General features: G+C 66.4%; 104 protein-coding genes, 3 tRNA genes and 1 pseudogene (1 of these 108 running past the window's edge). 58 read left to right on the forward strand and 50 right to left on the reverse strand.

Going from position 1 to position 113,380, the window contains the following annotated elements:
- Window position 1 precedes the first annotated feature (1 nt).
- Window positions 2-88 (reverse strand) — tRNA-Leu (locus tag EDF74_RS03345).
- Window positions 89-215: 127 nt separating this feature from the next.
- On the opposite strand from EDF74_RS03345, the gene rnr reads away from it, so the two are divergent.
- The 3 genes from rnr to rlmB all read left to right on the forward strand — a co-directional run bounded on the left by rnr (window position 216) and on the right by rlmB (window position 4,124).
- On the forward strand, window positions 216-2,684 hold the full coding sequence (gene rnr, locus EDF74_RS03350) for a ribonuclease R (RefSeq protein ID WP_123728787.1): 2,469 nt from the start codon (window positions 216-218) through the stop codon (window positions 2,682-2,684).
- 119 nt (window positions 2,685-2,803) lie between these two features.
- Window positions 2,804-3,280, forward strand: a complete 477-nt coding sequence (locus EDF74_RS03355; RefSeq protein WP_123728788.1) for a GFA family protein — start codon at window positions 2,804-2,806, stop codon at window positions 3,278-3,280.
- Window positions 3,281-3,377: 97 nt separating this feature from the next.
- Window positions 3,378-4,124, forward strand: coding sequence for a 23S rRNA (guanosine(2251)-2'-O)-methyltransferase RlmB (rlmB, locus tag EDF74_RS03360; protein ID WP_019184367.1), 747 nt, complete (start codon window positions 3,378-3,380; stop codon window positions 4,122-4,124).
- Window positions 4,125-4,265: 141 nt separating this feature from the next.
- On the opposite strand, the gene EDF74_RS03365 is transcribed toward rlmB, so the two are convergent.
- The 3 genes from EDF74_RS03365 to EDF74_RS03375 are packed head-to-tail and all read right to left on the reverse strand — an operon-like array spanning window position 4,266 to window position 8,937.
- A complete protein-coding gene (locus EDF74_RS03365; RefSeq protein WP_123728789.1) occupies window positions 4,266-5,705 on the reverse strand; it encodes an efflux transporter outer membrane subunit in 1,440 nt (479 codons plus the stop codon).
- Entirely contained in the window at window positions 5,702-7,672 is a 1,971-nt protein-coding gene (locus EDF74_RS03370; RefSeq protein WP_123728790.1) for a MacB family efflux pump subunit, read from the reverse strand. The genes EDF74_RS03365 and EDF74_RS03370 overlap by 4 nt, the downstream gene beginning before the upstream one ends.
- Window positions 7,669-8,937 (reverse strand): efflux RND transporter periplasmic adaptor subunit, encoded by a 1,269-nt coding sequence (locus tag EDF74_RS03375; RefSeq protein ID WP_123728791.1) that lies wholly within the window; start codon window positions 8,935-8,937, stop codon window positions 7,669-7,671. The genes EDF74_RS03370 and EDF74_RS03375 overlap by 4 nt, the downstream gene beginning before the upstream one ends.
- 172 nt (window positions 8,938-9,109) lie before the next feature.
- Between EDF74_RS03375 and EDF74_RS03380 the strand changes: the two genes are divergently transcribed.
- The 3 genes from EDF74_RS03380 to EDF74_RS03390 all read left to right on the forward strand — a co-directional run bounded on the left by EDF74_RS03380 (window position 9,110) and on the right by EDF74_RS03390 (window position 14,434).
- On the forward strand, window positions 9,110-9,838 hold the full coding sequence (locus EDF74_RS03380) for a response regulator (RefSeq protein ID WP_123728792.1): 729 nt from the start codon (window positions 9,110-9,112) through the stop codon (window positions 9,836-9,838).
- A complete protein-coding gene (locus tag EDF74_RS03385; protein WP_123728793.1) occupies window positions 9,835-11,253 on the forward strand; it encodes a sensor histidine kinase in 1,419 nt (472 codons plus the stop codon). Before EDF74_RS03380 ends, EDF74_RS03385 begins: the two co-directional genes overlap by 4 nt.
- A 208-nt stretch (window positions 11,254-11,461) precedes the next feature.
- Window positions 11,462-14,434: a ligand-binding sensor domain-containing diguanylate cyclase gene (locus tag EDF74_RS03390; RefSeq protein ID WP_123728794.1), complete on the forward strand. Its 2,973-nt coding sequence runs from the start codon at window positions 11,462-11,464 to the stop codon at window positions 14,432-14,434.
- Between the two features lie 6 nt (window positions 14,435-14,440).
- On the opposite strand, the gene rnt is transcribed toward EDF74_RS03390, so the two are convergent.
- The 15 genes from rnt to EDF74_RS03465 form a co-directional block, all read right to left on the reverse strand.
- Window positions 14,441-15,028, reverse strand: coding sequence for a ribonuclease T (gene rnt / locus EDF74_RS03395; RefSeq protein ID WP_121042195.1), 588 nt, complete (start codon window positions 15,026-15,028; stop codon window positions 14,441-14,443).
- A 110-nt stretch (window positions 15,029-15,138) separates the two neighbouring features.
- On the reverse strand, window positions 15,139-15,903 hold the full coding sequence (locus EDF74_RS03400) for an HvfC family RiPP maturation protein (RefSeq protein WP_123728795.1): 765 nt from the start codon (window positions 15,901-15,903) through the stop codon (window positions 15,139-15,141).
- Window positions 15,896-16,768 carry an HvfB family MNIO-type RiPP peptide maturase gene (locus tag EDF74_RS03405; RefSeq protein WP_123728796.1) on the reverse strand — a complete coding sequence of 291 codons (873 nt, stop codon included), beginning with the start codon at window positions 16,766-16,768 and terminating at the stop codon, window positions 15,896-15,898. The genes EDF74_RS03400 and EDF74_RS03405 overlap by 8 nt, the downstream gene beginning before the upstream one ends.
- On the reverse strand, window positions 16,755-17,129 hold the full coding sequence (locus EDF74_RS03410; protein WP_123728797.1) for an HvfA family oxazolone/thioamide-modified RiPP metallophore: 375 nt from the start codon (window positions 17,127-17,129) through the stop codon (window positions 16,755-16,757). The genes EDF74_RS03405 and EDF74_RS03410 overlap by 14 nt, the downstream gene beginning before the upstream one ends.
- 391 nt (window positions 17,130-17,520) lie before the next feature.
- Entirely contained in the window at window positions 17,521-18,228 is a 708-nt protein-coding gene (phoU, locus tag EDF74_RS03415) for a phosphate signaling complex protein PhoU (RefSeq protein WP_070471813.1), read from the reverse strand.
- 30 nt (window positions 18,229-18,258) lie between these two features.
- A complete protein-coding gene (gene pstB / locus EDF74_RS03420; RefSeq protein WP_123728798.1) occupies window positions 18,259-19,089 on the reverse strand; it encodes a phosphate ABC transporter ATP-binding protein PstB in 831 nt (276 codons plus the stop codon).
- Window positions 19,090-19,108: 19 nt separating this feature from the next.
- Window positions 19,109-19,975 carry a phosphate ABC transporter permease PstA gene (pstA, locus tag EDF74_RS03425; protein WP_121041559.1) on the reverse strand — a complete coding sequence of 289 codons (867 nt, stop codon included), beginning with the start codon at window positions 19,973-19,975 and terminating at the stop codon, window positions 19,109-19,111.
- Complete coding sequence (pstC, locus tag EDF74_RS03430; RefSeq protein WP_123728799.1) at window positions 19,975-20,943, reverse strand: phosphate ABC transporter permease subunit PstC; 969 nt, start codon at window positions 20,941-20,943, stop codon at window positions 19,975-19,977. The genes pstA and pstC overlap by 1 nt, the downstream gene beginning before the upstream one ends.
- An 87-nt stretch (window positions 20,944-21,030) precedes the next feature.
- The gene (gene pstS, locus EDF74_RS03435) at window positions 21,031-22,122 is read right to left on the reverse strand and encodes a phosphate ABC transporter substrate-binding protein PstS (RefSeq protein WP_088433059.1); all 1,092 of its coding nucleotides are present in this window, start codon (window positions 22,120-22,122) and stop codon (window positions 21,031-21,033) included.
- A 282-nt stretch (window positions 22,123-22,404) separates the two neighbouring features.
- Complete coding sequence (gene pstS, locus EDF74_RS03440) at window positions 22,405-23,424, reverse strand: phosphate ABC transporter substrate-binding protein PstS (RefSeq protein WP_046272026.1); 1,020 nt, start codon at window positions 23,422-23,424, stop codon at window positions 22,405-22,407.
- A gap of 123 nt (window positions 23,425-23,547) precedes the next feature.
- On the reverse strand, window positions 23,548-24,327 hold the full coding sequence (locus tag EDF74_RS03445) for a hypothetical protein (RefSeq protein ID WP_123728800.1): 780 nt from the start codon (window positions 24,325-24,327) through the stop codon (window positions 23,548-23,550).
- A gap of 104 nt (window positions 24,328-24,431) precedes the next feature.
- Window positions 24,432-25,643, reverse strand: a complete 1,212-nt coding sequence (locus tag EDF74_RS03450) for an OprO/OprP family phosphate-selective porin (protein WP_123728801.1) — start codon at window positions 25,641-25,643, stop codon at window positions 24,432-24,434.
- Between the two features lie 180 nt (window positions 25,644-25,823).
- Window positions 25,824-26,498: an endonuclease III gene (gene nth, locus EDF74_RS03455; RefSeq protein ID WP_123728802.1), complete on the reverse strand. Its 675-nt coding sequence runs from the start codon at window positions 26,496-26,498 to the stop codon at window positions 25,824-25,826.
- Entirely contained in the window at window positions 26,498-26,860 is a 363-nt protein-coding gene (locus tag EDF74_RS03460) for a hypothetical protein (protein WP_123728803.1), read from the reverse strand. Before EDF74_RS03460 ends, nth begins: the two co-directional genes overlap by 1 nt.
- A 3-nt stretch (window positions 26,861-26,863) precedes the next feature.
- Window positions 26,864-27,622, reverse strand: coding sequence for an enoyl-CoA hydratase/isomerase family protein (locus tag EDF74_RS03465; protein WP_428999142.1), 759 nt, complete (start codon window positions 27,620-27,622; stop codon window positions 26,864-26,866).
- 192 nt (window positions 27,623-27,814) lie between these two features.
- Between EDF74_RS03465 and EDF74_RS03470 the strand changes: the two genes are divergently transcribed.
- The 3 genes from EDF74_RS03470 (at window position 27,815) to EDF74_RS03480 (ending at window position 30,294) form a co-directional block, all read left to right on the forward strand.
- Window positions 27,815-28,516 (forward strand): FKBP-type peptidyl-prolyl cis-trans isomerase N-terminal domain-containing protein, encoded by a 702-nt coding sequence (locus EDF74_RS03470; RefSeq protein WP_019185884.1) that lies wholly within the window; start codon window positions 27,815-27,817, stop codon window positions 28,514-28,516.
- A gap of 87 nt (window positions 28,517-28,603) precedes the next feature.
- Window positions 28,604-29,407 (forward strand): CoA pyrophosphatase, encoded by an 804-nt coding sequence (locus EDF74_RS03475; RefSeq protein ID WP_123728805.1) that lies wholly within the window; start codon window positions 28,604-28,606, stop codon window positions 29,405-29,407.
- Entirely contained in the window at window positions 29,404-30,294 is an 891-nt protein-coding gene (locus tag EDF74_RS03480; RefSeq protein ID WP_123728806.1) for a sulfurtransferase, read from the forward strand. The genes EDF74_RS03475 and EDF74_RS03480 overlap by 4 nt, the downstream gene beginning before the upstream one ends.
- A 3-nt stretch (window positions 30,295-30,297) precedes the next feature.
- On the opposite strand, the gene EDF74_RS03485 is transcribed toward EDF74_RS03480, so the two are convergent.
- Window positions 30,298-30,867, reverse strand: a complete 570-nt coding sequence (locus EDF74_RS03485) for an N-acetylmuramoyl-L-alanine amidase (protein ID WP_070426972.1) — start codon at window positions 30,865-30,867, stop codon at window positions 30,298-30,300.
- A gap of 57 nt (window positions 30,868-30,924) precedes the next feature.
- Here EDF74_RS03485 and EDF74_RS03490 point away from each other — a divergent pair, with 57 nt between their 5' ends.
- The 3 genes from EDF74_RS03490 (at window position 30,925) to EDF74_RS03500 (ending at window position 34,257) form a co-directional block, all read left to right on the forward strand.
- Window positions 30,925-31,452, forward strand: coding sequence for a hypothetical protein (locus tag EDF74_RS03490; protein WP_123729700.1), 528 nt, complete (start codon window positions 30,925-30,927; stop codon window positions 31,450-31,452).
- Between the two features lie 107 nt (window positions 31,453-31,559).
- Window positions 31,560-33,704 carry a bifunctional 23S rRNA (guanine(2069)-N(7))-methyltransferase RlmK/23S rRNA (guanine(2445)-N(2))-methyltransferase RlmL gene (gene rlmKL / locus EDF74_RS03495; protein ID WP_123729701.1) on the forward strand — a complete coding sequence of 715 codons (2,145 nt, stop codon included), beginning with the start codon at window positions 31,560-31,562 and terminating at the stop codon, window positions 33,702-33,704.
- A gap of 16 nt (window positions 33,705-33,720) precedes the next feature.
- Entirely contained in the window at window positions 33,721-34,257 is a 537-nt protein-coding gene (locus tag EDF74_RS03500) for a GNAT family N-acetyltransferase (RefSeq protein ID WP_123728807.1), read from the forward strand.
- Window positions 34,258-34,353: 96 nt separating this feature from the next.
- Here the strand turns inward: EDF74_RS03500 and EDF74_RS03505 are convergent, their stop codons facing one another.
- From EDF74_RS03505 to EDF74_RS03515, 3 genes are read right to left on the reverse strand one after another with little or no spacing between them, the layout of a single operon-like run.
- Entirely contained in the window at window positions 34,354-34,689 is a 336-nt protein-coding gene (locus tag EDF74_RS03505) for a DUF3325 domain-containing protein (RefSeq protein WP_123728808.1), read from the reverse strand.
- A complete protein-coding gene (locus EDF74_RS03510) occupies window positions 34,686-36,302 on the reverse strand; it encodes a PepSY-associated TM helix domain-containing protein (RefSeq protein ID WP_123728809.1) in 1,617 nt (538 codons plus the stop codon). The genes EDF74_RS03505 and EDF74_RS03510 overlap by 4 nt, the downstream gene beginning before the upstream one ends.
- The gene (locus tag EDF74_RS03515) at window positions 36,299-36,658 is read right to left on the reverse strand and encodes a DUF3649 domain-containing protein (protein WP_260232172.1); all 360 of its coding nucleotides are present in this window, start codon (window positions 36,656-36,658) and stop codon (window positions 36,299-36,301) included. The genes EDF74_RS03510 and EDF74_RS03515 overlap by 4 nt, the downstream gene beginning before the upstream one ends.
- A 438-nt stretch (window positions 36,659-37,096) precedes the next feature.
- On the opposite strand from EDF74_RS03515, the gene EDF74_RS03520 reads away from it, so the two are divergent.
- Window positions 37,097-39,457, forward strand: coding sequence for a TonB-dependent receptor plug domain-containing protein (locus tag EDF74_RS03520; RefSeq protein ID WP_123728811.1), 2,361 nt, complete (start codon window positions 37,097-37,099; stop codon window positions 39,455-39,457).
- On the forward strand, window positions 39,457-40,752 hold the full coding sequence (locus EDF74_RS03525) for an aminotransferase class V-fold PLP-dependent enzyme (RefSeq protein ID WP_123728812.1): 1,296 nt from the start codon (window positions 39,457-39,459) through the stop codon (window positions 40,750-40,752). The genes EDF74_RS03520 and EDF74_RS03525 overlap by 1 nt, the downstream gene beginning before the upstream one ends.
- 51 nt (window positions 40,753-40,803) lie before the next feature.
- Here EDF74_RS03525 and EDF74_RS03530 read toward each other — a convergent pair whose 3' ends face one another.
- The 4 genes from EDF74_RS03530 to EDF74_RS03545 form a co-directional block, all read right to left on the reverse strand.
- Window positions 40,804-41,187, reverse strand: coding sequence for a hypothetical protein (locus EDF74_RS03530; RefSeq protein WP_123728813.1), 384 nt, complete (start codon window positions 41,185-41,187; stop codon window positions 40,804-40,806).
- 108 nt (window positions 41,188-41,295) lie between these two features.
- A complete protein-coding gene (locus EDF74_RS03535) occupies window positions 41,296-42,588 on the reverse strand; it encodes a DUF445 domain-containing protein (protein ID WP_123728814.1) in 1,293 nt (430 codons plus the stop codon).
- A gap of 111 nt (window positions 42,589-42,699) precedes the next feature.
- Complete coding sequence (locus tag EDF74_RS03540) at window positions 42,700-43,575, reverse strand: plasmid replication/partition related protein (protein WP_123728815.1); 876 nt, start codon at window positions 43,573-43,575, stop codon at window positions 42,700-42,702.
- A 79-nt stretch (window positions 43,576-43,654) separates the two neighbouring features.
- Window positions 43,655-45,007 carry an aspartate aminotransferase family protein gene (locus EDF74_RS03545; RefSeq protein WP_123728816.1) on the reverse strand — a complete coding sequence of 451 codons (1,353 nt, stop codon included), beginning with the start codon at window positions 45,005-45,007 and terminating at the stop codon, window positions 43,655-43,657.
- A 114-nt stretch (window positions 45,008-45,121) separates the two neighbouring features.
- Between EDF74_RS03545 and EDF74_RS03550 the strand changes: the two genes are divergently transcribed.
- Window positions 45,122-46,624, forward strand: coding sequence for an aldehyde dehydrogenase (locus EDF74_RS03550; protein WP_123728817.1), 1,503 nt, complete (start codon window positions 45,122-45,124; stop codon window positions 46,622-46,624).
- 6 nt (window positions 46,625-46,630) lie between these two features.
- On the opposite strand, the gene EDF74_RS18385 is transcribed toward EDF74_RS03550, so the two are convergent.
- Window positions 46,631-47,263 (reverse strand): hypothetical protein, encoded by a 633-nt coding sequence (locus EDF74_RS18385; RefSeq protein WP_123728818.1) that lies wholly within the window; start codon window positions 47,261-47,263, stop codon window positions 46,631-46,633.
- 173 nt (window positions 47,264-47,436) lie between these two features.
- Here EDF74_RS18385 and EDF74_RS03560 point away from each other — a divergent pair, with 173 nt between their 5' ends.
- Window positions 47,437-48,714 (forward strand): MFS transporter, encoded by a 1,278-nt coding sequence (locus EDF74_RS03560; RefSeq protein ID WP_123728819.1) that lies wholly within the window; start codon window positions 47,437-47,439, stop codon window positions 48,712-48,714.
- Here the strand turns inward: EDF74_RS03560 and EDF74_RS03565 are convergent, their stop codons facing one another.
- Complete coding sequence (locus tag EDF74_RS03565; RefSeq protein WP_123728820.1) at window positions 48,715-49,176, reverse strand: bacteriohemerythrin; 462 nt, start codon at window positions 49,174-49,176, stop codon at window positions 48,715-48,717.
- A 70-nt stretch (window positions 49,177-49,246) separates the two neighbouring features.
- Complete coding sequence (locus EDF74_RS03570) at window positions 49,247-50,593, reverse strand: diguanylate cyclase (protein WP_123728821.1); 1,347 nt, start codon at window positions 50,591-50,593, stop codon at window positions 49,247-49,249.
- A 248-nt stretch (window positions 50,594-50,841) separates the two neighbouring features.
- On the opposite strand from EDF74_RS03570, the gene EDF74_RS03575 reads away from it, so the two are divergent.
- The gene (locus EDF74_RS03575; RefSeq protein ID WP_260232173.1) at window positions 50,842-51,252 is read left to right on the forward strand and encodes a hypothetical protein; all 411 of its coding nucleotides are present in this window, start codon (window positions 50,842-50,844) and stop codon (window positions 51,250-51,252) included.
- 214 nt (window positions 51,253-51,466) lie between these two features.
- Here EDF74_RS03575 and EDF74_RS03580 read toward each other — a convergent pair whose 3' ends face one another.
- Both EDF74_RS03580 and EDF74_RS03585 read right to left on the reverse strand, forming a co-directional pair.
- Entirely contained in the window at window positions 51,467-53,077 is a 1,611-nt protein-coding gene (locus tag EDF74_RS03580) for an MASE1 domain-containing protein (protein ID WP_123728823.1), read from the reverse strand.
- 470 nt (window positions 53,078-53,547) lie between these two features.
- Window positions 53,548-54,834 carry an NAD(P)/FAD-dependent oxidoreductase gene (locus EDF74_RS03585; RefSeq protein WP_123728824.1) on the reverse strand — a complete coding sequence of 429 codons (1,287 nt, stop codon included), beginning with the start codon at window positions 54,832-54,834 and terminating at the stop codon, window positions 53,548-53,550.
- Between the two features lie 296 nt (window positions 54,835-55,130).
- On the opposite strand from EDF74_RS03585, the pseudogene EDF74_RS03590 reads away from it, so the two are divergent.
- The 7 genes and pseudogenes from EDF74_RS03590 to EDF74_RS03620 form a co-directional block, all read left to right on the forward strand.
- Window positions 55,131-55,331, forward strand: a pseudogene (locus tag EDF74_RS03590) (gamma-glutamyl-gamma-aminobutyrate hydrolase family protein); the annotation flags it as partial.
- The gene (locus EDF74_RS03595) at window positions 55,328-56,725 is read left to right on the forward strand and encodes a glutamine synthetase family protein (protein WP_123728825.1); all 1,398 of its coding nucleotides are present in this window, start codon (window positions 55,328-55,330) and stop codon (window positions 56,723-56,725) included. The pseudogene EDF74_RS03590 and the gene EDF74_RS03595, both read left to right, overlap by 4 nt.
- A gap of 131 nt (window positions 56,726-56,856) precedes the next feature.
- A complete protein-coding gene (locus EDF74_RS03600; protein ID WP_123728826.1) occupies window positions 56,857-57,963 on the forward strand; it encodes a polyamine ABC transporter substrate-binding protein in 1,107 nt (368 codons plus the stop codon).
- A 122-nt stretch (window positions 57,964-58,085) separates the two neighbouring features.
- A complete protein-coding gene (locus EDF74_RS03605; protein ID WP_070426989.1) occupies window positions 58,086-59,219 on the forward strand; it encodes an ABC transporter ATP-binding protein in 1,134 nt (377 codons plus the stop codon).
- Window positions 59,216-60,127, forward strand: coding sequence for an ABC transporter permease subunit (locus EDF74_RS03610; RefSeq protein WP_123728827.1), 912 nt, complete (start codon window positions 59,216-59,218; stop codon window positions 60,125-60,127). The genes EDF74_RS03605 and EDF74_RS03610 overlap by 4 nt, the downstream gene beginning before the upstream one ends.
- On the forward strand, window positions 60,124-60,969 hold the full coding sequence (locus EDF74_RS03615; protein WP_123728828.1) for an ABC transporter permease subunit: 846 nt from the start codon (window positions 60,124-60,126) through the stop codon (window positions 60,967-60,969). The genes EDF74_RS03610 and EDF74_RS03615 overlap by 4 nt, the downstream gene beginning before the upstream one ends.
- Before the next feature lie 75 nt (window positions 60,970-61,044).
- Window positions 61,045-62,409 (forward strand): NAD-dependent succinate-semialdehyde dehydrogenase, encoded by a 1,365-nt coding sequence (locus tag EDF74_RS03620; protein WP_123728829.1) that lies wholly within the window; start codon window positions 61,045-61,047, stop codon window positions 62,407-62,409.
- Between the two features lie 192 nt (window positions 62,410-62,601).
- Here EDF74_RS03620 and EDF74_RS03625 read toward each other — a convergent pair whose 3' ends face one another.
- The 8 genes from EDF74_RS03625 to miaB all read right to left on the reverse strand — a co-directional run bounded on the left by EDF74_RS03625 (window position 62,602) and on the right by miaB (window position 70,420).
- Window positions 62,602-63,600 carry a magnesium and cobalt transport protein CorA gene (locus tag EDF74_RS03625; protein WP_123728830.1) on the reverse strand — a complete coding sequence of 333 codons (999 nt, stop codon included), beginning with the start codon at window positions 63,598-63,600 and terminating at the stop codon, window positions 62,602-62,604.
- Window positions 63,601-63,615: 15 nt separating this feature from the next.
- Window positions 63,616-64,872: a DUF4105 domain-containing protein gene (locus EDF74_RS03630; RefSeq protein WP_123728831.1), complete on the reverse strand. Its 1,257-nt coding sequence runs from the start codon at window positions 64,870-64,872 to the stop codon at window positions 63,616-63,618.
- Window positions 64,873-64,880: 8 nt separating this feature from the next.
- Window positions 64,881-65,762 carry an HlyC/CorC family transporter gene (locus EDF74_RS03635; protein WP_123728832.1) on the reverse strand — a complete coding sequence of 294 codons (882 nt, stop codon included), beginning with the start codon at window positions 65,760-65,762 and terminating at the stop codon, window positions 64,881-64,883.
- A gap of 65 nt (window positions 65,763-65,827) precedes the next feature.
- Window positions 65,828-66,427, reverse strand: coding sequence for a hypothetical protein (locus EDF74_RS03640; protein WP_123728833.1), 600 nt, complete (start codon window positions 66,425-66,427; stop codon window positions 65,828-65,830).
- Window positions 66,428-66,509: 82 nt separating this feature from the next.
- Window positions 66,510-67,196 (reverse strand): hypothetical protein, encoded by a 687-nt coding sequence (locus EDF74_RS03645; RefSeq protein ID WP_123728834.1) that lies wholly within the window; start codon window positions 67,194-67,196, stop codon window positions 66,510-66,512.
- 54 nt (window positions 67,197-67,250) lie between these two features.
- Window positions 67,251-67,736, reverse strand: coding sequence for an rRNA maturation RNase YbeY (gene ybeY, locus EDF74_RS03650; protein ID WP_121041647.1), 486 nt, complete (start codon window positions 67,734-67,736; stop codon window positions 67,251-67,253).
- On the reverse strand, window positions 67,733-68,719 hold the full coding sequence (locus EDF74_RS03655; RefSeq protein ID WP_088433024.1) for a PhoH family protein: 987 nt from the start codon (window positions 68,717-68,719) through the stop codon (window positions 67,733-67,735). Before EDF74_RS03655 ends, ybeY begins: the two co-directional genes overlap by 4 nt.
- A 237-nt stretch (window positions 68,720-68,956) precedes the next feature.
- Complete coding sequence (gene miaB / locus EDF74_RS03660; RefSeq protein ID WP_123728835.1) at window positions 68,957-70,420, reverse strand: tRNA (N6-isopentenyl adenosine(37)-C2)-methylthiotransferase MiaB; 1,464 nt, start codon at window positions 70,418-70,420, stop codon at window positions 68,957-68,959.
- A 119-nt stretch (window positions 70,421-70,539) separates the two neighbouring features.
- Here miaB and EDF74_RS03665 point away from each other — a divergent pair, with 119 nt between their 5' ends.
- The 6 genes from EDF74_RS03665 (at window position 70,540) to EDF74_RS03690 (ending at window position 75,668) form a co-directional block, all read left to right on the forward strand.
- Window positions 70,540-71,484 (forward strand): lytic transglycosylase domain-containing protein, encoded by a 945-nt coding sequence (locus EDF74_RS03665; protein WP_123728836.1) that lies wholly within the window; start codon window positions 70,540-70,542, stop codon window positions 71,482-71,484.
- A gap of 171 nt (window positions 71,485-71,655) precedes the next feature.
- Window positions 71,656-72,276: a ubiquinol-cytochrome c reductase iron-sulfur subunit gene (petA, locus tag EDF74_RS03670; protein ID WP_123728837.1), complete on the forward strand. Its 621-nt coding sequence runs from the start codon at window positions 71,656-71,658 to the stop codon at window positions 72,274-72,276.
- Between the two features lie 2 nt (window positions 72,277-72,278).
- On the forward strand, window positions 72,279-73,538 hold the full coding sequence (locus EDF74_RS03675; RefSeq protein WP_123728838.1) for a cytochrome b: 1,260 nt from the start codon (window positions 72,279-72,281) through the stop codon (window positions 73,536-73,538).
- 37 nt (window positions 73,539-73,575) lie between these two features.
- Entirely contained in the window at window positions 73,576-74,277 is a 702-nt protein-coding gene (locus EDF74_RS03680) for a cytochrome c1 (protein ID WP_428999143.1), read from the forward strand.
- A gap of 160 nt (window positions 74,278-74,437) precedes the next feature.
- Window positions 74,438-75,073, forward strand: coding sequence for a glutathione S-transferase N-terminal domain-containing protein (locus EDF74_RS03685; RefSeq protein WP_019186262.1), 636 nt, complete (start codon window positions 74,438-74,440; stop codon window positions 75,071-75,073).
- A gap of 151 nt (window positions 75,074-75,224) precedes the next feature.
- A complete protein-coding gene (locus tag EDF74_RS03690) occupies window positions 75,225-75,668 on the forward strand; it encodes a ClpXP protease specificity-enhancing factor (protein WP_088433018.1) in 444 nt (147 codons plus the stop codon).
- Window positions 75,669-75,703: 35 nt separating this feature from the next.
- Here EDF74_RS03690 and EDF74_RS03695 read toward each other — a convergent pair whose 3' ends face one another.
- From EDF74_RS03695 to EDF74_RS03710, 4 genes are all read right to left on the reverse strand, one after another.
- Entirely contained in the window at window positions 75,704-76,060 is a 357-nt protein-coding gene (locus EDF74_RS03695) for a DUF3301 domain-containing protein (protein ID WP_123728840.1), read from the reverse strand.
- A gap of 84 nt (window positions 76,061-76,144) precedes the next feature.
- A complete protein-coding gene (locus EDF74_RS03700) occupies window positions 76,145-77,125 on the reverse strand; it encodes a DUF2272 domain-containing protein (protein ID WP_123728841.1) in 981 nt (326 codons plus the stop codon).
- Between the two features lie 97 nt (window positions 77,126-77,222).
- Window positions 77,223-78,080 (reverse strand): carboxylating nicotinate-nucleotide diphosphorylase, encoded by an 858-nt coding sequence (nadC, locus tag EDF74_RS03705; RefSeq protein ID WP_123728842.1) that lies wholly within the window; start codon window positions 78,078-78,080, stop codon window positions 77,223-77,225.
- Window positions 78,077-78,346, reverse strand: coding sequence for a Trm112 family protein (locus EDF74_RS03710; protein ID WP_019186189.1), 270 nt, complete (start codon window positions 78,344-78,346; stop codon window positions 78,077-78,079). Before EDF74_RS03710 ends, nadC begins: the two co-directional genes overlap by 4 nt.
- A 59-nt stretch (window positions 78,347-78,405) precedes the next feature.
- Here EDF74_RS03710 and purE point away from each other — a divergent pair, with 59 nt between their 5' ends.
- Window positions 78,406-78,909 (forward strand): 5-(carboxyamino)imidazole ribonucleotide mutase, encoded by a 504-nt coding sequence (purE, locus tag EDF74_RS03715; RefSeq protein WP_019186188.1) that lies wholly within the window; start codon window positions 78,406-78,408, stop codon window positions 78,907-78,909.
- Entirely contained in the window at window positions 78,906-80,051 is a 1,146-nt protein-coding gene (locus EDF74_RS03720) for a 5-(carboxyamino)imidazole ribonucleotide synthase (protein ID WP_123728843.1), read from the forward strand. Before purE ends, EDF74_RS03720 begins: the two co-directional genes overlap by 4 nt.
- A 35-nt stretch (window positions 80,052-80,086) precedes the next feature.
- Here EDF74_RS03720 and EDF74_RS03725 read toward each other — a convergent pair whose 3' ends face one another.
- The gene (locus tag EDF74_RS03725; RefSeq protein ID WP_123728844.1) at window positions 80,087-80,668 is read right to left on the reverse strand and encodes a superoxide dismutase; all 582 of its coding nucleotides are present in this window, start codon (window positions 80,666-80,668) and stop codon (window positions 80,087-80,089) included.
- A 129-nt stretch (window positions 80,669-80,797) separates the two neighbouring features.
- Here EDF74_RS03725 and grxD point away from each other — a divergent pair, with 129 nt between their 5' ends.
- From grxD to EDF74_RS03780, 11 genes are all read left to right on the forward strand, one after another.
- Window positions 80,798-81,118: a Grx4 family monothiol glutaredoxin gene (gene grxD / locus EDF74_RS03730; protein WP_019186185.1), complete on the forward strand. Its 321-nt coding sequence runs from the start codon at window positions 80,798-80,800 to the stop codon at window positions 81,116-81,118.
- On the forward strand, window positions 81,115-81,855 hold the full coding sequence (locus EDF74_RS03735) for an SDR family NAD(P)-dependent oxidoreductase (RefSeq protein ID WP_123728845.1): 741 nt from the start codon (window positions 81,115-81,117) through the stop codon (window positions 81,853-81,855). Before grxD ends, EDF74_RS03735 begins: the two co-directional genes overlap by 4 nt.
- A 425-nt stretch (window positions 81,856-82,280) precedes the next feature.
- Window positions 82,281-85,475: a TonB-dependent receptor gene (locus tag EDF74_RS03740; RefSeq protein ID WP_123728846.1), complete on the forward strand. Its 3,195-nt coding sequence runs from the start codon at window positions 82,281-82,283 to the stop codon at window positions 85,473-85,475.
- A 285-nt stretch (window positions 85,476-85,760) separates the two neighbouring features.
- Window positions 85,761-87,149, forward strand: coding sequence for a nucleotide 5'-monophosphate nucleosidase PpnN (gene ppnN, locus EDF74_RS03745; RefSeq protein WP_123729702.1), 1,389 nt, complete (start codon window positions 85,761-85,763; stop codon window positions 87,147-87,149).
- 162 nt (window positions 87,150-87,311) lie between these two features.
- Entirely contained in the window at window positions 87,312-87,827 is a 516-nt protein-coding gene (locus EDF74_RS03750; RefSeq protein WP_184997047.1) for a GspH/FimT family pseudopilin, read from the forward strand.
- Window positions 87,824-88,306, forward strand: a complete 483-nt coding sequence (gene pilV / locus EDF74_RS03755) for a type IV pilus modification protein PilV (RefSeq protein WP_123728848.1) — start codon at window positions 87,824-87,826, stop codon at window positions 88,304-88,306. Before EDF74_RS03750 ends, pilV begins: the two co-directional genes overlap by 4 nt.
- Window positions 88,303-89,472, forward strand: a complete 1,170-nt coding sequence (locus EDF74_RS03760; RefSeq protein ID WP_123728849.1) for a PilW family protein — start codon at window positions 88,303-88,305, stop codon at window positions 89,470-89,472. The genes pilV and EDF74_RS03760 overlap by 4 nt, the downstream gene beginning before the upstream one ends.
- Before the next feature lies 1 nt (window position 89,473).
- Window positions 89,474-89,992, forward strand: a complete 519-nt coding sequence (locus tag EDF74_RS03765; RefSeq protein WP_123728850.1) for a pilus assembly PilX family protein — start codon at window positions 89,474-89,476, stop codon at window positions 89,990-89,992.
- Between the two features lie 10 nt (window positions 89,993-90,002).
- Window positions 90,003-93,833: a pilus assembly protein gene (locus EDF74_RS03770; RefSeq protein WP_123728851.1), complete on the forward strand. Its 3,831-nt coding sequence runs from the start codon at window positions 90,003-90,005 to the stop codon at window positions 93,831-93,833.
- A complete protein-coding gene (locus EDF74_RS03775; RefSeq protein WP_428999129.1) occupies window positions 93,830-94,285 on the forward strand; it encodes a type IV pilin protein in 456 nt (151 codons plus the stop codon). Before EDF74_RS03770 ends, EDF74_RS03775 begins: the two co-directional genes overlap by 4 nt.
- A gap of 68 nt (window positions 94,286-94,353) precedes the next feature.
- A tRNA-Asn gene (locus tag EDF74_RS03780) sits at window positions 94,354-94,430 on the forward strand.
- Between the two features lie 52 nt (window positions 94,431-94,482).
- Here the strand turns inward: EDF74_RS03780 and EDF74_RS03785 are convergent.
- Entirely contained in the window at window positions 94,483-95,031 is a 549-nt protein-coding gene (locus EDF74_RS03785; protein WP_123728853.1) for a GspH/FimT family pseudopilin, read from the reverse strand.
- 143 nt (window positions 95,032-95,174) lie between these two features.
- On the opposite strand from EDF74_RS03785, the gene uvrB reads away from it, so the two are divergent.
- A complete protein-coding gene (uvrB, locus tag EDF74_RS03790; RefSeq protein ID WP_123728854.1) occupies window positions 95,175-97,199 on the forward strand; it encodes an excinuclease ABC subunit UvrB in 2,025 nt (674 codons plus the stop codon).
- 107 nt (window positions 97,200-97,306) lie between these two features.
- Window positions 97,307-97,381 (forward strand) — tRNA-Val (locus tag EDF74_RS03795).
- Here EDF74_RS03795 and EDF74_RS18315 read toward each other — a convergent pair.
- Window positions 97,332-98,123 (reverse strand): tyrosine-type recombinase/integrase, encoded by a 792-nt coding sequence (locus tag EDF74_RS18315; protein WP_311316912.1) that lies wholly within the window; start codon window positions 98,121-98,123, stop codon window positions 97,332-97,334. The genes EDF74_RS03795 and EDF74_RS18315 overlap by 50 nt on opposite strands.
- Window positions 98,124-98,153: 30 nt before the next feature.
- Window positions 98,154-98,525 (reverse strand): hypothetical protein, encoded by a 372-nt coding sequence (locus EDF74_RS18320; protein WP_260232174.1) that lies wholly within the window; start codon window positions 98,523-98,525, stop codon window positions 98,154-98,156.
- A 319-nt stretch (window positions 98,526-98,844) separates the two neighbouring features.
- On the opposite strand from EDF74_RS18320, the gene EDF74_RS03810 reads away from it, so the two are divergent.
- The 4 genes from EDF74_RS03810 (at window position 98,845) to EDF74_RS03825 (ending at window position 101,075) form a co-directional block, all read left to right on the forward strand.
- Window positions 98,845-99,039 carry a hypothetical protein gene (locus EDF74_RS03810; RefSeq protein ID WP_123728856.1) on the forward strand — a complete coding sequence of 65 codons (195 nt, stop codon included), beginning with the start codon at window positions 98,845-98,847 and terminating at the stop codon, window positions 99,037-99,039.
- On the forward strand, window positions 99,026-99,241 hold the full coding sequence (locus tag EDF74_RS03815) for a tail fiber assembly protein (protein WP_221180324.1): 216 nt from the start codon (window positions 99,026-99,028) through the stop codon (window positions 99,239-99,241). The genes EDF74_RS03810 and EDF74_RS03815 overlap by 14 nt, the downstream gene beginning before the upstream one ends.
- A gap of 104 nt (window positions 99,242-99,345) precedes the next feature.
- Entirely contained in the window at window positions 99,346-100,467 is a 1,122-nt protein-coding gene (locus EDF74_RS03820) for an acyltransferase family protein (RefSeq protein WP_184997050.1), read from the forward strand.
- Complete coding sequence (locus EDF74_RS03825) at window positions 100,467-101,075, forward strand: SOS response-associated peptidase (RefSeq protein ID WP_123728859.1); 609 nt, start codon at window positions 100,467-100,469, stop codon at window positions 101,073-101,075. Before EDF74_RS03820 ends, EDF74_RS03825 begins: the two co-directional genes overlap by 1 nt.
- Window positions 101,076-101,152: 77 nt before the next feature.
- Here EDF74_RS03825 and EDF74_RS03830 read toward each other — a convergent pair whose 3' ends face one another.
- The gene (locus tag EDF74_RS03830; RefSeq protein ID WP_123728860.1) at window positions 101,153-101,434 is read right to left on the reverse strand and encodes a hypothetical protein; all 282 of its coding nucleotides are present in this window, start codon (window positions 101,432-101,434) and stop codon (window positions 101,153-101,155) included.
- 196 nt (window positions 101,435-101,630) lie between these two features.
- Entirely contained in the window at window positions 101,631-101,975 is a 345-nt protein-coding gene (locus EDF74_RS03835; RefSeq protein ID WP_123728861.1) for a GrlR family regulatory protein, read from the reverse strand.
- A gap of 610 nt (window positions 101,976-102,585) precedes the next feature.
- Between EDF74_RS03835 and EDF74_RS18070 the strand changes: the two genes are divergently transcribed.
- From EDF74_RS18070 to uvrC, 9 genes are all read left to right on the forward strand, one after another.
- Window positions 102,586-102,837 (forward strand): hypothetical protein, encoded by a 252-nt coding sequence (locus EDF74_RS18070; RefSeq protein WP_148045909.1) that lies wholly within the window; start codon window positions 102,586-102,588, stop codon window positions 102,835-102,837.
- A 305-nt stretch (window positions 102,838-103,142) separates the two neighbouring features.
- A complete protein-coding gene (locus tag EDF74_RS03840; RefSeq protein ID WP_260232175.1) occupies window positions 103,143-105,551 on the forward strand; it encodes a DNA internalization-related competence protein ComEC/Rec2 in 2,409 nt (802 codons plus the stop codon).
- Between the two features lie 3 nt (window positions 105,552-105,554).
- Window positions 105,555-106,229 carry a MotA/TolQ/ExbB proton channel family protein gene (locus EDF74_RS03845; protein ID WP_123728863.1) on the forward strand — a complete coding sequence of 225 codons (675 nt, stop codon included), beginning with the start codon at window positions 105,555-105,557 and terminating at the stop codon, window positions 106,227-106,229.
- A 3-nt stretch (window positions 106,230-106,232) separates the two neighbouring features.
- Window positions 106,233-106,655 carry an ExbD/TolR family protein gene (locus EDF74_RS03850; RefSeq protein WP_123728864.1) on the forward strand — a complete coding sequence of 141 codons (423 nt, stop codon included), beginning with the start codon at window positions 106,233-106,235 and terminating at the stop codon, window positions 106,653-106,655.
- Window positions 106,652-108,400: a lipid A export permease/ATP-binding protein MsbA gene (gene msbA / locus EDF74_RS03855; protein WP_123728865.1), complete on the forward strand. Its 1,749-nt coding sequence runs from the start codon at window positions 106,652-106,654 to the stop codon at window positions 108,398-108,400. The genes EDF74_RS03850 and msbA overlap by 4 nt, the downstream gene beginning before the upstream one ends.
- Window positions 108,400-109,422: a tetraacyldisaccharide 4'-kinase gene (lpxK, locus tag EDF74_RS03860; protein ID WP_123728866.1), complete on the forward strand. Its 1,023-nt coding sequence runs from the start codon at window positions 108,400-108,402 to the stop codon at window positions 109,420-109,422. The genes msbA and lpxK overlap by 1 nt, the downstream gene beginning before the upstream one ends.
- A 66-nt stretch (window positions 109,423-109,488) precedes the next feature.
- The gene (gene kdsB, locus EDF74_RS03865) at window positions 109,489-110,262 is read left to right on the forward strand and encodes a 3-deoxy-manno-octulosonate cytidylyltransferase (RefSeq protein ID WP_123728867.1); all 774 of its coding nucleotides are present in this window, start codon (window positions 109,489-109,491) and stop codon (window positions 110,260-110,262) included.
- Window positions 110,263-110,308: 46 nt separating this feature from the next.
- Window positions 110,309-111,724 carry a hypothetical protein gene (locus EDF74_RS03870; protein ID WP_123728868.1) on the forward strand — a complete coding sequence of 472 codons (1,416 nt, stop codon included), beginning with the start codon at window positions 110,309-110,311 and terminating at the stop codon, window positions 111,722-111,724.
- Window positions 111,721-113,380 carry the 5' portion of an excinuclease ABC subunit UvrC gene (gene uvrC / locus EDF74_RS03875; protein ID WP_123728869.1) on the forward strand. 188 nt of this gene lie beyond the right edge of the window, so the window shows 1,660 of its 1,848 coding nt (coding positions 1-1,660); the start codon lies at window positions 111,721-111,723; its stop codon lies beyond the right edge, outside the window. The genes EDF74_RS03870 and uvrC overlap by 4 nt, the downstream gene beginning before the upstream one ends.

A 113,380-nucleotide genomic window follows, 5' to 3' on the forward strand; every position in this document is an offset into this window, starting at 1 on the left:
ATGGTGCCCAGGAGAGGACTCGAACCTCCACGAAGTTGCCCCCGCTAGCACCTGAAGCTAGTGCGTCTACCAATTCCGCCACCTGGGCGACTCAGGGGGCGAATTCTGGGCATGTCTCCGCGGGTTGTCAACGGTTTTGTGAAATTTCTTCACAATCCTGCACAGGAGCGCCGCTGACCGGTTCTGCACACGCGCAGCGGTTACTATTGAGGTCAATGAAACCAAAGAAACCGACCCAGGGCGCGAAAGCCCCCAAGTCCCCGGCGCCCAAGAAGGCAGCCGGTCCGTCGGGCAAGCCCCGCGCTGCCGCCAAGAAAGCCGGCAAGCTGCCCCCCTGGATGCCCGAATCCCTGAACACCGCTGAGCCGCCGCGTGGCAACAAGCGCGGCCCTAAGCCTGCGCATGCCGGGCCGATCCCGACCCGCCGCCGCCCGCATCCGACCCCGCTCGACGGTGAGGTCCAGGTCGACCCCTTCGCCGCCCGCGAGGCCGAGCGCTATGCGCAGCCGATCGCCAGCCGTGAGGCGATCCTGCAGCTGCTTGACCGCTGCGATGGCCCGCAGACCGCCGAAGAGATCGCCATCCACCTCGGCCTGACCGAGCCGGACCGTGCCGATGCCCTGGGCAAGCGCCTGGGCGCAATGTGCCGTGACGGCCAGCTGGTGCAGAACCGTCGTGGCGGTTTCGCGCCGCTGCAGGCGGTCAACCTGATCACCGGCGTGGTGATCGCCAACCCGGAAGGGTTCGGCTTCCTGCGCCCGGTTGAAGGTGGCGACGATCTGTTCCTGCCGCCGTTCGAAATGCGCAAGGTGCTGCATGGTGACCGCGTACTGGTCAACGTGACCGGCATCGATCGTCGTGGCCGTCGCGAGGCGAGCATCTCGCGTGTGCTCGAGCGTGGCATGAGCCGCCTGATCGGCCGCTTCAGCGTCGAGTTCGGCATCAACTACGTGGTGCCCGACGACAAGCGCGTGCAGCGCAACGTGCAGATTCCGCCCGACCAGACCGGCGATGCCCGCGATGGCCAGCTGGTGGTATGCGAGCTGACCCAGGCGCCGGACACCCGCCGCCCGCCGATCGGCCGCATCATCGCCGTGCTCGGCGACAAGCTGACGGCCTCGCTGGTGGTGGAAACCGCCATCCACGGCCATGAGCTGCCGTTCGAGTTCCCGGCTGAAGTGTTGGCTGAAGCCACCGCCGTGCCGATGGTGGTCACACCGGAACAGATCGGCCACCGCGAAGACCTGCGCAATACGCCGCTGGTCACCATCGATGGTGAGGACGCCAAGGACTTCGACGACGCGGTCTACTGCGAACCCAATGCCGAAGGCTTCCGCCTGGTCGTGGCGATCGCCGACGTCTCCAATTACGTGCGTCCCGGTACGCCGCTGGACAATGAAGCGCAGAAGCGCGCGACCTCGGTCTACTTCCCCGGGTTCGTGGTGCCGATGCTGCCGGAGACGCTGTCCAACGGCATCTGCTCGCTGATGCCCAAGGTCGACCGCATGTGCTTCGTCTGCGACATGCAGGTGAACCGCGAAGGCGAGGTCATCCACTCGCGCTTCTACGAAGCGGTGATGAACTCGCACGCGCGCCTGACCTACAACCAGGTCTGGGAAGCGGTGGGCGAGAACGACCCGGCCGCGCGCAAGGCGATCGGTCCGCTGATGCCGCAGGTGGATCGCCTGTACCAGCTGTATCACGTGCTGGCCAAGGCGCGTACCCGCCGCGGTGCGATCGAATTTGAAACCTCCGAAGTGCGCTTCGTGCTGGACAACACCGGCGAAGTCACGCAGGCCGGGATGATGGTGCGCAACGATGCGCACAAGCTGATCGAAGAATGCATGATCGCGGCCAACGTGCAGGCGGCGCGCTACCTGCTGGCCAAGCAGGTGCCGGCGCCGTTCCGTGACCATGAGCGTCCGCCGGAATCCAAGTACGCCGATCTGCTCGAGTTCCTGAAGGAATTCAAGCTGAGCCTGCCGCCGTGGTCGAAGGTGCAGCCGGCCGATTTCACCAAGCTGCTGAAGAAAGTGCGCGATCGCCCGGACGCGGCGCTGCTGGAATCGGTGCTGCTGCGCAGCCAGAGCCTGGCGGTGTACTCGCCGGACAACCTGGGTCACTTCGGCTTGGCGCTGGATGCGTACGCTCACTTCACCTCGCCGATCCGTCGCTACCCCGATCTGCTGGTGCACCGTGCGATCAAGCACGCGCTCAGTGGAGCCGCGCCGGAGAAGTTCACCTATTCGCCGCGTGAGATGGCTGCGCTGGCCCTGCAGTGCTCCGAGCGTGCACGCCGTGCCGATGAAGCCGAGCGTGAAGTGGACGAGCGTTACCGCGCCGCGTGGATGGAAAAGCACGTTGGCGGCCAGTTCGAGGGCGTGATCAGTGGCGTGACGAGCTTCGGCCTGTTCGTGGAACTGGACGAATCCAAGGTCAACGGCCTGGTCCACGTGACCCAGCTGCCGCACGACTATTACCAGTTCGACGCGGTGCGCAAAACGCTCAACGGCGAACGCCGCGGCAAGATCTACCGCCTCGGTGACCGCGTGCGGATCCTGGTGCTCAAGGCCAGCATGGAAGAGCGCAAGATCGACTTCCGCCTGGTGGAAGAAAAGGACGATTCGCTGCCCGAGCTGCCGCCGCGCGGCCAGCCGGCCAAGCGCCAGAAACAGAAGTACTGATCGTCGCGTACCGGCCCACGGCCGGTACGCGGCAGGTGCCGACCCTCGGTCGGCACTCTGGGTACCCGCCCATGCTTGATGGGCGGGCTGTCCCCCTTGGATCTCATCGGAGCAATCCCATGCCGTCCCTCCCCGAATACAGCGGCGGCTGCCAGTGCGGCGCGATCCGCTTCCACGTGGTCGGTGCGCTGACCCACAGCTCGATCTGCCATTGCCGGATGTGCCAGAAGGCCTTCGGCGCGTATTACGCCCCCCTGGTGTCGGTGCGTGGCAGCGAGTTCCGCTGGACCCGTGGTGAGCCCCGACGGTTTCAATCCTCGAACTGGGTCCAGCGCGGCTTCTGCGCCGACTGCGGCACCCCGTTGACCTACGAAGCCCCGGATGGCGTGGCGGTCGCGGCCGGCGCCTTCGACGAACCGGCCCGCCTGCCGCCGACGATCCAGTACGGGATCGAGGCCAAGCTCCCGTTCGTGGATGCCCTGGGGTCGCTCAGCGCGCTGCGCAGCGAGGAGGACACCGAGGCCGGTGACTTCCTGCTGCATATCGTCTCCCACCAGCACCCGGACCAGGACACCGCGGATTGGCCGCCGGACTGAAGGCGGCCAGTGAACGCCCCCCGTGCACGCCCGGCAGGGCAGGGTGGGCCTTGATGCTCTACCATTACCAACCCCTTTACCGGTCCCGCCCCCCGCAATGAGCAAGCAAAGCCAGTGGATCGTCGGCGTCAACGCCGTCGCCTCTTCGATCGAGAATGATGCCGAGAACGTCCGCGAGGTCCTCATCGAGGCCGGTGCGAAGAACCCGCGTCTGACCGAGATCGAGGAAAACGCACGCCGCAAGGGCATCGACGTGCGCAAGGTGAACACCCAGGCGCTGGACGGTGTGGGCGGTTCGGTGCGTCATCAGGGCGTGGCGGCGCGCTACCAGGCCGCACGGACCTGGGGCGAGAACGAGCTGGAAGGGCTGGTCGAAGCGGCAGAGGGCAAGGCCCTGCTGCTGATCCTCGACGAGGTCCAGGACCCGCACAACCTCGGCGCCTGCCTGCGCAGCGCGGCGGCAGCCGGTGCCACGGCGGTGATCATTCCCAAGGACAAGTCGGCCTCGGTCAATGCGACCGTGCGCAAGACCTCGGCCGGCGCGGCCGATCGTATCCCGGTGGTGCAGGTGACCAACCTCTCGCGCTGCCTGAAGGACCTGCAGAAGCTGGGCGTGTGGATCTACGGCCTGGCCGGTGAAGCCACCGAGTCGTTGTACGCGATCGACCTCAAGGGCAACGTAGCGCTGGTGCTGGGCGGTGAAGCTGACGGCCTGCGCCGCCTGACCCGCGAAAACTGCGATGGCCTGGTCAAGATTCCGATGCCGGGCGACATCGAAAGCCTGAACGTCTCCGTCGCCACCGGCGTGAGCCTGTTCGAAGCCGTGCGTCAGCGCGGGCTGTAAGCCGCGGGCTTGCCCCGAGGGTAGAGCCACGCCATGCGTGGCTGAGCGGTGTCGGATCGAAAGGCAGTCAATGTGCGGTGCGGGATCCAGAGGCGGCCACGCATGGCGTGGCTCTACCTGTGCTGCGCCTGGCGCGGGGGATCACCCCGCGCTTCCCCCCAGCGCCTTGAACAACGTCACATCGTTGATCAACTGCCGCTGGCGCACGGAGGCCAGTGACAGCTCGGCGTCGCGCCGGGTCTGTTGGGCTTCCAGCCAGGTGCGCAGGTCGGTGGCACCGACCCGGTAGCGCACTTCGTACATCCGCTCGATCTCAACCGCTTCGTCGTAGGATGCCTGCGAGGCCGCCACCTGCGTGGCGAACTGGGTGCGCGCCGACAAGGCGTTGTCCACTTCCGACAGCGCGGTGTACAGCGTGCGGCGGAACCCGTTGGCCGCGATCTGGTAGTCGGTGCCGGCCAGGCGGGTGTTCAACTGGGCCTGGCGCACATTGAGGAACGGCAGCGACAGCCCCGCCCCCAAGGTGGCGACCGGATTCTTCAGCACGTCCGAGAGCGAGGTGGCGCCGGTGCCGACGCTGCCGGTCAGGCTCAGCGCCGGGTAGTACTGGGTGGCGGTGACCTTGATGGTCTTCAGGCTGTTGCGCAGGCGCAGCTCGGCGGCGCGCAGGTCCGGCCTGCGGCCGAGCAGATCGGCCGGCAGGCCTTCGGCCACGACCGGGCTGCCCGCGCGCTGCAGCTGCTGCGGCTCCTCGGCCAGTGCCAGCGGCTGCCCATCCAGCAGCACCGTCAGTGCATTGCGCGCGGCGACACGCTGCTGCTCCAGCGCACTCTGCGCGGCACGCTGCGCCTCCAGGCTTTGTACGGCCTGGCGCACTTCCAGGCGCGAGACCGCACCGGCGTCGAAGCGCGCCTGGACCAGCTCGCGGGTGCGCTCCAGGCGCTGCAGATTGGCCTGGCCGGCGGCGATGGACTGGTTGAGGAAGGCCAGCGTCCAGTACTGCGTGGCCACGTCGCTGATTACCAGCAGCGCGGTGTTCTGCAGGTCTTCCTGGCTGGCCTGGGCTTCCCACTGGGCGATGTCACGCTGGGTGCGCAGGCGGCCCCACAGATCGATCTCCCACTGCAGGGACACGCCGGCCGAGCTGCCGCGGTTCCAGTCCGCGCGCTGGTCGATGGGGCGATTGCCGCTGCTGCTGACGCTGCCCGAGGGCTGCGGCCACAGCGCGTTGTCGGCCAGCCCGGCCTGCAGGCGCGCGCGCTGCACCGCCAGCCCGGCCGAGACCAGGTCGGTGTTGGCGGACAGAGCGCGATCGATCACGCGGTCCAGGCCGGGGTCGCCGAACTGGGTCCACCAGGCATCACTGCGGACATCCGCCGGTGCCGCATGCGGTTGTTCGCTCACTGCCTCGGTGGGGGTGTTCAGGGTGGCATCGCCGCGGCCATAGGTGGCCGGCACCGCCGGCGCGTCGACCTGGTAGCGGCCGGTGCTGACACAGGCGGACAAGGCCAGCGCGGTCATGCAGGCCAGGGCCAGCGGACGCAGCGAAGCGGGGTGCAGCAGAGCAGGAGAAATCTTCATTCGCGCGCCAGCGCCTCCACGGGATCAAGTTGGGCGGCATTGCGGGCCGGCAGGAAACCAAACGCCACGCCGATCAGGCTGGAGCAGGCAAAGGCGGCCACGATGGATGCGGTCGAGAACAGCATCTGGAAGTCCGGCGCGAATTTGCCGAACAGCCAGCCCACCACCAGCGACAGGCCGACGCCGAGCAGGCCGCCGAGCAGACACACCAGTACCGCCTCGATCAGGAACTGCTGTCGGATATCGCTCTGCCGCGCGCCGACGGCCATGCGCACGCCGATTTCGCGGGTGCGCTCGGTCACCGAGACCAGCATGATGTTCATCACGCCGATGCCGCCGACCAGCAGCGCGATCGCGGCGATCGCACTGATCAGCAGCGTCATGGTGCGGGTGGTCTGCTCGATCGTCTGGCGGATCTCGGCGCTGTTGCTGAGGAAGAAGTCCTCGGTGCCGTGGCGCATGATCAGCAGCTTGGAGATGGCCGCCTGTGCGGCATCCATCGGGGTGGCGTCATCCACGCGCACGGTGATGCTGGAGACATGGCTCTGGCCGAGCATGCGCGACATCACCGTGGTGTAGGGCACCCACACGCTCAAGCTGGTACTGCCACCAAAGCCGAAGCTCTGACGCTGGGCCACGCCGACCACGCGGACCGGCACGTTGCCCAGCAGGATCACCTGGCCCACCGGGTCTTCGCCGTTGGGGAAGAACTGGGTGCGCGTGTTCTCATCGATGATCGCCACCTGGGCCAGGCTGCGCACCGCATCGGTATCGAAGAAGCTGCCGGCGATCAGGGTCACGCCCTTGACCCGGAAGAACTGCTCGCCCACGCCGTTGACCTGCGCGGTAGCCGATTGGTTGCGGTAGCGCGCAGTCACCGAGGAGGACACGCTGGGCGTGGCGCTGTCGATGTAGCTCTGCCGCCCCAGTGCATCGGCGTCGCTGGCCTTGAGGGTCTGCACCCGGGCCGAGCGCATGTCGCCGAAACCGCGGCCGGGATAGACATCGATGGTATTGGTGCCCAGCGCGCTGATGTTCTGCAGGATCTGCTGCTGTGAGCCATTGCCCATCGCCACCACCGACACCACCGAGGCGATGCCGATGATGATGCCGAGCATGGTCAGGAAGGTGCGCAGGCGGTGGGCATTCATCGCCAGCAGGGCCATGCGGAAGGCTTCGGTGAAACGATCCCGCGCGGCCCGCCAACTGTGGCCCTTGCCGGCAGCCACGGTCGGCTGGCGCTGCGCGCGGTAGCTCGGCGCCTTCGGATTGATGCGGTCAGCGATGATCTCGCCGTCGCGGATCTCGATGATGCGCTGGGCGTGTTCGGCCACGCTCATGTCGTGGGTGACGATGATGATGGTATGACCCTCGGCATGCAGCTCGCCGAGGATGCCCATCACCTCTTCGCCCGATTTCGTGTCCAGTGCGCCGGTGGGTTCGTCGGCCAGGATCACCTCGCCACCGTTCATCAGCGCCCGCGCGATCGACACGCGCTGCTGCTGGCCACCGGAGAGCTGACCGGGTTTGTGGTTCATGCGGTCGCCCAGGCCGAGCCGCTGCAGCAGGTGTTCGGCCCGCGCGGTGCGGACCGGGCCCGGGCTGCCGGCGTACACGGCCGGCACGGCGACATTACCGCGCGCGTCCAGATCGCCGAGCAGGTGGTAGCGCTGGAAGATGAAGCCGAAATGTTCGCGGCGCAGTTCGGCCAGTTCGTCCGGCTCCATCCGGCCGGTCTCGCGGCCGGCCACCTGGTAACTGCCGCGCGTCGGCCGGTCCAAACAGCCGAGGATGTTCATCAGCGTGGACTTGCCCGAGCCGGACTGGCCGACGATGGCGACCATTTCGCCAGCGGCGATGTCCAGATTCACGTCGCGCAGCACGGCGATCGTTTCATCGCCTGCCGGGAACTCGCGGCGCAGGTCGCGCAGCCGCAGCAGCGGCGTGCCCGTCGAGGCGCTGCTCATCGGCGCGGCCCACCCATGCCGGGGCCGCTGATCCGGACCCCACCACCACCGCGGTTGCCGGCACCGGCACCCTGGGCGCCGCCGCCTTCGCCGACGATGACCTTGTCGCCCTCTTCCAGGCCGGACAGTACCTCGGCATTGGCGCCGTTGTTGATGCCGATCTTGACCTTGCGCGGCGCGGGCATGCCATCGGCATCGGCCACACGCACCATGTACTGCCCGTCACGGGTCTTCGGGCCCAGTGCAACGGCCGGGATGATCAGCACGTCCTTGGCCTGCTTGAGCATTACCGAGACCTGCGCGGTCATGTCGATGCGCAGTGTGCCATCCGGGTTTTCCACGTCGAAGAGCGCGTTGTAGTAGACCGCGGTGCTGGAGCTGGAACTGGACGAACTGGAACTGCTGGAACTGTCGTTGGCGATCGATGCCGGCGCCGGGTTGATCTGGCGCAGCGTGGCATGGAATCTGCGGTCCGGCTCCCCGAGCGTGGTGAAGTACACCGGCATGCCGGCCTTGATCTTGACCACGTCCGCTTCGGAGACTTCCGCATTGACCGTGACCAGGTCCAGACGGGCCAGCATCACGATGGTCGGTGCGGTCTGGTTGGCGTTGACGGTGCGGCCCTCTTCGGCGACCACCGCCACCACGGTGCCGTCCATCGGCGCGATGATGCGGGTATAGGCCAGGTTGGCGCGGGCGGTGCCCAGCTCGGTTTCGCGGCCGGTGATCTGTGCATCGAAGGACTGGATCTGGGCGCGCGCCGTCTTGAGCTTGGCGTCGGCCGCATCGAACTCGGCGCGCGAGGTAGCCTCGGCGGCCAGCATCTGCTGCTGGCGCGCGAACTCGAGCTCGGCTTCACGCAGGCTGGCCTGCTGCACCGCGCGCTGCGCCTTGACCTGATCCAGCGAGGCCTGGGCGTTGAGCACCTGGTTCTGCTGGGTGGTGGCGTCGATCTCGGCGATCAGGTCGCCTTCCTTGACGGTATCGCCGAGCTGGACCTTCAGCGATTTGATCTGACCGGAGGCCTGCGCACCGACGCTGACCAGTTTGTAGGCATCGATAACACCGGTGGCTTCCACGGTCTGTTCAATATCGCCGCGGCTGACCGGCGAGGTCGCCAGGGTGGGCGCGGCCGGCTTGCGCAGCATCCATGCCACAATCGCGGCGATCAGGACGAGCACCACAAGCAACAGCAGGAGGCGAGCACGGCGGGTTCTGGGCAAACGGGGCTTCACGATGATCGTCAACTCGGCAGGCCGGTGCATCGGCGTTGTCAGCATTGTGAAGATCGTTCATTGCCGGCTCAATGCTCGCCGTGTACCAAGATGTATCCCTGCGGTGCTCAACACGTTTCGTTGTGTATCTGCATCACCCTTTGAAACAGACGTACGCAAACCAAGAGATGCGGTTCAGCTCCCGACAGGGGATGATCACCGCATGGAGACTGCCAACAGCATGCACAGACTGCTGATCGTCGATGACGACAACGATATCCGCCAGCTGCTCGCCGAGCAGCTTGGCCGCGCCGGTTACCTGGTCAGCACTGCCGGCGACGGCAATGGCATGCGCCAGCTGCTGGAGCGCGAGCACGTCGACCTGATCGTGCTCGACCTCAACCTGCCGCGCGAAGACGGCCTGACCCTGTGCCGCGACCTGCGCGCGCGCTCGAGCACACCGGTGATCATGTTGACCGCGCGCAGCGAGCCGATCGATCGCGTGCTGGGCCTGGAAATGGGCGCCGACGACTACCTGGCCAAGCCGTTCGAACCGCGCGAGCTGCTCGCCCGCATCCGCAACGTGCTGCGTCGCACTGAAGCGTTGCCAGCCAACCTGGAGCCGCTGGCGATCCGGCGTGCACGCTTCTCCAGCTGGATCTTCGATCTCGAACATCGCCATCTGGTCGATCCCGATGGGCGCGTGGTGGTGTTGTCCGGCGCCGAGTTCCGGCTGCTGCGGGTGTTCGTCGGGCACGCCAACAAAGTGCTGTCGCGCGAGCAGCTGGTCTCGCTGAGCAGTGGCCGCAACTACGAATCGCAGGACCGTGCCATCGATCTGCAGGTCAGCCGCCTGCGCAACAAGCTGGCCGATGACGGCGGCAGCGACGGGCTCATCAAGACCGTACGCAACGAAGGCTACGTCCTTGCTGCGGCAGTGACCCTGGAATGAAACGCCTGCGGCGCTTTTTCGCCTCGATGGTCGGGCGGCTGTTCGTCATCCTGCTGCTGGGCATGAGCGTGGCCGCGATCGGTGCCACCATGCTGGCCAGCACCAAGCGCCAGCAGGAGTTCGAACGGCAGAACCTCAACCGCATCGCTGATCGCCTGCAGGGCTTCGTGAACCTGCTCGACGGCAATCCGGAACTGCGCGAGCGCCTGCTCGGCAGTGGGGGGCCGAGCGTACGCCAGTTGCCGGAAGGTGCGCGGATCGGCCGGCCCGACGCGGCGTTGATGGAAATCCTCGATGACCGCCCTGGCCCCGTCGCCAGCAGCCAGGTGGCCTTCACCTCGTTCCGTTCCTGCCTGCCGCGCCTGCCGGAGCTGCTGCCGCCGCCCCCGCGCGACAAGGACAAACTGCGGCATCCGCCGCGCGAACGCGACCCGGCCTTCATCCCGCCCAAGTGCCGCGTGGTGACCCTGCAGCTGACTGACGGCACGCCGCTGCGGCTGGCACTGGATTCCCCCGCGGTGGCACACAACGGTGTGCTCGCCGTCGACCCGCTGTTCCTGACCCTGCTGGTGATCGCGATCGCGATCCTGGCGTATATCGTGGCGCGCATGGCCAGCGCGCCGTTGCAGCGCTTGGCCGATGCCGCCGCGGCGTTGGGCGATGACCTGCAGGGTGCGCCGATGCCGGTGACCGGTCCGCTGGAAGTGCGTCGCGCCGCCGAAGCGTTCAACGCCATGCAGAAACGCCTGCAGCGCCACCTTGGCGAGCGCACCCAGATGCTGGCGGCGATCACCCACGATCTGCAGACCCCGGTCACCCGTCTCCGGCTGCGGCTGGAGAACGTCACCGATGAGGCGCTGCGTGAGCGCCTGATCGGTGACCTCGGAGCGATGCAGGCGTTGATCCGCGAGGGCCTGGAGCTGGCCCGCAGCGCCGAGAGCGCCGAGCAGCGCGCCGCGCTGGACCTGGATTCACTGCTGGAGAGCATCGTCGAAGATGCCGCCGAAGCCGGTGCCGATGTGCACTTCGAGCAGCCCAGCGGTGCGGTGCTGATGTTGCGGCCGCTGGCCATGCATCGCCTGTTCTCCAACCTCGTCGACAACGCGGTGATGTACGGGCAGACCGCCCGGGTCCGGGTCGAGCAGGCTGGTCAGGATGTGGAGGTACGCATCCGCGACAGCGGCCCCGGCTTGGCCGAGGACGAGCTCGAAGCGGTGTTCGACCCGTTCGTGCGGCTGGAGACCTCGCGCTCGCGCCAGACCGGCGGTGCCGGGCTGGGTCTGACCATCGCCCGGGCGTTGGCCGAAAAGGACGGGGCGACGCTGCACCTGCGCAACCATCCCCACGGGGGGCTGGAGGCGATCGTGCGCTGGTCCTCACCGGCACGCGCCGCGGCGGGGCCGCGCGGGAGCTGAGTCCAGCCCCCCAAGACGCCCGGTTTTGCCTACTATGGGCGTCTCTTTCCAGCGTCTCCCCCATGAGAGCGTACGACTCTGCCAGCCATTGCGCTGGTGCACGGCCGTTCCCCCCATGCGCACGGCGCCTGCCCAAGGCTGCTCCACACGGATGAGCGAGCGGGGGGGCAGGATCCGGTGGCGGCCGGTACAACTGAACGACTCCGGCATGCCAACCCTGCAGGCGGTAGCGCTGTGGCTGTTGCTGCTGTGCGCGCTGCCATGGTCGCTGTCGGCGCAGGATGGCCCGCCCCCGCTGCGCGATTACGCCATCGACGTGTGGACCTCGCGCAACGGGCTGCCGCACAACTCCCTGCGTGATATCGCGCAGACCCCGGAGGGCCACCTGTGGTTTGCCACCTGGGAGGGGCTGGTCCGGTACAACGGCCTGGACTTCACCGTGTTCGACCGCAGCACCACCCCGGGCCTGCGCGACAACGGGGTCGGGGCGTTGCTGGTGGACCGCAGTGGCGGCTTGTGGATCAGTGATTCGCGCGGCAACGTGACCCGCCGGAGTGCGGATGGCCGCTGGCAGGTGTGGGAACACCGCGCCGACACACCGCAGGTGCTGATCCAGGCCATGCAGATGGACAGCCGCGGGCGCCTGTGGCTGCTGTACGAAGGCAAGGGGATTGCGAGTCTGGGCCCGGACGGTACCTTCGATTACCAGGCGCCACCGGCCAACGTGCCGTTGGCGATGAGCTTCACCAAACTGGTCGTGGATGCACAGGACCGGGTCTGGGTCGGCACCCTGGATGGCCTGGTGGTGCGCGACAACGACGGGGTCCTGCGCCGGGCACCGGAGAGCTTCGGTCTGGGCCGTGGGCTGGTCTGGCCCTATCGCGCCCCGGATGGCGTGATGTGGGTGGTGGCCAGCGAGCGTATCTACCGCATGCAGGATGGCGTGCCGTTGCTGCAGCATCGCTTGCCCGGCGCGACCCACATCACGGCCATGCTGCAGGACCGCCACGGCGATCTGTGGCTGGGGACCGAAAACCAGGGCCTGCTGCGGCTGTCCCGGCACGGGCTGGAGCGGTTGCCGGCCGGACTGTCCTTGCCCGGCGGGCGCGTGGTCAGCCTGCGCGAAGATGCCGAAGGCAGCATCTGGGTGGGCGCCAACGGTGGCCTGTATCGCCTGCGCGAAACCCTGTTCAGCAGCTACACCGAACGCGACGGGCTCAGTGGTGATTACGTCCGCACCGTCTTCGAAGATCGCCAACGGCAGCTCTGGATCGGCAGTGCGCGCGGGCTTGATCGCCGCGATGCCCAGGGAAACTTCAGTCCGGTGCCGCTGCGCAACAACGTCGGCAAGAGCCCCTCGGTGCTGAGCCTGGCCCAGGACCGCGACGGTGATCTGTGGGTCGGGACCTTCGGTGATGGCATCTTCCGGGTCGGCGAGAACGGGCAACCGCGGCGGACGTACGGCAGCGCCGACGGCCTGCTCGGGGGCAACATCCGCGCGATCAGCATCGACCGTGACGGGGTGATCTGGGCCGGCACCCAGAAAGGCGTGGTCCGCATCGTCGCCGACAGGGCCGAGCCGGTGGCCTTTCCCGGCATGCCCACCGGGCTGACCACCGCGCTGGCGCACGATGCCGAAGGCGCCTTGTGGATCGGCACCATCGAGGGCATCCGCGTGTTGCGCGGCGACCGCGTGCAGGCGATCGATCTGGAGGCACTGGGAGGTGGCCGCAGCGTGTTCGGGTTCCAGCAGATCGGCGATGCGATGTGGGTCAGCACCGATCGCGGCCTGTACCGCTACCAGGAAGGCAAGCTGGCACGGGTAGGCCTGGAGCAGGGCATGCCGGTGGATACGGTCTTCCAGCTGATTCCCGATCGCGTGGGCAACGTGTGGATCAGCAGCAACCGCGGGGTACTGCGGACCGACATGGCCATGCTCAACGCCGTGGCCGACGGGCGTGCCGCACGGGTCGAGGTCGAGCATTACAACGAGATCGACGGCATGGCCAACTCACAGGCCAACGGCAGTTCCGGCCCCTCGGCGATCCTGCGCCAGGACGGCACCTTCTGGGTTGTCACGGCCGGCGGGCTGAGCATGGTCGATCCACTGCGCCTGCAGCGTTTCCGTGAGCGCCTGGCGCCACCGGCGGTGATCGAGACCGTGCTTGTCGATGGCGCCCCGCTGCACTGGCAGGGCAGCAACCACAACACGATCCCGGGCGGGCGACGCCTGAGCGTGAGCTATGTGGGGCTGAGTTACCTGCTCTCCGAGCGCATCCGCTACCGCACCCGCCTGGAAGGACTGGACAAGGGCTGGGTCGAGCGGGGGCAGCAGCGCAGTGTCGAGTTCATCGGCCTGCCGCCGGGCGAATACACCCTGCATGTGTCGGCTGCCCATCCCGGTGGCGCCTGGAGCGACAGCGAAGCGGTCTGGGCGTTCACGGTGGAGCCGTTCCTGTGGCAACGACACAGCGTGCAGCTGATCGCCGCGCTCCTGTTGCTGGCCGGGCTGGTCGCGCTGTACCGGTATCTGATCAACCGTTACAAGGCCAGCAACGTCCGGCTGGCGCGCCTGGTGCAGGAAGCCACGCTGGATCTGCAGACCCAGACGGTCAACCTGCAGGCGCTGAATCAGGAAAAGACCGAGCTGGCCGATCGCCTGGCGGTGCAGGCCGAGGCGTTCGAGCGCCAGGCGCGCGAAGACGCGCTGACCGGGCTGCCGAACCGGCGTGCATTCGATGAAGCGCTGGCGCGCGATTTCGCCCGTTCGCAGCGCAGCCGCCACCCGTTGTGCCTGGTGGTGCTGGACATCGATCACTTCAAGGAAGTGAACGACCAGCACAGCCATTCGGTGGGCGATGTGGTGCTGGTGGAGGTGGCGCGGCTGCTGGCCTCGGCCTGCCGCGACTCGGACATGCCCGCACGTACGGGCGGCGAAGAATTCGCGCTGCTGCTCAACGATACCCGCCTGGATGAAGCGGCCCAGGTCTGCGCGCGTCTGCGCGGGCTGTTCCATGATCATCCGGACTGGGCGGGTATCCCCGACCTGAAGGTCACCTTCAGTGCCGGTCTGGTCGAACTGGACGCTGCTGACCGCACCCCGATGCTGCTCTACCAGCGCGCCGATCGCGCGCTGTACCGCGCCAAGAGCGAAGGGCGCGACAGAACCGCTATCGGGTGATGCCCCTCAGGGGCGCGGCCAGCTGTTGGCGACCTTGCAGAACAGCTTTGCGGTCTGCTCGGTGTCGTACACCGCGCTGTGCGCTTCATCGGCATCCCAGCCCAGCCCGGCTGCGGTGGCAGCGCGCGCCAGTACGGTCTGGCCATAGGCGATACCGCCCAGGGTGACGGTGTCGAAGACGCTGAAGGGGTGGAACGGGTTGCGCTTGTGTCCGGTGCGATTGACCGCGGCATTGACGAAGCCCAGGTCGAAGTGGGCGTTGTGCCCGACCAGGATCGCGCGTTGGCAACCGTACTTTTTCATCGCCGCCCGGATCGGGGTGAAGATGTGGTCCAGCGCATCGCGCTCGACCTTGGCCAGCCGGAACGGGTGATCCAGGATGATCCCGGTGATCTCCAGCGACTTCGGATCGATCTCCAGGCCTTCGGCCGGCACCACGTGGGCGCTGGCGGTCTGGCCGGGATAGAGCAGGCCGTTCTCGTCCATCTCGATCGGAACGGCGGCGATCTCCAGCAGCGCGTGGCGATCAGAATCGAAACCACCGGTCTCCACGTCCACCGCCACCGGCAGGAAGCCGCGGAAGCGTGTTGCCATCAAGCGCTGGGCAGCAGCGGGCAGTGCGTCGGCAGCAGCCGGCGCGTCGGAGCGGGGGAGGTCGTCAGTCATCGCGTCAGTTTAGCAGAGCGACCTGTACGCCCCCGCGCTCAGGCCCGTGCAGGGGCGGGCGCGGCGGGCCCGATCACGCCGTTGTCGTGGAACTGACGCAGCAGGGCGGCGCCGGGCAGGAGCAGCGCATCGGCCGCCATGCCGTGCGCCTGCGCAAGCTGCTGCAGGTAGGTGGCCCCGGTGCTGCCGGGGTGCTGGCCGATCTGCTCCAGCAGCTGCGCGGCCATCGGGCTGATCGCGGCGAAGCGGACCTGGCCATCGGGGTCGCGCCGGACCAGCAGCCCGGTCGGCTCGGGGCCGGGCAGCGCGGGCGCGTCATCGGTGCCGAGCCGATGCACCGGCCAGTGATAGAGCAGTGGCCAGGCCAACGGCGAGCGCTGCAGGGCCGCGTGCATCGGGTCCATGCCCGGCGAGGGCGGCAGGAGCTGCGCGTCCAACTGATGGAGGGCCGTTTCCACCCACTCGTAGTGGGCCAGTTCGGCCAGTGCCGGGTGTGGCAGCGCGGGCTGGTGCTGCAGCCACTGCACAAACTCGGCGGCCAGTTCGGTGAACAGCGGCGTCTGCGCCGGGTGACTGGCAAGGAAGCGCCGGACCAGGGTGGCCCATGCCGCGTCCCCCAGCAGCTGCACGCAGACCGGGAAGCCGTTGCCGATCAGGCCCAAAACGTTGTTGAAGACCAACCGCTGGTAGACGCCCAGCCGGCGCGGGTCCATGCCGTCGGGTGCGGCGATACGGTCCGGGTCCCGCAGATGCGCGGTGAACGCTCTCTGCTGTGCGTGCAGGCGTGCCGGGGCGTCAGTCATGGCCGTTCCCGGCATGGGCGGCCATCAGCTGGCGGATGTGCTGCAGTTCGCCGCGCAGTTCGGCATACGGCGGGAAATTGAAATCACGTTCCAGCAGCGTGGGGCGCGCACCGATGCGCGCATAGGTGCGGGCGAGCAGGTCCCAGACCGGATCGATCACCGCGCTGCCGTGGGTGTCGATCTTCAGATCGGGCGCCTCGTCCAGATGGCCTGCCACATGCAGGCAGACGATGCGCGCGGCCGGCAGCCCGGCGATGAACGCATCGGCGTCGTAGCCGTGGTTGCAGGCGTTGACGTAGACGTTGTTGACGTCCAGCAGCAGATCGCAATCGGCCTCGGCCAGCACGGCGTTGGTGAAGGCCAGTTCGTCCATGGCCGGTTCCGGGGTGAGGTAGTAGGACACGTTCTCCACTGCGATGCGCCGGCCCAGCAGGTCCTGCACGCGGGCAATGCGTGATGCGGTATGGCGTACGGCTTCGTCGGTGAAGGGAATCGGCAGGAGGTCGTAGAGGTGACCTTCATCGCTGCAGTAGCTCAGGTGTTCGCTGTATAGAGGCACGTTGTGCCGCGCCAGGAAGCGGCCTACCTGTTCCAGCAGCACGGTATCCAGCGGCGCGGTGCTGCCCAGCGAGAGCGACAGCCCATGGCAGGTGAGCGGGTGGCGCGAGGCCAGTTCGGCGAGTGCGTCGCCGGCCGGCCCACCGATACCGATCCAGTTTTCCGGCGCGCATTCGAGGAAGTCGATATCGCCGGCGGGCGCGTCACGCAGGTCCTGCAGCAGGGCCCGGCGCAAACCCAGTCCGGTCGCTGCCGCAGGCAGCGGCGACCGGCCCAGGCCAGCGGCGAGCGCGTCAGTGCTTGGCACCGCACTTGCCTTCGCCGCACTTGCCTTCCGCCGTCTTCTTGTCGCCGGCGGTCGTTGCCTTGGCGCCAGCAGCCTTGCCCTTGTCGGCGCCGCACTTGCCTTCCCCACACTTGCCTTCGGCGGTCTTGGCACCGGCGGTCGCGGCCTTGTCGCCCGCCTTCGTGCCGGCCTTGTCGCCATGCGCACCGCACTTGCCTTCGCCACACTTGCCCTCGGCGGCCTTGGTCGCCGCCTGGCCGGCCACCAGGTAGCCCGGGGCCAGCTCGGTCATGCTCAATGCGGACGCCGAGGCGGTGACGCCCAGGCCTGCGGCCAGCGCAGTGGCCGCCAACAACGACAGCGATCGGGTGGGTGTGCTCATCGTGTGGATCTCCTTGAAATGGGCTGGGGCCGGGGAGGGCTGCGTGGGCAGGTGCGGGTATGGTGGCCCGGCCCGGCGCATCGAATCCTCACACAGGATTCAACGTTTCGTGAAGTGCAGCGCCGCATTCCTCAGCGGCAAGTGGGTCGGGCGCTGGGTCGCGATGCCCTTGACGGCGAATGTCCCCCGGCGCCGGCCTGCGGCCGTCGCCGCGAGGTGTCGGCCGGGGGACATGTGCCGAGGGGCCTGCCGGTCGCTTCGGGGCCCTAACGCTCGCGCCAAGGCTCGAACGGAGACACCTACAGCGCCCTGACCGCGCCAGGACTTTCCAGCCACAAAAAAACCGCCACCCGAAGGCAGCGGCTCTTGGCGTCCTTTTTGGAGCAAGCGCTCAGACGTGATCGGTACTGCTCGTCTCGTCGCGCTTCTCGCGCGGCGGCAGCGCCTGCTCGCCATGCACCAGGAACCACACGTTCTCGGCGATGTTGGTCGCATGGTCGCCCACGCGCTCCAGGTTCTTGGCCATGAACAGCAGGTGGGTGCACGGGGTGATGTTGCGCGGGTCTTCCATCATGTACGTCAGCAGCTCGCGGAACAGCGCGGTGTACTGCGCGTCCAGACGGGCGTCATCGTCGCGCAGCTCCAGCGCCGCGGCGGCGTCGTTGTCGCGGTAGGCCTCGATCGCGCGGCGCACCTGTTGCGCAGCCAGCCGGCCCAGGGCGCGCAGGCCCTGGATCTGCGGCAGCGGCGGCACCTTGCTCAGGGCGATCGAGCGCTTGGCCACGTTGGCCGCGTAATCGCCGATGCGTTCGATATCGGCCGGGATGCGCAGGCCGGCCAGGATCTCGCGCAGGTCGCGTGCCATCGGCCCGCGCAGTGCAAGGCGCATCACGTCGTGGCTGATGTGCTGCTCAAGCTGATCGATGGCTTCATCGTTGGCGATGATGCGCTGGGCGGCGTTTTCGTCGCGCTTCTCGATGACATCCATGGACGCCTCCAGCTGCGCGACCGCCATCTCGCCCATGCGCACGATCTCGGCCACCAGGCGCTGCTGTTCTTCGTCGTAGCTCTTGACGATGTGGTCGTTGGGAATGCTCATGCGGTTCTATCCAGGGTTCGTGGGCCGGAATCAGCCGAAGCGGCCGGTGATGTAGTCTTCGGTCTGCTGCTTGTTGGGCTGCGAGAAGATCACTTCGGTGCGGTCGTGTTCGATCAGGTCACCCAGATACATGAAGGCGGTGTAATCGGACACGCGCGCGGCCTGCTGCATGTTGTGGGTCACGATGACGATGGTGTAATCGTGCTTGAGCTCTTCCACCAGCTGCTCGATGCGGCTGGTGGAGATCGGGTCCAGCGCCGAGGTCGGCTCGTCGAGCAGCAGCACGTCCGGGCGCAGGGCCACGGCGCGGGCGATGCACAGACGCTGCTGCTGGCCACCGGACAGGCCCAGCGCGCTCTGGTTGAGCTTGTCCTTCACCTCGTCCCACAGCGCGCCCTGGCGCAGGGCCTGTTCGACGCGATCGGTCATCTCCGACTTGGAGAGCTTCTCGTGGTGGCGGATGCCGTAGGCCACGTTCTCGAAGATGGTCATCGGGAACGGCACCGGCTTCTGGAACACCATGCCGACCTTGCTGCGCAGGCGGTTCATCGGGTACTTCGGCGAGAGGATGTTCTCCCCGTCCAGCATCACTTCACCACGCGCTTCCAGCTTGGGGTACAGCGCGTAGATGCGGTTGAAGATGCGCAGCAGGGTGGACTTGCCGCAGCCGGAGGGACCGATCAGCGCGGTGACGCGCTTTTCCGGAATCTCCAGGTCGATGCCCTTCAACGCGTGGAACTTGTCGTAGTAGAAATCCAGCCCACGTGCGGCCAGCTTGATCGGCGCCGGGGTGTTCAGGCTTTCATGCGAAGCCGGGACCACGATGCGCTGCATCGGCACGGCGTTGGAGAGATCGTTCATGGCGATGTCCGTGGAAAGGTCAGTCATGGGAGATACGGTTGCGCAGCAGGATGCCGCGCGCGGAAAGGCTGACCAGCAGGACGAACACGGTCAGCACCAGCGCGCCGGCCCAGGCCAGCACCTGCCAGGATTCGTACGGGCTGCCGGCGAACTGGTTCATCACCACCGGCACCGAGGCCATCGGCTGGAACACGTTGCTGTTCCAGTACTGGTTGCCGAAGGCGGTGAACAGCAGCGGGGCGGTTTCACCGGAGATGCGGGCCAGCGCCAGCAGGATGCCGGTCACGATGCCGGCGGCGGCGCTGCGGTACAGTACCTGCACCGTCACCTTCCACTGCGGGATGCCCAGCGACAGCGCCGCTTCGCGCATCTGCGAAGGCACCAGGCGCAGCATTTCATCGGTGGTACGCACCACCACCGGCAGCACGATGAAGGCCAGCGAGAGCGCGCCGGCGAAGGCCGAGAACTGGCCACCGGTCTGCATCACGTACAGGGTGTAGACGAACAGGCCCAGCACGATCGACGGCGCCGAGAGCAGGATGTCGTTGACGAAGCGGACCACCGTGCCGGTCTTGCGGAAGTTGCCGTACTCGGCCAGCCAGGTGCCGGCCAGCACGCCGAGCGGCGTCCCGATGGCGATGGCCAGGCCGCACATCACTGCGCTGCCGAAGAAGGCATTGGCCAGGCCACCGTCCTGCATCGGCGGTGGCGTCATCTTGGTGAACAGATCCAGATTGATGCCGGCCAGGCCCTTGGAGGCCAGCGTCCACAGGATCCAGCCGAGGAAGAACAGGCCGAACAGCGCGGTCAGGCAGGACATCAGCAACGCGACCACATTGACGATGCGGCGGCGCAGGTACAGCGGTTGGGCGTTGGCGGTGGACATCAGTTGCCCTCCTTGCGGGCCAGGCGCATCAGCATCAGGCGGGCGATCGCCAGCACCACGAAGGTCACCAGGAACAATACGAAGCCGAGCAGCAGCAGTGCCGAGCGGTAAGTCTCGGTGGCTTCGCCGAAATCGTTGGCGATCAGGGCGGCAATGGTGGTGCCCGGTTCAAGCAGCGACGGCGACAGGCGCACGCTGTTGCCGATCACGAAGGCCACCGCCATGGTTTCACCCAGGGCGCGGCCGAGGCCGAGGAAGATGCCGCCGATCACCGCCGAGCGGGTGTAGGGCAGCACGATGTCCCAGCTCACTTCCCACTTGGTGGAACCCAGCGCATACGCCGATTCTTTCAGGCGGGTCGGCACGGTCAGGAACACTTCGCGCATCACCGAGGAGATGAAGGGGATCACCATGATCGCCAGCACGAAGCCGGCGGTGAGCACACCGATGCCCAGCGGTGGACCCTGGAACAAGGGGCCGATGATCGGCATCGTACCCAGGTGATCATTGAGGAACGGAGTGACGTACTCGGTCATCACCGGGACCAGCACGAACAGGCCCCACATGCCGTAGATGATCGAGGGGATACCGGCCAGCAGTTCGATGGCGGTACCGACCGGGCCACGCAGCCAGCGCGGGGCGACCTCGGTCAGGAAGAAGGCGATACCGAAGCTCACCGGCACCGCGATGACCATCGCGATCAGAGCCGTGACCAGGGTGCCGTAGATCGGTGCGAGTGCACCGAACTTGTTTTCGACCGGATTCCATTCGGAGGAGTAGAAGAAGCTCAGGCCCTGCTCCTGCAGGGCATGGCGGCCGCCCCACAGCATCGAGAGCGCGGCGCAGGCCAGGGCGACCAGCACCAGGATGACGGTGGCGATCAGGACCCAGCGGAACAGTTTGTCGTTGCGGGCATCACGCAGGTCGCGGAGGGACGGTGCGGGAACAGGCTGGGCGATGGCATTCATGGCTGAGGCGGGGGCCCGAGTGGTGGTTCGGCAGGGTGGTGCGGCGAGGAAAGCGGGCCTGCGCTGTGCACAGGCCCGCTGTCTGGCTTACTTGAACTCGCTGGTCCAGTAGGCTTCGATCTGGGTGACCAGCTCGGCCGGCAGCGGCACGTAGTGCAGTTCGTTGGCCTGGGCCTGGCCCTTCTCGAAGGCCCACTTGAAGAACGCCAGGGTGTCCTTGCTGCGCTGCGCATCCTTGGGCTGCTTGTGCATCAGCATGAAGTTGGTGGCGGTGATCGGCCATGCCTGGTCGCCCGGGGCATTGGTGATGACCAGGTTGAAGTCCTTGGCGCTGGCCCAGTCGGCGCTGGCGGCTGCCGCGGCGAAGGTTTCCGCGCTCGGCTGCACCCAGTTGCCGGCGGCGTTCTGCATCGAGGCGTACGGCATGCCGTTCTGCAGCGCGTAGGCCAATTCGACGTAGCCGATCGAGCCCTTGATCTGCTTCACGTACGACGCCACGCCTTCATTGCCCTTGCCACCCACGCCGTCCGGCCACTGCACCGAGGTGCCTTCGCCGACCTTGCTCTTCCAGTCCGGGCTGACCTTGGACAGGTAGTTGGAGAAGTTGAAGGTGGTGCCCGAGCCGTCCGAACGGTGGACCAGGGTGATCTTGCCGTCCGGCAGTTTGACGCCCGGATTGGCGGCGACGATGGCCGGGTCGTTCCAGGTCTTGACCTTGCCCAGGAAGATATCGGCCAGCAGCGCGCCACTCAGGCGCAGCTTGCCGGCTTCCAGGCCGTCGATGTTGACCACCGGCACCACGCCGCCGATCGCCGACGGGAACTGGCCGAGGCCGGCCTGGGCCAGCTCTTCGCTGCTCAGCGGCTTGTCCGAGGAACCGAAATCAACCGTGCCGGCCTTGATCTGGGCGATGCCGCCACCCGAACCGATCGACTGGTAGTTGATCTTGGCGCCGGTGGCGGTGTTGTAGTCGGCCGACCACTTGGACACCAGCGGGAAGATGAAGGACGCACCGGCGCCGGAAATCTCGGCGGTCAGGCGATCGCCAGCGGCCGGAGCAGCGGCAGGCGCGTCGGTGGCCGGCGCGGCGGCCTGGCCTTCAGCGCCCGGCTTGCAGGCGGAAAGACCCAGCGCGATGGCCAGGGAAAGGGCGGCGATGCTGGCCGTGTGCAGTTTCATGCGTCACTCCATAGCGGGATAAGGGCCGGTCTTTCCGGCGACGCGACTATGAAATGATGTTTTTGTTACAGCTTGATGACGCCGTGACCGAGCGCACGCAAAGCCTTGCGGCACAAGGGCCGGGCATTCTGCGGCAGGCAACAAAAAGGCGCGGAACCTTGCGGTCCGCGCCCGATGGCGCCGGAAGGGGGAGAGAGGTCCCTCCGGCGCCATTGCCTCGTTGTGCGTACCGACCAGGGGTCGGTACCTACCGCCAGCTCACCACCGTGGGTGGTGGCTTCCTCAATACTTCAGGTTCTGCGACCAGTAGGTCTCGATCTGCTTGACCAGGGTGTCCGGCAGCGGAACGTAGTCGAGCTGCTTGGCCTGCGCATCACCGCTCTTGTAGATCCAGCGGAAGAATTCCTGGGTGGCCTTGGCGTTGGCGACGTTCTTGGGCTGCTTGCGGACCAGGATGAAGTTGGTGGCAGTGATCGGCCACGCATCGGCGCCCGGGGCGTTGGTCATGACCAGGTAGAAGTCCTTGGAGCTGGCCCAGTCGGCGCTGGCCGCAGCGGCAGCGAACGAGGTGTCGCTCGGCAGCACGATCTTGCCCGAGGCGTTCTTCATCGCGGCGTAGGACATCTTGTTCTGCAGCGCGTAGGACAGTTCGACGTAGCCGATGCCGCCCTTGATCTGCTTCACGTAGGCGGCAACGCCTTCGTTGCCCTTGCCGCCGATGCCGACCGGCCACTGCACCGAGGTGCCTTCACCGACCTTGGTCTTCCACTCCGGGTTGACCTTGGAGAGGTAGTTGACGAAGTTGAAGGTGGTGCCCGAACCGTCCGAGCGGTGCACGACGGTGATCTTGCCGTCGGGCAGCTTCACGCCCGGGTTCAGCGCGGCGATTGCCGGGTCGTTCCAGGTCTTGATCTTGCCCAGGAAGATGTTGCCCAGCGTCGGGCCATCGAGCTTCAACGCGCCCGGGGCGATGCCGGCCACGTTGATCACCGGGACCACGCCGCCGATGACCGACGGGAACTGGGCCAGGCCGGCCGCAGCCAGCTCTTCGGGCTTCAGCGGGGCATCGGAGGAGCCGAAATCAACGGTCGCGGCCTTGATCTGGGCGATACCACCACCGGAACCGATGGACTGGTAGTTGACCTTCTTGCCGGTCGCGGTGCTGTAGTCGGCCGACCACTTGGACATGACCGGGTAGATGAACGAGGCGCCCGCGCCGGTCACATCGGCGGCGTTGGCGGCGAACACGGACGACGCGGCGAGGACGGCAACAGCGGCGCGCGACTTGAAGGCGTGGATCACGGGGTGGCTCCTGGGATGGATGAAGGTGCGGGGTGTCCCGCCCGGTGCTCATTCCATAACGGTTCGATGACAGCGCAGCGACTGTCATATGACCACCTCGTGACACGCCTTCTGGAGGCGATGTCACAACGGCTGCAGCGCCTCCGGGACCGCGTAGCGGCGGCCGTCGAAGCGCAGCACACGACGCTCGCCGTCCACCGGCGTGTCCTGGTCCCGGCAGGTGTCGCCGTCCATCCAGCTGTGCGTGGTGACCCGCCGCTCGCGCAGGATGAGGTCGGCCAAGCCGTGTTTGCCTTTGGGTCCAACGGCCACGGTGCGCGTGACGTCGGTGGAGTCGCCGGCGCAGCGGGTGTCCCACTCGGCCTGGAAACGCCGCAGCACCATCGGTGGGCCGAGCGTGCGCAGCGTGTCTGCCTGCACCGCCAGCAGATGCAACTGTTCTTCGCTGAACGGATTGGGCCCGGAGCCATTGCGCCGTTGCACACGCAGGCCGAAGGCGAGGGTATCCGGCGCAAGCTGGTAGCGCGCGGTATCCAGATGCATGCCATCGAAGAAGATCGCATCGCTGTCGAGTGCGCCGGGCAACACCGTCCATGCGCGCGTGGCCAGGGTGTCGGTATCGATCACCAGCACCTCCACGTCGCCATCGCGGGCGTCGTTGTCGCCGCCGTCGCGCCAGACCGGCGTGGCCACCAAGGTCAGCTCGGGGCGTGCCGGCCATCGACGGCAGACGCTGGCGGCAGTGTCGCGGGTGTAGCCGAGGCGATCGGGCAGCGCATTGTCCGCCCGCACCACGTAGGCCTCCTCAGCGGCCGACTGGGCGTCATGGCAGTCCTGCGCCTGGGCGGGCAGGGCGGCGGCACTGCACGCGGCGGCCAGCAACAGCGGGAGGGCGATACGCATCGGGTTCCATCCATGGGGAAAAGGGCGCACAGCATACCGGCGCGCGGGCACGAAAAAAGGCGCAGCCGAAGCTGCGCCTTTGTGTGTCACGCGAGTTGCAGGGCTTACCAGAAGAACTGCAGGCGCGCCTCGAGGATGTTCGGGTCGTCATTGACGAACGTACGGGCGGTGGAGCTGTACTTCTTGCTGTCCACCATCACGTAGTTCAGCGCGAACTTGGTGTTGGAGCGCCAGTAGTAGTTCACGCCCACGGTCCAGATGTCCATCTTGCCGCCCAGCACGCCATCGACGATCGGCGGGCGACCGGCCACCGGGTTCGCCGACAGGTTGCCGTCGTTGAGGTCCATGTGGTCGTAACGCGCACCCAGCTGCCACATGCCGCGGCCCGGCTCGTCCGGCAGGCCGGTGGTCGGGGTGCCGCCCTTGTAGCCCCAGGTCTCGCCGCTGATGTTCCACAGGCCGCTGACGTAGTAACCGTCGCTGCTGTAGTTGTCATGCGAGTAACGCTTGGCCTTGCTGGTGTAGTACTCGGCCTGGGCCTTGAACGGGCCGCCGATGTACATCGCTTCGGCGCCGATCGTGCTGACGCGGTCGGTATCGACCAGGTTGCCGCTGTCGACCAGGCGCACGGTGGCCAGATCCGCATTCGGGCGGGCACGCACGCGCAGGGTGTCGGCGTCCGTGTCGTAGTCGACGTAGCTCAGGCCGAAGTGCAGGACCTGGCCCTTCTCATTGATCGGGGCCCAGGTGCCACGCGCGCCGTAGCCGCTGCCGTGGGCGAGGTTGCGGGTCAGTTCGCGGCCGAAGGCGCTGGCGGTGACGGACCAGTTGTTGTCACCGATGCTGTAGGCGCCACCGAGGCGGCGCGCGACGGCGTAGGTGTTGGTGACCGCGGCCTTGGAGATGAAGTCGTTGTTCTTGGTGCTGGACAGTTCTTCCAGGCTGTTGGGCTGCTTGAACTGGCCGAACTGCACGAAGTGGTTGGCATTGCCGGACAGCTTGTACTTCAGGTTGGTGTCCAGGAACTTGTCGGCCTTGGCGTCATAGCCCACCACCCATTCCACGTTGCCCGGGCCCTTGCCCTTGAGCACCAGCTCGGCACGGCGCAGCTCGAATTCGCTGTTCTTGCCATTTGCCGCATCGCCGCCGTTGAGGTCGGCCACATCGTTGTCGAACCAGTTGCCGTCAGCCTGGACCAGGCCTTCGAACGTGATTTCCGAACCGCCGATCACATCGATGGCCACTTCAGCGTGAGCGGCCGGAACGAACAGCGCAGCCGCCACGGCCGCAGTAAGGAGTTGGCGATGCAGTTTCATGGAAGGAGCCTTGCAGGCAGGTGGGAAGATGCTGCGCAGGCTAATTAGTGAAGATTGCGTAAATGTGACAGTTTCGTACAAACCGTCATCGCCCGTATCCCAAGCGGCGTCAGGGGCTGCTATTGATGCCCGGCGCAGATGACCGCCCGGTTGCGTCCATATGGCAGTCGCGCCCCCCGTTCAGGCGGCGGTCTTTTCCTTGAAACGGCACAGGTCGCGGATGACGCATTGCGGGCAGTCCGGCTTGCGTGCCTTGCACACGTAACGGCCATGCAGGATCAGCCAGTGATGCGCGTCGAGCAGGAACTCGGCCGGGATCACCTTGATCAGCAGATCCTCCACCGCACGCACGTCCTTGCCGGGCGCCAGGCCCGTGCGGTTGGAGACGCGGAAGATGTGGGTATCCACCGCCATCACCGGTTCACCGAACGCGGTGTTGAGCACGACATTGGCAGTCTTGCGACCGACACCGGGCAGCGCCTCGAGCGCGGCGCGATCGCGCGGCACTTCGCCGCCGTGCTGTTCCACCAGCATCGCGCAGGCCGCAATCACGTTCTTCGCTTTCGCATTGTAAAGACCGATGGTGGCGATGTACTTCTTCAAGCCGTCCTCACCCAGCGCAAGGATCGCCTGCGGGGTATTGGCGACCGGGAACAGTTTGCGCGTGGCCTTGTTGACGCCGACATCCGTGGCCTGCGCGGACAGCGTGACCGCCACCAGCAGCTCGAACGGCGAGCTGTACTCCAGTTCGGTCCTGGGGTGCGGGTTGAGTTCGCGCAGGCGCGTGAACATTTCGGTCACGTCGGCCTTGGGCATGCGCGCGGTGCGTGCGGCCGGTTTCTTCATCGTAGCCATCAGGACGTGCGGCCCGCGGCCTTGGCCTTGGCGCGCGCGAGGATCGCGGCAGCGGCCGAGGGCAGGGCGGGTTTCTGGATCTCGGGTGTGGGGGGCGGTGCGCGGCGTGCATCGCGCTCGGCGGCGCGGCGCGCGAGCCGCTGCTGGCGCTGGCGGTAGCGCTCGCGTGCGGCCCAGGCGCGTTGCAATTGCTGCTGTGCGTGCTGCAGCCGCTGGGGAAGATCGGGATGATCGGGGCGCAGCGCTTCGTCGCCCGGCTGCGGGACGTAGTCCATCAACCCGGCGGCCAGCGCGGCATCCCATTGATCGTCGAGGATGAGTGCCAGCAGCTGCGCCGGCGAAACGGTATCGGAAGGCGACATGGCTCAGTGGTTCTGGAACACCGGCGGCCGGCGCGCCAGGAACGCGCTGGTGCCTTCGCGCATGTCCTCGGTGGCGAACATCAGGCCGAACTGCACGCTCTCGTACTCCAGCCCCTCGCCGAGCGAACACTCGCCGCCGATATGGATCGCATCAAGGATGCCGCGCAGCGCGAGAGGCGCGGCCGAGGCCAATTGCGACGCCAGTGCCTGGACGCGGGCATCCAGCTCCGCAGCCGGGACCACCTCATTGACGATGCCCAGCTGCGCGGCACGCGCGGCGGTGATCGGGGTGCCCAGCAGGCACAGCTCCAGCGCGGCGGCGCGGCCGCACAGGCGCAGCAGCCGCTGGCTGCCACCGAAGCCGGGCATCAGGCCCAGATGGATCTCCGGTTGCCCCACCTTGGCGGTCTCGGAGGCCACCCGCAGGTGGCAGGCCATGGCCAGCTCCAGCCCGCCGCCCAGCGCAAATCCGTTGATCTTGCCGATCACCGGCTTGGGCATGCGCTCGATGCGGCGCATCAAGCGCTGGCCCAGCAACGAGAAATCACGACCCTGAACCGCGCTCAGGCCGTTCATTTCGGCGATGTCCGCCCCGGCCACGAAGGCCTTGGGACCGGCACCGGTCAGCACAACCACGCGCACGGCCGGGTCGGCGGCTGCCTCGGAGAACGCGGTATCCAGGGCTTCCAGGGTCGCCCGGTTCAGGGCGTTGAGTTTGTCCGGGCGGTTGACCGTCACGGTGCGCACGGCAGCATCGTCCATAATCGAGATAAGGGCGTCGGCCACGGCAGGACTCCTGAAAACGTTAAAAAAAAGTGATTGTTGAACTCTTGAAACGAAGTCAGGTCAGAGCCTGCGTCGTTAGTGGCGGTTCAACGTTGCGGCGGCTATCCTAACCCGTCGCCTCAGGGCGGCCCAACGCGTCCTGAGTTACCACCCCTGGAGAAAAGTTTGATGAAGTTGCGTTCTATCGCGGTCGCCGTCGCGGCCCTGGCCCTGACGGGCAATGCCTTCGCCCAGGACACCTCGTCCGAAAAGGGCAAGCTGAGCTATTACTTCGGTTACGACTACGGTAACAACCTGGCTGAACTCACCGCACGCGGCGAGCAGCTGGACATCAACTCGGTGGTGAAGGGCCTGCAGGATGCCTACGCCAAGAAGCAGCCGTCGATCACGGCCGAGCAGTTGAAGCCCGCCGTCGAAGCCTTCCAGAAGCGTGAGCAGGGTCGTGCGCAGGCCGCCAAGGCTGAGTACGACAAGGCTGCCGCCGAAAACAAGACCAAGAGCACCCAGTTCCTGGCCGCCAACAAGGCCAAGGCCGGCGTGCAGTCGCTTCCGAGCGGCGTGCAGTACCGCGTGATCGAAGCCGGCAAGGGCGCCAAGCCGACCCAGGCCAGCACCGTGCAGCTGGAAGTGGCCGGTCCGTACCCGTTCGGCACCCGTCCGGCCGAAGCACGTCCGGCCCAGCAGATCCCGGGCATCAAGGTCAGCGAAGTCGAAATGAAGGCCATGCGTGAAGCCCTGCTGCAGATGCCGGCGGGTTCCAAGTGGGAAGTGACGCTGCCGCCGGATCAGGCCTATGGTGCCGATCCGCGCACGCCGTTCCCGCCGAACGTCGCGGTGCAGTTCGAAATCAAGCTCGTCAGCGTCAAGTAATTTCTGCAAGATCAAGAACGCGCCGGTGGAAACACCGGCGCGTTTTTTGTTTCCGTGCAATCGCGGTACTGTTGACCGGTGCAATCGATGGAACACTCCCCGCATGCCGTGCCCACTCCCTGCATCGGAATCTGCGCGCTGGACCGCGCCGGCGTCTGCACGGGTTGCCTGCGCACCGTGGATGAAATCACCCGCTGGCGAACCATGAGCCGACCCGAACAACATCACGTCATGCAGCACACGCTGCCCCTGCGCGAACAACTGCGGCAATCGCTGCGCGGCTCGCTGGCCGAACACGAGCGCCTGCTGCGCGCGCTGCATCCGCTGGACCAGCCGCCGCCCGGTGATGGTTGGAACCGCAGCGAACTGATCGATCTGTTGCCGCCCGGTCCGCCGGTTGAAGCGGCCGTGCTGGCCGGCATCATTCCGCGCGAGGGCGGCGCCCAGGTGCTGCTGACCCGGCGCACCGACACGTTGCGCCATCACGGTGGGCAGGTCGGTTTTCCCGGTGGCCGCAGGGAGCCGGAGGACCGCGATGCCGTCGCGGCCGCGATCCGCGAGAGCGATGAGGAAATCGCTCTCAAACCGGACCAGGTGCAGGTATTGGGGTATCTGGATCCGTTCGTGACGATTACCGGTTATCGGGTCATGCCGGTGGTGGCTGTGATCGATCCCGCCTTCGTGGCCGTGCCCGAGCCGGGCGAGGTCGCGGAAGTGTTCGAAGTGCCATTGTCCTACCTGATGGATCCGGCCAACCTGCACCATGTCGAGATCGACCACCGCGGTCGCATCCGCCACGTGCTCGAATACGGCTGGCCCGGGCAGCGGATCTGGGGCGCGACCGCCGCCATTCTCTACAACCTGCGTCGCCGCCTGGAGCAGACCGCATGACCACGCCGCTGATCGACGTCACCACCCTCGCACAGGCGCTGGACGACGGCGCGACGCGCCTCATGGATGCACGTGCGACGGCCAGTGCCGCCCCCACGCTACGGGTGGTGGATGCGCGCTTCTCGTTGGCCGATCCGCAGTCCGGTGCGGCGTTGTATGCACAGGGCCATCTGCCCGGCGCGCTGTACGCCGATCTCAACCGGGATCTGTCCGATCTTGGCCGTACCGGGCATGGCCGTCACCCGCTGCCGGACAGCGATGCGTTCGCCGCGCGCGTGGGCGCGTGGGGCATCGGGCCGCAGACCGAGGTCGTGGTCTATGACGCCGGCGACGGCAGCATGGCGGCCGCGCGGCTGTGGTGGCTGCTGCGCCTGATCGGGCATGCACGGGTACGCGTTCTCGATGGCGGATTTGCAGCGTGGCAGGCAGCGGGTCTGCCAGTCACCGCAGCGCTGCCGCAGGTGACGCCGTTGCCGCCGTACCCGGGGCAGTTCGACCGGAGCCAGATCGCCTCGGTGGAGGAGGTGCAGGCGCGTCTCAAGCACGCGCCGGGCTGGTTGATCGATGCGCGGGCGGGCGAACGTTTCCGGGGCGAAGTGGAACCCTTGGATCCGGTCGCCGGCCACGTGCCCGGCGCGGTGAATCGTCCGTTCGCGTTGAACGTGCATGAGGGACGGTTGCGCCCTGCGGAGGATCTGCGCGCCGCGCTGCAGCCGCTGATCGGCACGCACGCACCGGACGAGGTCGTGCTGATGTGCGGATCGGGCGTGACCGCCTGCCATCTACTGCTGGCAATGGAAGCCGCCGGGCTGGAAGGGGCACGGATCTATGCGGATTCGTGGAGTGGCTGGGTCAGCGACGCTTCGCGTCCTGTCGCAACCGGCTGATCATCACCCACGCAGTTCCTGCAGCGGCACCGCCGCCAGCACGCGTGGCCACGGGAACATCGGACCCGGATCGCGCTTGCGCGGCACCCGCCGCTCCGGATCATCGCTGGCCACTTCCTCGCGCGTATCCAGCCACTCATGCCCGGCGATATGTGCCAACGCGGGCAGCGTCCCGCACAGGTGTTGCAGCAGGTCGATCAGCGCCGCGATCTGCGCATCCGGGTAGGGCTCGTCCATGGCCTGGTGGCGGGAATCCCACCAGTGTGGGTAGCGCCCGGTGTTGACCAGTTCGATCCCGATCGAGCGCGGATTATAGCCACTGACCTGATGCGCGACGCGGTCCAGGGACACGTACTGGACGATGCGCCCATCGCGGTCGATGTAGTAGTGCCCGCTGTTGCCGGTGCCGCTGTCATACAGCACGCGCTCGCCGTACTCGCGTGCCATCGCCAGGTCCGGCAGTTCGGTGCAGTGGATGACCACCAGATCGATCTCGTCGTGCGTGCGGGGCAGCAGCCTGTCCTGGTAGGGCAGGGGCTGTGCATCGATGGCGGGCGGGGCGCGGTCGGGCATGCGGCGATGCTAGCATTTGGGCATGAACGCTCCTATCGATTCCCGCGTGGTATGCGCATGAGCCGCGGCCACTGCATCCTCTCCCATGGCTTTGAAAGCGGCCCGGACGCCATCAAGGTGACCGCCCTGGCCGAAGTGGCCGAGCGCCTGGGCTGGACCCACGAGCGCCCGGATTACACCGACCTGGACGCCCAGCGCGAGGTCAGCAGTCTGGGCGATGTCCGTTCCCGCCTGCAGCGCCTGGTCACCCTGGCCACTGCCCGTGCCGCGCAGGGCCCGGTGGTGCTGGCCGGTTCCAGCCTGGGCTCGTACATCTCGGCCATCGCCTCGCTGCAGGTGCCGGTCCAGGGCCTGTTCCTGATGGTGCCGCCGACCCGGATGGGGCCGATGCCGGCGCTGGATGCCGCCCGCGTGCCGACCAGCGTGGTCCATGCCTGGCACGATGAGCTGATCCCGCCGGCCGAGGTGATCGCCTGGGCCCAGGCCCGCTCGGCCCGCCTGCTGATGGTGGACGACGGGCACCGCCTGACCGATCACGTGGAGGCCTCGAGCCGGGCCTTCGAGGAACTGCTGGCCTCGCTGTAACCGGGCGTTCCAGCCCACCTCACGTACAATGGCCCCCCGGACCCCGTGCCCGGCTGCTTGCCGTGCCCGTGGGCACCCCCTCTCCGCTGACCTGCGATACCGATTCCGTGAAATTCTTTGTTTCCTGCGCCAAGGGCCTGGAGTATCTGCTCGCCGACGAACTGTTGGCGCTCGGCCTGGACAAGGCCACCGCCACCATTTCCGGCGTCAACGCCGAGGGCGAGCTGGCGCAGGCGCAGCGCGTGGTGCTGTGGTCGCGCCTGGCCAGCCGGGTGCTGTGGCCGCTGGCCGAGTTCGAGTGCCCGGACGAGGGATCGCTCTACCAGGGCGTCTCGGCGATGGCGTGGGAGCAGCACATCAGCCCCGAGCTGACCCTCTCGGTGGACGCGCATGTGTCCGGTACCGAGATCACGCACGCGCGCTTCGCCGCGCAGCGGGTCAAGGACGGCGTGGTCGACAGCCTGCGCGCGCAGGGCCTGGAGCGGCCGTCGGTGAACGTGGAGTTCCCGGACGTGCGCATCAATCTGTCGCTGCGCAAGGGCCGGGCCACGATCTCGATCGATCTCGGCGGTGGCCCGATGCACCGCCGCGGCTGGCGCATGGCGCAGAACGAAGCGCCGCTGAAGGAAAACCTGGCCGCTGCCGTGCTGCTGCGCGCCAACTGGCCGAAGATCCACAGTGAAGGCGGTGGCCTGCTCGACCCGATGTGCGGCAGCGGCACGTTGCTGATCGAAGGTGCGCTGATGGCCGCCGACGTCGCCCCGGGCCTGCAGCGCCACGGCAGCATCCCGCCGAGCCGCTGGTTGGGCTTTGACCGCGAGAGCTGGAACACCCTGATGGCCGAAGCGCGCACGCGCGAAGAAGCCGGCCGTGGTGCGCTCAAGCAGGTCATCCACGGCAGCGATATCGACCCGCATGCGATCCGCGCGGCCAAGGAAAATGCCGAGACCGCCGGCGTCTCGCATGCGATCTGGTTCGGCGTGCGCGACGTGGCCGATGTGCAGGTGCCGCTGCAGGAAACTGGCTGCGTGGTCTGCAACCCGCCTTACGATGAGCGTCTGGCCGCCGATGCACTGCTGTACCGCCGCCTCGGCGACGCGCTCAAGCGTGCGGTGCCGCAGTGGCGTGCCAGCCTGCTGTGCGGCAGCGCCGACCTGGCCTTCGCCACCGGCCTGCGCGCCAACAAGAAGTACCAGCTGTTCAACGGTGCCATCGAGTGCGCGCTGATCGTCTGCGACCCGATCGCGGTGCCGCAGCGCGAGAACACCGGCCAGCCGCGCGAGCTCAGCGAAGGCGCGCAGATGGTGGCCAACCGCCTGCGCAAGAACATCAAGAAGTTCAAGACGTGGCGGACGCGCGAAAGCATTACCTGCTACCGCGTTTACGATGCCGATCTGCCCGAGTACGCGGCGGCCATCGATGTCTATGAAGAAGACGGCGGTGCCCGCCGCACGTTCCTGCATGTGCAGGAATACGCAGCCCCGGCGACCATTCCGGATGTGGATGTGCGTCGCCGCCGCAACGAGTTGCTCTCTGCCGCGCGCGAGGTCTTCCAGGTGCCGGCCGAGCAGGTCGCGCTGAAGTCGCGCGAGCGTGGCAAGGGCGGCAGCAAGTACGGTCGTTTCGAGCAGCGCGGCGAGTTCGTGCTGGTGCGCGAGAACGATGCGCTGCTGCGCGTGAACCTGTTCGATTATCTGGACACCGGCCTGTTCCTGGACCACCGTCCACTGCGCTGGCACATGGCGCAGGAAGCCCAGGGCAAGCGCTTCCTCAACCTGTTCTGCTACACCGGTGTCGCCTCGGTGCAGGCCGCCGTGGCCGGTGCCGCGACCACCACCAGCGTGGATCTGTCCGGTACGTACCTGCAGTGGTGCGCCGACAATCTCGCGTTGAACGGCAAGGGCGGCAGCCAGCACCAGCTGATCCAGGCCGATGCGTTGGCGTGGCTGGAAGCCGAACGTCACCGCTTCGATGTGATCTTCTGCGATCCGCCGACGTTCTCCAACTCCGCCCGCGCCGATGACTTCGACATCCAGCGCGAACACGTGCGCCTGCTGCGTGCGGCCGTGGCCCGCTTGAGCCCGGAAGGCGTGCTGTATTTCTCCAACAACTTCCGCCGCTTCAAGCTGGACGACGAAGCGATCAAGGAATTCGCGGAGTGCAAGGAGATTTCGCCCGAGACCATCGGTGCGGACTTCGAACGCAACCCGCGCATCCACCGCGCATGGGAACTGCGCCGCTACGGCGCCTGACCAACCGGGGGCTGACATGGACGACAGCCAGCTCTACGCCGACGGACTGCTGCTGCGTCCGTTCGAGGATCCCGACGCCGCCTCCTTTGCGGCGGCGGTGCGTGAATCGGCCCAGGGCATGCGGCGCTGGATGCCGTGGAGCTCGGTCGACTACCGCGTCGAGCAGGCGCTGCAATGGTTCCAGGCCTGCCGGGACGGCTGGGCGGCAGGCACCGCCTGCGAGTACGGAATCTTCGACCAGGACACGGCCGCCTTCGTCGGCGGCGCGGGACTGAACAAGATCCAGTACGACCCCCGGTTCTGCAACCTGGGCTACTGGGTGCGGCAGTCATGCCGTGGCCAGGGCGTGGCGCCCCGCGTCGTGCAGGCGCTGGCCGTCCAGGCATTCGGGCCGCTGGGCCTGCATCGGGTAGAGATCGTCGTGGCCGTGGGCAACCTCGCCAGCGAACGGGTGGCGGTGAAGGCCGGCGCCCTGCGCGAGGGCGTGGCGCGAAACCGGCTGGTCATTGACGGGCGTCCTGTCGCCGCGCACATGTTTTCACTGGTGCCCTGATCGGCGATCGCGATGCGGCTGCGCACCTGAGGGTGCGGCGGGCGCACCGCAGGGAGTGATCTGAAGGTAGAGCCACGCCATGCGTGGCTGATCCCTTCAGCGCGTGACCAGCGCCACCGCCAGCCCCACCACCGGCAACGCCCACGCCAGCGGCGCGATCCAGCGCGGGCGGTACGGATACAGCCCAAACGCGATCAGCACCCCGCTGATCGTCAGCGCGCCCAGCCACAGCACCGGGCCGATCGCCCAGCCGTGGTCCAGCACGCACAGCGCGAACGCGACGGTCAGCAACGTCCACCCCACCCAGCGCCACACCCGCATGCGCGATGCGCTGGCGCCGGCTTTGCCGTGCAGGTCCAGCTGGTGCTTGTCCATGGCCAGCGACAACGCCGTGAACGCCGAGAAGCTCAGCGTGATCGCGAGCAGCATCATGCCGTGGCCTCCGCCGCGGCCGCCTGCTGGCGACGCTTCTTTTCGGCCGCGCTCAGCGGGGGCTGCCAGCGCCGCATGCGATGGCCGCAGTAGGCCAGCATCGCGCCCAAGGCGAGCATGGTCAGATCGAACCCGGCCAGCACCCAGTCACCGGTGCGCAGGGTGACGCCCAGATGCGCATGCGTGGTGACTGCGTTGACCACCGGAATCAGGGCGAACAGCGCGCCCCCCAGATACAACTGCCACGTCCACATCATCCGCTTGGGCCAGAGGAAACCGGCCAGCAACGCGGCGGCCCATGCATAGAAGAACGCATTGACCTCGGCAGAGGAGCGCTCGGCCATCTGTACCGGCAGCAGACGATTGGCCAGGAAATAGGTGGCGAAGGCGATCGGCAGGCCAGCTACCGCGCCGATATTGAGCGCGTCGACCAGGCGCAGGCCGAAGCCGGTCTTGCCGGACTTGGCGTGCTTGGGCCGTTCCTTCACCGCCCACAGCACCACGCCGCTGGCGACCATCAGGCAGCCGATCAGGCCGGACAGGAAGAACAGCGCACGCAGGCCCCAATCGGCGAACCGCGCCAGGTGCAGGCCGTACATCACGCCGCGGGTCTGGGTGGCGCCGCCCGAGGCCGGGCTGGCCTCGAGCAACTGGCCGGTGATGGCGTTGAAGCGCAGCGACGGGGTGTCCACCGACAGGCGCTTTCCATCGCGCTGGGTGATATCCACGATCGCGTTCGCCGCGCCCGGGTGGTACAGAGTGAAGCCGGCCACATCCGCACCCTTCCATTCGGCGCGCGCGCTGTCGAGCAACTGCTGGATCGGCAGCGGCGTGGCGCGTCCTTCAGCCGGGGTCTCGACCTCGGCCAGGCGAGCGAAGGCCTCGCTGAAGAACGCCTCCTCATCCTTGGGATAGGCAACGCTCACGCCCCATGGCAGGTACATGAACATCAACGTGACGATGCCGGTATAGGTGATCATCGCGTGGTACGGCAGAGCCATCACCGCGCTGACGTTGTGGAAATCCAGCCATGACCGCAGGCCCTTCTCCGGGCGGAAGGTGAAGAAGTCCTTGAAGATCTTCTTGTGCGTGATCACGCCGGTGATGATCGCCACCAGCATGAACATCGCGCAGAAGCCGACCAGATAGCGCGCCCAGTACACCGGGATGTAGTGCAGGTCGAAATGCAGGCGGTAGAAGAAGTCACCACCGCGGGTTTCGCGCGCGGCGATTTCCTCGCCGGTGTTCGGATCGACGGTGGCATCGCCGAAGCGGCCACCGCCGCGCCGGCGGCGCTCGCCTTCCACCGGCGGCTTGACCATCGATTCGGGGTTGCGCCAGAACATGCGCATCGCCGGGTTGCGCGGGTCGGGCAGGGTGACGTTCCAGCTCTCGGCCTGCGGTGCCTTGTGCTGCAGGAAGGTCAGGGCGCGCTCGGCCGCCACGTCGGCGGTCACGCTGCTGCGCGGCAGCTCCGGGCGCATCCAGCGGCTGATTTCCTCGCGGTAATAGCTGGCCGTGCCGGCCATGAAAATCAGCAGCAGCAGCCAGCCCACCAGCAGGCCGGTCCAGGTGTGCAGCCAGGCCATCGACTGGCGGAATCCGTTCTTCATGCGGCCCCCTGCAGCAGCCGGGTGCCGATCCAGAACAGCGCGGTCGGGATCAGGATGCCGCCCCACGCGCGCAGCGCGGTACGGGTAGCGAACGCCCACAGCGCCGCGCAGGCGCACAGCACGATCGCCACCAGCATGCCGGTCAGCACCGCTTGCCCGCGCGCGATCGGCAGCGCGACCGCGAAGAACATCGAGCAGGTCGCGGCCAGCGCGTAGCCGCCGAAGATCGCGGCGAGCGAGCGTGACAGGACACCCAGCCAGGGGCGGGTGACGAAGGAACCAAGACGGTTGAACCTGGCGCTGGCGTGCGGCGTGCTGTCCACGGAAACCTGCTGATCAATCGGGGAAACGGGCATCACCGGCCGCAGCCGGTGACGAGCAATAGTGGCCATCCCTGGCCGTGTTCACTGCGCGTCGCAGTAAGGCGACAGCACGAACGCGCAGCGACGCTGCCAGAGGAAGCAGGGCAGGCAAGGCAGAGCGGATCAGGGGGTGTACACGGGGCGTTGCGCGGGGAAGGCATGGTGCATCCGGGCGCCGATTGACCAAGCGTACAGCCGATCAGTGAATGATAGTCATTATCATTTCGTTAGACAAGCGCCAGGTCGGTGTCCGGGGCGGGTAAACGCCCTTCGCTGGCGTATGTGCGGCGGGCGAGAAGACCGTCGCCTGCGTGTCACTGCGGGGCAATATCGCGTCAACAGACTGTGAGGATGTCGTGACACGCCGTCACGGCATCCCCCATCAGTTCGTTTGCGGAGTCGTCTGTGAATCGTTGTGTGCTTGCTGTAGCGGTGTTGTCCGTCCTTACCTTCGCCACGGCCGCCCATGCGCGTGCCGAGGCCGCCCCGGCAGGGAATGCCGCGGCCCCCGCCACCCTGGACACGATGATCGTCACCGGCACGCGCGGCAGCAATCGCACGCAGTTCGACACGCTGGCCCCGGTGGACGTGTTCTCGCAGGAAGAGATCCAGGCGATCGAATCCTCCGACCTCAACGACGTGCTGGCGCAGTTGGTGCCTTCGTTCGTGGTCCAGCGCATGCCGATGAACGACGGGCTTGTGTTCGTGCGGCCGGCCACGCTGCGCGGCCTTTCGCCGGACCAGACCCTGGTGCTGGTCAACGGCCGCCGCTTCCATCGCTCGGCGCTGCTGGGCGCGCGCGGCGCGCAGGGCCCGGACCTGGCACAGATTCCGGTGCATGCGATCCAGCGCATCGAAGTCCTGCGCGATGGCGCGTCGGCGCAGTACGGCTCGGACGCCATCGCCGGGGTGATCAACATCATCCTGGATGACCGCGTCGGCGGGGAACTGTCGCTGGGCCTGTCCGAATACAGCGAAGGCGATGGGACCGGTCGCAAGATCGGCGGCCGCCACGGCTTCGCGCTGGGTGACAAGGGCAGCCTGTCGCTGTTCGCCGACTGGGACAAATCCAATGCGACCTCGCGCAGCCGCCAGCGCGCCGATGCGATCGCCTTCCAGAACGCCCACCCGGATCTGGTCGTGCCCGATCCCGTGCAGCGCTGGGGCCAGCCGGACCTGGAAAACCGCCATTTCGGTTTCAACCTCAACCTGGCCTTGAGTGACAGCGTCGATCTGTACGGCTTCGGTCTGTACGGCCACGGCGAGGGCATCAGTGATTTCAACTGGCGCAATCCCGATGGCACCGCCTCGGTCTACAACCGCAGCCGTGTGTTCCCCGGCTGGGATGCGCGCAGCCTGTACCCGACCGGCTTCAGCCCGAAATACGGCAACGAACAGGACGACCTGCAGGGCGTGCTCGGTCTGCGCGGCTACTGGGGCGAACGCTGGCGCTGGGATGTGAGCGGCTCCTACGGGCGCAACCGCATCGACTACACGCTGGGCAACTCGATCAATGCCTCGCTCGGCCCGGACAGCCCCACCTCGTTCTACCTCGGCCGCCTCTCGCAGGAAGAGAAAAACCTCAACGCGGATATCGTCTATTCGCTGCCGGTCAGCGCGCTGGCCGCACCGATCAACATCGCCTTCGGCGCCGAGACGCGCGAGGAAACCTACGGGGTGGATGCGGGTGATCCGGCGTCGTATGCGATCGGGCCTGGGGCGGTCACCGGCCTGGCCGGTGGTGCCAACGGTGCGCCGGGCTTCAGCGCGGCCAATGCCGGGCGCTGGAGCCAGCGCAGCCGCGCGGCCTACATCGATGTCGAAGCGCCGTTGACCGCGCGCTGGACGGTCGGCGCAGCCACCCGCTACGAGCACTTCTCGGCCTTCGGTGAGAGCGTGGACGGCAAGCTCTCCAGCCGCTTCGAGTTCACTCCTGACCTGGCCGTGCGCGGCTCGGTCTCCACCGGCTTCCGCGCGCCAACGCCCGGCCAGCTGTACACCCAGAGCACCCAGCAGGGCCTGGATACCGTGACCTTGCAGGTGTTCACCACTGGCCGCCTTTCGCCCAGCGATCCGCTGGCGATCCAGCTCGGTGCCCAACCGCTCAAGCCGGAGCAATCGCGCACCGCCTCGCTCGGCCTGACCTGGAAGAACGACCTGGGCTTCTCCGGCTCGGTGGACCTGTACGACATCAAGGTCACCGACCGTTTCAGCCAGTCGGCCTCGTTCGCGGTGCCGGCCGGCGTGCCCAATCCGCTGGCCTATACCTCGGTGAGCTTCTACACCAACGACTTCGACACGACCACGCGCGGTGTGGATGTGGTGGCCAGCCACACGACCGCACTCGGTGCGGGACGGCTGAGCACCACCCTGGGCTACAACTACAACCAGACCCAGGTCGACAGCGGCGCGACCGGCGTGGCCACCAATGACAGCCAGCGCCGCATCTTCGAAGAGCGCCTGCCGCGGCAGAAGGCCACGCTCAGCAGCACGTACGCGTGGGGGCGCTTCAGCGTACTCGGCAAGCTGCGATACTACGGGGCATGGACAGACTCTTCGGGCAATGCCACGGGCGATATCTTCCAGCGCTTCGGGGCGATGAGCTTCGTCGATCTGGCGGTGAGCTGGAACGTCACCGAGCAGCAGACGCTGCGGATCGGCGCGGACAATCTCTTCGACCGCTATCCCGACGAGGCCAGCTTCCAGGCCAGCCGTGGGCTGATCTACTCGCGGAACGCGCCGTATGACACCGATGGCCGCAACCTTTACGCCGAATACCGGATCCGTTACTGATGGACCGACAACGACGACACCTGCTGCGTGGCGCACTGGCCCTGCCAGTCGCCGCGGCGCTGTCCGGTGCGACCGCCATGGGCGCTGAGCCGATGGCCCTGCCGGCGGTGGGCACGCGCACGCCGGCCGAGCTGGCCGCCGACGATGGCTGGTGGGCACAGATCCGCGCGCTGTATGACCTCACCGACGAGGTCGTGATGCTGGACAACGGCTACTGGGGCGCGATGGCGCGCCCGGTGCTGCAGGCCTACCAGCAGGCCACCGCCACGGTGAATGCCGGCAACGCCTGGTTCGGGCGGCTCGCGTTTCCACCGCTGTTTGAACAGGCCCGCGTGCGTCTTGCGCAGGTGCTGGGGGTGGAGACTGACGAGATCGTACTCACCCGCGGTGCCACCGAGGCGATGCAGGTGCTGATCGGCAGCTACCGCGGGCTGTCGCCGGGCGATGCGGTGATGTACGCCGACACCGACTACGACAGCATGATCAGCGCGATGCAGTGGCTGCAGGCCCGGCGCGGCGTGCAGCCGGTGGCGATCACGTTGCCCGAGCCGTTCGACCACGACAGCATCGTGGAGACGTACCGCCGCGCGCTGGCCGCCAACCCGCGCGTGCGCCTGCTGCTGCTGACCCACGTCAACCACCGCAACGGCATGCTGCTGCCGGTGGCCGAGATCGCCGCACTGGCCAGGGCGGCCGGCGTGGAGGTGCTGCTCGACGCCGCGCACGGCATCGGCCAGGTGGACACGCCGCTGCGCGCGCTGGGCGTGGATTTCATCGGGATCAACCTGCACAAGTGGATCGGCGCGCCGGTCGGTGTCGGGGCGGTATATGTCCGCCGCGGGCGGGTGCGCGATCTGGATCCGTACATGGGCGAGCAGGACCACGACGACATCCGTACCCGCGTTCACACCGGCACGGTCAATTTCGCGGCGTACATGGCGTTGCCGGTCGCGCTGGACCTGCACCAGCACATCGGCGTAGCCAACAAGCGTGCGCGGCTGCTGCGCCTGCGCAATCAGTGGATAGACGCGTTGCGCGGTGACGAACGCATCCAACTGCTCGGCTCGGACGACCCGCGCCTGTCCAGCGCGATCACCTCGTTCCGGCTGCGCGGACAGACCACGATGCGCGACAACACGGCTACCTCGCAGCGGATGGTCAAGCAGTCCGGCGTGTTCGTGGTGCCGCGCGAAGGGCTGGCTTCGGGCGCCTGTCTGCGGGTGACGCCGGGCATCTTCAGCACGCCGGCGCAGATGGAGGCATTGGTGGTGGCGGTGCGCGCGGTCGCGGGCTGAGCTACCCAACGGCGCTGCCGGGCTGGCTCGGCAGCGTCTCTGCAGGTGACATCAACGGGCAGCGCAGGCCTGTGCAACGGCGTCGTTGATGCGTTGCGGCGCGCTTTGTCCACTCAGGGTTTCAGCAAGATCGCGGCGGAAGCGCAGTTCATCGCACTTCTCCGGATCGGCGGCGCTGCTGATCACCGTGCCTCGGACGGGGGGCTGACCACGACCGGCATCGGCCTGCATGCGCTTGCGGGCGACATACAGATCGCGCTCGGCGCGGGTGCGCTCTTCCCAGGTCAGGTTCGGGTCTTTGACGATCGGGCGGGTCACCCCGGTGTCCTGATGGGCTGGGCAGGGCACGGTCTGGTAGATCGTCTGCGTGCCCTCCTGGCACTTGTACACGCGCTGGGCATACGCATTGCCGGCCAGCGCACACAGCGCCAGCATTGTCGCGGTCCTTCTCATGGCTCCCCCGTCGGGCCCCCTTGGCCCGGAATGCGCGCGAGCATACCCGGTTGGTCCGTCAAAAACACCGGTCGCGCATCTACCCGCTGCTTACCAGCGGAACCACACCGTCAGTGCATGCAGGATCACGCCGATCAGGCCACCGACCAGGGTGCCGTTGAAGCGGATGAACTGCAGGTCGCGGCCGACGCTCAGTTCCAGCTGCTCGACCAGATGGCGTTCGTCCCAGCTTTTGACGGTCTGCGCGATGTGCTCGGTGACGCCGCTGCGCAGCCGCGTGGTCAGGCGCTCGGCACCCTCCATCAGGTGCTGGTTGAGTGCTTCGCGCAGTGACGGGTCGGCCTGCAGCGCCTCGCCCACGGAGGCCAGGCTGCGGCGCAGGTGACCGGCCAGTGCGGAGTCTTCGCTGGCCAGGTCGGCACGCAGGCTGGCGTGGATGCGCGCCCACAGGCCCTGCACGTATTCCTGCACGGCCGGGTGGTCGATCACCTGCTGTTTGAGCTGTTCCACCTTCTCGGCCAAGGCCGGGTCTTCGCGCAGCCGCTGGATGTAATCGCTCAGCCAGGTTTCGTAATCGCGCCGCAGCGGATGCTCCGGCTGGGCCAGGATCTGCTGCAGTTCTTCCAGCACCGCGTGCGCCAGGCGCTCGGCAAGGGTATCGCCGATCTCATCGATCGGTTTGACCCAGTTGACCGTGCTGGCCAGCTTGGGCCACTCGCGTTGGATGTAGCCCACGATCAACGTGGACGCGCGGTCTTTGACCTTCTCATTGCCCAGCCATTCGCTGATCCGGGTCAGGCCTTCATCCAGCACGCGCTGGTGGCGGTTGTCAGCGGTGAGCAGGCCGAGCAGTTCGCCCGCGGTGGCCGCCGCATTCCACTGCCGCAGCTGCTGGATCACAAAGCCCTGGATGCTGCGGCGGACGGCGGCCTCATCCAGGAAGTCCAGCGCCTGCAGCGCCCAGCCGCGCGCCATGTCGGCCAGCATGCGGGCCCGCGCGGGTTCAGCCAGCCAACTGCCCAGACGGCTGGCCGGATCGAACACCTGCAGCCGGGCCAGCAGGGCCTGCGGTTCCAGGAACTGGTCGCGCACGAACAGCGCCAGGCTGTCGGCGATCCGGTCCTTGCTGCGCGGGATGATCGCGGTATGCGGGATGGGCAGGCCGAGCGGGCGCCGGAACAGGGCCACCACCGCGAACCAGTCGGCCAGCGCGCCGACCGCGGCAGCCTCGCAGAAGGCCGAGACCCAGGCCCAGATGCCGCGTTCGCCGTGCCAGTGGCTGACCGCGAAGCCGGCCAGCATCGCCACCAGCATGGCCAGGGCGATCAGTTTGAGCCGGCGCAGCTGGGCGCGGCGCGGGTCGGGAGGGGAGGTGGGCGTCATTGCGGCAGTTTAACGACCCCGGCATGAGCAACAGGTAGTGCCGGCCGCTGGCCGGCAACCAGGCCCCCATCCGGAAGCCGTTGGCGTTGCCGGCCAGCGGCCGGCACTACCTCAGATGTCCGCCACCTGCCTGCGCAGCACGGCCAGCTGCTGACGCAGGGTGTCGTTCTCCAGGGTCAGCGCGATGATGCGCTGGCGCAGCTCGGCCGGGCCTTCGCCCAATGCGTTGAGCGCATCGGCGATCTCGGCGGCGCGGCTGTGGTCGACCTCGGCGTCGCCATCGGCACTGTGCAGCACCTCCTGCGCGGGCTTGCGCGGCTTGCGCTTGGACTCGCGCACACGCTTGGCGGCCTGCTTGAGCTCGTCCTTGCCGGCGGCGGCCGCGGCACGCTGTTCGTCTTCCGGCAGATCGGCCACGGCGGCCGCGGCACTGATCGAGATCACCCCGGTCTTGACCGCTTCCACCAGCTCCGGCGCGGCCTGCTTGTGGATGCGCTCGATCATCGTCACCTGGCTGCTGCTCAGCCGGGCTTCGCGCGCCATGTCGGCGCGGCTGACCTTCGGCGCGGCGGCCCATGGCGGGCTGTCCTCGTCACCGGCGTCGGCCGGGCCGCTGATCTCGCCGTCGCTTTCCTTCTGCAACTGGGCCTGATCGGCACGGTGGCGCTCGGCCAGGATGTCGCGCTTGCGCAGCGCCAGCACGCCGCGCTGGAAATCGGACACGCTGCGGCGGCCCAGGTGCTGTTCGATCATCCACAGGTGGACGTCATCCATCGACTGGAAGCGGGTGTTCTGGATCGTCTGGAACGGCAGGCCGTGCTTCTGGCAGATGCCGTAGCGGTTGTGGCCATCGACCAGCACCTCGCCCCACAGCACCAGCGCATCGCGGCAGCCCTCGGCGAGGATGCTGCGCTCCAGCGCGTCATGCTCGTCCTGCGTCAGCGGGTCGATGTAGGCCTTGAGTTCTTCTTTGACGACAATGTCCATGCAATCCGGTACGCGAGCGAAACGTGACCGACCATTGTAAGGATCGCGGCGGTCGCCGTCGTCGCCGGCGGATTCAGGCTCAGCCGGTGGCGCGGATCATGTCGCCCAGCACGTCCACGATGCGGTCGATGTGGCTGCGCTCCAGGATCAGCGGGGGCGACAGGGCGATCACGTCGCCGGTGCAGCGCACCAGCAGTTGGCCGTCGCGGAAGCAGCGCTCGAACACCTCGTAGCCACGCGCGCCGGGGGCATCCTTGCGCGGCATCAGCTCGACCGCACCGATCAGCCCGAAGTTGCGGATGTCCACCACGTGCGGCAAGCCGCGCAGGCTGTGCAGCCGTTCCTGCCAGTAGTCACCCAACTCGATGGCGCGCTCGAACAGATGCTCCTCGGCGTAGGTATCCAGGGCAGCGAGGGCCGCTGCGCAGGCAAGCGGGTGGCCGGAATAGGTGTAGCCATGGAAGAACTCGATCGCAGCCGCCGGCCCTTGCATGAAGGCGCCGTGGATCGCATCGCTGGCAAGCACTGCGCCCATCGGCACCGCGCCATTGGTCAGCCCCTTGGCCAGGGTCATCAGGTCCGGGGTGACGCCGAAGCGCTGCGCGGCAAAGGCGTTGCCGACCCGGCCGAAACCGGTGATCACCTCATCGAAGACCAGCAGGATGCCGTGCTGGTCGCAGATCTCGCGCAGGCGCTGCAGATAGCCCGGCGCGGGCAGGATCACCCCCGCCGAGCCGGCGATCGGCTCGACGAACACCGCCGCGATGGTGGACGCATCGTGCAACGCGATCAAACGTTCCAGGTCTTCTGCGAGTTCGGCGCCGTGGCGCGGCAGGCCGGGGCTGAAGGCATTGCGCTCCAGATCGAGCGTGTGGCGCAGGAAATCGCTGCCGGCCAACAACGGCCCGAACGTCTTGCGGTTGTTGGGCAGGCCGCCGATCGACAGGCCGCCGAAGCCCACGCCGTGATAGGCCTTCTCGCGGCCGATGAAGCGGGTGCGATGGCCCTCGCCGCGCAGGCGGTGGTAGGCCAGGGCGATCTTCATGGCGGTGTCGACTGCTTCGGAGCCGGAGTTGGTGAAGAACGCATGGTTCAAGCGGGCCGGTGCCAGTGCAGCCAAGCGCTCGGCCAGCACGAACGGCAACGGCGAGCCCATCTGGAACGGTGGCGCGAAATCCAGCGTGGCCGCCTGCTGCTGGATCGCCTGCACGATCCGCGGCCGCGCATGACCGGCGTTGCAGCACCACAGGCCGGCCGCGCCATCCAGGATCGGACGGTCGTCGATGTCGTGGTAGTACATGCCCTCGGCGCGTACCAGCAGACGCGGGGCGGCCTTGAACTGGCGGTTGGCGGTGAACGGCATCCAGTAGGCATCCAGGTCTGCGGGTGCCTGGCTGGCCAGAGTCGACAACGACGAATCGGAACGAGGCATGAGGCACTCCGCAAGGGCGCGATGGTCACGACTTTATCGCACTCGCCTCACGTCAACCCGTGACGGCGCCGGGTATAACCGCTTTACCCGGATGAGTAAATGAGGACGACGCCGATGACCACCGCACGCACCCGTGACGACTGGCAACGCCAGGCCGATGCACTGACCTTCCAAGGCCAGGCGTTCATCGATGGGCGCTACGTCGACGCAGCCAGCGGCGCACGTTACGACTGCATCAGCCCGATCGATGGCCGCGTGCTGGTGCAGGTGGCCGATGCCGATACGGCGGACGTCGACCGTGCGGTCGCGGCGGCACGGCGCAGTTTCGATGCGGGCGACTGGTCGCGGGCTGCGCCCTCTCATCGCAAGCAGGTGCTGCTGCGGCTGGCCGATCTGGTTGAACAGCATGCCGATGAGCTTGCGTTGCTGGAAACCCTGGATATGGGCAAGCCGGTGCGCGACGCACGCCAAGGTGATCTTGCCGGTGTGTTGCGTTGCCTGCGCTGGACCGCCGAGGCGGTGGACAAGGTGTATGGCGAAGTCGCCCCGACCGCGCTCGACACGCTGGGCCTGATCACCCGCGAGCCGGTGGGCGTGGTGGCGGTGATCGTGCCGTGGAACTTCCCGCTGCTGATGGCCTCGTGGAAGATCGCGCCGGCCTTGGCGGCGGGCAATTCCGTGGTGCTCAAACCCTCCGAGCGCTCGCCGCTGAGTGCGATCCGGCTGGCGGCGCTGGTGGCCGAGGCGGGGGTGCCTGATGGTGTGTTCAACGTGCTGCCGGGCCACGGCGAGCGCACCGGCGAACCGTTGGCGCTGCACATGGATGTGGATGCGCTGGCGTTCACCGGGTCTACCGCCGTGGGCCGCCGGTTGCTGCAATGCGCCGGGAAATCGAATCTCAAGCGCACCTGGCTGGAGTGCGGCGGCAAGAGCCCGAACCTGGTGTTCGCCGACGCGCCCGATCTGGACAAAGCTGCGCAGGCGGCAGCCACCGCGATCTTCTACAACCAGGGCGAGGTGTGCACGGCCGGCTCGCGTTTACTGGTCCAGCGCTCGATCAAGGACGCGTTCGTGGCACGGGTGCTGGCGCATGGCCGGCATATGCAGCCGCAGCATCCCTTCGAGCCGGACGCCGCGATGGGCGCACTGGTCGACGAGGCGCATGCAGGCCGCGTGCTGGATTACGTAGCACGCGGTGAGGCCGATGGCGCGCGCCTGCTGCTGGGCGGCAAGCGGCTGGAGGTCGTGCCCGGTGGCAGCTACGTGGAGCCAACGGTATTCGACGAGGTCGATCCGCAGCACACCATCGCCCGCGAGGAGATCTTCGGGCCGGTGCTGTCGGTGCTCACCTTCGATCACGAAGACGACGCACTGCGCATGGCCAATGATTCGATCTACGGGCTGGCCGCCGGTGTGTGGACACGCGACCTTGGCCGGGCACATCGGGTGGCACGCGGGCTGCGGGCCGGCAGTGTCTGGGTGAACCAGTGGGATGGCGGCGACATGACCGCGCCGTTCGGGGGCTACAAGCAGTCCGGTATCGGCCGCGACAAATCCCTGCACGCCTTCGACAAGTACACCGAACTCAAGGCGACCTGGATCCATCTGGGCGGGTAACGCCGGTCAGCAGTCCTGGTCTTGACGGATGAGTGACTCGCGCAGCAGGTCGCGGTCCATCTCATCCACGGCGTTGCGGAGGTAGTCGATCTGCTGCCGGGTCAGACGGCACTGGTCCACCGTATAGCCCGGTGGCCATGCGCCGATCAGCTGGAAGATGCCGTGCACGGTCTGCTCCGGGGTCATCCCGGCCTTCATGCGGAAGCGCTGGGGTCTGGGCTGGAATGCCGGGTGTACCTCGCGGTCGCCCAGCGCACGCGGAACCAGCGAGGCGGCATCGATACCGCTGCCTGTCAGCGAGCCCGGCACGCTCAGGTCCAACGCGGTGCGTGGCGCCTGCGGATCCACCGGCGCAGCATGCGATGTGATGGTTGGCGTGGCCACACGTGGCGCGGGCACACTCGGCGAGGCGGCGGGCTGCGGTATGGGGGGCGAGGGAGTCGCCGAGGGTGGGGGAGCCGGCGCAGGCAGCGGCCGCGGCAGCCAGTACACCGCCAGGCGGGCCTCCCCGGCGGTGCCGTTGGCGGCTGGTGAACGCAGCAGCACGCCCAGCATCAGCCCGTGTACAACGATCACCACCACGATGGCGGCGGGCTGCGCCCAGTGCGAGGCGTTGGCACTCTTCCGTGAGGCTGACATCCGGGACCGTCCTGGTGGGGTGACCGCGTTCAGACCCTGTGTCGCCGGGGAAGTTCCTGTCGGATGCGCAGGTCGCCGACCGGGTCACAGGCTGACAGTCTCGTCTGCAACCATCGCGGCAGGCATGGGGTGGGCGTGGCAGAATCCGGCAGCTGCCCTTTTCTGCGTACCCGATGTCCACACCTGCTGTCGCCCCTGTCGTGAACTCTCCCCGCCGCATCCTGCTGGCGAGCCTGATCGGCACCACCATCGAATTCTTCGATTTCTACATCTACGCCACCGCGGCGGTGCTGGTGTTCCCGCACCTGTTCTTCCCGGAGAGCAGCGATGGTGCGGCGATGCTGCAGTCGCTGGCGACCTTCGCGGTGGCCTTCATCGCGCGGCCGGTCGGCTCGGCGGTGTTCGGTCACTACGGTGACCGCATCGGGCGCAAGGCGACGCTGGTTGCTGCGCTGCTCACGATGGGCATCTCCACCGTGGCGATCGGCCTGCTGCCCACGCATGCCAGCATCGGGCTGGTGGCACCTGCGCTGTTGGCGCTGTGCCGGTTCGGCCAGGGCCTGGGGCTGGGTGGCGAGTGGGGCGGGGCCGTGTTGCTGGCCACCGAGAATGCGCCCCCCGGCAAGCGCGCCTGGTACGGCATGTTTCCGCAGTTGGGCGCACCGCTGGGCTTCCTGCTGTCGGCCGGTATCTTCCTGCTGCTGGGCCGTGCGATGAGCGACGCCGATTTCCTGCAGTGGGGCTGGCGCGTGCCGTTCCTGGCCAGTTCGCTGCTGGTCGGCATCGGCCTGTGGGTGCGCTTGAACATCCACGAGACTCCGCAGTTCCAGGCCGCGCTGGACCGCAACGAGCGGGTCAGGCTGCCGATGTGGACGGTGCTGCGCGAGCATCCGCTGACCTTGGTGCTGGGCACGTTGGGGGCGTTCGCCACCTTCGTGCTGTTCTACCTGATGACGGTATTCACCCTCGGCCATGGCACCACCGTGCTGGGCTACTCGCGCGAGCAGTTCCTGCTGCTGCAGATGGTCGGCATTCTGTTCTTCGCCGCGGGCATCCCGATCTCCGCGTTGTATGGTGACCGCTGGGGCACGCGCCGCACGATGATAGTGGCCAGCGGCCTGATCCTTGCCTTCGGCGTGGTGTTCGCGCCGCTGTTCCAGGCCGGCAGCCCGTGGCTCGTGCTCGGCTTCCTGTCGCTGGGTCTGTTCCTGATGGGCCTGACCTACGGCCCGTGCGGTACCTTCCTGGCCGAGATCTACCCGGTCCAGGTGCGCTATACCGGCGCCTCCTTGTCGTTCAACCTGGCCGGCATACTCGGTGCCGCGCCGGCGCCCTATGTGGCGACGTGGCTGGCCGAACGCTACGGCCTGGTTGCGGTCGGCTACTACCTGTGCGTGACCGCACTGGTCACTATCGTCGCTTTGCTGGCGATGGGTCGGCGTCGACGCTGATCAGCGGAAGAACCGCTTGAGCGTGCGGCCCAGCCAACCGCCCTGCTGGTGCTCGCGCGCGAACTGGTTGAGGTGCTGTTTGACCTGCGGCGCGTAAGCCTTGTCATCGCCACGGATATGGTTGAACAGCCAGCGCGACAGCATCGTGCGCAGCTCTTCGGTGATGTCCTCGCCCGCCTTGAAGCGCAGCCGGTACTCGCTCACGCGCTTGCCGAAAATCTCGTGCACGCGCTTGTGCGCCGAGCAGAACGGATAGCCGGCTTCCTCCATCAGCTCTTCTTCGAAGGCGAAATGGGACATGGTGTAGTCCACCAGTTCGTCGATCACTTCGGCCACCGCCAGGCGCTCCAGGCTCTTCTGGGCGACGTGCAGGTGGTTGAGCATCTCCACGATGCGCATGTGCTGGTGATCGATGACATCGATACCGATGTTCAGATCGTCCTGCCAGACCAGAAGTGCCATGGTGCGTTCCCCGCGCTGTTCAACTGGGGGCGACTCTAGGCACTCGATCCGACGGCCGCGTTGATCTGGATCAAAGCACCGGTTCGGGCTCGCGGGTGAGCGCGCTCGTAGCGACGGTCGCGCAGTGGACCCGGTTGCGGCCGCCGGCCTTGGCCAGGTACAGCTGACGGTCGGCTTCGGAGATCAGACGGTGCAGCGAGTCGTGCTGCGGGCGAAGGCAGCACAGGCCGATGCTGACGGTCATGCGCAGCGTGGCATGGCCGACGTCCACCGCCAGCGCCGCGATGGCCTGGCGCAGCTGTTCGAAGTACGCCACGGCCCGTTCGGTGTCCAATCCCGGCACCAGCAGGCAGAACTCCTCACCGCCGAACCGCGCGATCAGATCTTCATGGCGGGCATGGCCCGCCACCGCGGCGGCCACCGCACGCAGCGCATCGTCGCCGGCCTCGTGGCCGTGGGTATCGTTGATGTGCTTGAAGTGGTCGATGTCGATCATCGCCACCGCCACCTGCTCGCCGTCCAGCTGCAGCTGCGGCAGCTGGCGCTGGCTCTGCTCCAGGAAGCAGCGCCGGTTGGGCAGGCCGGTCAGGAAATCGCGGGTGGCCAGGTCCTGCAGCGTACCGATCAGCTCGAGCTGGTCCACGTTCTGCGACACGCGGCAGAAGAACTCCTCGCGTGAGAAGGGCTTGCGCAGGAAGTCATTGGCACCGTTCTTGAGGAAGCGCGGGATCAGCGACGGATCGGAGTTGCCGGAAATCCCGATCACCGCGAGTTTGTCGCGCGACCGCATCGTACGCAGGCGACGGGTGAACTCCACGCCCTCCATGCCGGGCATTTCCTGGTCGACCACCGCCAGCCGGATGGCCGGGTGCGCCTCGATCGCCTTGAGTCCCTCGGCGCCGTCGGCGGCTTCGTAGACATCATGGCCGTACATGCGCAGCAGCGAGGCTGCGTACATCCGCGCCGACATCGAATCATCCACGACCAGCGCGGCGATGCGCCGGTTGCGCTCCAGCCGCTGCACCAGCCACACCAGATAGTCGATGCTGCCAGGGGTGTTCTTGAGCACGTAATCGATGATCTGCTGCTGCAGCACGCGCTTGCGCAGGTCCTCGTCGTATACGCCGCTGACCACCACCGTGCGCAGGCCGCGCGAGAGGAAGTAGTCCACCACGGTGTCGCGGTCGCCATCGGCCAGCACCAGCCCGGTCAGCACCAGGAACCAGCCCTGTTCCTCATCCAGCAACCGCCCGGCCTCGGACAGGCTGGTCGCCACCGAGACCGGCAGCTCCAGCCGCTGCTCGATCGCCTCGCGCAGCATGCTGGTGAACGTCCGCGAGTTTTCCACCAGCAGGATCCGCTGGGGCAGGGCATCACCGGGGTCGCTGAGAACAGCGCCCTGCAACAGTGCCGGCATGAGGCGTACGCTCGGTTCCGAGGGGGTCGGGACAGATAGCGGCGGTTTCACACGCAACTTTAGGGGGGAGGGGGTGCTGCGTACTGTCGCAGCCTCGGCCCGGGTGCCCAGCGGACCGTCTTGCTGCGCCGGCGGCTCAGGCGGCCCGTGTTGATAGATGGATGGCCGCTTACGGTTACTATCGCTGAAGTTCCCCTCAACGTTTTAATCAGGAGGTAAATGTGCGCATTCCAAGGATTGTGGGTGTTGTGGGTATCGTGATTCTCGCGTCGGTTCCGATGGTTGGCATGGCGCAGTCAGATGATCACGGAGTCAAACTGGCGAAACGCGGGTTGGGACAGACGCAGCCATTGGCAGCGAATCTTAGCCAGGATTCAAATTGGCTGGTATATGGATTCGAGCGTGAAGGAATCACGTATTACCAGGTGAACGACCTTGCCGGCCGCGTGCACGTGATCATCGGAAATGCAGATGGCGTGTTCTGGGCATTGCCGGCTGGCGATGTTCCCGCGCGAGTGTCACTGCCGACGCTGCGCGTCCAGCCGCCGAGAGGCGCGAGGCGCTCCGAGGTGTACCGCGGCCCGCGCTTCTCGCTGGTGCTTTACGGGAGCGGCACTGATGCAGTCTGGTCGGTCGAGCCAGTGAACGGCAGCAACTAGGCCATCTGCAGCAGCATCAGGTGGAGTTTCATTGCCGCCTGGCGCACGACCTAATCTAGGCCTCAGTTGATGGCTCCGTGGTAGGCCTGCAGGTGATGCACTCACCTGCAGGTTCACGCTGCGGGGATATTCGCAGCTCACCCGCTGTTTCTCCAATGCAACTGTTCCGCTGTGTTCGTCTGAAAGGCGATTGATCCGCCGAGTCCGCAGGATGTCAGGTCAATGCCTGACTACTGCCGCGATCCGTCGTCTTAACGTATTCAACCGGGCTGCTATGCGCGGCGTCATGGGGATCGGTTCGCGGCATTTCCAGAAGCACCATCCTGACCCGATTGCGACGGCACTGCACAACACCGCCATAGGCAAGGGCTCGCCCCGCGAGACGTTCAACCGCCATGGACATGGTGGTTTCGGAAAGCGCATATGCGGCATCCAGCAATGCCACGGTGACTACGATTCCCCGATATCGCCCAAACCGTCCGCAGCGTGCGCGTACCTGGATCTGACCCGACTCAGTCTCCAGCAACAGTGTCACGGCGTCGGTCATCGCACGGTAGGCAGCCAATTGCAGGCCAATACTCAATTGGCACGGATCCCCCTCCAGCCGGGGGCGGGTGACGCGATGGGTCAGCTCCCACGCTTCGCGTACGCCGCCAGCCTGCAGAGCAACATACAGGCCAAGGTGATCCAGGGCTGTCGGATAGACCATGCTGGTCTGCGCACGGAATTGCCGCGAATGCACGACAGCTGTGTGGAGTAATCCTCCGGCGATCTCGTGGTGCCCCTGCAGCTTCAGCCAGTTCACAACTTCATTGAGGGAGATGTCCATGCCATCCCCGATCTTTCTCAAGTCAAGAGCGCGTTCGCGAAGCCCCATTTCGCTTGCCACATGAGAGTTTCTAGCCAATTTGATCGCGTTCTTCTCGCCGTCGTCGCGAATCTTGTAGTGGTGGTAGTAGTACGTGATGCGTGAGCCGAGGACCAGCAGTGCGACGCCCGTGATGGCCATGATCAGCTGCGTTGTAAAGGCATGAGGATCGAAAGACGATGGGTAAGGCTTAGGCGTAGTAAGGCCGATGATGAGGTTCAGCACCGGTACCGCGATGGCAGCACCACGCCAACCTAATATGCACGTCAGCGCGATGGCTGGAAGCGCCATCAGCACCTGGAGGCTGGTTCTCGCGGTCGCTGAATCGGCAGGGAGGAACGCCGCAGAAACACCCAGTAACATCATCAGTCCGAGTGCCATGCCCGTAGGCTTGAGAAATCCCGCCGCCCAGTCGGACTCACTGCGCCGCCGTACCCAAAGCAATGCAAGGGGGGCTACCGTCAATATGCCGATGAAGTCGCCGACTGCGTATCGCGCTACAGTCGCGACAAAGGCGTTGTCCGGTGGTGTCGGCCAAAGGAACTGCGAAAAACTGCGGTTTAGCAGAGAAATGGCGACTGCGGAGGATGCTGCGACGGAAATCAGCCATACGTTTGTCGTCGCTGCGATCATCTTGCGATGCAGGTGCACGATCAGCGCCACGATGGGCATCAAGAAAGCGGAGGCAAAAATGACCCAAGCCTTGCCGTACTTGTCCACCATCGGGTAGCGCAGCTGTGCGAAGTAGGCATATTCGCCGAGGATCAGGTAAGGCCACAGCCGCGGAGGGCACAGCAGCACCGCGGCGACACGTATGCCTGCTGGCAGGTAGAACTGATCAAGGGAAACTTGACGTGCGCCCCAGCACGCGAATGCATAGATGACGGCAAGGGCAAGCCCGATCGGCTCGATGCGCAGATTCAACTGAAGTCCATTTTTCCACCATTCTCCTCGCACCGGCTCCCCCTGTTCGTGCCGTCAACGTCCCTGTGTATCAATGCCGCGATCAGATTGGACGGTATATATCCGCGCCGGATTATGCAATTACGAAAGTGGCCGGGCGTGATGGCGACCACAGCGTCTGAGTTCACGCGCCGGCATGTGCCGCGCTCATAGGCGTGACACATATCTCATTTTTTTATGAAACTCTTCACGCTCGTCGTTGGGGGGCGTACTTGAGCTGCGCCGCGGACACGCAGACGATTCCCAGTGGTCGAGGCATGCCCATTTCAGCCACTGCAGGCCTTGATATGACGCATTCTCCCCACGTCGTTGCGCTGTGACGCGCGGCGTGCTCAGCAAGCGGGGGCGCTCCACACGGTCTGCTAGCACTGCCTGTTCTGGAGCTGCCCGGTAACGGAGCGCCCGCTTTCAGATGTCGCGCCGTGTCTCACTTTACCCGTGGTCGCCGAATGCCTCCTAAGCCCTCACCACAACGCGTCCCGAAGCTTGTACCAGGACATCGCCGCCACCAGTAGCGGGGTCCGCAGCATTCGCCCGCCAGGGAACGGCCGGTGCGGAATGCGTTCAAACACATCCAGGCGCTCGGCCTGCCCGGCGATGGCCTCGGCCAGCACCTGCCCGGCCAGCCCGGCAGCGGCTACGCCATGGCCCGAGAAGCCCTGCGCGAAATAGACATTCGGGGTCAGCCGGCCCCAGTGCGGGGCACGGTTGCGGGTGATGTCGACATAGCCGCCCCAGACGTACTCCAGCTCCACATCGGCCAGCTGCGGGAACACCGCGCGCATGCGCCGGGTCATGACCCCGCGCAGGCCCGGCGGGGGCAGCGCGGAGTAGCTGGCCTGGCCGCCGAACAGCAGGCGGTGGTCGCGGCTCAGCCGGAAATAGTCCAGCGCCCAGCTGACATCGGCCACAGCCATGTCATTGCGGATCAGGGACTGTGCCCGCGCCTGCCCGAGCACCGCACTGGCGCCGATATAGGTGCCGACCGGCATGATCCGCGATTCCAGCTCCGGCGCGATGCCTTCCAGCCAGGCATTGCCGGCGATCACCACGTGGTCGGCGGTTACCGTACCGTGCGCGGTGCGCAATTGCGGCCGCGCGCCACGGATCAGCTGCAGGACCGGGGACTGCTCGTGGATCACCGCCCCGGCACTCTCGGCCGCGCGGGCCAGGCCCTGTGCGTAAGCCAGGGGATGCAGATGCCCGCTGTGAGGGTCGAACATGGCCCCGCGGTAGCGCGGGCTGTCCAGCTCTTGGCGCAGTTGCGCGCGGTCCCACCATTGCAGGGGATAGTCGTAGCGCTGTGCCAGATCGATCAGCCCGGCGCGCAGCATGCGCTCCTGGCGGGGCTTGATCGGCACGCTGGCGTGGCCGTCGCGCCAGTCGCAGTCGATCTGATGCCGGGCGATGCGGTCGCGCAGCAGGCGCATGCCGTCGCGCGAAAAGTCGAACAGCGCCCTCGCGTCCTCGGCGCCGACCAGGTCTTCAAGCGTGTCCACTTCGCAGCCATAGCCGACGATGGCCTGACCCCCGTTGCGCCCGGAGGCGCCCCAGCCGACCCGGTGGGCCTCCAGCAGCACGACGCGATAGCCGCGCTCGGCCAGGGTCAGTGCGGCGGACAGACCGGTGTAGCCGGCGCCGAGCACGCAGACGTCGGCGGTCGTGTCACCGGTCAGTGGCTGGCGCAGAGCGACCGCTGGCACGCTGTCGGCGTACCAGCTGGGCGCATGCGTCTCGCCGGCAGCGGTCATGCCGGGCACCGGCAGAAGGAGGGGAGGACAACAATCATGGACAGAGCATGCCAGCAACCGGCGCGCGGGACAGGGGGCAGTCTGTCGCAGCCACTGCCGCCGGCATGTGACGGATCATGCGCCGCCGATGTGGGGTCGTGTTGCGCAGGGTCTGCGCGCGGGGGTAACGTGATCGCAGGTCATCCGAGCATGACGCATGGTCTCGCCCCCTTGGGGCGGCCTGCCCACCGACAGGACGATGCTTGGCCTTCACCGCATTGGCCGGGCCGCCGAGCTGGCCAGGCAACCGCCAGGATCGCTTGGCCGAGGGCACGCAGATCAAGGCCGTCGCCGAGGATGGCCTGATCGAAGCCGCCCGCAGCACCGCGCATCGTTTCGCGCTCGGCGTGCAGTGGCATCCGGAGTGGCGGGTGGCTGGCAATCCGTTCTATCACAGCATTTTTCACGCTTTCGGCGATGCTTGTCGCCGCAACTCTCTTACAGCAGACCGGTCATGACCACCCGAACGCGTTCGCGCAAAGCCGCCGCCCCCAAGCCTGTTCCCCAGGAGAGCACGCTGCTGCGCTGGCTCAAGGACCGGCGCATCACCGAGGTGGAGTGCCTGGTGCCGGACATCACCGGCAACGCGCGCGGCAAGATCATTCCGGCCGACAAGTTCTCGCACGATTACGGCACGCGCCTGCCGGAGGGTATCTTCGCCACCACGGTCACCGGCGAGTTCCCGGACGATTACTACGAGCTGACCTCACCGTCGGATTCGGACATGATCCTGCGCCCGGATGCCGACACTGTCCGCATGGTGCCCTGGGCGACCGATCCGACCGCGCAGGTCATCCATGACTGTTTCACCAAAACCGGCGAGCCACATGAGCTGGCCCCGCGCAATGTGCTGCGGCGCGTCCTCAATGCCTATGCCGAACTGGGCCTGCGCCCGGTGGTGGCGCCGGAGCTGGAGTTCTTCCTGGTCCAGAAGAACACGGACCCGGACTTCCCGCTGCTGCCGCCGGCCGGCCGCTCCGGGCGTCCTGAAACCGCGCGCCAGTCGTACTCGATCGATGCGGTCAACGAGTTCGATCCGATCCTCGATCTGATGTACGACTACTGCGATGCGATGAAGCTGGACGTGGACACGCTCATCCATGAATCCGGCGCGGCGCAGCTGGAGGTCAACTTCACCCACGCCAATGCGATGGATCTGGCCGACCAGGTGTTCCTGTTCAAGCGCACCATGCGTGAGTCGGCGATGCGCCACGGCATCTACGCCACCTTCCTGGCCAAGCCGATGGAGAACGAGCCGGGCAGTGCGATGCACATCCACCAGAGCCTGCTGCGGATCAGCGACGGCAGCAATGTGTTCACCGGAGAACATGGCGGTGAGGATTTCAGCCCGTTGTTCGGGCATTACCTGGCCGGCCTGCAGAAATACGTGCCGGCGGCGATGGCGTTCTTCGCGCCGAACGTGAACTCCTACCGCCGGCTGATGTTCGGCGAGGTCTCCCCGAGCAACGTGCACTGGGGCTTCGACAACCGTACCTGCGGCCTGCGCGTGCCGCTGGATACGCCGGAGAACATGCGGGTGGAAAGCCGGTTCGCCGGCTCCGATGCCAACCCCTACCTGGCGATCGCCGCGACCCTGGCCGCCGGGCTGCTCGGTATCCGCGAGCAGGGCTCCCCGACCGCGCCGATCAGTGGCAGCGCCAAGGAGCTCGGCTACGACCTGCCGCGGTCGCTGGGCGAGGCGCTGGACGGGCTGGAAGGCTGCCCGGAGCTGCGCGAGATGCTGGGCGAGCGCTTCTGCCGCGCCTATGTGTCGGTCAAGCGCAAGGAATACGAGACGTTCTTCCGGGTGATCAGCTCCTGGGAGCGCGAATTCCTGCTGCTCAACGTCTGACCCCGGGCGCCACGCCCGGCATGGCCGTGAGGGCCATGTGTGGGAAAATGAGGGCATGCCCGGTAGGCTGGCACCCGTTGTGCCGGTCCGGCCGGTTCCCCCCAACTCGCACCTGACCTGTGGAGAGTCCGATGAAGCTGCGAATCCTCACCCTCGGCATTGCCGTATCCGTGCTGACCGCCTGTGGCGGCGGTGACAAGCAGGACGACGCCAAGGTGCTGAACGTCTACAACTACAGCGACTACATCGCCGAAGACACCATCCCCAACTTCGAAAAGGCCACCGGCACCAAGGTGACCTATGACGTGTTCGACAGTGATGAGATGGTGGAGACCAAGCTGTTGGCCGGCAACAGCGGCTACGACGTCGTCGTGCCGACACTGAACTTCTTCGGGCGCCAGATCAAGGCCGGCGTGTTCCTGCCGCTGGACAAGAGCAAGATCCCGAACCTGGCCAATCTCGACCCGAGCGTGATGCAGCGCATCGCGCAGCAGGACCCGGGCAACGAATACGGTGTGCCGTACATGATCGGCACCACCGGCATCGGCTACAACGTGGAGCTGCTCAAGCAGCGTTTTGGTGGCAGCACCGACATCGCCAACAGCTGGGATCTGATCTTCAAGCCCGAAAACATCGCCAAGATGAAGGACTGCGGGATCACGATCCTGGATACGCCTTCGGACATGATCCCGATCGCGCTGCACTACCTGGGCGAAGATCCGCACAGCCAGGACCCGGCCACGCTGGAGAAGGCCGCCGCGCTGCTCAAGACGATCCGCCCGTACGTGCAGAACTTCCACTCCTCGCAGTACGTGGGCTCGCTGGCCAACGGTGGTACCTGCCTGGTGGTGGGCTGGTCCGGTGACATCATCCAGGCCCGTGACCGTGCGGCCGAGGCGTCCAACGGCGTGACCGTGGCGTACTCGATCCCGCGCGAAGGTGCCCCGCAGTGGTTCGACATGCTGGCCATCCCCAAGGATGCCAAGCACCCGGAGGCGGCCTACGCCTTCATCAATTACCTGCTGGAGCCGAAGGTCGCCGCGGCCAACACCAACTTCATCCACTACGCCAACCCGGTGACCACGGCCACGCCGCTGGTGGACGAGGCGATCCGCACCGACCCGACCATCTACCCGCCGGCCGATGTGGCGGCAAAGATGTTCACCTACTCGATCAACACGCCTGAGGTGGACAAGCTCTACACCCGGCTGTGGACCGAGGTGAAAACCGGTCGCTGACCGCCTCTGCGACGCCGGCCCCGTGCCGGCGTCGTCGTTTCAGGGGGTAGGACATGACGCGGCCACCACCGGTAAAATGGCATTCTCCCCCCGTCCTGCCGCCGCTCCCGGAGCCGCTGACCATGCCATTTGAAGCCAAGCCGGAAGGCGCGGTCCTGCCGGTCCTGGAACCGGGCTACCTGTCCATCCGCGCGCTGCGCAAGGAGTTCGACGGCTTCGTCGCGCTCGACGACGTCACCCTGGACGTGCGCAAGGGCGAGATCTTCGCGCTGCTGGGTGGCTCGGGCAGTGGCAAATCGACGCTGCTGCGCTGCCTGGGTGGCTTCGAGACGCCCACCCAGGGAACCATCGATCTGGACGGCCAGCGCATCAACGCACTGCCCCCGTACCAGCGCCCGATCAACATGATGTTCCAGTCCTATGCGCTGTTCCCGCACATGACGGTGGAGCAGAACATCGCCTTCGGCCTGAAGCAGGACGGCATGGCGCGCGATGCGATCAACCGCCGGGTCGGCGAAATGCTGGAGCTGGTGCAGCTGGGCAAGCTGGCCAAGCGCAAGCCGCATCAGCTCTCCGGTGGCCAGCAGCAGCGCGTGGCGCTGGCGCGGTCGCTCGCCAAAGGGCCGAAACTGCTGTTGCTGGATGAGCCGATGGGCGCGCTGGACAAGAAGCTGCGCTCGCAGATGCAGCTGGAGCTGGTCAACATCATCGAGACCACCGGGGTGACCTGCGTGATGGTCACCCACGATCAGGAAGAAGCCATGACCATGGCGACCCGGATCGCGGTGATGGATGCCGGCTGGATCCAGCAGGTCGGCAAGCCGGATGAAATCTACGAGCAGCCGGCCAACCGGTTCGTGGCCGAGTTCATCGGCTCGGTGAACCTGTTCGATGGCGTGCTCGATGAGGACCTGCCCGAGTACGTCACCGTGCGCACGCCGTTGTTCCCCGCACCGATCTACGTCGCCCACGGGATCACCGGTTACGAAGGCCAGCCGGTGGCGTTCGCACTGCGCCCGGAGAAGGTGATGATCGGCAAGGACGAGCCGGCAGGGGACACCAACAAGGCGCAGGGCGTGATCGAGGAGATCGCCTACTTCGGCAGCCACTCGGTGTTCCATGTGCGCCTGCCGAGCGGGGCCAAGGTGCTGTCCAACTTCGCCAATTCGCAGCGCTGGGCCAGCGATGGCCTGACCTGGGGTGACACCGTCTGGGTGCACTGGCGCGACAACGATGGCGTGGTGCTGACCTCATGACCGCGACCGGCTGGAAGCGCTGGCTCCCGGGCACGCGCGCCGGCGTGATCGCCGCGCCGTACCTGTGGCTGCTGCTGTTCTTCGCGGTGCCGTTCGTGATCATCCTGATGATCTCCTTCGCGCGCACCCAGGTCGGCTCGCCGCCGTACACCTGGCTGCTGGAGTACGTGGATGGCGCCTTCTCGCTCAAGCTCAACCTCGGCAGCTACGCGGCCCTGGTCAAGGACAACCAGTACGCGCTGGCGTACCTGAGCTCGATCAAGATCGCGGTCATCTCGACCCTGCTCACGCTGCTGATCGGCTACCCGATGGCGTACGTGATCTCGCGGATGAGCCCGGCCGCGCGCAACGTGGCGATGATGCTGGTGGTGCTGCCCTCGTGGACCTCGTTCCTGATCCGGGTATACGCCTGGATCGGCATCCTGGACCGCAACGGCCTGCTCAACCAGCTGCTGCTCAAGCTCGGCCTGATCGATGCGCCGCTGCAGATCCTGTACACCCCGACCGCCGCCTACATCGGCATCGTGTACTGCTACCTGCCGTTCATGGTGCTGCCGCTGTATGCCAACCTGGTCAAGCTGGACAACCGCCTGCTGGAAGCTGCCTACGACCTCGGCGCCAAGCCGTGGCAGGCCTTCATGCGGATCACACTCCCGCTTTCGCGCACCGGCATCATCGCCGGCTGCATGCTGGTGATGATCCCGGCGGTGGGGGAGTTCGTGATTCCGGAAATGCTCGGCGGGCCGGATACGCTGATGATCGGCCGCGTGCTGTGGGGCGAGTTCTTCAACAACCGCGACTGGCCCACGGCCTCGGCGGTGGCGATCGTGATGCTGGCCCTGCTGCTGGTGCCGATCCTGCTGTTCAACCGCATGCAGCAGCGCGAGTTGGAAGGAAAGCTGGCATGAGCATGGTGCGCAGCAACCGCTGGCTGGGCTGGAGCCTGCTCGGGCTGGGCTTCGCCTTCCTGTATCTGCCGATCCTGTTGTTGATGGTGTACTCGTTCAATGCCTCCAAGCTGGCCACGGTATGGTCGGGCTTCTCCACGCGCTGGTATGGCGAGCTGTTCAACAACCGGCAGATCCTGGATGCGCTGTGGATCAGCCTCAAGGTCGCGTTCTGGACGGCCTGCGCGGCCACCGTGCTCGGCACGATGGCGGCGATGGTGATGACCCGCATGCGCCGCTTCCCGGGCAAGACCGTGTTCGGTGCGTTGATCACCGCGCCGTTGGTGATGCCGGAAGTGATTCTGGGCTTCTCGCTGATGACCCTGCTGGTGGCGATGGGCGGCATTCCCGGTTTCCCCAGCCGCGGCGTAACCAGCATCTGGATCGCGCATGTCACCTTCACCCTGTCCTTCGTGACGGTGGTGGTGTCCTCGCGCCTGCAGGAGCTGGACCGCTCGCTGGAGGAAGCCGCGATGGATCTCGGCGCGAGCCGGTTGAAGGTGTTCTTCCAGATCACCCTGCCGATCATCGCCCCGGCGCTGGTGGCCGGCTGGCTGCTGGCGTTCACGCTGTCGCTGGATGACGTAGTGATCGCCAGCTTCGTGGCCGGCCCGAACTCGACCACCCTGCCGATGAAGGTGTTCTCCTCGGTGCGGATGGGCATCAAGCCGGAGATCAATGCACTGGCCACCTTGATGGTGCTGGCGGTATCGATCGCGGCGGTGCTGGGCTGGTACATCACCTCCCGCGCCGAGAAACGCCGCCAGCGCGATATGCAGATGGCGTTGCAGGACCCCGGCTGAACGTCATCCCGATCCGGCAACATCCGGATCACGGCGCCAGGCGCACACTGCGGGTCTGACTTTTGGAGACCCGCGATGACCGCTGACATCATCAATCCCGCGACCGGCCAGGTCACGTATCGCCATGAACTGCTTACCGCTGAAGGGGTCGAGCAGCGCCTGGCCGCCGCCGCCGAGGCGTTCCCGGCCTGGGCGGCACGCTCGCTGCAGGAGCGCGGGGCGATCCTGCGCGCCATCGCCGGCCAGCTGCGCCAGCGCAAGGGCGACATCCAGCAGGCGATGACCACCGAGATGGGCAAGCTCAAGGGGGAAGCGCTGGGCGAGATCGACAAATGCGCCGAGGCCTGCGAGTTCTACGCCGATCACGCGGCCGATTACCTCACGCCGCAGCTGATCGACACCGAAGCCCAGCGCAGTTACGTGCGCTATGAGCCGATCGGTTGCGTGTTCGCGGTGATGCCGTGGAACTTCCCGATCTGGCAGGTGTTCCGTTTCCTCGCGCCGGCGTTCATGGCCGGCAATGTGGCGCTGCTCAAGCACGCCAGCAACGTGCCGCAATGCGCCGATCTGATCCTGGCGGTATGCCGCGATGGCGGCCTGCCCGAGGGCGTGTTCGATGTGCTGCATATCGACAACGACCAGGCGGCCGAGGTGCTGCGCGACAAGCGGGTCAAAGCGGTCACCCTGACCGGCAGCGAGCGCGCCGGGCGGTCGATTGCGGCCAATGCCGGTGACCAGCTCAAGAAGTGCGTGATGGAGCTGGGCGGCAGCGATGCCTTCGTGGTGCTGGACGATGCCGATCTCGACAAGACGGTGGCCGCAGCGGTGAAGTCGCGCTTCGACAACAGTGGCCAGACCTGCATCGCCGCCAAGCGCTTCATCGTGGTCGATGCGATCGCCGATGCGTTCGTGGAGAAGTTCGTCGCCGCCGCCGGCAAGCGCGTCTACGGCGACCCGCAGGACGAGGAGACCACGCTCGCGCCGATGGCGCGCGCCGACCTGCGCGACGAGCTGCACAAGCAGGTGCAGGACAGCATCGCCAAGGGCGCCACGCTGCTGCTCGGCGGTGAGCCGGTGGCCGGCTCGCACGCGGGTTACCCGGCCACCATCCTGGACAATGTGACGCCCGGCATGCCGGCCTATGACGAAGAACTGTTCGGCCCGGCCGCCGCGATCCTGCGCGTCAGCGACGACGCCGAAGCGCTGCGCGTGGCCAATGACACCACCTTCGGCCTGGGTGGCAGCGTGTGGACGAGCGATGCGGCGCGCGGCGAAGCGATCGCCCAGCAGCTGGAATGCGGTGCCGCCTTCGTCAACGCCATCGTCAAGAGCGACGTCCGGCTCCCGTTCGGCGGCAGCAAGCGCTCCGGTTTCGGGCGCGAACTGGCCGAGCACGGCATCCATGAGTTCATGAACATCAAGACCGTTTACGTGGCCTGATGCCATGAACCGGGTAGTGCCGGCCGCTGGCCGGCTCACGCCCATGCCCCGGACGGCCGCGAACACCAGATGAGAGTCATGCCACCGGAGGAGCCGGCCAACGGCCGGCACTACCCACCGTCGTGGCCAGTGGTCGCCCGCCGTAGCGAGCAACGGTCACCACCGTAGCGACCAACGGTCGCCTACCTACACCTACAGCCAGCGCGCGCGCTTGAACAAACGGTACAGTCCCACGCACACCGCACCCACGCCGATGATCATCGCCGGGTAAGCCCACGGCTTGTCCAGCTCGGGCATGTGGGTGAAGTTCATGCCGTACCAGCTGGTGATCAAGGTCGGGGCGGCCAGCAGCGCCGCCCAGGCACCCAGCCGCTTCACCGTTTCGCCCTGGGCCAGGGTCACCAGCGACAGGTTCACGCTCAGCGCGGTGCCCAGCATCTCGCGCAGGGTATCGATCACATCGCTGATCCGCACGACATGGTCGTGCACATCGCGCAGGTACAGCTTCACTTCGTCCGGCACCAGGTCGCCCTGGTAGCGCTTGATCTGCGAGAGCATGTCCTGCAGTGGCGCGACCGCCATGCGCATCTTGTTGAGTTCGCGCTTGAGCTCGTACAGCCGCACCACGGTGTGGCGCTTGTAGTTGTCCGAGAAGATGTCCTTCTCCAGCAGCTCCAGCGTGTCGCGGTAGCGCTGGGTGATCGGCAGGTAATTGTCGACCACGAAATCCAGCACCGCATACAGGCAGTACGACGGCCCCATCGTGCGCAGCAGCTCCGGCTCGCGCTCCACGCGCGCGCGCGGGGCAGCATAGGACAACGATGCGCCATGGCGTACCGTGACCAGGAAGCGCGGCCCGAGGAAGGCGTGCGTCTCGCCGTACTGGATGCGCTCGTCCACCATCTGCGCGGTGGTCACCACCACGAACAGCGAGTTGCCGTAGGCCTCGACCTTGGGCCGTTGATGGGCGTTGCGTGCGTCTTCGATGGCCAGTGAATGCAGGCCGAATTCTTCCTGCAGCTTCAGCAGCACGCTGTCCTGCGGCTCGTAGAGTCCTACCCAGACGAAGCCGTTGTCGCTGGCGATCACATCGCTGATCGCATCCAGGCTGATGTCGTGGCGCTTGCCCTGGTCATCGTAGTGAACGCAGTTGATGACGCAGGCAGGGTTTTCAGGTGTGACGGTATCCATGGCGGGCATCGTGCGTCAGCGGCCCGTGACGGGCAGGTCACGGCGGCCCAGCACCCAGGCCAGCGCCACGTGGATGGGCAGCAACAGCACGATCCACTGCAGGTTGTACTGCGCCTGCAGCGTGAGCCAATGCAGCACCAGCCCTAGCAGCGACACGCCGGCGACCGCCCACAGCACGATCCGGAACCACGCGCGCGGCGCGCGGCCGCGCAGCAGGGTGATCGCAGCGGGAACGAGCAGCAGGCACAGCGGCGAGAGCTGCAGCAGGTTGCGATTGGCCCAGGCAGCCTGGTGCGCACTGAAGCCCCACAGGTAGGTCAGCAGGGCGCCACCAATGCCGCAGAACAGCCAGAACGGCAGTGCCAGGCCACCCAGCAGGCGGCGTCGGCGGCGCAGTGCAACCACACCCGCAGCGGCGATCAGGCCGCACAGCAGCCACGGCCACCAGCTGCGCGGGGACTCGGTTGGCTCCGGGGCGATCCGGTGCGGCAGCAGTTCCTGCTCGGCCTGCACCAGCGGGCGGCCTTCGCTGTTGCGCACCTGGCGCAGCGCATCGGCCAAGCGCATCGGCACGAAGGCTTCCTGCCAGCGCGACAGCGGCTGGTCGGCGAACGGGCCCAGACCGATATCGAAGCCCAGCCACATCCACGGCGACGGCGAGGCCAGGCGTACCGATTCACTGCGGTAGGTGTTGCCGCGCGAGCGCCCGGACAGCTGCGAATGCAGCCCGCCGCCGAGGGCACCATCGATCGCATCGCGGACCATGGTGGCGCAGTTGGCGGTGTAGTAATCGTAGTGGTAACGCGCGTTCTCGGGCCTGGCGCGCTCGGCCAGTGACGCGGCCAGGGTGCGGGCCTGCGCGGGCGTCAGGTCCAGCCACTGCACGCTCGCACCGCGGCCGCTCTCCTGGTAGTACGACAGGTCCTGCCCGAGCGGCAGCGCGACCAGGTAATACATCATGTCGCCGCGCACGAAATTGCCGATGAAATCGGGCTCGCTCGGGTCGAAGTAACCGAAGTTGTAGGAGGTGGCGTCGCCGGTGACCGGATCAACCACCACCAGCGCGTCATGCCCGAAGCGCTCGAAGAAGATCTCGCCCGGCTGCATGGTGACGACGCCAATGCGCGGTGCATCGGCGACGGTGGACGTGGACGCATCAACAGCGGGCGCTGCATCCTGCGCCAGCGCCCCGAAGGGCAGGCTGGCCATCGCAAGCAGCGACAACACGAACAACAGGCGGCACAGCGACCACCGATTCAAAGGGGGCCGCATGGCGTGGGTCAATCCTCGTTGTGGGTGTCGGGCGGCAGCACGGTCACATGGAACGCCTGCACACGGCGGGCATCGGCACGCGCCACCCGGAACACGAAGCGGTCCAGGGTGAGTTCGTCGCCGGTTTCCGGCAGGTGCCCGATCGCTTCGGTGACCAGGCCACCGATGGTGTCGTAATCGTCGTCGGGGAACGTGGCACCGAAGCGCTCGTTGAAATCCTCGATCGCGGTCAACGCATCGACCACGTACTGGCCGTCGGCCTGGATCGCGATCTGCGAGGTGTGGTCCTCCGCCTCGTCGTGCTCGTCGTCGATCTCGCCGACGATCTGTTCCAGCACGTCTTCGATGGTGACCAGGCCGGCGACACCGCCGTACTCATCGACCACGATGGCCATGTGGTTGCGCGAGAGGCGGAACTCCTTGAGCAGCACGTTGAGCTTCTTGGCCTCGGGGATCAGTACCGCCGGGCGCAGCAGCTCACGGATGTTGGCCGGCCCGTTGTCGGCGACCACGCCGCGCAGCAGGTCCTTGGCCAGCAGGATGCCGAGGATGTCGTCTTTGTTGTCGCCGTGCACCGGGAAGCGCGAATGGCCGGATTCGACCACCTGCTTCATCAGTTCAAGGAAGGGGGCTTCGACCGGCAGGGAGACCATCTGCGAGCGCGAGATCATCACGTCGCCGACGGTGAGCTCGGCCACCGAAATGGCGCCTTCCATCATCCGCAGCGTGTCAGCGGCAATGAGGCCGTCTTCGTGCGCGGTGTGCAGGACCGCCACCAGCTCGTCGCGGGTGTGGGGTTCGCCGGAGAAGGCAGCGGTCAGGCGTTCGAGCCAGCTGCGCTTCTTTTCATTGTGCTCCTGGGTGGAGCTACTACTGTCGTCTTCAGACATCTCTGGAAAAAAAGGCACCCGGCGTGCCGGGCGTTGGATTTAGTCTATCAGGATGCGGGCGCCTGTCAGCGCCCAGCCGAGGGTGGATTCACGCCCGGCAAGGGGGCCGGTGCGGCGCCCGGCGGCGGGGTGTCTTCCTCCGGTGGCAGGTCCAGGCTGTAGGTGCAGCCGGCCAGGGTCTTGCCTGGGTGGGTCTTCACCGTGGACAGGCTCAGGATCACTGATTCGATCAAGGCCTCGCCGGTGCGCGGGTCGGTGACGTCGCGGCTGACCAGCTCGCGCCCGGCCATGAACTTCTCCGGGGTATCCACGCCGTCCTCCAACGCCAGGCGCTTGGCCAAGGGACGGGGGTCGGCCAGATCCAGGATCGCCATGATGCTGGCCCCGGCCACCGCGATGTACTCGGCGCGCTCGCCGAACACCGTGATCGGGGCCGCCAGGCGGAACTCGGTCATGAACGGGTTGGTCTGCGGCAGCGGCTGCAGGCCGTTGGCGACCGCCTTGAGCGGGTCCGCCACCACCGGGGCGACCGCATCGTAATCACCAACGCTCTGGCGGCATTCGATCAGGGCGGTCAGATCCAGCGGGCGGGCAGGGGCGTCGGCAAACGCAGGGGCGGGCAGCAGGCCCAGCAGGCCAAGGCAGGCAAGTCGCAACGGGGTCATCGAAGCAGATCCATCAACGGGGGCGTGCAGCGCACGGACACGGTGACGATCATAGCGGGCGCCGGTCGGCCGTGGCAGGGCGTCACCGGCGGCGCAGCAGCCAGCGCAGCGTGGGGAGGAAGGTGACCGCGGCGATCCCCGCCGCGAACAGCACCAACGCGGCAGTGCCCAGATGGATCGCGCCCGGACCGTTGGCGGTCTCGGCCATCAGCGCGCGCCCGAAGATCAGGGCGAACGACGCGGCAAGAACAAACAGCAGCGCCACCTGCACCGGCCGTGCGCGGAAGGTCGACGACTGTCCCGGCGCGACGCCATCGCGGCCGAACCAGCGATACAGCGTGCGCCAGCCCAGCGGCGCGACCAGGGCGGCCGCCAGCCCTGACCAGATCACCACGCGCAGTCCGGCAAGGCTCAAGGTCGCTTCGGCAGGACCGGCCAGCAGACGAGGCAGGATCAGGCCGGCCACCACGCAGGTCAGCATGCCCACGACGAACACCCCGGCGGCCAGGCCGGCCAGACGTCCGGCCCACGCCGCAGACAGGGGCGCGCGCAGCTGCCGCGCCGCCCACCAGCTTCGCGCGGGCGCCAACGACAGCGCTGCGATGACGGCCGACAGCCCAAGCATGCCCAGCTGCAGTGCGCCAGGGTCGCGGCCGGCCGGCGTCAGTGCGGTGAGCCCCGGGGCTCCGATCGCGGCGTACAGCAGCCCTACCCAGGACACTGCAAGCAGCACGGCACCCAGTGCGGAACGACGATCAGGAATCGGCATGACGGCATACGTCCTTGTATGGCAGGGCAATCAACACAGGTAGCGAGGCAACGCTCAGCGCTCGCCGGCGTACGGATCGGCAATGCCCAGTTCGGCCAGGATGTCGCGCTCCAGCTGTTCCATGGCATCGGCTTCCTTCTCGTCTTCATGGTCCCAGCCGAGCAGGTGCAGCACGCCGTGCACGGTCAGGTGCGCGTAGTGCGCGTTGAGTGCCTTGCCCTGTTCGTCCGCCTCGCGGGCGACCACCGGGGCGCAGATCACCAGATCGCCCAGCAGCGGGAACTTCACGCCCTTGGGCAGGCCCTCCGGCAGTTCGGCCGGGAAGCTGAGCACGTTGGTCGCGTAATCCTTGCCGCGGTAATGCCGGTTCAACGACTGGCCTTCCTTGGCATCGACCAGACGGATCGCCAGGTCGGCCTCGCGGATGCGGCCCTTCAGGGCGGCGGCCACCCACTTGCGGAAGCTCACCGCCGAGGGCAGCCCGGCGCGGGGCAAGGCGTAGCTGATGGCGACGTCCAGTCGCACGGGACCACGGGTCATGGGGTCGCTCCGGGTTGGACCTGCTGCAGATCGCGGCGGTCGTAGGCGCTGACGATGCGGGCCACCAGCGGGTGACGGACCACGTCCCGTGCTTCGAAGAAGGTGAAGCTCACGCCCTCGACATCACGCAGCACATCGATCGCATCGCGCAGGCCGGACTTCACGTGCTTGGGCAGATCGGTCTGGGTGAGGTCGCCGGTCACCACGGCCGTGGAGCCGAAGCCCAGGCGGGTCAGGAACATCTTCATCTGCTCGACCGTGGTGTTCTGCGCTTCGTCCAGGATCACGTACGCATCGTTGAGCGTGCGGCCGCGCATGTAGGCCAGCGGCGCGATCTCGATGACGTTCTTCTCCAGCAGCTTGAGCACCTTCTCCACGCCGAGCATTTCGTACAGCGCGTCGTACAGCGGCCGCAGATACGGGTCCACTTTCTGGCTCAGATCGCCGGGCAGGAAGCCCAGCTTCTCGCCGGCTTCCACCGCCGGGCGGACCAGGATCAGGCGCTGCACGCGCGCTTCATTGAGCGCTTCCACCGCACTGGCCACGGCCAGGAAGGTCTTGCCGGTGCCGGCCGGGCCGATGCCGAAGTTGATGTCGTGCGTGGTGATCTGGTGCAGGTAGCGGGCCTGGTTGGCGCCGCGGCCGCGCACGGTGCCGCGCTTGACCTTGATCGCCACTTCCTGGGCCTCGTAGGCGCGCTCGACCACATGCTCCACGTTGGCCTGGTTCAGCCGCAGATGGATGGCATGGCTGTCGAACACCACGTCGCCGGCTTCGGCGTACAGCGCTTCGATCAGGGCCTGCGCATCGGCCACCACGGCCTTGGGGCCGGTCACGCGGAACACGTGGCCACGGTTGGCGATTTCCACGCCGAGTTTGAGTTCCACCTGGCGGAGATGTTCATCGAACGGACCGGCCATGTTGGCCAGGCGCTCGTTGTCTTCCGGGGTGAGGGTGAAGTCGCGTTGTGCGAGTGCGGTCATTGCGTCCGGCGGCCGCCGGTCCAGCCGACCGGGCCGCAAGCAGGGAAAGGGAGAACAGGGTAGCGCGGGAGTGGGGCTGCCGCTACAGCACCGGCGGAAAGTGGTTTTCCACAGGGGCTGTGCAATGCCGGTGCAGCAACCTGTGGATAGGCGGCGCCAGCCCTACTGCGGCAATGGGTTTAATTGCGTGGTCAAAAAATCGTCAACGATGGCCGCACCGTGGTCCGGCCATCGCGCTCAGTCTGCCGTCACCATCCGCGCGCGCAGCGAGTTGCTGTACGCCTCGGTGATCACCACATCCACGAACTGGCCGATCAAACGCGGGTGCCCGGGGAAATTGACCGAGCGCATGTTCTCGCTCTTGCCGGTCAGCTCGTTCGGGTTGCGCTTGGACGGGCCTTCCACCAGCACGGTCTGCACGGTGCCGACCATCTTTTCCGAGATGGCTGCAGCCTGCTCGTTGATCCGGGCCTGCAGGCGCGACAAGCGTGCGTGCTTTTCCGCATCGGTGGTGGTGTCTTCCAGATCGGCAGCGGGCGTGCCCGGGCGCCGTGAATAGATGAAGGAGAAGCTCTGGTCGAAGCCTACGTCCTCGATCAGCTTCATGGTCTTCTCGAACTCGGCGTCGGTCTCGCCGGGGAAACCGACGATGAAATCCGAGCTGATCGAGATGTCCGGGCGCACCGCGCGCAGCTTGCGGATCTTGGATTTGAATTCCAGCGCGGTGTAGCCACGCTTCATCGCCGAGAGCACGCGGTCGCTGCCCGCCTGCACGGGCAGGTGCAGGAAGTTGGCCAGCTGCGGCACATCGCGGTAGGCATCGATCAGCGAATCGCTGAACTCCAGCGGGTGCGAGGTGGTGAAGCGGATCCGGCCGACGCCGTCGATCTCGGCGATGGTCCGGATCAGCAGCCCGAGGTCGGCGAACTCGCCGTCGCCATACGGGCCGCGGTAGGCGTTGACGTTCTGGCCGAGCAGGTTGATCTCCAGCACGCCCTGGGCGGCCAGCTGCGCCACCTCCACCACCACGTCCTCGAACGGGCGGCTGACTTCGGTGCCGCGGGTGTAGGGCACCACACAGAACGAGCAGTACTTCGAGCAGCCTTCCATGATCGAGACGAACGCGGAGGCACCCTCGGCGCGCGGCTCGGGCAGGGCGTCGAACTTCTCGATTTCCGGGAAGCTGATGTCCACCTGCGATTTGCCCGATTCACGGCGCTGGCGGATCAGCTCCGGCAGGCGGTGCAGGGTCTGCGGGCCGAACACCAGATCCACGTGCGGCGCGCGCTTGATGATCGCCTCGCCTTCCTGCGAGGCCACGCAGCCGCCGACGCCGATGATGACCCCGCGGCCGTTGTTCTTGAGCGCTTTCCAGTAACCGAGCTGGCTGAACACCTTCTCCTGCGCCTTCTCGCGGATCGAGCAGGTGTTCATCAGCAACACATCGGCCTCGGCCGGGTCGTCGGTGAGTTCCAGCCCTTCGGAGGCGGCGAGCACGTCGGCCATCTTGGTCGAGTCGTACTCGTTCATCTGGCAACCGTGGGTCTTGATGTACAGCTTGCCGCGTACCGGGCCGGTCATCTGCGGCTTGGCGCCGGGCAGGGGGAGCAGGTCGGGGCGCGGGGCGGAGCTGGGCGGAGCGGAGGCAGGCAAGGCAGAACCGGCCGAAATCGGCGCGGTCGAAGCTGGCGTCCCGGTCATGGCGCTTATTCCAGTCGGGTGGGCGGGCAGGCAGCCGGATGGCTGCGGTGAGCACGGCATTGTAGCCGGGTCGGGCTCCCCCCTTGGCAATCCCCCACGAATTGGGGACACTCCCGCTCATGAAGGGGATGTTGGGGATCGCTGCGCTGGCCTTGGCTGCGCTGACCGCTATGCCGGCCAGTGCGGGCACGCTGTACAAGTGTGTTGGCGCCGACGGCATTCCCAGCTATGTGAGCAAGCGCGTGGGCGGGGCCAGCTGCAGCGTGATCAGCAGCTACCGGCCCGACCGCAGCGCGCCCCGTCGGGCCCTGTCTGCGCCGCCCGTGCCAGCCCCGGTCGCCACCGTCACCCCTGCACCCACCCCGGCCCGGGCCGACACCGCCACGGCGGCGACCGCAATCACCCCCGCGCCTGTTCCCGCCCCGGCCACCGTATTGACCGCACCGTCCGCTCCGGCCCCCGCGGCGGGCAAGGCAGGGCAGGTGCGCAGCGGGCAGCTCTATTCCTATATGAAGGACGGGGTGCGTCACTACACCAGCGCGCGGCCTGCCCAGATGGCGAGCCTGGGCCAGGTCCGCACCATCCACTACACCTTCATCGAACGCTGCTACGCCTGCGGCGCGAATCCTTCGGTCAACTTCGGCTCGGTCCGCCTCAATACCACGGCCTACCAGAGCGAGATCGCCGCGGCCGCCCGGGAGTTCGGGGTGGAAGAAGCGATCGTGCGCGCGATCATCCATGCCGAGTCCGCCTACAACCCGTTGGCGCTCAGCCGGGCCGGCGCGCAGGGCCTGATGCAGCTGATGCCGCCCACCGCGCGTCGCTTCGGGGTCAGTGATTCCTATGATGCTTCGCAGAACATCCGGGGTGGCGTGCAGTACCTGTCCTGGCTGCTCAAGCGCTTCAATGGCGACCTGACCCTCGCCGCCGCGGGCTACAACGCGGGCGAGGGCGCGGTAGCCCGCCATGGCGGCGTGCCCCCTTACAGCGAGACCCAGTATTACGTGAAGCGGGTGGCCGTGTTGGCCGACCGCTATCGAAGTGCGGTCGCCACCCAGCAATAACCGATGGCGCCGGGAGTACCTGATGCCGTACTGTCGGGGTAATGTCGTTCCGTAGTACCGCGTTGTGTGGCCGACTTCGGTTCAGCTACACTCGCGGCTGATTCAATGTGGACTGGCCCCCACCGGTCTACTGGCAGCCTCAAGCTACCTAAATCAATATCGGAGTGCCGGATGGCCAACGATGGGGTAAACGATCCAGTCAATGCTGGACGTCGACGATTCCTTTCAGCAACCACTGCGGTGGTCGGAGCGGTCGGCGTCGGATTTGCAGCGGTACCGTTCATCAAGTCCTGGAATCCCAGCGCCCGCGCCAAACTGGCCGGTGCCCCGGTGATTGCCGACATCAGTGCGCTCCAGGAAGGCCAGCGTCTGGTCATGGAGTGGCGTGGACAGCCGATCTGGATCGTCAAGCGCTCCAAGGCCATCCTCGACGCGCTGCACGGGCTGGACGGCCGGCTGAAGGATCCCGAATCGGGCGAGAAAGAGCAGCAGCCTGAGTACGTGCTCAAGCAGAATCCCGAATTCCGTTCGATCAAGGCCGAGGTCTCGGTGCTGGTCGGGCTGTGCACCCATCTGGGCTGTTCGCCGGAAATGGTCGCCGAGATCCGCCCCGAGCCCTACGACCCGCAGTGGAAGGGCGGCTATTTCTGCCCCTGCCACAAGTCGCGCTTCGATATGTCCGGTCGCGTGTTCAAGGATGTTCCGGCACCGATCAACCTGCTGGTGCCGCCGCACCATTACCAGGACGACAACACCATCATCATCGGCGTTGATCCGCAGGGGGCGGCTTGATCATGGCCAATATCCTTTCCCGCACCGCCACCGGCCTGGCCGACTGGGTCAACGCCCGCGCGCCGGGGCTGATGCCGGTGTACCGCAAGCACGTCAGCGAGTATTACGCGCCGAAGAACTTCAACATCTGGTACTACTTCGGCTCGCTGGCGCTGCTGATCCTGGTCAACCAGATCGTCACCGGCATCTTCCTGACGATGCACTACAAGACGAACGCGGCCGAAGCGTTCGCCTCCATCGAATACATCATGCGGGACGTGGAGTGGGGCTGGCTGATCCGCTACATGCACTCCACCGGTGCCTCGCTGTTCTTCATCGTGGTCTACCTGCACATGTTCCGCGGCCTGCTCTACGGCAGTTACCAGAAGCCGCGCGAACTGGTCTGGATCCTCGGCATGCTGATCTACCTGGTACTGATGGCCGAAGCCTTCATGGGCTACGTGCTGCCGTGGGGCCAGATGTCGTTCTGGGGGGCCAAGGTGATCATCTCGCTGTTCGGTGCGATCCCGGTGATCGGTACCGGCCTGACCGAATGGATCATGGGCGATTACCTGCCCAGCGACGCCACCCTCAACCGCTTCTTCGCGCTGCATGTGATCGCACTGCCGCTGGTGCTGTTGCTGCTGGTGGTGCTGCATCTGGGCGCACTGCATGAAGTGGGCTCCAACAACCCGGACGGCGTGGAGATCAAGAAGGGCCCCAAGGGCAACCGCTGGTCAGCCACCGCGCCCACCGACGGTATTCCCTTCCATCCGTACTACACGCTCAAGGATGCGGTCGGCGCCGGCTTCCTGCTGATCATCGCCGCCTTCATCATCTTCTTCGCCCCGGCCTTCGGCGGGTTGTTCCTGGAGCACGACAACTTCACCGAGGCCAACCGCCTGGTCACGCCCGAGCACATCAAGCCGGTCTGGTACTACACCCCGTATTACGCGATGTTGCGCGTGGTGCCCAACAAGCTCGGCGGCGTGATCGTGATGTTCTCGGCGATCGCCATCCTGTTCCTGGTGCCGTGGCTGGACCGGGCACGGGTCAAGTCCTACCGCTACCGCGGCCTGCTCTCGCGCGGCCTGCTGGGCATGTTCGCGGTGTGCTTCGTGTGGCTGGGCGTGATCGGCTCCGGCCCGGGTACGGATGCGCACGAGACCTACATCGGGCGCGTACTGACCTTCCTGTATTTCGCCTTCTTCATCACCATGCCGCTATGGACCAAGCTGGACAGGACCAAGCCGGTACCGGACCGGGTGACCACGCATGACTGACCACTGGATTGTCCGGCTGGCCTGCGCGGCGGCGCTGATGCTTGGTGTCGCGGTGGCCGATGCCGCCGAGGGCGCCAAGACCCTGCAGGCCGGCAATGATCTGAGCGATCGTGCCTCGCTGCAACGCGGCGCACAGCTCTACATGAACTACTGCTCCGGCTGCCACGCGTTGAAATACCTGCGGTACTCGCGCATGGCCGCCGATCTCGGGCTGAGCGAAGAGGAGGTCATGAACAACCTCAACTTCACCGGCACCCCGGTGGGTGAGCCGGTCCCGGTAACGATGCCCAAGGCGCAGGCCGAGAAGTGGTTCGGCAAGATGCCGCCGGACCTCAGCCTGATTTCGCGCGTGCGGGGCAGCGACTGGGTCTACACCTACCTCAAGTCGTTCTACCTGGATCCCACGCGGCCGCTGGGCTGGAACAACACCGTGTTCCCGAATGCCTCCATGCCCAATCCCCTGTGGGAGATGCAGGGCCTGCAGCATGCCGTGCACGGCAAGGCCGAGGGCCCGGGACTGGATGCACCGGTGGTCGGCCTGAAGATCGAGCAGCCGGGCAACATGGATCCCGGCCAGTACGATCAGGCGGTGCGCGACATCACCAACTTCCTGGAGTACGCCGGCGAGCCGGCGGCGCTCAAACGCCAGAAGCTGGGCGTATGGGTGATCCTGTTCCTGGCGCTGCTGACCTTCCTGGCCTATCTGCTCAAGAAGGAATACTGGAAGGACGTCCACTGAACCGTCGGGCGCCGTCCAGTGGCGATCGTTCCACGCGTGGGACCATCGCCCTATTGGCTTTTGTGATGTGCGGTTGCACACTCGGGTACTGTGACGACCGTCGGCAATGGGCTGGCGGCGCCGATACGACCGGCGGTTACCGGACGTTGGAGAGCCTTTGATGGCGGCGAGCGTACGCATGCGGAATACCCTGACGCTGTTTTCCTCGAACGACGATGTGCTGTGCCATCGCGTGCGGCTGGTACTGGCGGCCAAGGGCGTCACCTATGACTCGGTGCCGGTCGATCCGCAGAATCCGCCCGAAGATCTCATCGATCTCAACCCGTACCATTCCGTGCCCACCCTGGTGGAGCGCGAGCTGGTGCTGTACGCGGCGTCGGTGGTCAGTGAATACCTGGACGAGCGCTATCCGCACCCGCCATTGATGCCGGTCGATCCGCTCTCGCGGGCCCGCATCCGCCTGGCGATGCTGCGCATCGAACACGACTGGGTACCGCAGGTGCAGGCCATCCAGCTGGGCAACAAGACCCAGGCCGAGGCGGGCCGCAAGCGGCTCAAGGAACTGCTGACCAGCGCGGTGCCGCTGTTCAAGGCCAGCAAGTTCTTCCTCAACCCGGAAATGAGCCTGGCTGACTGCGCGATGGCACCGATCATCTGGCGGCTGCAGGCACTGGACGTGCCGCTGCCGAAGGATGGCAAGTCGATCGAAGACTATGGCAACCGCATTTTCCGGCACCCCGGCTTCATCCGCAGCCTGACCGACCAGGAAAAGAAACTGCGCGATCTGCCGGTCTGATCGGCGGGACGTGTGCCGCATACGGCACCCGTGTACTGAACGAAATCGCGGTGCCGGTACGCGCCATGGCTGACCTGCGGGTAGGCGGGCGCGTACACTTGCATCAGGCAATCCGGATCAAGAGCAGCCGAGCACGGCTCGGCTCTACCACATGACTGAAGACACTTTTCGCATGACCAGCCACCGTCCGTACCTGTTGCGGGCCTTGGTGGAATGGATCAATGACAACGACCTGACGCCGCATATCCTGGTCGACGCCGGCATGCCTGGCGTGCAGGTGCCGCAGAGCGCGGTCAAGGACGGCCGCGTCGTGCTGAACATCGCCGAGCGCGCCGTGGTGCGCTTGCATATCGACAATGACAGCGTGAGCTTCTCGGCCCGCTTCTCTGGCACCAGCTACCCGGTTCAGGTGCCGATCTCGGCCGTGCTGGCTGTGTATGCCCGCGAGACGGGGCAGGGCATGGCGCTGCCGGATGACATCCCGGGCCATGAGCCGGGTCCGGACGATGAGCTGCCGCCGGACGATTCACCGACCCCGCCGGACGATGCTCCGCCCAAGCCCAGTGGTCGCCCGCATCTGCGGGTGGTCAAATAAGAGTCACCATGGCCGCCGCAAAGGCGGCCATTTCATTAGACGTCCTCGGCATCCCCTGTATCGATATCGCGCCGGATCTCACTGATCCGTGCCGCCGACGGCCCCACGAACGTGATCAGCTGATCACCGCGCAGCACCATGCGCCCGCTGTGGCGGTCCACGCCATCGTGCGAGTACTCGAACTTGAAGGTGCGCTCCCAGCCCAGCCAGCCGTTGTCCTTGCGGCACACGCGCAGGCCGGTGGCGTGCACGCTCTGGTCCAGCCACTGCACATCGGCAGCGCGGCAGGCATTGCGCCCGAGCACGCCGGCACGCTCGGCGGCGGCACGCGAGGAATTCCAGAAGGCGTAGGCGAACGCGCCGGCAATCATCAACAGGATCAAACTGGGCATCGGTGACTCGGCGCGGTCAGGGAGGTCGGTCCCCCCAAGATGGCGACGAATGCGGCGCGGATCAAGCCATCCGTGCGTCTGCCATCACGGCGTGCGCGATGGCGGTGGGGGCGGTGTCATCGAATTGGGCACCGGCATGCCGGTCGGAACGGGCGCATCCGTCGGCATCGTCGCCGGCGCGGTCGCCACCAGCTTCAGCAGCGCGGCCCAGTCCTGGCGATTGAAGCTGCATTCCTCTTCGCGGCCCGGCGTGCAGCCCAGATCCACCCCATCGCCCGCGCTGGCCTTCGCGGGCGGCAGCTCGATCCGGCCGCTGCGGTCCAGCGACAGTTTGCGCAACGCCACGGTATTCATGACATTGCCGCCGATCAGATACAGCGTGCGGTCGCCGCCCATGTTGGCCGCGATCACCACCTCGCAATGCGACTTCCAATGCGTCACCGCACCACTGCCCAGCGACTGCACCAGCCCGCTGTAGCTCAGTGCCTCGCGCCGGTCGCGCAGGTAGCACAGCAGGTCGCCGGGCGCGGGTTTCTCCTGCGCCGGGTCGGTCATCCGGTACGGTCCGCTGTTCTGGTACGCGGCGCGGATGTAGTCGATGTGCCGGGGCGAACGGGTGAAGCCGGGCACCGAGGCGCGGGTCATCACCCAGGAAATGAAGGCGGCCGACCACGGGTTGTCCACCAGGAACGCACGACAGTCGGTGTCGGTGTAGCGCGTGCCCGGTGGGGCCATGCAGCTTGATGCACCGGGCTGGCTGCCCATCGGCGACAACGTGCCGCTCTGCCGCCAGTAGCCGACCACGCGCTGCCAGGCCACCAGGCCGTTGTCGGCAAGGTGGACGTCTTCGGCTTCGGTGACACTCAGGCTGGCTGCGCGGCCATCACGGTCGATGAAGGGCCGATACCAGAGGCGGTGTTCGTTGCAGGCGGTCTGCACGATGGCCACGGCCAGCGGACTCAGCCCGAACCGCGGGGGCACATCGCAGACCTCGGCGGCGGACGCCTGCAGCGGCAGCAGCGCGAGCAGGGGAGACAGGCAGGCGAGAAGCGGCAGGCAGCGCATGCGTGCATTCCAGGTGGGGGCAGACGCAGCCTCGCAGACCGCATCTGCCCATACCGTGAAAGTGCGGCTGGGCGTCGATCATGGATCGACGCGCGCGTCAGCCCGGGGGCGGCCCCAGTTTCAACGACAGGTCGATTGCCTGCACATGCTTGGTCAGTCCGCCGATGGAGATGCAGTCCACGCCGTCCTCGGCGATCGCGCGCAGGCCGTCCAGGCCGACACTGCCGGACACTTCCAGCGGAATCCGCCCGGCCGCGATGCGCACGGCCTCGCGCCGCGTGGCGGGGTCGAAATCGTCGATGAGGATGCGGGTGCAGCCCACCTCCAGCGCCTCGCGCAGCTGGTCCAGGTCTTCGACCTCGACCACCAGCGGCAACGCCGACCACTGCGCACGTGCCGCGAGGACCGCAGCGGTCAGCGAGCCGGCCGCGCGGATGTGGTTTTCCTTGAGCATCACCGTGTCGAACAAGCCCAGGCGATGGTTGTCGCCGCCGCCGCAGCGCACCGCGTACTTCTGTGCCACGCGCAGGCCGGGCAGGGTCTTGCGGGTGTCCAGGATCCGCGCGCCGGTACCGGCCACGGCCGCGACGTACTGCGCGGTGGTGGTCGCCGTGCCGGACAGCGTCTGCAGGAAGTTCAACGAGGTCCGCTCGGCACTCACCAGGCTGCGGTTGCGGCCCTGCAGCAGGGCCAGCACGGTGCCGGCGGCGACGCGGTCGCCCTCGGCCACGCGCCACTCGATCCTGACCTCCGGATCGAGCGCTGTGTGCGTCGCATCGAACCAGGGGCGACCGGCCATCACCGCGTCCTGCTTGCACAGCAGGTAGGCGCTGTCGGGGCGGTCCGGGAGCAGGGCGGCGGTGACATCACCGCTGCCGATGTCCTCGGCCAGCGCACGGGCCACATCGGCGGCCACCAGGGCGGCCTCGGGGGCCGGCACGGGAAGGTGGCTCATTTTTCCGGGAAATCGGCGATCTGGGCGGTGGCGATGGCCTCTTCGGCCAGCAGCACCGGGATGCCGTCGTCCACGCGGAACACCTGCTTGCGGTCGCGGGTCAGCAGGGCCTCGCGCAGCGTCTGCGCCTGCGGGCTGCCATCGGCCTTGAGCACGGCACCGCTGCCGATCGCGCGGTTGAGCGCGTCCAGGCCGGTGGCGTCGAGCAGGGACAGGGGCTGGCGCGTATCGGGCGAGCACAGGAGGTCGAGCAGCTTGCGATCCATGGATTCTTCGTCTTGCGTGGAAGACGGCTAGAATACGTCTTTAAGGCAGGTGACGGCCAATGACCCTCAACCAAACCGCGCCGCTCGTCGGCATCGTCATGGGATCCCGCTCGGATTGGGAAACCATGCAGCACGCCGCCCAGAAGCTGGATTCGCTGGGCGTTCCCTATGAAGTGAAAGTGGTCTCGGCGCATCGCACGCCGGACGTGCTGTTCACCTACGCCGAGCAGGCGGGCCAGCGTGGCCTGCGCGCGATCATCGCCGGTGCCGGCGGGGCCGCGCACCTGCCGGGCATGATCGCCGCCAAGACCGCCGTGCCGGTGCTGGGCGTGCCGGTGCAGTCCAAGGCGCTGAACGGCATGGATTCGCTGCTCTCGATTGTGCAGATGCCGGCGGGCATCCCGGTCGCCACCTTCGCCATCGGCAACGCCGGCGCCTCCAACGCGGCGCTGTTCGCGGCGGCCATGCTGGCCTCGGACCAGCCGGCGATTGGTGAGGCACTTGAGGCTTTCCGCGCCCGCCAGACCGAAGATGTCATGGCCCACGACGACCCGCGTCAATGACCCGGACCGTTGGCATTCTGGGCGGCGGTCAGCTCGCCCGCATGATGGTCCTGGCCGGTGCGCCGATGGGACTGCGCTTCGAGCTGTTCGACCCGGCCGCCGATGCCTGTGGTGCCCAGGTGGCACCGCTGCAGGTGGCCGCGTTCGAGGATGAGGCGGCCCTGACGGCCTTCGCCGCGCGCGTGGACGTGGTGACCTTCGATTTCGAGAACGTGCCGGCGCGCAGCGCCACGTTCCTGGCCGAGCGCGTGCCGGTGTATCCCAATCCGGATGCGCTGGCGGTGGCCCAGGATCGGCTAAGCGAGAAGACCCTGTTCCAGTCGCTGGGCATCCCGCTGCCGGCCTTCGCCGATATCCGCAGCCGCGACGAACTGGCGGCCAAGGTCGCCGAGTTCGGCATGCCCTGCATCGTCAAGACCCGCCGGTTGGGGTATGACGGCAAGGGCCAGTTCCGGATCCGCAGCGCCGCCGACATCGACGCGGCCTGGGACACGCTCGGCAGTTATGTCGAAAAGACCGGGCTGATTCTGGAAGGTTTCGTCGCCTTTGATCGCGAGGTCAGCGTGGTGGCGGTCCGCGGGCAGGATGGCGAGTTCCGCGCGTGGCCGATCACCGGCAACTGGCACGTCAACGGCGTGCTCTCGGCCAGTCTGGCCCCGGCACAGCTGTCGGCGGCCCAGCACGAGGCGGCCATCGGCTACGCACGTACGCTGGCCGAGCGCCTGGACTACGTGGGCGTGTTCGCGCTGGAGTTGTTCTGCCGCGGCGACGAACTGCTGGCCAACGAGATGGCACCGCGCGTGCACAACTCCGGCCACTGGACCATCGAAGGCAGCGAGACTTCGCAGTTCGAGAACCACCTGCGCGCCGTGCTCGGCCTGCCGCTGGGCGACACGCGCATGCTGGGCCATGCCTGCATGCTCAACTGGATCGGCCAGATGCCCGATGCTGCGGCCGTGCTCGGCCAGGCCAGCGGCCATTGGCACGACTATGGCAAGCAGGCGCGGGACGGCCGCAAGGTCGGCCATGCCACGCTGCGCGATGATGATGCGGCAGCGCTGGCCGGTGCATTGGAAAGCGTCGGTGTGCAGCTTGATCGCGCCGACCAGGTCGCACCGGTGATCGAGATCCTGCGCGGTTGACGGCCCGGTAGTGCCGGCCGTTGGCCGGCACCGCCTCAATCGCGCAATTGCGCGGTGACGAAGTCCCAGTTCACCAGCTTCCAGAACGCCTCCAGGTAGCGCGCGCGCTCGTTCTGGTAGTCGATGTAATACGCGTGTTCCCACACATCGCAGGCCAGCAACGGGGTGCTCTCCCCGGTCAGCGGTGTGCCCGCGTTGCGCGTCACCTGGATCGCGAGCGCGCCATTGGGGTGCTGCACCAGCCACACCCAGCCCGAGCCGAACAGGCTCGACGCCGCACGGTCGAATGTTTCGCGCAGGCGTTTGGCATCGCCGAAGTGGCGGGTGACCAGTTCACCCAGCCGGCCCTGCGGATCGCCGCCGGCGCGCGGGTGCAGGCACTGGAAATAGAACTGGTGGTTCCAGGCCTGCGCGGCCGCGTCGAACAGGCTGCCTTGGCTTTGGCGGACGATCTCCTCCAATGGCAGCTCGGCCAGCTCCGTGCCTTCAATACGCGCGTTCACCGTGTCCAGGTAGCCACGGAAGTGCCGCCCGTGGTGCAGGTCCAGCGTCTCCGCCGACAGGTGGGGCTGGAGGGCGGTGCGGTCGTAGGGAAGGCGAGGCAGTTCGAGGGGCATGGGCACGACAGATTGGGAAGGGAGAGCCCCGACAGGGTGCCCACCACCCGAAGGTAGGGCATACAATGGCGGTCAGGGAAGTCTATCCGACCGGTGAGGCCGGGTTGTCCCATTGGAGGGAGAGTCGTTGTGGCGGTGATGCAGCAGATCCAGTCCGAAGTCGAACGTTACCCCCTCGTGTTGTTCATGAAGGGCACGCCGCAATACCCCATGTGCGGCTTTTCCAGCCGTGCCATCCAGGCATTGATGGCCGCCGGCGCGATCGCGCTGCGCACGGTCAACGTGCTGGAAGAACCCGAGATCCGCGCCAACCTGCCGCGCTTCTCCAACCTGCCGACCTTCCCCCAGCTGTTCATCCACGGCGAGCTGATCGGCGGCTGCGACATCGTGCTGGAGCTGTTCGAATCCGGCGAGCTCAAGCGCATCGTCGAAGAGGCGTCCCAGCCGTGAGTGCGGTCCCGTCCGTGGTGGTCGGGACCGGATCGCTCGCCGATCGCGTCATTCTCATCGCCGGGGCCGGGGGAGGCTTTGGTAGTGCCGCCGCTGTCGCCTGCGCGCAGGCCGGGGCAACCGTAGTCCTGCTGGGGCGCAAACCGCGCCGCCTGGACCGGGTCTACGCCGCAGTCGACGCCGTTGGCCCGGAGCCGCTGCTGTATCCGCTGGATCTGGAAGGGGCCACCCCCGACGACTACGCCACCCTGGCCGAGCGGCTGCACTCCGAGCTCGGCCATCTGGATGGTGTGCTCTATTGCGCAGCCGATTTCGCCGGGCTGACCCCGTTCGAACTGGCCGACCCGGCCGCCTTCGCCCGGGCGGTACATGTGAACCTGACCGCCCCGGCCTGGCTGGCGCAGGCCTGCCTGCCGCTGCTGCGCCAGAGCGACGATGCCGCGCTGGTATTCACCGTGGACGACCCTGCGCGGGTAGGGCAGGCCTACTGGGGCGGCTACGGCGCAGCCCAGCACGGCCTGCGCGGCCTGATCGCCTCCCTGCACGACGAACTCGGCCGCAGCCCGGTCCGGGTCAGTGGCCTGCAGCCGGGCCCGATGCGCACCGCGTTGCGCGCCCGTGCCTTTTCGCTGGATGAAGACCGTAGCGCCCGTGACCCGGCCGAGTGCGCCGCCGCGGCGGTCCTGTTGCTGTCCGCCGCCGGCGCTGCCCACCGCGGTGAGATCCTCGAGGCCTGAGGGCGGGAAGGGCGTCACCGTTGGGTGACCGTGCCCAGGGCGACCGTGCCCAAGACCGTCCCACGGCTGTCAGGTAGTGCCGGCCGCTGGCCGGCTCCCCAGTGAACCTTGAAAAACCCCGGCGGGGACCCTCCCGAAACCGCTGGCGGCGCCAGATGGCCCGCATTCACCCGGTCACAATCAAATGTGAAGATAACGTCACGATCCCGTTGTGATGGCGTGTGTTTTGTCGCCAAACCGTCACAATCCGAGGTTACCGTGTTAATCTAGTGTTAACCGTTGCGGCTGAAACCAGCTCGCGGCTAGGGAACCCAGATAAAAGTCCAGTCAGCCGCCAGCAAGGCTGCTTGGGCGCGTTTTTTTCTCCGCCATCGCCAATCTCGCATCGAGGCTACTCCCCAATGACCCACTCCCGTTGTCTCCGGATGTCCAAGCTGACGCTTGGTCTCGTGGCTGCACTTGCCGCCGCTCCCGCCTTCGCCCAGAGCACCTCTGCCGGTGTCGGCGGTCAGGTCACGTCCGCCTCAGGCTCGCCTGTTGCCGGTGCCGAAGTCACCATCACGCACACCGAGTCGGGCACGGTCAGCCGTGCGACCACCGATGCGGCGGGTCGTTACAACGCGCGCGGCCTGCGCGTGGGTGGTCCGTACACCATCACCATCAACAAGTCCGGTGAAGGCACCAAGACGGAAGAGGGTGTGTACCTGGGCGTCAACCAGACCGGTACCGTCAATGCGGCACTGACCGGTGACCTGGCGGCGACCAACCTGGAGGCGGTGCAGGTTGTTGCCGTCGCCGGCGGCTCGGAAGTGTTCAGCACCACCAAGATGGGCTCGGGCACCAACATCAGCCAGCAGCAGATCGAGATTGCGCCGTCCATCGGCGGCAACATCCAGGATCTGATGCGTCTGGATCCGCGCGTGACCTTCATCGATCGCGCCTCCGGCTCGATCTCGGCCGGTGGCCAGAATCCGCGCTACAACTCGATCAGCATCGACGGCGTGTCCGCCAGCGATACGTTCGGCCTGGAAGGCAACAACATGCCGACCCGCCGCCAGCCGGTCGCCATGGAAGCCATCGAAGCGCTGGACATCAACCTGTCCAACTACGACGTCAGCATCGCTGCTGCCGCCGGTGCCACCGTCAACGCGGTGACCAAGTCCGGTACCAATGAATTCCACGGTTCGGTCTACGGCACCTACCGTGACGGCGACTGGTTCGGCGACAACCCGGAAGGCCAGCCGTTCAACGGCTTCACCAAGGAAGAAACCTACGGCATGACCGTGGGCGGTCCGATCATCAAGGACAAGCTGTTCTTCTTCGCGAACTACGAAAAGTTCAAGCAGGCCGCCCCGGGCGCCGACCTGGCGACCACCCCGCTGGGCAAGGCCAACGGCCAGTTCAACCTGGCGGACGTGACCCGCGCCCAGCAGATCGCGCAGGGCTACGGCATCGAAGCCGGTGGCCTGGAAAGCAACGGCGACACCTCGATGGAAGAGTACGCGCTGAAGCTGGACTGGAACATCAGCGACAACCAGCGTGCCAGCATCCGCTACAGCAAGATCGACCAGAGCAAGCTGCGCATCAACGGCATGACCACCAGTGCCGCATCGCTGAGCTCGTACTGGTACCAGCACGACAAGACCAACGAAAGCTACGTCGCCCAGCTGTTCAGCGACTGGTCGGACAACTTCTCCACCGAACTGAAGGCGTCGTACCGCGAGTACTCGGCCATCCGTAACGTGAGCACCAATGCCCCGAGCGTGCGCATCTTCTTCGGTGGCAACGTGGGCGCGCCGTCCGGCGACTCGCTGTACCTGGGTACCGAAGCCAACTCGCAGAACAACGTTCTGCAGACCAAGGCGTGGAACTACTACGCCGCCGGCACCTGGACCCTGGGTGACCACGACGTCAAGTTCGGTGCGTCGTACGATACCAACGATATCTACAACTTCTTCGGCGCCAACTCGTTTGGCACCTACACCTTCTACGGCCTGGACAATTTCGCCGCCGGCCGCTGGAGCAGCTACAACTACGCCCCGGAGCGTACGCCGGGCTCGATCCCCGCTGATTACAAGTACAGCAACCTGGCCCTGTTCGTGCAGGACACCTGGTATGTGAACAACAACCTGACCCTGACGCTGGGCCTGCGTGCCGACCGTCCGGACACCACCCCGGCGCCGGCTTACAACGCACCTGCCTCGAACGTCTTTGGCTATAACAACAGCAAGGTGCTCGACAGCAAGTTCCTGATCCAGCCGCGCTTTGGCTTCAACTACACCTTCGATACCGACCGCCCGACCCAGCTGCGTGGTGGCGTGGGCCTGTTCCAGGGTGACTCGCCGCAGGTGTGGCTGAGCAACAGCTACTCGGCGACCGGTTTCAACACCAACGTCTACAGCCTGAACAGCGCCGCTTACAACAATGCGCTGGCGTTCAACCCGAACAAGGACACCCAGCCGGTCCCGACCGCGCCGGGCTCGGCGGTCCAGAACGTCAACTTCGTCGGCAACGACTTCAAGCTGCCGTCGATCTACAAGGCCAACCTGGCCCTGGACCATGAAACCCCGTGGTACGGCATCGTGGCCTCGGCCGAGCTGCTGGTCACCAAGGTCAAGGATGGCCTGTACTACCAGAACCTCAACCTGGGCCCGATCCAGTACCAGGGTCCGGACGGTCGCGATATCTTCTACAGCGCCTCGAAGGTCGGCGCCTGGACCGACAACGACAGCCGCGTCCTCCGCAACCGTGCTTACAACAACGTCTACCTGATCGACAACACCGACAAGGGCCGCACCTCGCAGTTCACCGCGTCGCTGTCCAAGCCGTGGAGTGATGCCAGCGACTGGTCCTGGAACATCGGCTACACCTATACCGATGCCACCGAAGTCGGCTCGCTGACCAGCTCCACCGCCAGCTCGGGTTGGGGTTACCAGTACGCCTTCGACGCCAACACCCCGGTCGAGAACACCTCGCGCTACCAGATCCGCGACCGCGTGTCGGGCTCGCTGAACTGGAAGCACAAGTTCTTCGGTGACTACGAAACCAAGCTCGGTCTGGTGTACGAAGGCCGCAGCGGCCGTCCGTACAGCTATGTCTACGTCAACGACGCCAACGGCGACAACCGCAGCGCCAACGACCTGTTCTACGTGCCGAAGGGCCCGGGCGATGTGCTGTTCGGCACGCTCTCCGCCACCGGTGGGTTCACCGCCGATGCGGCCATGGAGAAGAGCTTCTTCGATTGGCTGGCTGCCAACCCGGAACTGGCCAAGTACGCTGGCAGCACGCCGGGTGCCAATGAGTTCCGCACTGGCTGGATCAACACCTTCGACATTCGTATCAGCCAGCAGCTGCCGGGCTTCATGAAGGGGCACAAGTCGGAAATCTGGCTGGACGTGCAGAACGTCGGCAACATGCTGAACAAGAAGTGGGGCAACATCTACGACTACGGCTTCTTCGCCGACGCTCGTGTGGCCACCCTGCAGGGCATGTACCAGGGCAAGTACGTGTACAACTACCGCAACGCCGATGCCCCGACCGTTGCCAACGCGGACGCCGACGGCTTCGACGTCGGTGTGTCGCAGTGGTCGCTGCAGCTGGGCTTCCGTTACCAGTTCTGATGAACTGAGGTAACGACCTGCGTTACACCCGGAACGGCCAGGGCAACCTGGCCGTTCTGCTGTCCGGGAGACGGCGGCGCCAGCGCGGGACCTGTCACCCGGTGCTTGCTCGACCCGGGCAATACGCCTATGATCAGCCGGTTGCGCGATGAACATGCAACTGCGGCAGCCCCAGCGTGGCGCCGGGGGCACCACATATCCAAACGGTCGGGTTTCCCGGCCGTTTTGCTTTTTAAGGGGGCAGCGGTACAGTCGGTAACCTTGAGGAAAGCGAACAAGATGGACATGACGATCAACGAAAAACCGGCGCGGACGCTGCCGGTGCAGGACGCGCGGATCTACCCGCGCGGTGGACTGGATGTGTTGTCGCGCGCGGAAGTGGCGCGCCTGCGCGATGCCTCCGGTGGTGGCATGCACGAGCTGCTGCGCCGTTGCGCGCTGGCCGTGCTGACCAGTGGCAGCGCCTCGGACGATCCGCGCGCCGCGCGCGATCTGTATCCGGATTTCGATATCCAGGTGGCCCAGCAGGACCGCGGTGTCCGCATCGACCTGGTCAACGCCCCGGCGATGGCCTTCGTGGATGGCGAGATCATCCGCGGCGTGGCCGAGCTGCTGTTCGCCGTGGTCCGCGACCTGGCCTACATGGCCATCGAGATGGGCCCGGCGTACGCGGCGGAGCTGGAGTCGTCCGAGGGCATCACCAACGCGGTGTTCGGGCTGCTGCGCAACGCGCGCATCCTCAACCCGGGCGACCCGAACCTGGTCGTCTGCTGGGGCGGCCACTCGATCGGCCGCGATGAGTATCTGTACACCAAGCAGGTCGGCTACGAGCTGGGCCTGCGCGGGCTGGACATCTGCACCGGCTGCGGCCCGGGCGCGATGAAGGGCCCGATGAAGGGCGCCACCATCGCCCATGCCAAGCAGCGCAAGACGACCACGCGCTACATCGGCCTGACCGAGCCGGGCATCATCGCCGCCGAGTCGCCGAACCCGATCGTGAACCACCTGGTGATCATGCCGGACATCGAGAAGCGTCTCGAAGCGTTCGTGCGTATCGGCCACGGGATCATTGTGTTCGCCGGCGGCGTCGGCACCGCCGAGGAGATCCTGTATCTGCTGGGCATCCTGCTGCGCGAGGAGAACAAGGACCTGCCGTTCCCGCTGATCCTGACCGGCCCGACCGTGGCCGCGCCGTACTTCGAGCAGATCGACCGTTTCATCCGGCTCACGCTGGGTGAAGAGGTGGCCAGCCGCTACGAGATCATCATCGGCGACCCGGTCAACGTCGCCCGCAAGATGGCCCAGGGCATCAAGCGCGTGCGCGAGCACCGCCTGGCGCAGAAGGACTCGTTCTTCTTCAACTGGTCCATCGAGATTCCGTGGGAGTACCAGCAGCCGTTCGTGCCGACCCACGAGGCGATGGCCTCGTTGGATCTGCACCACGGCCGTCCGCCGCATGCCCTGGCCGCCGACCTGCGTCGCGCGTTCTCCGGCATCGTGGCCGGCAACGTGAAGGAAGACGGCATGCGCCGCATCGAGCAGTTCGGTCCGTTCGAGATCCATGGCGATGCGGACATGATGCAGGCCTTGGACGAGCTGCTGCGCGCCTTCGTCGAGCAGCGCCGCATGAAGATCTCGGGCGAGTACCAGCCCTGCTACAAGGTCATGGCCTGAGGCTCTGACCGGGCCGGCGGCGGGCAGGGGGCCTGCCGCCGGCCGTGTTCTGTGTCAACGGATTGACGCCTGTCGCCTCCGGGCGACCGTTCGTCCTGCCGCCGCTTGCTGACCGGCGGCGGGGCGTTCATCGTCTGTGTCATCAACGCTGGGGAGCGTTTCATGTCTTTGCGCCGGTCCAACGGCTTCACGCTGATCGAGCTCATGGTGACCATGGCGGTTCTTGCCGTGCTGGTCGCGGTGGGGTTCCCGAATTTCCTGAGCGTGATCCGTTCCAACCGGGTGGTTGCGGCGAACAATGAAGCGCTGGGCCTGCTGTCGCTCGCGCGCAGCGAGGCCATCCGCAACAACAGGGGCGGCGGCGTCTGTGGCAGCGCCACCGGCAGCAGCTGCGACGGTGACTGGAACAGCGGCATCCTGGCCTTCGCCGACCCGGATGGCAGCGGCACCCTGGAGACCGGCGAAACCGTGCTGCGCTACAGCCAGGGCCACCCCAGGCTCATCGTCGATGGGCCGGAAAACACGGCCATCAGCTTCGATGGCCGCGGGCGCCGCCAGGCCGGCGCCGATCAGACGCTGACGCTGCGCCCGGATGAGTGTGGCAGCCAGCCGATGCAGCGCACCGTGACCATCAATTCCTCCGGCCAGGCACGCAGTGCCCAGGGAGCGTGCCAATGAACCGCAAGCGCCAACGTCGCCTGCGCGCAGTGCCGGGCGGTTTCACCCTGATCGAAGTGCTGGTCGCCATTGTCGTGCTCGCCTTCGGCCTGCTCGGCTTCGCGCTGCTGCAGACCATGAGCGTGCGCTTCACGCAGAGCGCCAATTACCGCACCCAGGCGACCAACCTGGCGTATGACCTGATCGATCAGATGCGCGCCAACCGGTTCCAGGCCGCCTGGTACAGCACGGCATCGTTCTCGGCCGGCTCGGTGGCCGTGACCGGGCCCTGCGGGCGCCCGACCGGCGATGCGGTCACCATCGAGCAGAACGTCGCGCGCTGGCAGTGCCAGGTGGCCAAGGCCTTGGGCGAAACCGCCAGCGCGGACGTCGACTACAACGGTGGCAGCGTCACCGTCTCGATCGCCTGGGGCGACCAGCGCTGGGACAAGGACAACCCCGATGACAAGACCACTTTCACCGTGACGTCGCAGCTATGACCCCTTTCCCGAACATGTCGCGCAGGCAGCAGGGTCTGTCGCTGATCGAACTGATGGTCGCGGTGGTGATCGGCACGGTGCTGATGCTGGGCGTCATCCAGGTCTTCATCGCCTCGCGCACCGCCTCCCGGTTGGCCGAAGGCGTGGCACGCACTCAGGAAAACGCCCGGTTTGCGATCGATTTCCTCGAACGCGACATCCGCATGGCCGGACACTACGGCTGCGTCAACGACCAGGCCCACTTCATCAAGGACGAGGGTGACCCGCGCCATCATTTCACCGCCGCGACCGGGGCCGGCAGTCCGCTCGATTTTTCCGTGGCGGTGCAGGGCTACGAAGCGGGCAGCACCGCGCCTGGCAACACCCTGACCCTGGGCGAGACCTGGAGTGAAGCAGGTGGCCTGCCGTCCGGGATCGCCGGGTTGAATCCGTTGGGTGGCAGTGATGTGCTGGTACTGCGCTTCCTGGCCGGCGAAGGCGTGCCGGTCACCGCGATCACGGCGGACAGTGGCAGCAGCGAATTGACGGTCGACACCGAGCGCGTGGCCCGATTGAGTCAGGGCACACCCGCCGCGCCGACGATGTTCGGCATTGCCGATTGCGCCCATGTCGACATTTTCCCGGGCACGGTGGCCGGTGGCACGGTCACGGCGACCAATGCGGACCTGTCCAGGTATGCGCCACCCAACGGGCAGACGCTGGTGTACCGCGCCGAGTCCATCGTGTACTACATCGGCACCGGCGCCTCCGGCGAACCTGCGCTGCGACGCGCCCGTGCCAATTCCGCCGGCCAGTACCCTGCCGAGCTCAATGAAGAACTGGTGGAAGGCATCGAGAACCTGCAGGTGCTGTTCGGTCTGGATTCCACCACGGACATCAGTGCCGATGCGTCGCCGATCGGCAACATCACCGCGCAGGAAACCGCCAGTGGTGTGTCCACGGGTACCGATGCCACCGCCGCCGGGCAATGGCGCCGTGTCGGTCTGGTCCAGGTCGGCGTCCTGGCGCGCAGCCCGCAACCGGCCGATGCGTTGCAGGCCCAGCAGAAGGTGGCCCGCCAGGGCGCACTGGGCGTGGAGTTCGAGCCGTCCGACACCCGTGATACCCGCTACCGGGCCAGCTATGAAGTATCGGTGGCCCTGCGCAATCGACTCTATGGGAACTGACATGCACGCCTCCGTCCGCCCCGTCGTCCAGTCTCCCGTCCCGCGCCATCAGCGCGGCGCCGTGCTGTATGTGGCGCTGGTGATGTTGATCCTGCTGGCGCTGATCGGTATCGCCGGCATGCAGGTCGCCGGCATGCAGGAGAAGATGTCGGCCAACTATCGCGCCAGCAACCTGTCCTTCCAGAACACCGAAGCGACGGTCCGCACCGCCGAGCATCTCGTGGAGAAAATCGCCAACCGTGAGGCGCTGCCCGACGGCAGTCTGATCGGCTCGGGCGACATCGATGCCGCCTGCGATGCCGCCTTCGACCCTTCGCAGTGGGGCAGCGAGCAGAGTTCCGATGCGGTGCCGGCGGTGACGGTGCGGCAGATCGACACCTGCGTTCCCTTCGGCACCACCGTCGGCATGGGCGGGCCGCGCGATAACCCCATACCGATCTACCAGATCACCGGCTATGCCGCCGACGATGCTGACAATCCCACTTCTTCGACCGTGATCGACACGGTTTTCAAGCTCTGAGGACGCGCACATGGTATCGCGCAGGACCACACTCATTTCCGCATCCGTACTGGCCGTGCTGGTCGGCGGCGGAGTGCTGACGTACCAGCTGATCGCCGCGCAGGGTCAGGGGACGCTGTCCCAGGTGCCGTTGAACAATCAGGTGCAGGCGCAACCGGCCTTCATCATGACCGTCGACAACTCCGGCTCGATGACCTTCCAGACCCAGTTCCCCGGCGCCGATGGCCAGGCCTGCTGGAGTACGTCGACCAAGACCTTCTTCAACAGTTCCAAGGCGCTCAACACCTCGGGCACCTGCGCCTTCTACTACGTGCTGCCGGGCACGCGTATCTCCGGCGGGTACTACGGCATTGCGCCATTCGACACGTTCGGCTTCGCACGTTCCCCGACCTACAACCCGGCCTTCTACAACCCCGCGATCAAGTATGAGCCGTGGATGCGCTATGACACCGCCCAGGAAAAGGTGGTCGATTACGCACAGGCCGCCACCGACAAGACCCTGATCGATCCACGTTTGGCGGCCAACGCGGCCAACACGGTGGAGCTGACTGCAGCCACCACCGGGGTGTTCAACATGGTCGATGGAATGGTGGTGCCCAAGGGCACGGTCTTCTTCGCCTATGACGCCAACGGCCAAAAGAAGGACGGAACGCCGTTCGCGGCCAACAAGGACTACGTCTGGAGCACCCCGGATTTCTACAAGGTCAACAGAAATCAGCCAACCCGGTACGACGCCACCTTCACCTACATCCCGGCCACGTTCTTCCTTCCGTATACGGGCACCAACGATCCGCGCCCTGAGCTCTCGGGTTCTCCCGGGGCCTACACGGCGGTGGATCGCGTTGCCGTCAGCAATGCCTGCGGCACGGGCTGCACGATGTGGAAGTACACGATCAAGAGCACCGACGGCGTCGCGCTGCAGAACTTCGCCAACTGGTTCTCCTACTACGGCAACCGTAACCGTTCCATGATCGCCGGCATGACCCGATCCATGGCCACGGTGGACAACCTGCGCGTGGGCTATTTCAAGATCAACGACCACGCCAAGTTCGATATGAGTGACAAGGGCGCTGCGTTGGCGATCCGCGACCTTGGTACCAAAGACGACAAGCGCGCGCTGTATACCGACATGATCGCGTTGAACGCCTCGGACAGTACCCCCAACCGGCAGGCGGTCAAGGCGGCGGCCACCCAGTTCACCCGCGACGATGAGCTGGCCCCGGTGCAGCTGGCCTGCCAGAAGAATGCCGTCATGCTGTTCACCGATGGCTACAGCAACCAGGACGGGCCGACGGTCGCCAACGCCGATGGCGATGGCAACATGGGCATTCCGTTCAAGGATGCCCATTCCAACACCCTGGCCGATATCGCCGCGGCCTATTACAACAACAAGGATGGTAAATCCCCGCTGCGACCGGACCTCACCCCGGGGCTGGTGCCGGTACCTGAGGCCTGCAGCGCGGCCAATCCGGATCCGCGCCTGGATTGCCAGAAGAACCTGCACATCAATTTCTACGGCATCACCCTGGGTGGCCGCGGCAAGCTGTTCAATCCCGATGTGGTCCAGGATCCGTATACCAACGCGGCCATCTACGGCAACTGGCCACCGCGCGAGAACGGCGCGATCAGCACCATCGATGATATCTGGCATGCCGCGGTCAACACGCGCGGCGAGTTCATCAACGCGCGTACGCCGGCCGACATCACCCAGGCCATGCGCCGCGTGCTGTCGTCGGTGACGGCCGGCGCCTCCTCCTCCGGCAGCTACGCACAGTCCGGCGCGCGTATCGGCACCGGCTCGATGGCGGTGGCGCCGTACTATGAGATCGCCAACGAGTCGACCGACTGGTTCAGCCGCCTCACCGCGAGCCAGATCACCATCGACCAGGCAACGCGCAAAGCGGTCTACACCACGGCCTGGGAAGCCAGTGCCAAGATGCCCCAGCCGACCTCGCGCCGGGTTTTCTTCGGCAGGAACAGCGATGTCCTGCCGTTCGACTCCAACAATGTCACGCTGGAGTCGTTGTGTGATCTGTCCTCGTCGTTGTACCCGGGCATGGCCCGTTGCTCGGCCGGCGAGCTGACGGATATCGGGGCGACCTCGGCAACGGCGGTCAGCTATCTGCTGGGCGACAAGAGCCGCGAGACGCGGCGCGGCGGACGCTTCCGTGATCGCACCACGGTGCTGGGCGACATCATCAATTCCTCGCCGGTCATCAGTGCACCTGTGGATGATTACGGCTACCGGGGGCTGGGCGGCGACCTGGCCACGAGCTACTCCGCCTACCTGACGACCAAGCGCGATAGTGGTCGTTACATGGTCTACGTCGGCGCGAACGACGGCATGCTGCATGCCTTCGATGGTGGCATGGGTGCGGCCGGCACGATGGACAATGGCGGCGGTGCTGAAACGTTTGCCTACATCCCCGCCACGTCGATGGGCCACATGGGCAACCTGCTGTTCCCGCTGGATCCGAACAATCAGGCCTTCCAGAAGTTCTCCCACCGTTACTACGTCGATGGCCCGGTCGCAGTGTCCGATGCGCGCATCGGCAACAACTGGGGCACCGTGCTGGTCGGCACGACCGGTGCAGGCGGGCGCGGTGTGTTCGCTCTGGATGTGACCAGCCCGGGCAGCTTCGGCACCACCAGCCGCCTGTGGGAGATCAACGATCTCAGCGGGTCCGATGCGGTGAAGGCCAACATCGGGCATGTCCTGGGCAAGCCGGTCATCGTGCCGTTCAAGGATGCCAGCGGGACGGTGACGTGGAAGGCCATCTTCGGCAACGGCTACGGCAGCGCCAGTGGCAAGGTCGTGTTGTTCATGGTGGACATTGGTACGGGCACGCCGAACATCACGATGATCGAAGCGTCCGAGACCGCGGGAACCCCGCCGGCCGGCAAGAACGGCCTGGGCAACATCCTGGTGGTGGATCGCTGGTCCGGCAGCAACCGCGGGCGTGACGGCTATGCCGATACGGTGTACGCGGCCGATCAGAAGGGCGCGATGTGGAAGTTCGACCTGCGCAACACCAGTGCGACGGTGTCCACGCCGCTGTTCACCACACAGACCAGCACCCGGAATGGGTTGACCTACCGCCAGCCGATCACCGGCGGCATCAATGCCACCAACGGTGACCGCGGCGGCGTGATGCTGTTCTTCGGTACGGGTAGCTTCGTGTTCAACGAAGACGTCCGCGACGACTCGATTCAATCGCTGTATGCCGTCCTGGACGCCTCCGATGATGTACCTGGCGAGACCATGACCGCAGCCGATCTGCGCCCGTACACCGTCTCCGCCTCCGGTGATGTGCGCACGATGACACCGGGGACGGTACCGGCCAATGCGCGCGGCTGGCATGTGGACCTGCCGGCGGGTGAGCGTTTCGTGGCCTATCCCGCGCTGGCCTCGGGGGTGGTCTTCATGCCCACCTACGTGCCCAACCCGACCACCAAGAGCTGTGCCTCGGATGGCTCCAACTGGCTGTTCGGGTTGAGTGCACAGTCCGGCGCTCCCGCGTTGTCGAAGATGCGCGCCGGGTCGCCGACCGGCACCAAGTACGGTGCAGGCACGGCGGCGGTTCCGCTGTCGACGGGCGGCAACGCACCGGTGAAGGACGTCGGCGTGCAGGTGCTGCCGCGCCAGCAGCCGCCGGGCAGCATTTCCGGCGATGACCCGGGCGGGCCGGGTGGTGGTGGGCCGGGGTCGCCGGGCGGTGGCAAGCCGCCGCCGGTCGAACCGCCCGCCGAGCCCTGTCAGATGCTCGTGACCGCAGCCGGCGGCGTCCCGATGTACGTGCCTTATCCCTGTGGTCGCCAGTCCTGGAGGCAGTTGCAATGAGTCGTTCGTTTCCCGCCATGGTCCGCGCCCGGCGCGCCTCGCCCACTTTCGCGCGCGGGGTGAGCGGCTTCACGCTCATCGAGCTCATGCTGGTGGTGATCGTCATGGCGATCCTGGCCGGTATCGCCTACCCGAGCTACGTGGAGCAGACCCGCAAGTCCAAGCGTGGCCAGGTCAAGGCGGATCTGGTCGAGTATGCGCAGCTGGCCGAGCGCTACCACACTACGCAGAACACCTACGAGGGCTTCACGTTGCCCGGTGGCGGCTCATCGATCAGCTCGCCGCGCGAAGGCGGCACCGCGGCCTACAGTGTCGGCTTTGTTGGCACGCAGTCCGCGTTTACGCTGTCCGCGACCGCGCAGGGCAATCAGGCCAAGGACAAGTGCGGCGACCTCGGCATCAACCAGGCCAACGTCAAGACCAGTGGCGGCACGCTTTCCGAATGTTGGTAACGTGCTGAGCGAAACCTTGCGCCCGGGTGTTGCCCTCCGCGCGAGGGGCCCGTACAATGCGCCTCCCCGCCCGAATAGCTCAGCCGGTTAGAGCACTTGACTGTTAATCAGGGGGTCGTTGGTTCGAGTCCAACTTCGGGCGCCAGATTCTGCAGAAGCCGCGAGCAATCGCGGCTTTTGTCGTTTCTGACTGGCCGTCATGGCTCGCAGGGGATTGGATCCCGGAGGATCACCGAGCGGGCGCGCCCGCTGTTGCTGACGATCACTTTGCTGTGCTGGCGGCCGCGCGCGCAGATGATGACGCTCTGATTGACTCCCATGCTGCGACCGTCCGGTCGGAACCGCAGGCGAGGGCGCCCGGTCGAGGCCGGGGCCAGCAGGGTCAGGCCGGTCTGACCGGGGTAGTACTGCAGGATGTCCTTCTCGATAGCGGGTTGCCTGCTGCGCAGGGGATCGCGGTAGGTCATCCATCCCTTGCTCCATTCCGCGGTGCACCGCCGACCATCGTCGCTGGGGCAGACGCTGACGATTTCCCGGCGGGTCACCGCGGCCAGGCGCGCACCGGCGAAGGCCGAGTTCAGCTGCATCCGCAGCGCATCCGCGCGCAGATTGGACACCGTCTCGACGAGGCTGGGTCCTGCAACGGCAACCAGCAGCCCGAGAATCACCAGGGTGGCGATCAGCTCCAGCAGGGTCAGCCCGGCGCATCGGTAACGGGGAGTGGGCCGTAGCACAGGACAGGACATCCGTCAGCGGGGAAGCCCTGAGCTTGCCGCCCGGGGTGCAGCCTGAATATCAGCCTGACCAGTCCTGAAGCATCGGTGCAACCCTCAACCGGCCGTCACCAACCCGGCCGTTATACTGGAGGCTTCCCGGCAGTGGCGGCACCATGAGCGATCGTTTCCAACTTGAATCCCCGTATTCGCCGGCGGGCGACCAACCGGCGGCCATCGAGAAACTGACCGCCAACTTCGAGGCAGGCATCGCCAAGCAGACCCTGCTCGGCGTGACCGGTTCCGGCAAGACCTACACGGTCGCCAACGTGATCCAGCGGGTGCAGAAGCCGACGCTGGTGATGGCGCCGAACAAGACCCTGGCCGCGCAGTTGTACGGCGAGTTCAAGTCGTTCTTCCCGCACAACGCGGTCGAGTATTTCGTCAGCTATTACGATTACTACCAGCCCGAGGCCTACGTGCCCTCGTCGGACACCTTCATCGAGAAGGACAGTTCGATCAACGAGCACATCGAGCAGATGCGATTGGCGGCGACCAAGACACTGCTGTCGCGCCCGGATGCGATCGTGGTGGCCACGGTATCGGCGATCTACGGCCTCGGCGCGCCCGAGGACTATCTGTCGATGCGCCTGATCCTCTCCACCGGTGAGCGCATCGACCAGCGCGATCTGATCAAGCACCTGACCCAGCTGCAGTACACGCGCAACGAGTTCGAGCTGCACCGCGGTACCTTCCGCGTGCGCGGCGAAGTGATCGATGTGTTCCCGGCCGAGTCGGACAGCGAAGCGGTGCGCATCGAACTGTTCGAAGGCGAGGTCGAGCAGATCAGCATGTTCGATCCGCTGACCGGCGAGAGCCTGCGCAAGATGATGCGCTACACGATCTACCCCAAAACCCACTACGCGACCACCCGCGAGCGCGTGCTTTCGGCAGTGGATACGATCAAGGCGGAGTTGAAGGTCCGCCTGGAACAACTGTACGAACAGAACAAGCTGGTGGAAGCGCAGCGCCTGGCGCAGCGTACCCAGTTCGATCTGGAGATGATGGCCGAGGTCGGCTACTGCAACGGCATCGAGAACTACTCGCGGCATCTCACCGGCAAGAACGCAGGCGATCCACCCCCGACGCTGTTCGACTACCTGCCGCCGGACGCGTTGCTGGTGATCGACGAATCGCACGTGACCATTCCGCAGATCGGCGCGATGTTCAAAGGCGACCGCTCACGCAAGGAAACCCTGGTCGAGTTCGGTTTCCGCCTGCCGTCGGCATTGGACAACCGTCCGCTGCGTTTCGAGGAATGGGAAGAGCGTTGCCCGCGCAGCATCTATGTCTCGGCCACGCCGGGTCCCTACGAACTGCGCGAGACCGAAGGCGAGATCACCGAGCTGGTGGTGCGTCCGACTGGCCTGATCGATCCCGTGGTCGAAATCCGTCCGGTCGGCACCCAGGTCGACGATCTGATGTCCGAGGTCAACGAACGGATCAAGCTCGGCGACCGCGTGCTGGTTACCACGTTGACCAAGCGCATGGCCGAGAACCTCACCGAGTACCTGACCGAACACGGCATTCGCGTGCGTTATCTGCATTCGGATATCGACACCGTTGAGCGGGTGGAGATCATCCGTGATCTGCGCCTGGGCAAGTTCGATGTGCTGGTCGGCATCAACCTGCTGCGCGAAGGCCTGGACATGCCGGAAGTGTCGCTGGTGGCGATCCTCGATGCCGACAAGGAAGGCTTCCTGCGTTCGACGGGGTCGCTGATCCAGACCATCGGCCGCGCCGCGCGCAACCTGCGTGGCAAGGCGATCCTCTATGCGGACAAGATGACCCGGTCGATGCAGGCGGCGATCGACGAGACCGACCGCCGCCGCGCCAAGCAGGTCGAATACAACGAGCTGCACGGCATCGTGCCCAAGTCGGTGCTGCGCCCGATCACCGATGTGCTGGAGGGTGCGCGTTCGGAAGCGGCCGAAAAAGAGTCGCGCGGGAAAGGGAAGGGCAAGGGCAAGCGCGTGGCTGAAGAGTCCACCGATTACCGCACGATGGAGCCGGCCCAGATCGCCAAGCGCCTGCAGGCGCTGGAGCAGCAGATGTACCAGCATGCACGCGATCTGGAGTTCGAAGATGCCGCCCGTGTGCGCGACCAGATCCGGCAGTTGAAGGAGGCCAGCCTGGGCTGAACAACACATCGTGAAATATCTTCACAAAAGTGTTGCGCTTTCCCGGGGGCGTCCGTAATATACGCGGCCTGCACCGACGCATTCGCAGCGGGGCAGGAAAGCAAAACGGGCGGTTAGCTCAGCGGTAGAGCACTACCTTGACATGGTAGGGGTCACAGGTTCGAACCCTGTACCGCCCACCACTCTCAGGCCAGATACACCAAGGCTTGAAGTGGAAAAAGCAGATTCAGGGGTCACGCAAAGTGCCCCAATAGTGACCCCAAGTAGGGCACGCAGTCTTGAAATATCCTTCCCCAAATCCTCAATGATCTCGTTCAGCGCGGCGCGTACCGGGCCGATGTATGCCGGGTCGAATTTCGCGTAGGTATCCGTCGTGCCGCCGGCGTGGTGGCCGAGCAGGCCGGACACGTCCCATGCGGGCACGCCGCGCTGGCGCAGCCACGTCGCCAGGGTGTGTCGTAGGGTCTTTGGCACGAACCACGCCGGCAGCAGAGCGCGCTTGCGCAACTTCCGCCACGTGGTCTTGATCGACTTGATGTGGCTTCCGTGCCAGTGGACCAGATAGGCCTCGGGCTTGGCGGTGGCGAGGTAGGCCTCCAGAGCCGGCAGCAGCGGCACTGTCGGGCGGTACTTCTTCGTCTGCCTGCGGCCCGCCGGATTCAGGTGCACCAGGCGCGCTTCCACGTCGACCTGGAAGCGCTGCAGGTCGCGCGCTGCATCACCTCGGCACGCTGTGCACAGGCGCACCAGGAAGTAAGCCCAGATGTGCTCGGGCATTTCAGCGTTCAGCAGCCGCACGATCTGGTCGCGCGTTGCATAGTGCGGGTAGGCCTCGCCGGCCGGCGGCAATTCGACGAATGGAACCTGCGTGATCTCGCTGCGCCTCCATGCGCGGTTCATTGCGGACTTCCCCACGCCCAGCATGCGCCGCACGTACCCGTCGGAGTACTCGCGCTAAGCCAGCCATTTCAAGAAATCCTCCTGCCGCGGGATGGTCACGTCGGCAACGGTGGCGGACGGCCCGAAGAACTCGTTCCAGAGATCCGCCCCGCGGCTCGCGCTGTCCTTGCTGGCCAGAGCATCCCCATGCTGATGCATGTACCGCGTAAGCACCGTGCTCAGCATCACGTAGGACGGCGCCTGATCCTTCATGGCTGCGTTCTCAACAAACCACTGCGCCAGCGCTACCTTGGCTTCGTCAGGATCTCTTGTGCCAAGCGAAGCGCGCTGTTTGCATCCCGTGGCGTCGCGCCACGCGCGATACCAGACGGTTGAGCCTTTGCGCTGCTCGAGCCAGTAGTCGCCGAGACGGAAGCGGGTTGACACGTTTGCTGCTCCAGGTAGTTCAGAAGGTGCGTTTCGGTGTAGCGGGCTTGGCGCCGGTGAGCGGCTACGTGGGAATCTATGCGATCTATAACATCGCAACGGGTGCCGCCGCGCTGCTGGCAACGAACACTACTTCATCCGTCCAGGCCGAGGTTTACGGTGGAGCCAACATGCCACGGGCCTCGCTTTCACTCAGATGCCCTTCACCGACATTCCGCTGAGCGCCCCGCAGGTGATCTATTACGCGGCATGTATCTCGAGCGGGACCTTCGGGTCCGTGCAGCTGTTCGTCAGCTCTTACACCATCTAAGGACACCTCATGTTTGTACAGTTCGCCGACAACACGCAGGCCGTTATCATTTCGTCGTTCGGATCGGGGCAGGATCCGGATATCTACCCGAACCAGGGTGAGGTCGTACCCGATGACCCTCGCTACGTTGCCTTCCTCACGGCGACGAACCCGCAGCCTTCGATCGTGGACATCAACACGCAGCGGCGGAATGCGCATCCTTGATGCCGCGAACCGGGTGATCCCTGCGCTGCAGGACGCGGTCGATCTCGGCGACTCGTCGGCCAATCCTGATCTTCTGAAGGCGTGGAAGCAGTTTCGCGTCGCGGTGAATCGGGTGGTTGTGACGCAGGAGAACCCCTCGTGGCCGGTCGCTCCCCAGAGCGGATACGGGGAAGCGGTCCAGGTCGCACCGCAGGCGTCGTAAATGCGCGCGGTTCGGTACCCGGACGGGTGCCTGTAGACTTGTGCCCTCACTCGAGGGGGTCCGCTTCTGTGCACGTAGAAAAGCTGCGCCTGTTACCAGACAGTGTGAAAGAGCTGACAGGCCTAAGAGGCATAGCGGTCATATTCGTCATCCTCTACCACGGCGGCTTCCCGCATATGGTCGGGGCCTCTCTGGGGGTCGATATTTTCTTCGTCCTGAGTGGGTTTCTGATCACGTCGTTGCTCATACGAGAGCAGGCGGAGAGGGGAGCTATCGCGGTCGGGCAGTTCTATATGAGACGAGTGCTCAGGCTGATGCCTGCGCTCGTTTTCATGCTGGTCGGTTGCATCGCCTTCGACGGCCTCGCATCAAGCGGAGACGCCTTCCGGAAAACTGCCGGCGATGCCGTCGTAGCGTTGTTCTATATGACGAACTGGTCGCGTGCGCTGCACTGGTACGAACCCGCGCTGCTTGGTCATGCGTGGTCCCTGTCAATCGAAGAGCAGTTCTACCTGATCTGGCCAGCTATCTGGATATTCGTCAGCCGGCGCTTCGACAAGCGCACTCGGCTCTGGGCCACCGTGGCCCTCGCGGCCGTCTGCACGGTCGACCGCATATCTCTCCAGGCGATGGGGGTGGATCCTCTCCGGATCTACAACGGGACGGACACACGTGCCGACGCGATCCTTGTCGGGTGCGTCCTTGCGCAGCTTTTTGCTCTGGGCATGCTTGATCGCTTACTGTCGTCCCGGTCATTGCCCGCACTAGCCGGTGTCGCCATAGCCGTCCTATGCGTCCTCTCGGCCGTCATGGACCAGCTGTCGCCGATATCGAACTACGTCGGGCTGACGGTCATTGAAGCGTGCGCCGCCGCGCTTATAGTCGGGTCTCTGGCTGGCGTTGGCTCTGTCGCCAGGATGCTTCGAAGCCGAGTCGCGCAGTGGTTCGGTGCCCGCTCATATGCCCTCTACCTCTGGCACTTTCCGCTCTGCATCATCTGCCTGACCCGGGGCTTGACCCAGGCCCAAACGGCCTTAGTAGCTGGGCTCGGGGCGATGCTGCTCTCAGAGATATCAAGGCGTCTCGTTGAGAAGCCATTCTTGCGGATGAAGCATCGCTTTGAATCTGACCGGCGCGGACACCGCCTTTCTTCCGGTCTACACGACCCTGTCGAGGGCGTCCCCCCTTCACACTCCGTCCGCGAGGGCGAGCCCACATTGCGATAATGTGCGGACGCTACGCCACCTTCGGACCCGTATCGCTGAGCCGCGAGGCTAAGACAGTGCGGGACCAGCTCGAGCTGGATATCGTCAGCGAGATCAACCAGCGCGAAGACCATTTCAACATCGCGCCGACCCAGAGGGCGCTGGTGGTGTCCCGTGGCGAGAAGGGGTACGAGGCCAAGGCCTTCCGATGGGGACTGGTGCCCAGTTGGGCAAAGGATCCGAAGATCGGGGCAAAGATTATCAACGCCAGGTCAGACTCACTTGTCCCGAAGCCCAAGCCATCATTCCGGAATGCTTTCGCCAAGCGGAGATGCTTGGTGCCGGCGAGCGGCTACTTCGAGTGGAAGGGTGAATCGCCGAACAAGCAGCCGTATTTTATCCACGACCCCGCTGGCCATCTGCTGATGTTCTCCGGTCTGTGGGAAGGCTGGCGCGCCTCGCAGGACGAGGAATGGACGCAAACCTTCACCATCATCACCGGCAAGCCTGGAAAGGTCTCCGGCGACATCCATGATCGGCAGCCTGTCATCCTCCCGCCAGACCTCTGGCAGGTGTGGATCGAGGGCTCGCCCGACGAGGCCAGTGCAACGCTGGTGGCCGCCCCATAGGCCGAGCTCGTCTACCATCCCGTAACCAAAGCAGTGGGGAAACCCACGAACAAGGGCCCTGAGCTCGTTCAACCGATCTAGAGTGGCTGGACGCCGATCTTGTCCAGTTCCTCGGCGACGCGGAGCATGCCCTCGGCGAATCCACTTCGCGGCACACTTCCGAGTGGGCCGAGCCGGTCCATGACGAAGGCTGCGGCCAGCACCACGTCTTGGTGTCCGGAAGCGTCAGCCTTGGCCACGATAAGCTCCGCGCGGAATCGCGCGTCGTCAAAGTCGCCCGAGAGGGCAGCTTCGTTCATAGACATCGAGTCGATGACGATGCCTGCCACGGTCAGAATGGTCTCTTCGGTGCTACGCATGGAGGAAGTCTAGCCCCATGTATCGCTTGAACCTCGAGAGTCAGCAGAAAATCTCGAATCCTTGATGCCGCTCGCCGTTACAGGGCGTGACGGAGTGGCGGGGCTGTCGTAGCCGTCATCACCTACCGCCAGGTGACAGTGCCGTTGGGTCGCCGCGCAACAACGGCCCCGAGCTCGTCCAGCCGATTAGTAGCGGCTAGGCGGCGTCCGAGACTTTATGGGCGAACACATGGAGAGTCAGGTCGGTTCGACCCTCCACGGTGCCCGATCCATTTAGTGAGTCTCCGTCGCTGAATTCGCCGGAGAAATCGAGCTCATAGTCGTCTAGCCCGGAGAAAACGGATGTAGTGGCCAAGCTCCACTTCGACACGTGAATCCGGCCAGTCGTCTTCTCTTCACCTGCTTTCAAATGACCGCGATATACATAGGCGTGGTCGCCGCCGTTGATCGTTCCGTCCTTGATCGTAACGATGCCGTGGCCGAAATCGTGTTCCCGGCTAGGCGATGTCGAGAACGATACCTCGTAGATTCCGTCGTACATGATCTTCCTCCGGTGATTCGTGAAGGATGCACCACATGCAGATAAGGTCAAGGCCTGCCCCGTGAGATCCCCGCAGCTGAGACGCCCGGACGCTACCCTGAGCGAATGATCGTCTGGAGCCAAACCGCTAACCGCCTCGATGCCCGGTCGCCGTGCCAGGGTGGACCCTTCGCGTCTGTTGTCCTCGATGGCGCGCAGTGGGTGGTTGTTTGGTGGGTCGGCCCGCGTAGCCGCACCCTCGTGCCGTCGGAGGAGAGAGGCCGGGCATGGGTGGAAAGGTTCGCAGGTCGCCGCGTCGAGGCGCTCGGTCGCTTGGCTGCGAGCCCCGGTGTTGGACCTTCTGGGGCGTCAGGCGGCTATGTGCTGCCGACCGCAGAGTAGCAGGCGCGCTGCGACGCGTTCAATTCCTCTTGTTTACCGCCTAAGCGGACGCGGAGGCGATCGCGCTGATCCCCTGAGGCGACTCTTCGGCGTGCGTTAGGTGTTGAGATCCCGTCAAGGATGCACTCGATCGATGGCAAGCATATGATTACATTACGAAATGCGTTGACTTTCAGGCTGTTGTAGGAGCGGCATGCCGCAATCATCTTAGGCAGCCAAGGTCAATTACATGAGCGACGACTCAGCTTCTCTTTTCCCGTTTGTCCATCGCGACCTCAAGGTGCGCGGCGAGTACAGCGCCGCAAGTGATGCCTGGATTGCCCACTTCGACCTCCCGCGTGGCGAAGGCGGGTTCCAGACCGTAGTCCATCGAAACCTTCGCCGGTCACATGGCCCGGCCTCGGTTCAACGGCCGACCGCTGGCGAAGCGCGCACCGCAGCCGTCGCCGAGATCGATGCGTATCTGGATCGGGCGCACTAGGCGCTGACACGCACCTGGCACGCACCGGTGCCGCAGCCCGCATTCCTACGTCGTCAAAAGCGATTCTGAGAAAGGCTAAGTTGTTGTATTGCCTGATCTCCCCCGACCTTGACATGGTAGGGGTCACAGGTTCGAACCCTGTACCGCCCACCACTTCAGTCCCGGAGACTGTCGTGGCACAACAGAAAAGCCAGCCCTCGGGTTGGCTTTTTTGCTATGTGCGTTTCCTGACAACGGCCTGCATGGCGCACTGATACCCCGCACTGCGCCCGCCGTCGACACTCAAGGTTTCCCGGGTGCTGCACATGCGGCGAGCACTACACACCGGCGGCATGCCTGCACACGCGTCTCTTCCGATCTTCGGCAAGGCGTGTGCCGTCGCTTTGCTGGCAGGCATCTGCGCGATCGTCTTCTCGCCCCGGCTGCTGCCGCTGGGGTGGGGCGTTGCCGCAGCAGCGTTCGGCATCGTGTCCTGGATCCTGCCCGGCCGCTTCCGCCTCCTCGGCGCTGTCCTCTTCGGTATCGGCTGGGCCGCCGTGCACGGTCACGCCGGGCTGGCGCAGCAGCTGCCCCCCGGAGGCCCGGCGGTGGACCATGCGCTGCACGGGCGCGTGATCAGCCTGCCTCAGCATGGCCCCGGCGGTACCCGCTTCCGCTTCCGGGTGGACGCTGTTCCGGCGATGCCAGCCGACGTCCGCGGCCGTGACCTGGCACTGGGCTGGTACGACGGATTTCGTGGGGCGAGTGATGACCGTCGGCGCGCGGTGCGCGCAGGCGAACGCTGGGCGTTCAACGTCCGGGTCCGACCGCCGCGCGGTCTGGTGAACCCTGGCGGGTTCGACGCCGAGGGCTATGCGTTGCGGCAACGAGTGGCTGGCAACGGGTACGTGCGTGAGCCTGCGCAGGCGCACCCGTTGGGTGAGCCGACCGGATGGCCCGCATGGCGCGAGCGGATGGCCGACGCGATCGCCAGGGCGGTCCAGGGCGACGGCCGTCGTTTCGTCCAGGCGCTGGCACTGGGCGATACCCGCGGCCTCGATCAGGAAGACTGGGACGACCTGCGTGCGCTGGGGGTGACCCACCTGGTCGCGATCTCCGGCTTCCATGTCGGCGTGGTGGCTGGTGTGGCGGCTCTGTTGGCCGGCGGGCTCTGGCGCTGCGTACCGATACTCGGTCTGTACGTGCCGCGCCCGATGGGCGCTGCGGCCGCGGCCGTCGCAGGCGCGGCGCTGTACGCCGCAGCGGCGGGGTTCGCGCTCCCCACTGTTCGCACGGTACTGATGATCGCGGTGGTGGCCGCTGCGCGCTGCAGCCGGCGGCGGGCGACCGTGGCGCAGTCGCTGTCCCTTGCGGCGCTGGCGATGCTGTTGTTCGACCCACTTGCTGTCCTTGCGCCGGGCTTCTGGCTCAGCTTCGCCGGCGTGCTGTGGTTGATCTGGTGCCTGCCGGGGCGTGAGCAGGGCTGGTTGCGAGGCTTTCTGAGCGCGCAGGGCGTGGCCACCGTGGCGCTGCTGCCGCTGACCGTGGCGCTGTTCGGGCAGGCCTCCCGGGCTGGACCGCTGGTGAACCTGGTGGCGATACCCTGGTGGACGATGGTGGTCGTGCCGCTGGCCCTGCTGGGCACTGCATTGGAGGCGCTGATCGACGGGGCTGGACGCTGGCCGTGGCAGCTGGCCGCGTGGTGCTTCGAGGCGAGCTGGTGGCTGTTCGGGTTCGCCGCGCGCAGCGAGCTGTCGCTGTGGTGGCTGCCCCAGTCAAGCCGCTGGGCATTGATCTCGGCCCTGTTCGGGGTGTTCTGGCTGCTGCTGCCGCGCGGCAGCGGTGGCCGGGTTCCCGCGCTGCTGCTGTGCCTGCCGCTGCTGTGGCCGGCGCGTCATGGGCCGGCCGAGGGCGAAGTGGAACTGCTGGTGATGGATGTGGGGCAGGGCCTGGCGGTAGCAGTGCGCACGCGCCGCCACACGCTGCTGTACGACACCGGCCCGGGGGCCGACGATGGCTTCGACGCGGGCGAGCGGATCGTGCTGCCCACCCTGCGTGCGCTGGGGCAGGGGCGGCTGGACCGGATCATGATCAGCCATGACCACCGCGACCATACCGGGGGGCTGCGCGGTGTGCGCCGCAGCTTTCCGGACGCCCTGTTGCAGGCGCCATCTGATGCCCTGCGCGGCCGCGCGTCGGCCTGCCATGCGGGGCAATCCTGGCAATGGGACGGGGTGACGTTCCGGGTACTGCATCCACCGCGCGACGAGCCGCAGTCCATCAATGACAGCAGTTGCGTGCTGCGGCTGGAAACCAGCCAGGGGGCGATCCTGCTGGCCGGCGACATCGAAAAGCGCAGCGAGGCCCTGCTGGTCCAGCACCATGCGGCTCTGCTGGCGGCCGAAGCGGTGCTCGTCCCACACCATGGCAGCGCCAGCTCGTCCACGCCGGCGTGGGTGGCAGCGGTCGCGCCCCGGCTGGCGATCGTCTCGGCGGGTCACCGCAACCGGTTCGGCCACCCGCGTGCGGAGGTGGTCGCGCGCTGGCAGGCGATCGGCGCAGAAGTGCTGAGCACTGCCGACAGTGGCGCGGTTCGCGTCTGGCTCGGGCGTGAAGGCCTGCAGGTGCGTGAACAACGGGTTTTCGAGCGGCGTTGGTGGGATGCCGCGGAGCGGAGCCGGTCGGCTGCTATCCTATCGGCGATCAAACAGGCGGCCGCTGGGCCGGAGGATTGAAACGTGTGGGAACTGGTCAAGGCCGGTGGCTGGCCGATGCTGCCGCTGCTGCTGTTGGGCGTACTGGCTTTGGCAATCGTCCTGGAGCGTTTCTGGACCCTGCGGCGCAATGAAGTCCTGCCCCCCGGGCTGGGCCAGGAAGTGCGCAACTGGGCCGCGCGCGGCAAGCTCGACCCGAGTCACATCCAGTCGCTGCGCGGCAACTCGCCGCTGGGCGCGCTGCTGGCGACCGCGCTGGAAGCGCGCAACCGCCCGCGTGACCAGATCCGTGAGCGCATCGAAGATGCTGGTCGACATCTGGTTCACCGCATGGAGCGGTTCCTGAATGCCCTCGGCACGATCGCCTCGGCCGGTCCGCTGTTGGGCCTGCTCGGTACGGTGGTCGGCATGATCCAGATGTTCATGGGCATCCTCGACCACGGCGTGGGTGATGTGAACCAGCTGGCCGGCGGTATCGGCAAGGCGCTGGTCTGCACCGCCACCGGCATGATCGTGGCCATTCCGGCGCTGATGTTCCATCGCTATTTCAAGGGCCGCATCGCCGGCTACGTGATCGAGATGGAGCAGGAGGCGTCGGCGCTGCTGGATGCGCTTGATGGTCGCCCGGGCGTGATGAACAACGCGCCGCGCGGTGCGGGTGCGCCCTCGGGTGCGGCACCGGTCACGGTCAAGGGCTGACGGATGCGCATCCGCAATGACCGGATCCAGGACGAGCCGCAGATCGATCTGGTTCCCCTGATCGATGTGATCCTCGTCCTGATCATCTTCTTCGTGGTCACCACCACCTTCGATGCGCGCTCCACACTGCAGCTGCAGTTGCCGACCGCCAGCCAGCAGGACACCACCGAGCCGCCGCGCTCGCTGAGCGTTTTGGTCAATGCCGAGGGGCGTTACTTCATCAACGACCAGGAAGTGCTGCGCACCGACGTCGAGTCGGTCAAGCAGACCATTGCCGCCGTCGCCGGCAGCGATCGGGAACAGACCGTGCTGTTGCGCGCCGACGCGCGCACGCCTTACCAGGCTGTCGTCACGGCCCAGGATGCTCTGGGCCAGCTGGGCTTCCGCCGCATCGCCATCGCTACCGCGCCGGAGGTGCGTCCATGAGCAAGAAACATTCCCCCGTCTGGCCGATCTACAAGCGCCTGCTCGGGTATACCGGTGCCTATTGGGTGTTCATGGTCGCCGCCGTGGTCGCGATGGTGGTCGAGGCCCTGGCCGGTTACAGCTTCACCAAGCTGATGGAGCCGCTGGTCAACCGGGGCTTCGTCAACCCCGAGCCGCGCATGGCGGTGATCCTGCCGCTGACCATCCTCGGGTTGTTCATGATGCGCAGCCTGGCCACCCTGGTCAGTGATTACGCGCTGGCCCGCACCGGGCGCAGCGTGGTGCGCGACCTGCGTGAGCAGGTGCTGGAAAAGTACCTGCATCTGCCGTCCTCGCATTTCGATGCCGAGGCCACGCCGGTGATGGTCAGCCGCCTGAACTTCGATACCGAGCAGGTCACCCAGGCCAGCGCCGATGCGCTCAAGACCCTGGTGGCCGATACCCTCACCATCATCGCGATGCTGGTGGTGATGCTGCAGATGAGCGTCAAGGTCACCATGGCGATGCTGGTGGTGGTGCCGCTGATCGGCGTGATCGTGTCGATCGTGGGCAAGCGCTACCGCCGGATCAGCCGTGGCATCCAGGATGGCATGGGCGGCATGGCGCAGACCGCCGAACAGTCCCTGGCCGCGCAGCAGGAAGTGAAGGTGCATGGCACCCAGGCGCACGAAATCTCGCGCTATTCCCGGCTTGCCAACCGCATGCTCGGCCTGAACATGAAGGTCGAAACCACGCGCGCGCTGGCCTCCAGCACGGTGCAGTTCCTGGCGGCCCTGGCGCTGGCGGTGATCGTGTGGGTGTCCACCCGCGAGGCGTTGGCCGGCAAACTCAACGCGGGCCAGTTCATGGGCCTGATGACCTCGATGATGGCGATCATTCCATCGCTGCGTCGCCTGACCAGTGTGCAGACCTCGATCTCGCGCGGTGTGGCGGCGGCCGAGCGCCTGTTCGGGATTCTGGACATGCCGGTCGAGCGCGATGAAGGCATCCAGCGGATCGGCCGTGCACGTGGCGAGCTTGCGTTCGAGCACGTGATGTTGCGCTATCGCGAAGATACCGGCATCGCGCTGGATGACATCAGTTTCACCGCCAAGCCGGGCACCGTGACCGCGATTGTCGGCCGTTCCGGCAGCGGCAAGACCAGCCTGATCCGGTTGGTGCCACGCTTCTACGAACCCAGCGGTGGCCGCATCACGCTGGATGGGGTGGCGCTGGACGATTATCCGCTGGCCGACCTGCGTCGCCAGGTGGCGATGGTCGGGCAGAAGGTCATGCTGTTCGATGACACCGTGGGCGCCAACATCGCTTACGGCATGGATGCGACCGAAGAGCAGATCCGCGCTGCCGCCGAAGCGGCCAATGCGTGGGAGTTCATCGCGCGCATGCCACAGCAGCTGCAGACCCCGGTCGGCGAAAACGGTGCGCTGCTCTCCGGCGGCCAGCGTCAGCGCCTGGCGATCGCCCGTGCGATCCTGCGCGACGCGCCGATCCTGATCCTGGATGAAGCCACCGCCGCGCTCGACAACGAATCCGAGCGCCTGGTGCAGGATGCGTTGCAGCGTCTGATGCCCGAGCGCACCACGCTGGTGATCGCGCACCGTCTGTCCACCATCGAACATGCCGATCAGGTGCTGGTGATGGACCATGGCCGCATCGTCGAGCGCGGCACGCACAACGAGCTGCTGGCGCTGGGTGGCCTGTACGAGCATCTGCACAAGATGCAGTTCCGCGAAAGGCAGCCTTGATGGCAGGCAAGGGCACCCACACGCCGTCGTACTGGTATGACGGCAGCGCCATCCCGTTCCTGGCACGCCTGGCGTCGCCGCTGTACGGCGCGGCGATCGCGCTGCGCCGGATGGCGTATCGCCGTCGCTGGCTGAAACGGCATTCACTGCCGGTGCCGGTGGTGGTGGTCGGCAACGTCACCGCCGGTGGCACCGGCAAGACCCCGCTCACGATCGCCCTGGTGAACCGCCTGCGCGAAGCGGGCTGGAAGCCGGGGGTCGCCAGCCGTGGCTATGGTCGCGACGATGCAGGCACACCGCGCTGGGTGCTGGCCAGTACCGATACCGCCGTCGGTGGCGACGAGCCGGTGCTGATCGCCTGGAAAACCGGCGTGCCGGTGCGGGTGGATGCGGACCGTGTGGCGGCCGGCAAGGCACTGGTCGAGGCGGGCTGCGACATCATCGTCTGCGACGACGGGCTGCAGCACTATCGGCTGGCGCGCGACATCGAAATTGAAGTGGTCGACGCCCAGCGTCGCTACGGCAACGGTCGGCTGATTCCCGCCGGGCCGCTGCGCGAGCCGGCCAGCCGTGCGCGCGACTGCGATTTCCGCGTGGTCAACATGGGCCAGGCCAGCGATGGTACCGAGGCACAGACCGCCTGCGGCTTCGGCGAATGGCCCATGCAGCTGCGTATCGACAGCGCACAGCCGCTGCAGGGCGGCCGCGCGCGGCGCCTCTCGCATTTCCAGGGCCAGCGCGTGCATGCGGTGGCCGGTATCGCCAATCCGCAGCGCTTCTTCGACATGCTGCGTGCGCATCGCATCGGTGTGGTGCCGCATGCCTTCGCCGATCACCATGCCTACCAGCCAGCGGATCTGCGCTTCGGCAGCGAACTGCCGGTGCTGATGACCGAGAAGGACGCGGTCAAGTGCAAGGCCTTCGCGACCGAATGGCACTTCGCCGTGCCGCTGTCGGCCGAGCTGCCGGCTGCGTTCTGGATCAGCCTGCTGGACCGCGTCGAGAAGCTCGGCAAGCGTTGACGGGCCCGGTGCCGGTTGCGGCACACTGCGTCTCTGACTGCATTCCTTTCGTACAGGTCATCCCCCATGAGCGCTTCCGTCGAGTTCGTCGTCGCCATTCCCGCCCGTTATGCCGCCTCCCGGCTGCCGGGCAAGCCGCTGCGCCTGCTCGGCGGCGAGCCGCTGGTGCTGCGCGTGGCGCAACGCGCGCTGCTCGCGGGCGCGCGCGAGGTGTGGGTGGCCACCGACGATCAGCGCATCGCCGATGCCCTGCAGGGCCTGGCCGAGGTGCGCGTGGCGATGACCTCCGCCGAGCACGCCTCCGGCACCGATCGGCTGGCCGAGTGCGCCGCGCAGGCGGGCTGGTCCGATGACACCCTGGTGGTGAACCTGCAGGGCGATGAGCCCTTTGCCCCGGCCGAAGGCATCCGTGCGGTGGCCGAAGCCCTGGTCTACAGCGGTGCGGAGATGTCCACGCTGGCCACGCCGGTGGACGACGCTGAAACCCTGTTCGACCCGAACGTGGTCAAGGTCGTGCGCAAGCAGAACCTGGACGCGCTGTACTTCAGCCGCGCGCCGATTCCATGGCACCGCGATGCCTTCGCGCGCTCACGCGACACGCTGCCCGGCCCGCACTGGCTGCGCCATATCGGCATCTACGGTTACCGCGCCGGATTCCTGCGCCAGTTCGCCGCGTTGCCGGCCGGCACCTTGGAGCAGCTGGAGTCGCTGGAACAGCTGCGCGTACTGGAAGCGGGGCACCGCATCAGTGTGGCGCTGACCCCCGCCGAGTTCCCGCCCGGCATTGATACCCCGGACGATCTGGCGCGTGCCGAGGCCTGGTGGGCAGCACACCCGTGACCGTGGCACGACGGTGGCATGACGCGTCGTCCGGCATAATCGGGGCATGAACGTCCAGCCCGTCCAGGATCTGCCCGAGTTCGCCACCTGGCTCAACGCCACACCGACCACCCTGGCCGAGTTGCAGGGGCGGCCGGTGGTGTTGGCCTTCGTCAACGCTGCCTCGGTATGGTGCGCGCAGCGGCTGGCCGAGCTGGCCCAGTGGCAGTCACGCCACCCCGGCAAGCTGCAACTGCTGGTGCTGCAGGTGCCACGTTTTGATGGCGAGCGCGATCCTGATCAGTCCCTCAAGCTGCTGCGCCGCCAGGGGCTGAACGCGCCGGCCCTGCTGGATGCGGACTGGGATGGCTGGCGCCGGTTCGGCGTGACCGCATGGCCGACCCTGGTCCTGCTGGATGCGCAGGGGCGCGAGCGCGAGCGTCTGGTCGGTCTCGGCGGGGAACTGGAACGCTCCCTTGCTGCGTTGTGCGAAGGCAGCTCGCGGCCGTCCGATGAGGATCTGCACGGCGCCCGTGAGCTGAGCCCCGAGCCGCGCCTGCCGCTGCGCTTCCCGACCGGGTTGGCGGTGACCACCGAGCGCCTGTACATCGCCGACACCGGCCATCACCGCGTGCTCGAGTGCAGCCATGGTGGCCGCGTGCTGCGGCAGTTCGGCATGGGCACCGCCGATTTCATGGATGGAGACCAGGCCCAGGCGGCCTTCCACCATCCGCAGGGCCTCGCGCTGGAGCGCGAATGGCTGTACGTGGCCGACACCGGCAACCATGCCCTGCGCCGCATCCATCTGCTCTCCGGCCAGGTCGACACGCTGTGCGGCACCGGCCGCCCCGGTGAGCCCATCGAAGGGCCGGTCGCCGACCCACGTTACACCGCGCTCAACCATCCGCAGGGGCTGGCGGTCGCCGACAACCAGATCCACATCGCGATGGCCGGCGACAACCGCATCTGGAGCTATCACCTTGGCCAGCGCAGCCTGCAGTGGCGCGCCGGCAGCGGGGCGATCGACGAGCGCGATGGCAGTGGGCACATGGCCGCGTTCGCGCAACCGTGCTCGGTCGCCGCGGTCCAGCAGGTGCTGTACGTCTGCGACGCGCTGGGCTCGTCGATCCGTGCCATGCAGCTGCGTGGCGATCTGGTGCAGACGCTGGTCGGGCAGGGCATGTGGACCTTTGGCGAGCAGGACGGCGCACGCGCGTCGGCGCTGCTGCAGTACCCGCAGGCAATTGCCCTGAGTCCGGATGCACCGCTGCTGTGGATCGCCGATGCCGGCAACGGCCGCCTGCGCACGCTGCGCCTGGGCGGCGGTGAGCTGAGCACGCTGGAGTTGCCGCGGCGCCTGCATGGCCCGGCTGGCCTGGCATTGGGCGGTGGCGCGGTCTGGATCGCCGAGACCGATGCCCACGCCGTGCTTCGATTCGACCCCGTCAGTGGTGTCCTGAGCGACGTGCCGATCAACGAATGACTGTTTCTTCCGCCCCCGCCTTCGATGGCAAGGCATTTGCGGCCCACCTGAGCACCGCCCCCGGCGTGTACCGCATGTACGCCGCCGACGACACCCTGCTGTACGTCGGCAAGGCGCGTGCGCTGCGCAACCGCGTGGGCAGCTATTTCAACGGCACGCCCAAGACCACGCGGATCATGTCGATGCTCTCGCAGGTCGCGCGCATGGACGTGACCGTGACCCGCTCGGAGGCCGAGGCGCTGCTGCTGGAAAACCAGCTGATCAAGTCGCTCTCGCCGCGGTACAACGTCTCCCTGCGTGACGACAAGACCTATCCGCACGTGCTGCTGACCCGCGAGCAATGGCCGCGCATCGCGCTGCACCGTGGCCCGCGTGCGGTGCCGGGGCGGTACTTCGGTCCGTACCCGGGCGTCACCGCCGTGCGCGAAACGCTCAACCTGATGCACAAGCTGTTCAAGCTGCGCAGCTGCGAAGACAGCGTGTTCCGCAACCGCTCGCGACCCTGCCTGCAGTACCAGATCGGCCGCTGCAGCGCGCCGTGCGTGGAGCTGGTCGCGCCGGACGATTACGCCGAGTCGGTACGCCGCGCCTCGATGTTCTTGGAAGGCAAGAGCGATCAGCTTGCGCGCGAGCTCGGCACCCAGATGCAGGCCGCCAGCGAAGCACTGGAATTCGAGCAGGCCGCGCGCCTGCGCGATCTGATCGCCTCGCTGCGCAGCATGCAGACCCGCCAGTACGTGGACGGCCGCGCGGCGGATCTGGACGTGCTGGCCTGCGCCACCCAAGGCGCCAGTGCCTGCGTGCTGCTGCTGGCCTTCCGTGATGGCCGCAACATGGGCACGCGGCCGTTCTTCCCGCGCACCAATGGCGAAGAGAGTGCCGATGAAGTGCTGGGCGCGTTCGTGTCCCAGTACTACGCCGAGCACGCGCCACCGCGCGAGATCCTGCTCGATCGCGAAATCCCGGATGCCAGCCTGATCGAATCAGCGTTGAGCGCCTCGGCCGAGCACAAGGTGCAGCTGCGCTGGAACGTGCGCGGCGAGCGCGCCGGTTATGTGGAACTGGCCGCACGCAATGCGCAGATCACTCTGGTGACCGAGCTCGGCAGCCGGACCGCGCAGCACGCACGCAGCGAAGACCTGCGGCAGATGCTCGGCCTGACCGAGCAGGTCAAGCGCGTGGAGTGTTTCGACATCAGTCATACCATGGGCGAAGCCACCGTGGCCTCGTGCGTGGTGTTCGATGCGGCCGGCCCGGTGCGCAGCCAGTACCGCCGTTTCAACATCAGCGGCATCGAGCCCGGCGATGACTATGCGGCCATGCGCCAGGCAATCGAGCGGCGCTTCCGCCGCGCGGTGGAAGAGGACGGCGTACTGCCGGATCTGCTGCTGATCGACGGCGGCGCCGGCCAGCTGGCCCAGGCGCAGTCCGCGCTGGCCGATCTGGGCGTGGAAGGGGTGATGCTGGTCGGCGTGGCCAAGGGCGTGGAGCGCAGGGCAGGGCATGAAGCCCTGGTCATGCCGGACGGCCGCGAACTGCGCCCGGGCGCGGCCTCACCGGCGCTGCAGTTCATCCAGCAGGTGCGTGACGAGGCCCACCGCTTCGCCATCACCGGCCACCGCGGTCGCCGACAGAAGGCCCGGATGACCAGCAAAC

This window comes from Stenotrophomonas rhizophila, assembly GCF_003751305.1.
Lineage (GTDB): Bacteria > Pseudomonadota > Gammaproteobacteria > Xanthomonadales > Xanthomonadaceae > Stenotrophomonas > Stenotrophomonas rhizophila_B.

Coding starts and splice junctions, on each gene's coding strand:
- rnr (WP_123728787.1), top strand. CDS start 216: ATGAAACCAAAGAAACCGACCCAGGGCGCGAAAGCCCCCAAGTCCCCG.
- EDF74_RS03355 (WP_123728788.1), top strand. CDS start 2,804: ATGCCGTCCCTCCCCGAATACAGCGGCGGCTGCCAGTGCGGCGCGATC.
- rlmB (WP_019184367.1), top strand. CDS start 3,378: ATGAGCAAGCAAAGCCAGTGGATCGTCGGCGTCAACGCCGTCGCCTCT.
- EDF74_RS03365 (WP_123728789.1), bottom strand. CDS start 5,705: ATGAAGATTTCTCCTGCTCTGCTGCACCCCGCTTCGCTGCGTCCGCTG.
- EDF74_RS03370 (WP_123728790.1), bottom strand. CDS start 7,672: ATGAGCAGCGCCTCGACGGGCACGCCGCTGCTGCGGCTGCGCGACCTG.
- EDF74_RS03375 (WP_123728791.1), bottom strand. CDS start 8,937: ATGCACCGGCCTGCCGAGTTGACGATCATCGTGAAGCCCCGTTTGCCC.
- EDF74_RS03380 (WP_123728792.1), top strand. CDS start 9,110: ATGGAGACTGCCAACAGCATGCACAGACTGCTGATCGTCGATGACGAC.
- EDF74_RS03385 (WP_123728793.1), top strand. CDS start 9,835: ATGAAACGCCTGCGGCGCTTTTTCGCCTCGATGGTCGGGCGGCTGTTC.
- EDF74_RS03390 (WP_123728794.1), top strand. CDS start 11,462: ATGCCAACCCTGCAGGCGGTAGCGCTGTGGCTGTTGCTGCTGTGCGCG.
- rnt (WP_121042195.1), bottom strand. CDS start 15,028: ATGGCAACACGCTTCCGCGGCTTCCTGCCGGTGGCGGTGGACGTGGAG.
- EDF74_RS03400 (WP_123728795.1), bottom strand. CDS start 15,903: ATGACTGACGCCCCGGCACGCCTGCACGCACAGCAGAGAGCGTTCACC.
- EDF74_RS03410 (WP_123728797.1), bottom strand. CDS start 17,129: ATGAGCACACCCACCCGATCGCTGTCGTTGTTGGCGGCCACTGCGCTG.
- phoU (WP_070471813.1), bottom strand. CDS start 18,228: ATGAGCATTCCCAACGACCACATCGTCAAGAGCTACGACGAAGAACAG.
- pstB (WP_123728798.1), bottom strand. CDS start 19,089: ATGAACGATCTCTCCAACGCCGTGCCGATGCAGCGCATCGTGGTCCCG.
- pstA (WP_121041559.1), bottom strand. CDS start 19,975: ATGTCCACCGCCAACGCCCAACCGCTGTACCTGCGCCGCCGCATCGTC.
- pstC (WP_123728799.1), bottom strand. CDS start 20,943: ATGAATGCCATCGCCCAGCCTGTTCCCGCACCGTCCCTCCGCGACCTG.
- pstS (WP_088433059.1), bottom strand. CDS start 22,122: ATGAAACTGCACACGGCCAGCATCGCCGCCCTTTCCCTGGCCATCGCG.
- EDF74_RS03445 (WP_123728800.1), bottom strand. CDS start 24,327: ATGCGTATCGCCCTCCCGCTGTTGCTGGCCGCCGCGTGCAGTGCCGCC.
- EDF74_RS03450 (WP_123728801.1), bottom strand. CDS start 25,643: ATGAAACTGCATCGCCAACTCCTTACTGCGGCCGTGGCGGCTGCGCTG.
- nth (WP_123728802.1), bottom strand. CDS start 26,498: ATGGCTACGATGAAGAAACCGGCCGCACGCACCGCGCGCATGCCCAAG.
- EDF74_RS03460 (WP_123728803.1), bottom strand. CDS start 26,860: ATGTCGCCTTCCGATACCGTTTCGCCGGCGCAGCTGCTGGCACTCATC.
- EDF74_RS03465 (WP_428999142.1), bottom strand. CDS start 27,622: ATGGACGATGCTGCCGTGCGCACCGTGACGGTCAACCGCCCGGACAAA.
- EDF74_RS03470 (WP_019185884.1), top strand. CDS start 27,815: ATGAAGTTGCGTTCTATCGCGGTCGCCGTCGCGGCCCTGGCCCTGACG.
- EDF74_RS03475 (WP_123728805.1), top strand. CDS start 28,604: ATGGAACACTCCCCGCATGCCGTGCCCACTCCCTGCATCGGAATCTGC.
- EDF74_RS03480 (WP_123728806.1), top strand. CDS start 29,404: ATGACCACGCCGCTGATCGACGTCACCACCCTCGCACAGGCGCTGGAC.
- EDF74_RS03485 (WP_070426972.1), bottom strand. CDS start 30,867: ATGCCCGACCGCGCCCCGCCCGCCATCGATGCACAGCCCCTGCCCTAC.
- EDF74_RS03490 (WP_123729700.1), top strand. CDS start 30,925: ATGAGCCGCGGCCACTGCATCCTCTCCCATGGCTTTGAAAGCGGCCCG.
- EDF74_RS03500 (WP_123728807.1), top strand. CDS start 33,721: ATGGACGACAGCCAGCTCTACGCCGACGGACTGCTGCTGCGTCCGTTC.
- EDF74_RS03505 (WP_123728808.1), bottom strand. CDS start 34,689: ATGATGCTGCTCGCGATCACGCTGAGCTTCTCGGCGTTCACGGCGTTG.
- EDF74_RS03510 (WP_123728809.1), bottom strand. CDS start 36,302: ATGAAGAACGGATTCCGCCAGTCGATGGCCTGGCTGCACACCTGGACC.
- EDF74_RS03515 (WP_260232172.1), bottom strand. CDS start 36,658: ATGCCCGTTTCCCCGATTGATCAGCAGGTTTCCGTGGACAGCACGCCG.
- EDF74_RS03525 (WP_123728812.1), top strand. CDS start 39,457: ATGGACCGACAACGACGACACCTGCTGCGTGGCGCACTGGCCCTGCCA.
- EDF74_RS03530 (WP_123728813.1), bottom strand. CDS start 41,187: ATGCTGGCGCTGTGTGCGCTGGCCGGCAATGCGTATGCCCAGCGCGTG.
- EDF74_RS03535 (WP_123728814.1), bottom strand. CDS start 42,588: ATGACGCCCACCTCCCCTCCCGACCCGCGCCGCGCCCAGCTGCGCCGG.
- EDF74_RS03540 (WP_123728815.1), bottom strand. CDS start 43,575: ATGGACATTGTCGTCAAAGAAGAACTCAAGGCCTACATCGACCCGCTG.
- EDF74_RS03545 (WP_123728816.1), bottom strand. CDS start 45,007: ATGCCTCGTTCCGATTCGTCGTTGTCGACTCTGGCCAGCCAGGCACCC.
- EDF74_RS03550 (WP_123728817.1), top strand. CDS start 45,122: ATGACCACCGCACGCACCCGTGACGACTGGCAACGCCAGGCCGATGCA.
- EDF74_RS18385 (WP_123728818.1), bottom strand. CDS start 47,263: ATGTCAGCCTCACGGAAGAGTGCCAACGCCTCGCACTGGGCGCAGCCC.
- EDF74_RS03560 (WP_123728819.1), top strand. CDS start 47,437: ATGTCCACACCTGCTGTCGCCCCTGTCGTGAACTCTCCCCGCCGCATC.
- EDF74_RS03565 (WP_123728820.1), bottom strand. CDS start 49,176: ATGGCACTTCTGGTCTGGCAGGACGATCTGAACATCGGTATCGATGTC.
- EDF74_RS03570 (WP_123728821.1), bottom strand. CDS start 50,593: ATGCCGGCACTGTTGCAGGGCGCTGTTCTCAGCGACCCCGGTGATGCC.
- EDF74_RS03585 (WP_123728824.1), bottom strand. CDS start 54,834: ATGACCGCTGCCGGCGAGACGCATGCGCCCAGCTGGTACGCCGACAGC.
- EDF74_RS03595 (WP_123728825.1), top strand. CDS start 55,328: ATGACCACCCGAACGCGTTCGCGCAAAGCCGCCGCCCCCAAGCCTGTT.
- EDF74_RS03600 (WP_123728826.1), top strand. CDS start 56,857: ATGAAGCTGCGAATCCTCACCCTCGGCATTGCCGTATCCGTGCTGACC.
- EDF74_RS03605 (WP_070426989.1), top strand. CDS start 58,086: ATGCCATTTGAAGCCAAGCCGGAAGGCGCGGTCCTGCCGGTCCTGGAA.
- EDF74_RS03610 (WP_123728827.1), top strand. CDS start 59,216: ATGACCGCGACCGGCTGGAAGCGCTGGCTCCCGGGCACGCGCGCCGGC.
- EDF74_RS03615 (WP_123728828.1), top strand. CDS start 60,124: ATGAGCATGGTGCGCAGCAACCGCTGGCTGGGCTGGAGCCTGCTCGGG.
- EDF74_RS03620 (WP_123728829.1), top strand. CDS start 61,045: ATGACCGCTGACATCATCAATCCCGCGACCGGCCAGGTCACGTATCGC.
- EDF74_RS03625 (WP_123728830.1), bottom strand. CDS start 63,600: ATGGATACCGTCACACCTGAAAACCCTGCCTGCGTCATCAACTGCGTT.
- EDF74_RS03630 (WP_123728831.1), bottom strand. CDS start 64,872: ATGCGGCCCCCTTTGAATCGGTGGTCGCTGTGCCGCCTGTTGTTCGTG.
- EDF74_RS03635 (WP_123728832.1), bottom strand. CDS start 65,762: ATGTCTGAAGACGACAGTAGTAGCTCCACCCAGGAGCACAATGAAAAG.
- EDF74_RS03640 (WP_123728833.1), bottom strand. CDS start 66,427: ATGACCCCGTTGCGACTTGCCTGCCTTGGCCTGCTGGGCCTGCTGCCC.
- EDF74_RS03645 (WP_123728834.1), bottom strand. CDS start 67,196: ATGCCGATTCCTGATCGTCGTTCCGCACTGGGTGCCGTGCTGCTTGCA.
- ybeY (WP_121041647.1), bottom strand. CDS start 67,736: ATGACCCGTGGTCCCGTGCGACTGGACGTCGCCATCAGCTACGCCTTG.
- EDF74_RS03655 (WP_088433024.1), bottom strand. CDS start 68,719: ATGACCGCACTCGCACAACGCGACTTCACCCTCACCCCGGAAGACAAC.
- miaB (WP_123728835.1), bottom strand. CDS start 70,420: ATGACCGGGACGCCAGCTTCGACCGCGCCGATTTCGGCCGGTTCTGCC.
- EDF74_RS03665 (WP_123728836.1), top strand. CDS start 70,540: ATGAAGGGGATGTTGGGGATCGCTGCGCTGGCCTTGGCTGCGCTGACC.
- petA (WP_123728837.1), top strand. CDS start 71,656: ATGGCCAACGATGGGGTAAACGATCCAGTCAATGCTGGACGTCGACGA.
- EDF74_RS03675 (WP_123728838.1), top strand. CDS start 72,279: ATGGCCAATATCCTTTCCCGCACCGCCACCGGCCTGGCCGACTGGGTC.
- EDF74_RS03680 (WP_428999143.1), top strand. CDS start 73,576: ATGCTTGGTGTCGCGGTGGCCGATGCCGCCGAGGGCGCCAAGACCCTG.
- EDF74_RS03685 (WP_019186262.1), top strand. CDS start 74,438: ATGGCGGCGAGCGTACGCATGCGGAATACCCTGACGCTGTTTTCCTCG.
- EDF74_RS03690 (WP_088433018.1), top strand. CDS start 75,225: ATGACTGAAGACACTTTTCGCATGACCAGCCACCGTCCGTACCTGTTG.
- EDF74_RS03695 (WP_123728840.1), bottom strand. CDS start 76,060: ATGCCCAGTTTGATCCTGTTGATGATTGCCGGCGCGTTCGCCTACGCC.
- EDF74_RS03700 (WP_123728841.1), bottom strand. CDS start 77,125: ATGCGCTGCCTGCCGCTTCTCGCCTGCCTGTCTCCCCTGCTCGCGCTG.
- nadC (WP_123728842.1), bottom strand. CDS start 78,080: ATGAGCCACCTTCCCGTGCCGGCCCCCGAGGCCGCCCTGGTGGCCGCC.
- EDF74_RS03710 (WP_019186189.1), bottom strand. CDS start 78,346: ATGGATCGCAAGCTGCTCGACCTCCTGTGCTCGCCCGATACGCGCCAG.
- purE (WP_019186188.1), top strand. CDS start 78,406: ATGACCCTCAACCAAACCGCGCCGCTCGTCGGCATCGTCATGGGATCC.
- EDF74_RS03720 (WP_123728843.1), top strand. CDS start 78,906: ATGACCCGGACCGTTGGCATTCTGGGCGGCGGTCAGCTCGCCCGCATG.
- EDF74_RS03725 (WP_123728844.1), bottom strand. CDS start 80,668: ATGCCCCTCGAACTGCCTCGCCTTCCCTACGACCGCACCGCCCTCCAG.
- EDF74_RS03740 (WP_123728846.1), top strand. CDS start 82,281: ATGTCCAAGCTGACGCTTGGTCTCGTGGCTGCACTTGCCGCCGCTCCC.
- ppnN (WP_123729702.1), top strand. CDS start 85,761: ATGACGATCAACGAAAAACCGGCGCGGACGCTGCCGGTGCAGGACGCG.
- EDF74_RS03750 (WP_184997047.1), top strand. CDS start 87,312: ATGTCTTTGCGCCGGTCCAACGGCTTCACGCTGATCGAGCTCATGGTG.
- pilV (WP_123728848.1), top strand. CDS start 87,824: ATGAACCGCAAGCGCCAACGTCGCCTGCGCGCAGTGCCGGGCGGTTTC.
- EDF74_RS03760 (WP_123728849.1), top strand. CDS start 88,303: ATGACCCCTTTCCCGAACATGTCGCGCAGGCAGCAGGGTCTGTCGCTG.
- EDF74_RS03765 (WP_123728850.1), top strand. CDS start 89,474: ATGCACGCCTCCGTCCGCCCCGTCGTCCAGTCTCCCGTCCCGCGCCAT.
- EDF74_RS03770 (WP_123728851.1), top strand. CDS start 90,003: ATGGTATCGCGCAGGACCACACTCATTTCCGCATCCGTACTGGCCGTG.
- EDF74_RS03775 (WP_428999129.1), top strand. CDS start 93,830: ATGAGTCGTTCGTTTCCCGCCATGGTCCGCGCCCGGCGCGCCTCGCCC.
- EDF74_RS03785 (WP_123728853.1), bottom strand. CDS start 95,031: ATGTCCTGTCCTGTGCTACGGCCCACTCCCCGTTACCGATGCGCCGGG.
- uvrB (WP_123728854.1), top strand. CDS start 95,175: ATGAGCGATCGTTTCCAACTTGAATCCCCGTATTCGCCGGCGGGCGAC.
- EDF74_RS18315 (WP_311316912.1), bottom strand. CDS start 98,123: ATGCTGGGCGTGGGGAAGTCCGCAATGAACCGCGCATGGAGGCGCAGC.
- EDF74_RS03810 (WP_123728856.1), top strand. CDS start 98,845: ATGTTTGTACAGTTCGCCGACAACACGCAGGCCGTTATCATTTCGTCG.
- EDF74_RS03815 (WP_221180324.1), top strand. CDS start 99,026: ATGCGCATCCTTGATGCCGCGAACCGGGTGATCCCTGCGCTGCAGGAC.
- EDF74_RS03825 (WP_123728859.1), top strand. CDS start 100,467: ATGTGCGGACGCTACGCCACCTTCGGACCCGTATCGCTGAGCCGCGAG.
- EDF74_RS03830 (WP_123728860.1), bottom strand. CDS start 101,434: ATGCGTAGCACCGAAGAGACCATTCTGACCGTGGCAGGCATCGTCATC.
- EDF74_RS03835 (WP_123728861.1), bottom strand. CDS start 101,975: ATGTACGACGGAATCTACGAGGTATCGTTCTCGACATCGCCTAGCCGG.
- EDF74_RS18070 (WP_148045909.1), top strand. CDS start 102,586: ATGAGCGACGACTCAGCTTCTCTTTTCCCGTTTGTCCATCGCGACCTC.
- EDF74_RS03840 (WP_260232175.1), top strand. CDS start 103,143: ATGCGGCGAGCACTACACACCGGCGGCATGCCTGCACACGCGTCTCTT.
- EDF74_RS03850 (WP_123728864.1), top strand. CDS start 106,233: ATGCGCATCCGCAATGACCGGATCCAGGACGAGCCGCAGATCGATCTG.
- msbA (WP_123728865.1), top strand. CDS start 106,652: ATGAGCAAGAAACATTCCCCCGTCTGGCCGATCTACAAGCGCCTGCTC.
- lpxK (WP_123728866.1), top strand. CDS start 108,400: ATGGCAGGCAAGGGCACCCACACGCCGTCGTACTGGTATGACGGCAGC.
- kdsB (WP_123728867.1), top strand. CDS start 109,489: ATGAGCGCTTCCGTCGAGTTCGTCGTCGCCATTCCCGCCCGTTATGCC.
- EDF74_RS03870 (WP_123728868.1), top strand. CDS start 110,309: ATGAACGTCCAGCCCGTCCAGGATCTGCCCGAGTTCGCCACCTGGCTC.